We start from the raw sequence: 115343 nt of genomic DNA, 5'->3' as shown, positions 1-115343 counted from the left end.
GGGATTGCGCCCCACCCAAACCCTCCCCGAGAGGGAGGGCTTTAAAACTATTATTTCAAAAAGTCTCCCCTGCCGGGGGAGATTTAGAGGGGGCTACATGATATTACGAGCAGAGAATTTAATCAAGAAATATAAGCAACGTGCTGTTGTGAACGATGTGACTTTTAATGTTGCACAGGGCGAAATTGTGGGTTTGCTTGGGCCTAATGGCGCGGGTAAAACTACATCGTTTTACATGATAGTAGGTTTGATAAAACCTAACGAAGGCAAGATATTTTTGGATGACCAGGATATAACTACCGACCCTATGTACCGCCGCGCGCAAAAAGGAATTGGTTACCTGGCGCAGGAAGCATCGGTTTTTCGTAAGCTTTCTGTAGAAGATAATATCAAGGCGGTGTTGGAAATGGGTAAAATGCCCAAGGATCAGCAACAGGATAAATTGGAAAAGTTGATAGACGAGTTCAGCCTGCACAAAGTACGCCGTAACCGCGGCGATCTGCTATCTGGTGGTGAACGCCGACGTACTGAGATTGCCCGTGCCCTTGCTGCCGAACCGAACTTTATCCTGCTGGATGAACCTTTTGCCGGCGTTGACCCGATAGCGGTAGAAGAGATCCAGGCGATGGTTGCCAAATTGAGGCATCGCAACATCGGTATTTTGATCACCGACCACAACGTACAGGAAACGCTATCCATTACAGATCGCGCCTACCTGCTTTTTGAAGGCAAGATCCTGGAATCGGGCGTGCCCGAAGTATTGGCCGAAAACGAAATGGTACGTAAGGTTTATCTGGGTGCCAATTTTGTATTGAAAAGAAAAACATTCCCTCAATAAGAATCAAGAGTAAACACCCTTGGCTGATAAACCTTTTTAGGATTAACTTTATTTTTTTATATCTTGACTCTTGATTCTAACATCTTGACTCTCTACTATGACCATTTTTAACTCCGTATTTACCTGGTTCATGAAAAAGCGGATCCACCAGATAGAGCTTTTTATGAAATACCCCAACGAAGTACAGGAGGAATGGTTTGAGCAGCTTATTGCCGGTGCCGAAAACACCGAGTGGGGCAAGCAATACGGCTATAAAAGCATTGAAAACCTTGCCACGTTCAAAGAGCGCGTGCCCATCCAAAATTACGATACGCTAAAACCCTACATCGAGCGAATGCTAAAGGGCGAGCAAAATGTACTTTGGCCGTCAGAGATCCGCTGGTTCGCCAAATCATCGGGCACCACCAGCGATAGGAGTAAATTTATTCCGGTAAGTGAAGAGTCGTTAGAGGAGTGCCACTTTAAGGGCGGAAAGGATATGCTTACGCTCTACTTTAACAATCGCCCAAATGCCCGCATTTTTACCGGTAAAAGTTTAACACTTGGCGGCAGCCATCAAATAGGTCAGTTAAATTCAGACACTTTTTTTGGCGACCTATCTGCCGTGATCATGAAAAACCTGCCCCTTTGGGCCGAATTCTACCGTACGCCACATCTGGACATCGCCCTGCTGGATAATTTTGAAGAGAAGATTGAAAAGATGGCCTATGCTACCAAGGATGTAAATGTGACCAGCATCAGCGGTGTGCCTACGTGGAACATCCTGCTGTTTAAACGCATCCTGGAGATCACCGGCAAAAACAACTTGCTGGAAGTTTGGCCCAACCTCGAGCTTTATTTCCATGGCGCGGTAAACTTTACCCCTTACCGCGAGCAATTCAGGAAACTGATCCCGAATGATGACATGTATTACCTGGAAACCTACAATGCTTCAGAAGGTTTCTTTGGCATCCAGGACCTGGAAGAGCCCGGCGACTTGCTGCTGATGCTTGATTATGGTATATTCTACGAGTTTTTACCGCTTGAAAACCTGCATCAGGAAAACCCAAATACGCTGACGCTTGATGAGGTTGAACTGAATAAAAACTACGCGCTTATCATTACTACAAACGCCGGTTTATGGCGATATATGATAGGCGATACGGTGCGCTTTACTTCACTTGTGCCCTATCGCATCCAGATAACCGGCCGCACCAAACATTTTATAAATGCTTTTGGCGAGGAATTGATCATCGACAATGCTGAACGTGCACTTGCCGAAGCGTGCTCGCAAACCGGTGCCATCATCCGGGATTATACCGCCGCTCCTATCTACTTCAACGATAAAGAATGCGGCGCGCACGAGTGGCTGATAGAATTTGAAAAACGCCCCGCCGAATTTGAACGCTTTGTTGACCTGCTGGATGGAACCCTGCGCCGCGTAAACTCCGATTACGACGCAAAACGCTTTAAAGATATGGCCCTGCGCCGCCCACAGGTAAAGATCGTCGCTCAAAACACCTTTTTTAACTGGATGAAAGATCAAGGAAAAATCGGCGGTCAGCATAAAGTACCACGCCTCGCCAACAACCGCGATTATGTGGACGCTATTCTAAAAATGACAGAGCTTATTAAAAATTAGTGTATTGCGAATCCCCTTCTTGCAATTATTTAACACAAAGTTCACTATCATTTAATATTATACCTGTTTCATTGCAAAGGCTGTAGCCGTAAGGGTTATATAAACTAAACAAAATGAAAAAAGCTTTACTAGTGGTTGCGGTGATAGCCTGCCTGGCATCCTGCAAAAAAGATCACCCTGCTCTATCTCCGCTTAATGGAACATGGGAATTAAGGTCGGTATCCGGCGGCTTTGGCCCGGCTGTAGTAGTTGAGGCTGATAAAAGAGTAACCTATCAATTCACTATTAACAGCAAGTACCTTAAAACAGATGCTGCTAAAACTGAAACACGTGGCGAGTACAGACTAAACCTTACAGATGAATATAAGGGCTACAAAATAGGTTCAATTACATTTACAAATCCTGATTATACCGATGCTTTTGCCGTTAAAGCCGACACCATTAACATTGGAAGTTCAGCAGCTGACGGGCCAACCTATCAGTTCATCAGGATCAAGAAGTAATTGCCTGGTATAGTTTCACAGCTTCAACAGCTTCTTTAACATCATGCACCCGTAAAATACTCGCGCCATTCATTAGCGCAATGGTATTTAAAACGGTGGTGCCGTTAAGGGCTTGTTGGGCGTTGGTATCTAACAAGCCGTAGATCATTTTTTTGCGGGAGATGCCGGCGAGTATTGGCAGTTGCAAACTTTCAAATCCCTGCATCCGGTTCATCAGCTCATAGCTATGTTCGGCCTTCTTAGCAAAACCGAAACCGGGATCAAGGATGATATCGTGCACGCCTAACTGCTTTAACTGGTATATCTTCTGCACAAAGTAGTCGTACACCTCGGCAAAAACATCCTCATAATTGGCCAGTTGCTGCATGGTTTGCGGGTTGCCTTTCATGTGCATTAAAATGTACGGTACCTGCAGGCGGGCAACGGTGGCAAACATATCTTCGTCAAGGCTACCGCCGGATATATCATTGATGATATGCGCCCCTGCTTTTATGGCCGCTTCCGCAACGCTTGCGCGAAATGTATCTACTGAAATAATGGCTTCGGGATAATTAGCTGAGATAGCTTCAACAGCGGGCAGCAGGCGATCAGTTTCTTCCTGTACCGAAATATCTTCAGCACCGGGGCGCGACGAATAGGCACCAATATCCAGGAATGTAGCGCCCTCCAACAGCATTTTTTCGGCTTGTAAAAGCACATCTTCGGCAGTTATCTTCCGGCTTTCTGCAAAAAAAGAATCGGGCGTGATATTTATGATGCCCATCACTTTTGGAGTGGACAGGTCTATCAATTTACCGCCCGCATTTACGGTTACTTTTTTCTGAAAAAATGTATCTTTAGCCACTTTGTTTTGTTGAAACGTTGAATGGTTTGAAAGTTGTAAAGTTAAGTGAACTTTATTCAAATTTTCCTATCTCACAACGTCAACATTTCAACTTTGTAACATTAAAACATTACAACAAAAATTGAGCAACACAGCAGCAGAATACGAAGCGGTCATTAATATTTGCAGGGGGCTTTTTGTCAAAAAAACCCGCGATTACGGTACCGCGTGGCGCATCCTAAGACCAGAATCTATCACAGACCAAATCTTTATTAAAGCCCAGCGCATCCGTACGCTCGAAGAAAAAAAGGTTTCTAAAATTGACGAGGACATTACAGGCGAATACATTGGCATTGTAAATTATTGCGTTATTGCTATGATGCAACTGGATTGCGGCCCCGAGATACCCTATGAACTGGATGCTGCCGAGGTGGAAGTGATCTTCGACAACAAGGTGACAGAAACCAAAGAGCTTATGTTTGCAAAAAACCATGATTATGGCGAGGCATGGCGTGATATGCGCATCAGCTCCCTTACCGATCTGATTTTGATGAAAATACTCCGCGTAAAACAAATAGAAGATAACAAGGGCCAAACCCTTGCATCCGAAGGCGTAAAGGCCAACTACCAGGATATGCTGAATTACTCGGTGTTCGCGCTGATAAAACTGGGGGTGCAATGAGAAACAAACTGATCTGGTTTTGCCGTATAGCGGTTGGTTTGCTATTCATTTTTTCGGGGCTGATAAAAGCTAATGACCCGCTTGGCTTTTCTTATAAGCTGGAAGAATATTTCGAAGTATTCCACATGACGTGGCTTAACGGGTTTGCTTTAAGTTTATCCATATTGCTTTGCGCGCTGGAAATGATACTCGGTTTTGCCCTGCTTGTTGGTGCGCGCGCCATACAGGTTATTTGGGGGTTATTGTTGCTCATTATCTTCTTCGCGTTTTTAACCTTTTACTCGGCGTACTTTAAAGTGGTGCAAACCTGCGGGTGTTTTGGTGATGCTATACCGCTTACGCCTTGGCAATCGTTCACTAAAGATCTGATACTACTGCTATTAGTTCTCGTATTATTTGTAAACCGCAAAAGTGTAAAAGCTTTAACCAATACCAAAACCGGCGACAGGCTTTTAATTGGTGCTACCATTATTTCCATAAGCTTCGGGCTTTACACTTATAACTTTTTGCCAGTTTTAGATTTTTTACCCTACAAGCTTGGCGCTAATATTTTGCAGGAAATGAAAACCCCGCCGGGTGCCGCACCCGATGAATTTGAGGTTACTTATGTATTGAAAAACAAGAACACCCAGGATACCAAAACGATGTCAGACAAGGAATACCTTAAATCGGGCATTTGGAAGGATACCACCTGGAAAGTACAGGGTACCTCGGAAAGCAAACTGATCAAAAAAGGATTTGAACCTAAGATTCGCGACCTGAACATCCAGGATGCGCAGGGGAATAATTATAATGAAGAATTGCTGTCGAGCCCATTCTATAGTTTGTGGGTAGTAGCGTATAATCTGGATGAAACCAACCCCGAAGCAGTGAACCGCATTAACGCGTTGGCTGCCAATCTAACCCAGAATTACAATACCCGTACCATATTCCTTACCTCTAACGCGCCCGAGGGTGCACAAAAATTCGCCAAAGAACATAAATTGGTTAGCGAATTATTTTATGCTGATGGCGTTCCGCTGAAAAGTATGGTGCGATCTAATCCCGGTATTATGCTGATAAAAAATGGCGTGGTGGTAAATAAATGGCATTTTCATAACATGCCCAAGTACGACGATATTGTTAAAACCTACCTAAGCAAGTAATAATGGGACTGATATTTTTAGTGGGATTTATGGGCTGCGGCAAAACCTCCTGGGGCCGCAAACTGGCAGCGGGCTTAGGCTACGATTTTATTGATCTTGACCATGCGCTCGAAGCAAAAGTTGGCTCCACTGTAGCTGAGTATTTCGCATCGCATGGCGAGGATTCCTTCCGCAAACTGGAATGTGAGATCTTAAAAACAACTGACTATCCCCAGAATACCGTAATATCAACCGGCGGCGGCCTGCCCTGCTTCTTTGATAATATGGACTGGATGAACAGCCATGGGCAAACCCTTTATATCCAGCTTTCTCCCAAAGCGTTAGGCAACCGCTTGGAAAACGCTAAAACCCCACGCCCTGTTCTGCAAGGCAAAAAAGGCGACGAACTGGTAGAGTTTATTGAACACAAATTAGCCGAACGCGAAGATTTTTATTTGCAGGCTACCCACACGGTTAGCGGTATTGACATGAGTGTAGAAGGATTGATAGAAGTTTTGGGGTTAAAATAATTTAACCTTGTCGTTTGACAATTTACTTAATATGGCTTTTCTATCTCAGATAAACCGCATCTTCCTGTCCTTCCACGTCAATTACAACATCAACATGCTCCTTTATAACAGTGGAAAGTGCTATACCGGCATAATCAGTAGTTACCGGGAAATTCTTGTGGTTACGGTCTATCAATACCACTGTGCGTAATTTTTTAAGTGGCACATCCAAAAACACACCGAAGCCATAGGCAAGGGTTTTACCACTGTTAAGCACATCATCCACCAAAACAATTACTTTATCACTGCACTCCTGCACATAAAAATTAGTTTTAGCATGAAGCTGGCTGCTTTGTTTATCCAGCTCAATAGTTAATAAACGGCTTGTAAAAGGTGCAATTTTATCTAAAATGGTTTTTAATCGTTGTGCTATATGGTTGCCGCGAGGCAGAATGCCTGCGATCAGGATCTCGGTCTCATCAAAGTTATCTTCCAGTATCTGGTAAGCAATACGATCTATCTTTTGCTGTATTTGCTGCTGGTTTAATATCAGGATCTTTTTATCAGACATGGCATTTGTAATTGAAAACAAATATATATTAATAGTTTCTATGGTAGGAACTATTCTTGTTCAAGTTTAGGGTCAATTACCCAAGGTATATTTGTTTGAAAAGTTACTTCTATTAAACCTTCTTTATCTTCGAAAAATGCCATAAAATCGCCGGGGTCAAAACCAATCAGAAAATTATCCGTTATGGAAGTAAGCTCGACAGTATAACCACCTCCTAATAAAGGTGTATAGGCATTTTTTCCGCTTACAATACTACCTTTAAAATGAAACCAGCCAATTGTGTCATAAAAACCATTTGAAAATTTTTGATTTGTCATTATCTCAACCTCTTTGGTGTAATCTATTCCCAATTGTGTAAAAAGCACTTTTATTTTATCCGGAAATACACTTTCTCGAAATGCTAAATAATTTTTACAATTACCACAAGTACAAGAGTAGGCCCCGCCAAATTCAACATTAGCATACGTTTGCTGTGTTAATTCAACATCAACTTCAAATATCCAATCTCTAAACTTCACCGTTTTAATTGACATTGGCTTTTACCCTTTCACGTACGGATAATATACAAAATTTGCGCCCTCCGGAACTACCACAAACAGGCACATAAAGTCGTTTGGGTTTTTGTAGGTGGTTAGAAAACGTTCTTTTAATTCGGCTTTGATAATGCCGCGTTCTGTAAATTCTTCAATGGTTGATGCGTGGATGCTCCAGGCGGTGTTCAGTTCAATCCTGTCAAGGATCAATTCACCCAGTTTAATTTCATGCTGATGCGCGATGAATATTGGGTGTAGCGACAACCCTTCAACCCTAATTTCAACGGCTACCTCCCGAATAGATTCGTTAAAAAATTTGAGGTCGCGTTCTAAACTTACCAGCGGGCTATCCTTCTTCGGCTGTTTATCTTCTGCGCCCCTGTCTTTGTTAAAAAGTTCTTCAGCTTCCATATCAGTAGTATATCTTATTATTCTTGGGGTGGAGTTCGTGGTTTGGTTGTTTTGGCATTAAACCTTGGCTTAAAGGCAGGTTTGGTTGCAGCTGGTGCGTCTTCAACAACTGGTTTTTCTTCCTCAATAGGTATAGTTTCTTCGGCAAGCTCCTCTACTTTTGCCGCTTCGGCTTCGTCAGGTTTCGGTGCCAGGGCCTTCATATTAAACCGCGGCTTAAAAAAACCCGGTTTTGGTGTGGCTTCATTTACTTCGGGATTTGGCTTGATAGCTTCTTTAGCAGGTTCTGCTTCAGGTTTTACTTCCTCCGCGTCCGCAGATTTGGGCGCGGCCATCTGCATTTTAAAGCGTGGTTTAAATGCAGGCTTTGGCGTAGAAGGTTCAGATGACCCCTCCGGCTCGTTGGTACTCTTTTCCGGCTCAACTTCCTTATCAAAATCTTTAGTTTGCGGCCCATTTCCCTGGGTCATTTTTATGTTAAACCGTGGTTTAAACCCTGGTTTGGATGCAGGTGTTTCCGCCTTTACTTCTCCTGTATCAGTTGTTCGTGCTGTATTATCCGCCATATCTTGCATGGCAGCCTTTTCTTGTTGAAACGGAGGATCTTGGTCTTTCGTCTGGGCAGCCTCGTTAACTTCAGGCGTTGAAGTAGCGCTATCTGTAAAGGGCAGGTCTTTTACATCGCTGGTTTGCGCAGGCTTGTTTACCATTCCCGGTTTAAATCTTGGTTTAAAGCCCGTGGATGGCGCGGGGATGCTTTCTGTAAGCGTTTCCACAATGGTTTGCTCGGCCAATTGATTTTCAAGGTGTATCTTTTCCGGCTTTTGCTCGGGTGCCAGGTGATATTGCAGCCTCAACTTATTGAACCAGTATTTTTTGGTATGGTCGAAGCTTTTCTCGCCCATTTGGGTAAAGTGTTTTTCAAATTCGGCAAACAGGCCCGGCTCTGCTGTCTTTAAGGCAACAAGGTCTATCCGCTTCTTATTAAAAAACTCTTCAAAAGTCATTCTATATTAGATTTGAGATATGAGATTTTAGATGTTAGACAGAAGCCTTCTCGTATCAAATCTCATATCTAATGTCTCACATCTACAGCGCTACATCCACATCCAGCGTATTAAAATGGATGCCGGTTGCTGTTTGTTTCCAGTCCCCGCGTTCCTCGTCCGTAGCCTTCATCAGTTTTGGGAACCACTCCAGCGGGAAAGCTTGCTGCTTGCCATCGGCACGTTCCACAAAAAGCAAACCATTAGCAAAGGTTACCTTGACTTCTTTTTTTTGTTTGCTTGATGAAAATAGTGGCATGTTTTAAATTTGAAAATTTATTGATCTGAAAATTTGAAAATGAATAGGCAATTTTCAAATCACCTCATTTTCAAATCTTCAAATTTATTACTCCGCCATATTATGGTAAACCGCCTGCACGTCGTCATCTTCCTCTAAACGGTCAATGATCTTGAAAACATCAACAGACTGTTCTTCGGTTACCGATATATTTGATTGTGCAACACGCTCCAACTTAGCAGATCTGGTTTCGATGCCAATCTCTTCTAACGCTTTTTGCATCTTGCCAAAGTTTTCAAATGCGGTGTGTAATACGGCAATATCATTTCCTTCTTCGTCGGCCTCCACAAAAAGGTCTTCTAATCCGGCATCTATCAATTCAAATTCCAGTTCTTCCAGGTCGCGGTCGCCCGGGTCAAACGTAAATACAGATTTGCGGCTGAAGATAAAATCCAGCGAACCTGTTTTGCCCAGCGTACCGCCATATTTAGTAAAATAGCTACGTACGTTGGCTACGGTACGGTTAAGGTTATCAGTAGCGGTTTCTACCAAAATAGCCACACCATGCTGTGCATATCCTTCGTAAACAATTTCTTCGTAATCTTTTTCATCACGGCTTGTGGCACGTTTAATAGCGGCCTCCACCCTATCCTTAGGCATGTTAACTGCCTTTGAGTTTTGGATAGCCGTGCGCAACCGCGAGTTGGTATTAGGATCGCCACCGTTGGCTTTTACCGCCATTACTATCTCTTTCCCCAAACGGGTAAACTGCACGGCCATTTTGGCCCAACGCTTAAATTTTCTTTCTTTACGGAATTCGAATGCTCTTCCCATATTAGCCCCCCAGCCCCCTAAAGGGGGAGCCGGATATTTTTTTATTGTTATACCATAAGCCTACTTGTTCCCCCTTCAGGGGGTTAGGGGGCTCTAAATTACATTTTTTAAATTGGTTAGCATATCCTCCGTAATTTTAGGAAGGTCGTAATCTAACTGCCAGCCCCAATCCTGCTGTGCCTGCGTATCATCTATCGATTTTGGCCAGCTATCGGCAATGGCCTGGCGCGGGTCGTTATCGGCGTAGCTCATTTCAAAATCGGGGATATGCTTTCTAATTTCTTCGGCCAGTTGCTCTGGTGTAAAGCTGATTCCTGCCAGGTTATAGCTCGACCGGATGCTCAGGTTTTCGGCAGGTGCATCCATCAAATTAATAGTAGCGCGGATGGCATCGTCCATATACATCATTGGCAATGCCGTTTGTGCCGATAAAAAGCCCTGGTATTTTCCTTGCTTTAACGCTTCGTGGAAAATATGCACCGCGTAATCTGTAGTGCCGCCTCCCGGGTTTGCACGCCAGCCAATAAGGCCGGGGTAACGGATGCTGCGCACATCAACACCATATTTTGTAAAGTAATACTCGCACCAGCGTTCGCCGGCCAGTTTGCTAAAGCCATAAACCGTGTTAGGGTCCATAACGCAATACTGCGGCGTATTATATTGTGGCGAATGTGGCCCAAAAACAGCGATGGAACTTGGCCAGAATATTTTTGAAGTTTTAAACTCAACGGCAAAATCAAGTACGTAAAGCAAGCCGGTCATGTTAAGGTCCCAGGCCATTTTTGGCTTTTGTTCGCCTACGGCAGACAGTATGGCGGCCAGCAAATATACTTGCGTGGGGCGGTGCTTGTCAAATAAATGGTGCAAGTTATCCTTATCCAGCACGTTGGCAAACTCGAACGGGCCGGTATTGCGCAATGCATAGTTTGGGCTGTTTATATCTGACGCGATGACGTTTTCGGCACCATGTATATTCCTTAAAGCCGTTACCAGTTCGGTACCTATTTGGCCATTGGCGCCAATCACTAAAATCTTTTCGCTCATGCAGTCACAGGTTTGGGTACAAAGGTAAATTATTTTGTCTGAACCCGAATTTTGTCTGAACCCGAATTGATGAAATTTGAGGGACTTTATTGAATTATTGAAGTTAGAAATAGGCTGCGATCACTATTCATTTCAAAAATTCACTTAATTCTATAAATTCAGGTTCAGACATTTTGCATACCAATTTAGTAGACATTTCCGAAAAAAATCGCATATTTGGAGTTTAATCAACATACACACATAATTTAAAAACAGAAATGAAAGTCGCCGTAGTAGGTGCCACCGGGTTGGTAGGCACTAAAATGTTGCAGGTTCTTGCAGAACGCAACTTCCCCGTTACAGAATTAATTCCCGTAGCATCCGCAAAAAGTATTGGTAAAGAGATCACTTTTAAGGGTATGCAATTTAAGGTGGTTTCTGTTGAGGATGCGATAAAGCAAAAGCCGGACGTTGCACTTTTCAGTGCCGGTGGCAGCACATCTTTAGAGCAGGCCCCTTTATTTGCAGCGGCAGGCATTACTGTTATCGATAATTCATCGGCATGGCGTATGGACCCAACCAAGAAACTGGTTGTGCCCGAAGTTAACGCGGATGTACTTACCGCTGATGACAAGATCATCGCGAACCCAAATTGCTCTACCATACAAATGGTAGTGGCTTTAAAACCACTGCACGATACTTATAAAATTAAACGCGTTGTGGTATCAACTTACCAATCGGTAACCGGTACAGGCGTAAAAGCGGTTGAACAGCTTTTCAACGAGCGTAAGGGCATTGATGGGCCAAAGGTTTACCCTTACACTATCGATCTTAACGTGATCCCTCAGATTGATGTGTTTACCGAGAACGGTTATACCAAAGAGGAGATGAAAATGATATTGGAGACCAAAAAGATCATGGGCGACGATAGCATCAAAGTTACCGCAACCACTGTGCGCATCCCGGTTATGGGCGGCCACTCGGAGTCGGTTAACATCGAGTTTTTGCATGATTTTGACCTGAGCGAAGTACGCCAGCTTTTAGCGAACTCGCCGGGTATTGTTGTGGTTGACGATACCGCTAACCTGAAATACCCAATGCCGCTTGACGCGCACGATAAAGACGATGTATTTATAGGCCGCCTTCGACGCGACGAAAGCCAGGACAACACCCTTAACTGCTGGATAGTATCTGACAACCTGCGTAAGGGTGCCGCCACAAACGCGGTGCAAATTGCAGAGTATTTAGCTGAAAAGCATTTGATAGGACAGGCTGTAGAAGTGTAGAGCCTCACCCAACCTTCTCCAAAGGAAAGGGCTTAAGAAAATAAACAAATAGGGATAGTCGTTAGATTATCCCTATTTTTATTTTACGATGAAATTTCTAAAGCTGTGCCCACTCACTGTCATTTTATTTTTTGCCCGGGCAGCCTTTGCCCAAAACGCAAATACAGTTGAGAATGATCTATTAAAATCATTCAAAAAAATAAGTTATTGGGATGATGAACAACGCAAAGGCACTGCCGGAGCGGACGATTCGCTCATCAAGGCAAACAGCACTTTCGAAAAAAAGTTAAAAACATACACGCAACAATATCCCGCTACTATTAATGAGCCGTTTGCATCCTTAAAAAACGAGCGCCTGGACATATTCACTTCTGCAGACGGGCTTTTCAGGATCTACTCATGGGACACCTGGCTGGGCGGCACCATGCACGATTTTGCAAATATGCTGCAATATAAGATTGGGCAAAAAACACAATCCATATTATGGACCAGCACGGAAGGTAACTACATACCGCTCTTTAATAATCTGTACACATTTAAAAACGGTGGTAAAACATATTACCTGGGCATTTATGGCCGCATCTATTCCTCTAAAGACGCCGGAAGAGGCATCCAAATATTTGCAATAGAAAACGGGAAGTTGAATGAGGATGTTAAACTGATTAAAACGCAATCCGGCATGCGCAGTAAAATAAACTACACCTATGATTTCTTTTCGGTGGTGGATATTGCATTTGAAAAAAGGCCAACTATTACTTTTGATGCCGTTACAAAAACCATCAGCATCCCATTGGTTGCTTTAAACGGTAAAGTAACAAGCAAATTCATTACTTATAAATTCAACGGACAATATTTTGAAAAGGTAAAAAGTTAAATTCTATTCCCCCTTTAGGGGGTTAGGGGGTTTCCTTATCTTTACCCCATGCCTCAACAAAAAGCTGTAATTATTGGTGCCGGTATAGCTGGTATAGCAACAGCTATCCGTTTGGCGGCTAAGGGTTACGCGGTGGAGGTTTACGAGGCCAACAGTTACCCCGGTGGCAAGCTTTCCCAATTTGAGCAGAACGGCTACCGCTTTGATGCCGGGCCAAGCCTTTTTACTATGCCACAATACGTGGACGAACTTTTTCACCTCGCCGGTAAAAACCCGGCCGATTACTTTACCTACCAAAAGCTGGATGTAGTTTGCAAATATTTTTATGAGGATGGCACACGCTTAAGCGCCTACGCCGATACCCAACAATTTGCGCAAGAGATCCAGGATAAAACCGGCGAACCTGCTACTGCCGTTATTAAACACCTGGCAAACAGCAGCGATATTTACAGCATTACCAATCACGTTTTCTTAGAGCGGTCGCTGCATAAGTTAAAGACTTATTTGCGGTGGGATACAATAAAGTCTATAATCAGGTTTCCTAAGATAGACCCGTTCCGTACCATGCACAAGGCAAATGCTTCGGGGTTTAAGGATGCGCGGGTAGTGCAATTCTTTGACCGATACGCCACTTACAATGGTTCGGATCCGTACCAGGCGCCGGCCACGTTGAATGTTATCCCACATCTCGAGCATCATTTTGGCGCATACTTCCCCAACGGCGGTATGTACAGCGTTACCCAAAGTCTGGTGAAGCTTGCCGAAGAACTGGATGTAAAGTTTCATTACAATTATAAGGTGGATGAAATTGTTGTCATCAACAGCAATGCAAAAGGCATCCGCGCCAAAAGCGAAAATATTATAGCGGATATTGTGGTATCTAACATGGATGTTTGGTTTACCTATAAGCAATTGCTTGGCAAATACCCAAAGCTACATCCGCAGAAAATTTTAAACCAGGAGCGCAGCAGTTCGGCATTGATATTTTACTGGGGGATAAAAAAGCAATTCCCTGAACTGGACCTTCATAACATATTTTTTAGCGCGGACTACAAGGCGGAGTTCGACCACATCTGGAAACAGCAGGATATTTACCACGACCCTACCGTTTACCTCAACGTCAGCTCGAAATATAAAACAGACGATGCGCCCGCCGGGTGCGAAAATTGGTTTGTGATGATCAACGTCCCCGCTAATAACGGGCAGGATTGGGATAAGCTCATAGCGTATGCAAAAGCAAACATCCTTGAAAAGTTATCGCGGATTTTGGGGGAAGGAATTAGCGAATTAATAGTCAGCGAGAGCATCCTTGATCCGCGCAGCATCGAAAGCAAAACATCTTCTTATAAAGGGTCTATCTATGGCACAAGTTCCAACAATCAGTTCGCGGCATTTTTGAGGCATGCCAATCAATCGTCAAAAGTGGAGGGGTTATATTTTTGCGGAGGAAGTGTCCACCCGGGCGGCGGGATACCGCTTTGTTTATTATCAGCGAAGATCACTGCGGATATTATAAAATAACAATCTATTTCAACAACCCATTTTTGCGAGTTACGAAGCAATGACGCGAGGGGGAAAGGGCACTTGTTTTGATTCTTGGCTCTTGATTCTTATCTCTTGATTCTTATCTCTTGTTCTATTCTTCAACCATCCCCGCAAGCGCTTCAATCCATTTTGGGGAGTCGTTTAAGCTCTCTACCAATTGCACATGTTCGCCACCGAGCGCTTTAAATTCGTCGCCATATTCGCGGGTTACTTCAAAAACGGTTTCCAGGCAGTCGGCAACAAAGGCGGGGCAAAATACCAAAAGGCGCTTTTTACCTTCTTTAGCCAGATGGGCAATCACCTCGCTGGTGTAGGGCTGCACCCATGGGTCGCTGCCCAGGCGCGACTGAAAACAAACGGTGTACTTGTCTTTTGGCAAATTCATTTTGCCGGCAATCAGGCGGGCGGTATCGTGCGATTGCGCCGAGTAGCACAATTTATTGGTATCATTTAAAGTATTGCAGCAACCATCAACCTGCAGGCAGTAGCTGTGCGTATGGTCGCATTTTTTTAGCTGGCGCTGTGGCAAACCGTGAAAACTGAACAGGATATGGTCGTAAGTTTCGGGTTGATATTTCGCAGCATTATCAGCAAAGGTCTCTATCATCAGTTCGTTATCGTGGAACGAATTCAGAAATGATATTGTAGGGATGGTTTGCCATTCCTTAACCAGGTCCATCACTTTTTCTTGTACAGACCCTGTACTTGCTGATGCATATTGAGGGAAGAGCGGGATCACCTGAATGTCGCTAATCAAAGCATCTTTTAAACGCTGCAGGGCAGATTCTATAGAAGGGCTTTGGTAACGCATAGCCAGCTCAACCATGTAGCCATTGCCAAGGCGTTGCTGTAAAGCTGCCTGTTGTAATAAACTGTAGTGTAATAACGGCGAGCCGGTTTCTTTATCCCAGATAGCCTGGTAAAGTTTAGCCGATTTTGGCGCCCTAAACGGGACGATAATGCCTTTTACCAATACGGTGCGTAGCGCTGCATTAACGTCAATAACGCGCCCATCCATCAAAAATTCGTTCAAATACTTGCGTACATCCGCTGTCGACGGACTATCCGGCGTACCTAAGTTTACCAGTAAAACTCCCTTTTTTGCCATAATTTATACGGGTGCAAAAATAAAATAAGTATTTGTGATTGTAAGTGTTAAATATCAGGCTAATGTTAATTTAGAAAGATAACTAACAAACGTATTGGTTATTTTTTCACTTGCCACAACCTCCACCAGGGCATCCAGGGAGCATCATGATGTTCGTAATGGTAACCAAAAAAATAACAGCTAAAAAATGCCAGGAAATGGTTGCGCCGTAAACTGCGCGATTGGTGTTTATTATCGTGTTCGCCTTTGTGTGGCAGGTAGGTACCAAAGTAAAATAGCTGTAATGTGCTTAGTAATGATGGCGCCACCCAAAACAATAAAAGGTTAAGCTGCGGGATCCAAATCTTTAGCACATTAAATACAATCGCCATAATCACAATTTGCCAGATGGACAGATAGTTACGAATGAATTGTACATACCATCTCAAAAACGTCCCTTTATGGTAATCCGGGTCGGCATCCGTGTGTACATGGTTATGGTGCTGGTGGTGCTTAGTGTATAGTTTAGGGTACCAGAACGAGGCGTACATGAACGTGCAAATAAATCCGATACTATTATTTAAAACATTATTAGGTGCAATAGTACCGTGCATGGCATCGTGAGCGGTAATAAACAGGCCGGTGTAAAGGTGCATTTGCACCAGGATCATCAAATACAGCAGCGGATTTGTAAAATCAATCTGCCATTGCATCAGTAAAACAGTTGACGTAATCCAGCTACCGAGCACAAGCAGGGCAATAAATAAACCGGTATATGATGGGGATTTTTGAACCACAATTTTATAAAGCAATAAGCGTGCTGCTAATAGCTTTCCAGTTCGGCTTTTACTTGTTGCATCAACCACATAGGGGTTGATGTAGCGCCGGCAATGCCTATTTTATCGCCTTGGCTAAACATAGTTGGGTTCAACTCGCTAATAGATGATACAAAGTAAGTGTTCGGGTTATGCTTGCGGCATACCTCATAAAGCACTTTACCATTTGAGGATTTTTTGCCCGATACAAATACCACCTTATTAAACTTTACCGCAAAAGCGGGCAGGTCCTTATCACGGTTACTCACCTGGCGGCAAATAGTATCGTTGGCCTTAACCTCGTACCCGCGCGATAGCAATTGCTCTTTTACGTTGTAAAACTTCTCCATGCTTTTGGTAGTTTGGCTATAAAGCGTAAAGCTGGCGGGCAGTTCAGCATCGTCAAGCTCGGTAATATCCTGGAAAACCAAGGCATCGCCATTGGTTTGGCCTTGCAAACCTACCACTTCGGCATGGCCATGCTTCCCGAAGATCAGGATTTTCTCGTTATTATCGTATGATGTTTTGATGCGGTTCTGCAGTTTTAAAACTACCGGGCACGATGCATCAATAAGTGTAATATTATTCTCTAAAGCTATCCTGTAAGTTTCGGGTGCTTCGCCATGCGCGCGGATAAGTACTTTCTCGTTGCGCAGGTTAACCAGTTCTTCGTGCTCAATAATACGCAGGCCAAGAGCTTTCAGGCGCTCCACCTCTTCGTCGTTGTGCACAATATCGCCCAGGCAATACAGGTAACCATCTTCGGCCAATATCTCTTCGGCCATATCAATAGCGTAAACCACCCCGAAGCAAAAGCCCGAATCCTGGTCTATAGTAACTTGTAGCTGATAATCACCCATTGTAGTACAAAAATAACTATTTATAAAGTGAAAGGCGAAATGTTAACGGTAAAAGGTTGGTCATTGTTTTTAAACCGGAATTACGCCGATTTTCAGGATTGACGAGATTACTAAAGCACCAACAAATTTAACAGCCCAAAAAATACAAACTCCGTTACCAGCAAAGCAGGTGCGGCAACACTTTGCTTTTTAAACCGGAACAGTTCAAAAATATACAGCATTACTGCGCTTACTAAAAACCAGCACAGGTAATTTTTTAGCGGGATGCTTCCGTCAAGCCAATGCCAGTAATCAAACTTAATGGCGATGGGTTCTATCAACACGTCAAGTGTAGTTAGCAAACCGGCACCTGCTATCACTCTAAAAAAAATGCTTCTTAAACGGCTGCGTTGCAGCGTTACGCCGGTTACATAGATTAGTAAAAACCAGTTGACGCCTATCATCAGCGGGATGCCGAATAGTTTCATGCCGAGCGTACTATCATAGGTATAATTACCAAAAAGCCAGCCTTTGTGCACCCCTATCCACTCGGCTAAAAAGCCGAGCCAAAATATAAGTAAGATAAATATCCCGAAGCTACTGTTCAGTTTATGATGACTGAATACAATAACGCCAAGCATCAGCAATAAATGGAAAGGTACTATCTGTAAAAACAACGGCCTGCTTACCGGCAATGATAAGCCAACCAACCCAACTATGTGGAACAGGATGATGATACCGATGGCTATCCGTGGCGGGATGCTCATATGCGGCGGCCCTTCCATACTGTAGTTTTAGTGAGGTATTTCTGTATGGATGTTATGCCTATAAGCAATAAATTAAACATCTGTACCGGGTGTAAAAACAGGTTGAGCAAAGCATTTTGCCCGGCTGATAGCGAGATCATGATACGGGTTAACCCAATCAATCCAACCATCATCAATATAAAATTAAGGTTCATGGTCATGACCACAATGGCGGGCCCGCCAATAATCAACAGCAGGTAAATCAAAAAGCCAATGATATTGTAGTTGAAAGCGGCCAAAAAGTTTTTTCCAAACCCGTTTATCGCTTCATTATAGCCTTTATACATGCGGCAACTTATCATCCCGTTGGCAAGTAATGCTTCGCCGTTCAGCTTGGATGCCTTTACCAGTTTCATGATCTCTACATCTTCTACCACCTTATTTTTCACTTGTTGGTGCCATTGGTATTGTTTGTAATCGCCGGCGTTGAATAGCATAAACTGCCCGCTGGCTGCCGCTACAGCGGCACTTTTAACCAGGTAAACCAGCCTGAGCGGTAATAGGTTCAATAATATATAATGCATCAGGGGCACCACAATTATTTCGCCGGGGGTTATCATGGTTTGGTTTGTAAACAAACTCAGCAAACTTAACCCGCGCAAGTTAATACGGTGGACCGCACTATTTATTAAGCCATTGTAAACCTTTTCGTCGGCGTCTAAAAACAAGAAATAATCGCCGGTGGCGTGTTGGGCCAGTTGGTGGCAGGCATAATTTTTACCAAGCCATCCGGCAGGCAATACATCGCCTTTTATTACCTTAAAACGCTTATTTTTCGCCGCAAAATTGTCACAAAGCGTATAAGTATCATCCGTTGAGTTATCATCCAGGATAATTACCTCATAGCTGCTGTAATCCTGCTCAACAATGGATTGCAGTAAGGTGATAATGTCTTCCGCCTCATTGCGGGCCGGGATGAGGATGGAAACCTTATCCTCATAATGCTTGCCTATCCGCGGTAATTTTGGGTTCGAAATAAAATTGAACAGCGTAACCGTAAAGCGCAGTATCAGGAATATAAAGGTTACTAATAGGGCAATTATCACTATATTACTATTTTGGTTTGCTGCTGTTTGGCGTTGTCGTAATGTTGCTGATAGGCGGCTTGTACGTCTGACAGATCGCCCTCCACTTTTAAGTAAACGTTTGCCGTCGGCTTTCTATATTGCAGGTTCTCAATAAATGTCGCGGCCATTATGGTTAGAAATTTCCCGGCAGCCTGTTGCATTATTTTCGAGAGGCCTTTTTGAAAATCAACCTCATCAACAAAGTTGGAATATAGTTTACCTTGCGGGAATATCAGCACCAGGTTTTCAGGGTCGTTCAGTAACTGCGCGGCATAATCAAGCGAAGCCAGCATCTCGCGGGAGCTTTTACTTACCGAAAACGCCCCCATATATTTAAAAAAAGATACCTCTTTAACCGTTTCTTCGATCACCATCACATGGAAACGCTTCTTAAATACTTTATGGTTTATGTAGTACATTAAAAACCCATCCCACCAGCTAAAGTGGTTAGCTAATAGCAATACCGACTTACCCCTCTCTACCTCTACCGCATTAAACTTTACCGCGTGGAAATCCGCCTTTACGATCCGCAGGATGTAATTGTGAAAGAACCATGTGATTAATTTATTTTTCTGCGGATAGATCATGAAATTTCGGATTTATAGATTAATGCTCCACATCTATCTGAGCTTTCAGGGCTTGTTGATGACAGGTATTAATTTTTTCTACCAGCTCATCAAAGGGCACTTCGCCTGCTATGCCGCAATCAAACAGGTGGAAAAATACCGACGGTTTAAGGCTTTCAAAATAATCTATCAGCGCGCAGTTATACACGATCTGGCAGGGGCCTTTTATATTTTTAATGAGGCGTTCGATGCCTTTTTCTACCTTAATTTCGTTGGTATGGTTGGATATCAATTCGCCCTGCGGAAATACCACCACCAGGTTCTCGGGATTATTGAGCAAACCGGCAGCGTATTGCAAGGATTTAACCATTTCACGCGATGATCTGTTTATCGAAAATCCGCCGAACAGGTTCAGCAGCATACGCTTTTTCAGGTGGTCTTCCTGCATCATAACATACGATTTACGAAACAGGTGCCAATACGCCAGGTAGTTGGCCAAAAAACCATCCCACCAACCAAAATGGTTACATAGCAACAAGATAGAATGCCCTGGTTTTATAACAACTTTATTTGCAACCACCAGCCGGTTAAAAGCTTTGCGCATACGGTAACGCATATACATGGCAAACCAGTTGCTAAAAAGTTTTACGCGGCGGGCAGGTATCATTGCGGTAAATTTAATAAATACTCATCCAGTTGTTTGGTAACCAGCCAATGCCCCATATTTACCTCGTGCACTTCGGCATTTGGCAGCAGATCAATAAACGGCTTTGCGGCCTTCATCGGGAACAAATTATCATGCTTGCCAAATATCAGCCTGCATTTAATATTGTGCCGATTGATGAGCGCTGCTATTTTATGGGTATCGGGCTTTAACAAACGGATAAGGTTTAGGGTATAATAAACATCCTGCCGTTTTTGTTCGGTATCAATTTCATTGTAGGCAATGTGATACAGGCTCTCGTCAATAAACTTTACTTTTTTAAGATTTTTAAGCAGTGTTGGTGCAAGCCATTTGCTTTTGGTAACGCGCCTAAACAGGTACTTACCTATTGGCTTAAATGTTAAAAAATTGAAGCCTTTATATACCGATAAACCGTCGGGCGCCATCAGGATAATTTCATCAATCAGGTCGGCATATTCTTCAACCAATATCAGGGCTACATTGGCACCAATAGAATACCCCATTACTGAAAACCGCTGCTTACCGTACAGTTTAAACCACTCTTCCAAATAGGCCTTTACCATTGGCTTGGGCATACCGGCTACAATTTGCTGCTCGGTCCAGTCTCCCAGTTTGCTTTCGCCATGAAAAAAGTGGTCAAAACCGTAAACGTGGTAATCTTTAAGGATGGATTTTTCGAGCACATGGAACTGCCTGCCCGTCATCCCGTAACCGTGAAAGGCCAACAGGGGTTTGCTGCCGCTGCCGTATTCATGAAAGTGTGCCTTACCTAAGCCGGGGATGTCCAAAAAGCCCATAGCGGCAATATTAAGAATTACTCTCTTAATATGCGTGTCATTTTCTAACGATAGAGAAAATCTTATATAAGCGTTGAGCAGACTTGCATGGTAAAAGATTCTCCTCGTACCTCGTTGGAAATGACACTTCTTGTTTATACTCTTTTAGTGCCTCTCCTTTATATACGCCCTTATTGCTTCGGTTGCACCCACATTTTGCGCTACGTAATTTTTCGCGATTACAGCAGCAGCATAGCGGGCGGTTTCGTCGTTCATTAACAAACTTGTAATGGCGTTTAATTCGTCCGGACTATTAATAGCAAACCCTGCCTTAAGTTCCACAAGGTCACGGGCTTCTTTAAATTTATGATACTTAGGACCATAGATAACAGGCATCCCAAAGGCAGCGGCTTCTAATGTATTGTGGATACCCGCGCCAAAGCCCCCGCCTATGTAAGCAATATCTGCGTATTCATAAAGCGAGGAGAGCATGCCGATGTTATCGATGATGAGCGTAGTGTAAGGTGCGGATTGCGGCGGTAATTGTGAAAACCTTACGGTTGTTTCTTTCGGCAGCAAGCTCATCAATCCGGCTATCTTATCCTCGCCTATCTCGTGTGGGGCAATAATGAATTTCCAGTCGGGGTGTTGGGCGATAAGCTGTGGTAACAATTTTTCATCCTGCGGCCAGGTACTGCCCGCTATAAATAGCTTTTGTCCGTTTTTAAATTCGGCAATAAATTTTAATGATTTTGGTTGCCCTGCGTTTGCCCATACCCGGTCAAACCGGGTATCGCCGTTAATTGTTACGTTGGTGATGCCCGCATCGTGCAATAAATGTTTCGAGGGTATATCCTGTACAAAAAACCAGGTTACCATTTTTAGCATTTTGCGGTGCAGGCCGCCATACCATTTAAAGAACACCTGCCTGTGCCTAAAGATGCCCGATACCATGTATAAAGGCACATGCTGCTTATGCAATTCGTTAAAAAAGTGGTACCAATATTCGTACTTGGTAAATATGGCCATTACGGGCTTAATCGCATCCACAAACTGCTGGGCATTGCCCGCCGTATCAAGAGGCAAATAATACACAGCATCGGCCAGCGGGGTATTCTTACGTGCCTCGTATCCCGATGGCGAAAAAAAAGTTAGTACAATTTTGTACTGTGGGTGGTCGTTTTTAACAGCCTCTAAAACCGGCCTTCCCTGTTCAAATTCGCCTAACGACGCAAAATGGAACCAAATGCTGGATTCTAACTGTTGTACCTGCTGATCTTTGCGGCCGTTTATCCACAACCTGGCTTTATTTTTATAAAGTGAAACCATATACACAAGTGTGTAGTATAAGTTGATGCCGATGTTGTACAGTACAAGCATTTTTTAATTTGTATTCCTATCTTCGTTCGGCATAAAAGTAATAACATTAATAACAAAAAGTATTTATGAAAATAGCTGTTGTTGGAACAGGTTATGTGGGCCTGGTAACAGGCACATGTTTAGCAGAAACCGGTAATGAGGTAACCTGTGTTGATATTAACGAACAAAAGGTTAAAATGATGCAGGAAGGTCAGCTTCCAATATACGAGCCGGGCCTGGAGTTACTTTTTCACCGTAACATCAGCCAAAAAAGGTTATTATTCACCAATAACCTGGCCGAGGCAATTGCCGATGCGCAAATCATTTTCCTGGCGTTGCCAACCCCTCCGGGTGGCGACGGCTCTGCCGACCTTAGCTACGTTTTGGGCGCAGCTAAAGACATTGCAAAGTTAGTTACCGACTATAAAGTTATAGTAACAAAAAGCACCGTGCCGGTTGGTACTGCCGATAAAGTTACCGCGGTAATGAACGAAAACACCAGCGTAGAATTTGCGGTGGTATCAAACCCCGAGTTTTTAAGGGAAGGTGTAGCTGTAGAAGATTTTATGAAACCCGACCGTGTGGTTGTTGGTACTACCGACGAACGCGCACGCAAATTAATGGCGGAGCTTTACGCACCATACGTACGTCAGGGCAACCCGGTGATATTTATGGACGAGCGCTCGTCCGAATTAACAAAATATGCCGCCAACTCTTTCCTGGCTACCAAAATATCATTCATGAATGAGGTTGCCAACCTTTGCGAACTGGTTGGTGCCGATGTTGATATGGTGCGCCGTGGTATTGGTGCCGATAATCGTATTGGTAACCGCTTCCTGTTCTCGGGTATTGGCTATGGCGGCAGCTGTTTCCCTAAAGATGTACAGGCTTTGGCAAAATCGGCCGAAGAGAACAAGTACGACTTTAAGATCCTTAACTCGGTAATGGAAGTTAACGAGATCCAGAAAAAGGTACTTGTTCAAAAACTGAAAAAATATTACAACGGCGACCTTAAAGGCAAAAAATTTGCCATGTGGGGCCTTGCCTTTAAACCGGAAACGGATGATATCCGCGAAGCACCTGCATTATACATTATTGATGAGCTTTTGAAAGAAGGGGCAACCCTCAGCGTGTTCGACCCTGAAGGGATGAAAAATGTTAAAGCACTGGTGGGCGATAAGATCACCTACGGTACTGATGCCTACGAAATTTTAGATGATGCTGATGCCTTACTTATTGTTACCGAATGGTCGGCTTTCCGCAATCCTAATTTTGATCAAATAACTAATCGCTTAAAAAACAAGGTTATATTTGATGGGCGTAACCTATACGACCTGCAAAAAATGGTTGACCTTGGTTTTTATTACAACAGTATAGGCAGAAAAATAATTAGCTAATGGAAGAACGTAAAAGAATATTAATAACCGGCGCAGCCGGTTTTTTAGGCTCGCACCTGTGCGATAGGTTTATTAAGGAAGATTACCACGTTATTGGTATGGATAACCTGATAACCGGCGACCTGCGCAACATCGAACATTTGTTTAAACTGGAGAATTTTGAGTTTTACAACCACGATGTATCCACATTTGTACATGTATCCGGCGAGCTTAACTATATCCTGCATTTTGCTTCGCCGGCAAGCCCTATAGATTATTTGAAGATCCCAATCCAAACATTAAAGGTAGGGTCATTAGGTACACATAACCTGTTAGGTTTGGCACGCAGCAAAGGCGCAAGGATGCTTATTGCTTCAACATCTGAAGTGTACGGCGACCCTAACGTAAACCCGCAACCAGAAGAGTACTGGGGTAATGTAAACCCCGTAGGCCCACGCGGGGTTTATGATGAGGCTAAGCGTTTCCAGGAAGCTATTACCATGGCATACCACACTTTTCATGGTTTAGAAACCAGGATCATCCGCATCTTTAATACTTACGGCCCGCGTATGCGCCTTAACGACGGACGCGTTTTGCCTGCCTTTATTGGCCAGGCCCTGCGCGGCGAACCATTAACCATGTTTGGCGATGGCTCACAAACCCGTTCGTTTTGTTATGTTGATGACCTTGTGGAAGGTATATACCGCCTGCTGCACAGCGATTACGCACAACCGATGAACATTGGTAACCCCGATGAAATTACCATCCGCGAATTTGGAGAAGAGATCATTAAACTTACCGGTACTGATCAGCAAATGATAAGCCTGCCCCTACCTACCGATGACCCTAAACAGCGCCGCCCGGATATTACAAAGGCACGTGCAATTTTGGGATGGGAGCCGAAAGTATCGCGCAGCGAAGGTTTAAAAATAACTTACGAATACTTTAAATCGCTGCCTGAGAAAGAAATACTGCATAAAGATTTCAAGTACTTCAATAAACAATAGTATTTTCGGCATTTCATAGGGCGCGTACTGCAAAGTATGCGCCTATCCTTAAATCTATTAAAAATATCCCTATGAAAATTTTAGTAACGGGCGGCTTAGGTTTTATTGGCACCCACACCGTTGTTGAGTTAGTTAACGCAGGTTACGACCCGATCATCATCGACGACCTATCAAATTCCAATATAAAAATGCTTGACCAACTGGCCCGCATTATTGGATACAAACCCGCCTTTTACGAATTTAATTTGTGTGACGAAGCCGCTGTAAAAGATTTTGCAGCAAAACAACCCGATGTTGCAGGCATCATCCACTTTGCTGCTTCAAAAGCGGTTGGCGAATCGGTAGAAAACCCGTTGAAATATTATTACAATAATTTCTTTTCGCTTATAAACCTGCTTAAGGCATACGATGGTAAAACCTTAAATTTCGTATTCTCATCAAGCTGTACAGTTTATGGCCAGCCGGATGTTTTACCGGTAACCGAAGACGCGCCGGTTAAACCGGCCGAATCGCCTTACGGTAACACCAAGCAAATAGCCGAAGAGATCTTGAAAGATATGGTTGCTGCCGGCACTAACTATAAAGTAATAGCATTACGTTATTTTAACCCGGTTGGCGCGCATGATAGCGCTTTAATTGGCGAATTGCCAAACGGCGTGCCTCAAAACCTTGTTCCGTTCATCACCCAAACGGCCATTGGCAAACGCGAAAAAATTACCGTGTTTGGTGATAAATACGATACACCTGATGGTAGCTGCATCCGCGACTATATCCACGTGGTTGACCTGGCTAAGGCTCACGTTGCTGCATTAGGGTTAATGGAGAAAGCAACTTTTACCGGTTACGATGTATTTAACATTGGTACAGGGAATGGCTCAACGGTTTTAGAAGTGATACATGCTTTTGAAGGTGCTACCGGCGTTAAACTCAATTACCAGATAGGTGCCCCCCGTGGTGGTGATATAGAAAAAGTTTGGGGCAACGTAACTAAATCGACCGAGAAACTGAACTGGACGGCAGAACTTGACCTGAGCACCATGATGTCATCGGCATGGGCATGGGAAAAATACATTGCCGAGAATCCGTTATAATAACACAGCGTTATGAAAAAGATTATTATTACAGGTGGTGCCGGGTTTATTGGGTCGCACGTGGTACGCCGTTTTGTAACCAACTACCCCGACTATACCATTATCAACCTGGATAAGCTTACGTATGCAGGTAACCTGGCCAACCTAAAAGATATTGAGAACCAACCCAACTACAGCTTTGTAAAAGGCGATATTGTTGACCTTGAGTTTATAAACAACCTGTTTGAAGCCGAACAGCCGGACGCGGTGATCCATTTGGCGGCAGAGTCGCACGTGGACCGCTCCATCAGCAACCCGCTGGAGTTTGTGATGACCAATGTTGTGGGTACGGTGAATTTATTAAACGCTGCCAAAAACCTTTGGAAAGGCCAGTACGATAAAAAGCGTTTCTACCATGTATCAACCGATGAGGTTTACGGCACCCTGGGCGATACGGATATGTTTACTGAAAAAACCGCTTACGACCCGCATTCCCCATATTCGGCATCTAAAGCAAGTTCAGATCATTTTGTGCGTGCTTATTATGACACTTATGGTTTGGACACAGTAATATCAAATTGTTCAAACAACTACGGCTCGTACCACTTCCCCGAGAAGCTTATACCCCTTGCCATTAATAACATTAAGCAGAACAAAGCTGTGCCTGTTTACGGCAAGGGCGAAAACGTTCGCGACTGGCTTTGGGTGGAAGACCATGTAAGGGCAATTGATGTGATATTTCATAAAGCAGCTATAGGTACCACCTATAATATTGGCGGCCATAACGAGTGGACAAACATTGACCTTATTAAATTGTTGTGTGCTATACTGGATAAAAAACTGGGGCGTAACGAAGGTGACTCGGCAAAACTGATAACCTATGTAACAGACCGCGCCGGGCACGATCTAAGATACGCGATAGATGCCACCAAGCTTAAAAACGAATTGGGCTGGGAACCATCTATTACCTTTGAAGAAGGCCTGGAAAAAACGGTGGAATGGTACCTTGCAAACGAGCAATGGTTAAATGATGTTACCACTGGCCACTACCAGGATTATTATAACGGCCAGTACACTAATCGCTAAAAATGTTCGGATTATTCAAGAAGAAAGAAGTTGCAAGAACTGCAAATTTAGACTACAGCAGCATTATAACAGATATGCACTCGCACGTGCTACCCGGTATTGACGATGGGGCACAGAATGTGGAAGAATCTATCTTCCTGATAAAAAAAATGATGTCGCTGGGGATCAAAAAAATAATTGCCACCCCGCACGTTATGATAGATTACTATCGCAACGATGAAACCACTATTGGCAATGCGCTCGCTTTATTAAAGGCAGAGTTAACAGCACAAAATATCGACATTGATATAGCAGCAGCAGCCGAGCATTACTTTGATGAGACTTTCGAAAAACGTATTGATGATGGCAAAGTTTTCACCATGGGCGATAACTTTGTATTGTTTGAGCTTTCGTTCGTCAATCAACCGCCAAACGTCATATCAATTATTCAAAAAATGAAGGATAAGGGCTACAAGCCCATTCTTGCGCACCCCGAGAGGTACGGATACATGGATATTGAGCAAATGAAAACCATCCGTAGCTGGGGGTGCGATTTGCAACTAAACATCATATCATTGGCAGGTTATTATGGTAAGCATAGCAAGAAGATAGCCGAACAAATGATAGATAACGAAATGGTTGATTTTATCTCGAGTGATATGCACCACCCCCGCCATGCCACAGCTTTTGAGAATGTGCTGAGCCTGCCTTACCTCGAAAAAATACTTGTTGATTATCCGCTGAAAAATATAATGCTGTAGGGAAAAGACAGCACGAATCAAGAAACAGGATCGAACAATGGAAAATAAAAGGGCTTAGATAATTTATCTAAGCCCTTTTATTTTTTCTTGATTCCTGACGCTAAAATTCTTGCCTCTGTTACTACTCGTACCTCAACGCCTCTACCGGGTCAAGTTTGGATGCTTTTTTGGCGGGGTAAAAACCGGATGACAGGCCTATTAAAGTACACAATATAAGTGCCGAGAACAGCCAGAACCATGGCACTACAAAGGTGCCGCTAATTTGTACGGCTATAAGATTGCCTATAGCCATCCCTAATATAATGCCCATAACGCCGCCAATAAGGCAAATTACAATAGCCTCTATCAAAAACTGTTTGCGTATTACGGATGGTGTGGCACCAATGGCTTTACGTAAACCAATTTCGCGGGTACGTTCTGTTACCGATACCAGCATAATATTCATTAACCCTATGGCCGCGCCAATAAGGGTAATAGCACCAATGGCAAAACCTGCCACAGTTATACCCGCCAGCTGGCCTGATAATTCCTGCTGAATAGAATCGCTTCGTGATATTTCAAAATTTTCGGGCTGGCCTATGTGGATGCCGCGGATGTTGCGCATCAGTGATGTAGCCTCGCCAATGTTGGCGTCAAGCACATCGGGGCTGTTCACGTTTACCGTTACACCAAAAGATGGTTTTGAGGTAGCCGCAATTTGCCTGGCCTTTTGCACCGGGATGATACAAAATTTATCGCCTCCAAAACTGTTGCTACCTTTTGGCGCAACAACACCTATAACCCGGAATTTGCTGCTGCCTAATAATATCGATTTATTTATCGGGTCCTCGCTTTTAAAAAGTTTAAGCCTTAGCTCATCGCCAATAATAACTACGTTAGCCCCGTGTTCAAGTTCGGACGACGAGAAATTACGGCCAAGTGCCAGTTTGTGGCCCTTAATAGCCAGGTAATTATCATTACTACCGGTTACAGATATATTAGGATTGGTTTTTATGCTGTTGTATTTGGCGATGGCCGTGCCGGTAACGCTTATATCAATGCTGATACGGGCGGGTAGTTTATACAACTTGGCGAAACGCTCGGCTTGGTCATAGTTAATGGCAGGATATATTTTACGGTGACCACCGTTACCAAAATTGATACCGCTGCCCCGGTTTTGTATCGTGAATGAGTTGGCACCCAAGCCCGCAAAGGCATCATTAGTATATTGCTTTACCCCTTCGATAGCTGTTAAGATACCCACAAGGGCCATTATGCCGATAGCAATAATTAACGCGGTAAGCGATGTACGCAACCTGTTGCCACTAATGGATTGCAACGCAATGGCTATATTTTCTTTGTAGGTGGTTTTTACCGGCATGCCTTAAATATAAAAAAACTCGGCTGTATGACTATGAGATATGACGGTTTGTTACACGCAAATTGTTAATTTTATTTGCAGCATTTGCATCTTCAAAAAACAAAACTTAATTTCATAGAAACAATCTACCTATGCCACGTCTGCTAACAACAATGTTAATTTTATTTGCCTGCTTTGCGGCTAATGCCCAACAAAAGGCGCCGCATAACATCCTTACGGATGAAAACCTCCACCTAAAAGACTCTACCGGGCGCATGCTGGAGTATAAGGAGTGGAAGCCACTCATCCAATCCGGCGATTATTCCATCCACAGCAGATATACTGTTAAAGATACAACCCACATGCTGCACCGTTTAACAGCTGAAGAAAAACGGCATATTATAGAGAGAACGGGCGGCCAATTCGCACTCGGAACAGCCCCAGCATTAAGCCCGGCGCAACAATCATCGGTAAACTTAGGCCAGCAGCCCCGCGCGGCAGATGCATTCCCGATAGGTTATAAACTAAACATGCTTACCACTCGCGACATGGACGGCAAAAAAGTTGATAATAAAATGGCCGAAGGTAAAATTGTGGTGTTAAATTTCTGGTTTATTGGCTGCCCGCCCTGCAAGGCAGAGATCCCTGAGCTAAACAAATTAATGGCCGAAAACGCATCCGACCCGAACGTTATATTTATAGCGGTTGGCCTTGATGATGCCGGCGAGATCAAAGAATTTACAAAACAACACCCTTTTAATTACCGCCAGGTTGCCGATGCCCGCCGTTTTTGCGATGCGTATGGCATCACCCTGTATCCCACAAATGTGATCATCGATAAGAAAGGCGTTATTCAATACAGCGCGGTAGGTTTCGGCGGCAATTATATCGATTGGATGAGAAAGACCATCGAGGTTATTAAAAACGAAAAGTAAAGTCAAAAAAAAGGCCTCCGTTAAATAACGAAGGCCTTTCTTAATATTTAATAGCAGATGGTTATACCGAAAACGAAGTACCGCAACCACAGGTGCTTGCCGCATTAGGGTTATTAAAAGTAAAACCACGGGCATTTAATCCATCCTGAAAATCTATCATCATACCGGCAAGGTATAAACCGTGCGCTTTATGCATGTAAGTTTTAATACCATCAATCATAAACTCCTGATCGCCGTCTTTCTTTTGGTCGAAACCTAAAACGTAACTCATGCCGGAGCAGCCGCCGCCTTCAACGCCAATGCGCAGGCCAAAATCATCGTTTAGTTCTTGCTGGTCTCTTAATTTAAAAAGTTCTTTAACGGCACCTTCTGAGAAAGTTACCGGGGCAGTTAGGGTATCAACAATCGCGCTCATCTTATTTTTTATTAACTACACAAATATAATGTAAAATGCGGATTTTTGCACCGACCGATTTATTTATGACCTCCGCATAACATTATAAAAATGCAACTATACAGTTTACTATTAGATATCTTAAAATACACCATTGCCGGCATTGGTGTTGTATATATAGCCTTTTACCTGTTTAAACCCTACCTGGATAAAACATCAAACCTGCAGGTGCTGGAGTTTAAAAAAGCCATGACAACCCAAACCCTGCCCCTGCGTTTGCAAGCTTACGAGCGTTTGGTTTTATTTGCCGACAGGATAAACCCCTCGAACATGCTTATCCGCCTGAACGGGAACGGCTATAGCGCCGCCGAACTGCACAGTATTATATTAAACGAAGTACGTACCGAGTATCAGCATAACGTTACCCAGCAAATTTATGTGAGCCCGCAAGCCTGGGCAGTTATTCGCCGGGTAAAGGATGACACTTTAAACCTGGTTACCAACGCCGTTAAAGGCCTGCCCGAAAATGCAACCGGGTTAGACCTGGGCAAAGTTGTACTAACGCACCTGAGCAAACTGGAAGATAGCCCTTACGATATCGCGATAGATATGATCAGGAAAGACCTTGAACATTTATTTTAACTGCAAATGGCCGATAAAAAATTCACCACCATTTCAGGCATCGAGTTAAAAGAGGTTTACACAGAGCCATCGGGCATGACGGAGTTGCCGGGGCAATTCCCTTACACCCGGGGTATCCAGAAAGATATGTACCGCGGCAAACCGTGGACCATGCGCCAGTACGCAGGTTTTTCTACCGCCGAAGAAAGCAACAAGCGTTACCATTACTTATTAAGCCAGGGCACCATGGGCCTTTCGGTAGCGTTTGACCTGCCGACCCAGATAGGGTATGACAGCGACCACGACCTTGCCGATGGCGAAGTAGGCAAAGTGGGCGTAGCGATAGATTCCTTAAAGGATATCGAAATATTGTTCGATGGCATTCAATTAAAGGATATTACCACCAGCATGACCATCAATGCCACGGCGGGCATCCTGCTTGCCATGTACATCGCGTTAGCAAAAAAAAAAGGGGCCGATCTTAAGCAGATCTCGGGCACTATACAAAACGACATATTAAAGGAGTACGCGGCAAGGGGCACTTATATCTACCCGCCCACCCCATCCATGCGCCTGATCACCGATATTTTCGAATACTGCAGCAAGGAGGTGCCCAAGTGGAATACCATATCTATCTCGGGCTACCACATCCGCGAGGCAGGCTCAACCGCGGTGCAGGAACTGGCCTTTACTTTAGCCAATGGCAAAACCTATTTAAAGGCTGCTTTAGAAAAAGGGCTTGATATAAATGTATTTGCCAAGCGCCTTTCGTTCTTCTTTAACTGCCACAATAATTTTTTCGAAGAGATTGCAAAGTTCCGTGCGGCGCGCCGCATGTGGGCGCATATCACCAAAGAACTTGGCGCCACAGACCCGGGGGCGCAGAAACTTCGGTTCCATACCCAAACGGGTGGCTCTACGCTAACCGCACAGCAGCCTATGAACAACATAGTGCGCGTAAGCATGCAGGCACTGGCGGCGGTGCTGGGTGGCACTCAGTCGTTGCATACCAATGGATACGACGAGGCATTATCCTTACCAACCGAGGCTGCAGCTAAGATCGCATTGCGTACCCAACAGATCATTGCTTTTGAAAGCGGCGTTACCGATACCGTTGACCCGCTGGCAGGTTCGTACTTTATAGAAGCATTGACCGATGAACTGGAAGCCGCCGCGCAAGTATATATAGATAAGATAGACGCGATGGGCGGATCGGTAAAAGCCATTGAGCAGGATTACATTCAGCAAGAAATAGCCGCGGCAGCCTACCAGTACCAAAACGATATAGAAAGCGGCGACCAAACACTGGTTGGTGTAAACAAATTTACCCAAGCCGAGGAAGTAAACCCTCCGGTGTTTAGGGTTGACGATTCCATCCGCAGGCAACAAATGGATAAACTTATTCGTTTAAAAGAGCAGCGGAACAATGAAGAAGTTGAAAAAGCATTGCGGAATTTAGCAGTTGCAGCCCGCGGAACAGACAACCTGATGCCCTATATTTTAATCGCCGTTGAGTGCTATGCAACCCTCGGCGAGATAGCCGATACCCTGCGAGAAATATTTGGAGAATATTGATAATTTTTGTCATGCTAATTAAGAAATTCCTGAAACTATCTATCGGGTTTTAATCCACATTTTTAGCAGTAACGATGTTTAAACTTTTAAAACCTCATTTCTGCGAAACTGACGCATAAAACGGGTTTATGCATGCGAAATATAATGTTAATAACTTTAATATTTGCAACAAAAGGGCGTAATTTTTATAAATATATTTCTTAAAATTTATTTTTTTATCCGCTTTTTTTTAGAATATTCGATGTTCAGAAACGGCTGAAAATTTGGCTTGCTCGGGGACTGTAAATCAGGATATTACTTAATACTTATATGGAAAAAACTTGTACTAACGTTTGGAATAGCTGCCTTCAGATAATAAAAGACAACATACCGGCACAAAGCTTTAAAACTTGGTTCGAACCAATAAAAGCTTTGCGTATGGAGGGTAGCGTTTTGACGATACAGGTACCAAGTTTATTCTTTTATGAGTGGCTGGAAGAGCATTACGTAGGCTTGCTGCGCAAAACAATAAAGAAACAATTAGGCGACGAAGGCCGCTTAGAGTATAACATTGTTGTAGAGCAATCATCAAGCAAACCGTACACTACCAACATGCCCTCGAATGGAAATGGTGCTGAATCAAAAAATCAGTCTATGCCAATACCAATTTCGATTAATAAAGACATTAAGAACCCGTTTGTAATACCGGGCCTTAAAAAGCTGAATGTAGACCCGCAGCTAAACCGCAACTACACCTTCGAGAATTTTGTTGAGGGCGACTGCAACCGTTTAGCGCGTTCTGCAGGTTATGCTGTTGCTGCCAAACCTGGCGGCACATCATTTAACCCGTTGATGATATATGGTGGCGTTGGCCTTGGTAAAACCCACCTTGCCCAGGCCATTGGTAACGAAATTAAACGTACCCTGCCAGATAAGCTTGTACTTTACGTAAGCTGCGAGAAATTTACCCAGCAATTTGTTGATGCCTTAAAGCACAATAACATAAACGATTTTGTGAACTTTTACCAAGCCATTGATGTATTGATCATGGATGATGTGCACAACTTTGCAGGTAAAGAAAAAACACAGGATTTCTTCTTCCATATTTTTAACCACCTGCACCAAAGTGGCAAACAACTGATCATCACATCAGATAAAGCTCCGAAGGACCTTGCCGGTTTAGAAGAACGTTTGCTATCCCGTTTCAAATGGGGCCTTTCTGCAGATCTTCAGATACCTGATCTGGAAACCCGGATGGCTATCCTTAAAAACAAAACTTATCAGGATGGCATCGAGTTATCTAACGATGTGATTGAGTACGTTGCCCATAACATTGATAATAACGTACGTGAACTGGAAGGCGCCATGGTATCATTATTGGCCCAAAGCACTCTAAACCGTAAAGAGATAGACCTGAACCTGGCTAAGCAGATGCTTAAGAATTTTGTAAAAAATTCTGCCAAGGAAATTTCGATGGAATACATCCAGAGCCTGGTTTGCGAGTACTTTGAAGTACCTATCGAGATGGTTAAATCACAAACCCGCAAACGCGAGATTGTGCAGGCCCGCCAGATCTCTATGTATCTTGCAAAGGCACACACCAAAAGCTCATTAAAATCTATCGGCAGCTTTTTTGGCGGCCGCGACCACTCTACCGTTATCTACGCCTGCCAAACGGTTGAAGATTTGATAGATACCGATAAAAAATTCAAAGGCTACGTAGCCGATATTCAAAAGAAACTAAAAATGTCGTAATAGCGGCTTGTTAGATTTACGAAGGCCCTGCAGAGATGCGGGGCTTTTTGTTTTTTTAATCTATTTTATTCAACTATGCCATCGCGAGAAGCTTAGCAACGTGGCAATCTCAGCATATCCGATTTTCCACTTAGATTACCGCGCTATCGCTGCAAACGACATAATTTGTTTTATTGTTTCATACCCCTCTTTCTCCCCTCCCCATCTTTGTAACATTGTGGCTATTAATATTTAAGAGGGTTACTATTGTTTGATGATCGGTATAAATACTAAATCAACTAAATCAAACAATTATGAAAACTAAGATCTTTATCGCGATAATGGCTGTGGCCTTATTTGCAGCCTGTAAACAAAGTAACCCTACCTACGAGGACAAAAGAATGACCGACACAACAAGTATTGCTCCAGAAAGCAAAGCCAATAATGAAACGGCCAAACTTGTAAAAACGGCCGACATGAATTTTAAGGTAAAAAACGCCCAGCAAACCGGCGACTCAATTGCAGTTTTAACTAACAAATATGGTGGTTTAGTAATGCACCACCAAATGGGATCTGAGGTTGAAGACTCTGAAAATATACGGGTAAGTAACGACTCGATAAGGCGGGTTACCGTCTACAAAACCACTGCCGACATGACGGTAAAAGTCCCATCAGCAAAACTGGAAGATTTCATGAACCAGGTAGGCCGTATGGCACTACTTACCATTAGCCGAAAAATGGATATTGAAGACAAAACTTTCGACTATGCTTCCGCTCAATTAAAGGTTAAAAACCGTAAGGAATGGGTAGCGCAAACAAAAACGATGGATAAAGAATCGGCCAAAGACCCCGACGTGGTATTAGCACTAAAAGATAATATGGTTGATGACCAGGTAAACAATTTAAAAACGGATGCGGCAGTAAAAAACAGCACTATTATCCTGAGTTTTTATCAAGACAAAACTATCAGCAAGCAATTAGTTGCCAATGATGATCCGTCAGCTTATCATCCTCCCTTTTTTAGTCGCCTGTTAATGGCGCTGGCAAATGGTTGGTATGTATTTTCGGAGATTCTTTTAGGTTTAGCTAACGTGTGGATGTTCTTATTAACCGGTGCGGCGTTATGGATAGGTTATAAGCAGTACAAAAAGAAATATCCTGCGTTAAAGGTGTAAATAACGAAAGCCCGGCTGCTTACACAACCGGGCTTTCTTATCTCTTGATTCTAACTTCTTGGCTCTAACCTACACCGTCAGCTTTTTATATTTCAAACGTTTTGGGATTACATCGCCTACACGTTTTTTGTAGTTCTCTTCGTAATCGCTGTAGTTACCTTCAAAGAAGTACACTTGCGAATTACCTTCAAATGCCAGGATGTGGGTACAAACCCTATCAAGGAACCACCTGTCGTGACTGATGATAACGGCACAGCCCCCAAAATTTTCAAGTGCTTCTTCTAACGCACGTAAAGTATTTACGTCGATATCATTGGTCGGCTCATCCAGCAATAACACGTTCGACCCTTTTTTAAGCGTGATAGCCAGGTGGACACGGTTACGCTCACCACCGGATAGTACACCAACCTTCTTCTGCTGATCGGCACCGTTAAAGTTGAATTTGGATACGTAAGCACGCGAGTTAAGCGGGCGATTACCAACCATAATATTATCAAGGCCATCGGTAACGTTTTCCCAAACAGATTTATTAGGATCAAGGTCATCGTGCATCTGGTCGACATAACCCAGGGCAACCGTATCTCCTACACGGAAAGTACCTGCATCCGGCTGATCCTGCCCGGTTATTAAACGGAACAACGTGGTTTTACCCGCACCGTTGGGCCCAATGATGCCCACAATACCCGCAGGCGGTAACGAGAAGTTAAGGTTCTCGAACAATACTTTATCGCCATAAGCCTTAGTCACGCCATTTGCTTCGATAACGATGTTACCCAAACGCGGGCCCGGCGGGATAAACAGCTCCAGCTTTTCTTCCCTTTCTTTGGTTTCCTCGCTGGCCAGTTTCTCGTAGTTTGATAAACGTGCTTTACCTTTCGCTTGGCGGCCTTTAGCCCCCATACGCACCCATTCCAGTTCGCGCTCCAAAATTTTCTGGCGTTTGCTCTCTCCTTTTTCTTCTTGTGCTAAACGTTTCGATTTTTGATCCAGCCATGACGAGTAATTACCTTTCCATGGTAAACCTTCGCCGCGGTCAAGCTCCAGAATCCAGCCCGCAACGTTATCCAGGAAATACCTGTCGTGCGTTACGGCAATAACGGTTCCTTTATATTGTTTAAGGTGCTGCTCCAGCCAGTCGATAGATTCTGCATCCAAGTGGTTGGTAGGCTCATCCAGCAATAAAACATCCGGCTCCTGTAAAAGCAGGCGGCATAATGCTACGCGGCGGCGCTCACCACCCGATAGAACCGAAATTTTGGTATCCGGCTCAGGGCAGCGCAGGGCATCCATGGCGCGCTCCAGTTTGGTATCAAGCTCCCAGGCATTTTCAGCATCTATCTGATCCTGCAATTCGCCCTGGCGGGCCATTAACTTGTCCATTTTATCGGCATCGCCGTAATATTCTTCTAAGCCGAACTTTTCGTTGATATCTTCGTATTCTTTTAAAAGCGCAGTAGTGGCAGCAACGCCTTCCTCTACAATTTCCTTAACGGTTTTGTCGGGGTCAAGCTCGGGCTCCTGGCTCAGGTAGCCAACAGTATAGCCCGGCGAAAACACTACTTCGCCAATATTTGTCTTATCTATCCCTGCAATAATTTTCAACAACGATGATTTCCCCGATCCGTTTAATCCGATAACGCCGATTTTAGCGCCATAGAAAAACGATAGGTAGATATTTTTTAACACGGTTTTTTGCGGCGGGTAAACTTTGCTTACCCCTGCCATTGAAAATATGATCTTTTCGTCAGCCATTATTGGTTATAATTTTAGAGGAAGCAAATATCACCTAAAAACATAAATAATACTACGGGAAGTGATTTTTTTGCATTGCCAATATTCTTTTAATTAAAGAGTAGGTATAAAGTTCTATTTTGCGCTATGCAAAGGACAATACAGTTTGTATTAAACCATCCATTTACAAAGGGACACCGTATTACTGCACTGGCAAACTTTTTCAAATGGCAATTATTATCGCGTTTACGCAAACAACCTGTTGTTTATCAATTTACTAAAAACAGTAAGTTATGGGTTTGGAAAGGCCTAACCGGCGCAACAGGCAATATTTACTGTGGCCTGCACGAGTTTGAAGATATGGCCTTTTTGCTGCACCTGTTAAGGCCCGATGATTTGTTTATAGATATTGGCGCCAACATCGGCAGCTACACCATGCTGGCCTCTGCCGAAGCGGGGGCGAATACTATTGCTATAGAACCAATCCCGCAAACGTTTGGATATCTCACACAAAATATCGCGCTAAATAACATCGGCAACAAAGCAACGGCATTAAATATAGGCCTTGGTAAAGAGAAAGGCGTACTAAAATTCACCAAAACATACGATACCGCTAACCATGTAGCAACAGATGCCGATACCGATGTTGTTAAAGTAAATGTTGATACCCTCGATAACATCCTTAAAGGAAAAACACCTGTATTATTAAAAATTGATGTTGAAGGCTTTGAAAGCGAAGTTTTAAATGGTGCTGCAAATACCTTAAAATCAACTGGTTTAAAAGCGATTATTATTGAATTAAACGGCGCCGGTAGTAACTTTGGCTTTGATGAAGAAACGATACATGAGCTATTGCTTACACATGGCTTTAAAGTAGTTGCCTACCTCCCATTTAAAAGGGAGTTAGTTAATGCCAACCGTAAAACCGAGCACAACACCCTATACATACGGGACGGGGCTTTTATTAAAACACGATTAAAAACTGCCCGCAAAATTTATGTGCAAGGCAGGCCCTTATAATCAAAAGAGCGTTATTAACAGGCGGTACGTAATTTTCACCACAAATTCATCTTATAATTTGTATCTTTCAATGTAAATCGCTTGGTTTGTTAAAAGTGCATTTATACTGGCAACCCTTTCTACAGTGTATGCCGTATTGTCATAAACAATGACTAATTGCCCTGCTTTATCAGGGTAATTATATATAATTCGATTTGGGTTAAACTATTTGATGGCGGGCTTATCAAATAGTTGGGGTTTAACCGTTTAATGTTAGTAATCAGGCGTTTTGTGGGTTTTAAAGGCAAAATTGCAATTCTTTAAATTTTATTTGGCCAGGGGTTATATCATCAAACTGTCTGTTTACGATAAAGCAAAAAAGTTGGCAATATTGTTGATAAATGTTACAACAATCGTCTTGACAGATAAAAACAAATTTATAGATTAGGACGATCAATAATCAGAAAGGTATATATGGAAGCTAAATTTTCGCCACGGGTTAAGGATGTGATACAGTACAGCAGGGAAGAGGCGTTGCGCCTTGGGCATGATTATATTGGTACTGAGCACCTTTTGCTTGGCCTTATTCGCGATGGCGATGGGGTGGCAATAAAACTATTAAAGGGGCTAACCGTTGATACAGCTAAATTACGCCGCGCCGTTGAAGATGCTGTTAAAGGTACAATTGGCACTAATGTACATATTGGCAGTATCCCGTTAACCAAACAGGCCGAAAAGGTTTTGAAGATAACTTACCTCGAAGCTAAAATTTTTAAAAGTGATGTGATAGGCACCGAGCACTTGCTGCTGTCTATCCTGCGCGACGAGGATAACATAGCTTCGCAGATACTGATGCAGTTTAATGTAAACTACGAGGTATTTAAAAGCGAAGTAGAATCTAACAAAAATGATGTTACAGACGAAATGCCGGGTTCATCAACTGGCGGCGATGACGACTTTAAAGAAGATGACTCTTTCAGCCAGCCTAAAAAAGTATCTGACATTAAATCAAAAACACCGGTACTTGACAATTTTGGCCGCGATTTGACGAAGGCTGCCGAAGATGGCAAGCTTGACCCTATTGTTGGCCGCGAAAAAGAGATCGAGCGTGTATCGCAGATCTTATCGCGCCGGAAAAAGAACAACCCTATCTTGATAGGCGAACCGGGCGTTGGTAAAAGTGCCATTGCCGAAGGCCTTGCCTTGCGCATTGTACAGCGTAAGGTATCGCGTGTATTGTTTAACAAACGCGTGGTTACCTTAGACCTTGCCTCATTAGTGGCAGGTACAAAATACCGCGGCCAGTTTGAGGAGCGTATGAAAGCTGTGATGAATGAATTGGAAAAATCTCCGGACGTTATTTTGTTCATTGATGAGATCCATACCATTGTTGGCGCAGGTGGAGCATCGGGTTCGCTTGATGCATCAAATATGTTTAAGCCTGCCTTGGCTCGTGGCGAGATCCAGTGCATTGGCGCGACTACCCTTGATGAGTATCGACAATACATCGAAAAGGATGGCGCTTTAGACCGTCGTTTCCAAAAGGTAATGGTAGAACCTGCCACCCCTGCTGAAACTGTAGAGATACTGAACCGCATTAAAGAGAAATACGAAGAACACCACGGTGTAACTTATACAGACGAAGCTATAAACGCCTGTGTTTCTTTAACTACCCGTTACATTACCGACAGGTTTTTACCTGATAAGGCTATTGATGCCCTGGATGAATCTGGTTCTCGTGTGCACTTGACCAATATCCACGTTCCGCAGGAAATTTTGGATATTGAGCAAAAGATTGAGCAAATAAAACTGGAGAAAAACAAAGTTGTACGCAGCCAGAAATACGAGGAAGCAGCCAAACTGCGTGATACCGAGAAACATTTGCTTGAAGAGCTTGAACAGGCTAAAGCCGTTTGGGAAGCCGAAACAAAATCTAAACGTTACACTGTAACAGAAGATAACGTTGCCGAAGTTGTAAGCATGATGACCGGTATCCCGGTACAACGTGTTGGCCAGGCCGATAGCGCTAAGCTATTAGCCATGGGTGATACCATTGCAAGCAAAATTATTGGGCAGGATGAAGCTATTAAAAAGCTTACCCGTGCCATACAACGTACCCGTGCCGGGTTAAAAGACCCTAAAAAGCCTATCGGTTCGTTCATATTCCTGGGCCCTACGGGTGTGGGTAAAACCGAACTTGCCAAAGAGCTTGCACGCTTTATGTTTGATACCGAAGACGCGCTGATACAAATTGATATGAGCGAGTACATGGAGAAATTCGCGGTGTCACGTTTAGTGGGTGCGCCCCCGGGTTACGTAGGTTACGAAGAAGGCGGCCAGCTTACGGAAAAGGTACGCCGTAAACCATATGCTGTAGTATTGCTGGATGAAATTGAGAAAGCCCACCCTGATGTATTTAACATCTTACTACAGGTATTGGATGAAGGCCAACTGACTGATTCGTTAGGCCGCAAGGTTGATTTCAGGAACACTATCATCATCATGACATCTAACATTGGCGCTCGCCAGTTGAAAGATTTTGGACAAGGTGTTGGTTTCAGTACCGCCGCTAAAACAACCCAGGCAGATTCGCACTCTCGTGGTGTGATAGAGAACGCTTTGAAACGCGCCTTTGCTCCCGAGTTTTTGAACCGTATTGATGATGTTATCGTGTTTAACTCATTGGGTAAAGACGAGATCTTCAAAATTATCGATATCGAACTTGGTTTCTTATTTGGCCGTGTAAACAGCCTGGGTTACAAGATCGAACTTACTTTAGCTGCCAAGGAGTTTATTGCCGAGAAAGGTTACGATTCGCAGTTTGGTGCAAGGCCGCTTAAACGCGCCATACAGAAATACCTGGAAGACCCAATTGCCGAAGAGATCCTGAAAGGTGAAATGACCGAAGGTGATACCCTAATGGTGGACTACGACAAAGAAGCCGACCAGATCAAGGTGATTGACAAAAAGAACGAAGCCAAACCCGAAGAAGAAGAACAAAAATAATCTTCACCGGATAAGGGATAAATTACAGCCCCGCTTGCATTTGCAGGCGGGGCTTTTCGTTAAAATCTCAAAAGAATTTAATAATTCAGTTTTTTACCTTTAGGTTCCCTCGTTGGGGGCCAGTAATCTATCGGCAGTATTTCGGCTATGCGGTTAGTCCCCCATTTATACCTAAAAAACGCACCTGTAGGGTTTAGGATAGTTCCATTAATATCAAAAAATAAACTTTTATCGATAAAATCAATACTTCCTACCTGGCCACGGTTACCGTATTCGAAAATTAAATCACGGAAATGCTTATTACCCGGCGGGAAATAAAAAACATCAATATCGGAAGGATAGTTGATAGCGTATATCCCCCTTTTATCTGTTCGATGGACATAATTTGCACTTCTCAATGTATCATATCTCTCAATACGATATGGAATGATATTTTCATCAATATATTTAATACAAAAAGGCCGCACAACAAAATCAGAATCAACCGTGTTGGATAATACAGCACGCAAAAAATGTGTGGGAGAACCATAATACACGAGATGACGATTTTTCGTCCAACTTTCATTTTGAGCCGCAGAACCATCCATTTCTTCAAATAATGCAAAGCCCTCATATTTCATATTAAAGGCCTGTTTATCTAATACGAAAGTGTTGAGCAGGTATTTTAATTTATAACCCAATGCATCATTCTCTATTCCTAAAAAATCATCGGTAGTTGCAGTGAGCACCTGATCATGCTTACTAAAAGTCAGTTTCAAAATTTGAGGATTAAGTATTTTGCAATCACGCCAAAAAAGAGCCCTGCCCAAAAACTGTTCTTTAAACATTCGTAATTTTCGGTCACGTTTTGGGTCTTTGCCACCTATAATCACTTCGTTCAAAGTCGTGGTTTTTGGCCGCATCTTAATATCAGCCACTATCAGGTTGTTATTAATTATAATTTCCCGGCGTTGGGTTTCGTAACCAATTACACTGACGATCAATTCATATTGCCCGGGATTTAATCTATATAGCGTAAAAGCACCATCAGTATTTGCCTTTGTACCAATAGTAGAATTATTTAAAAATACGCTTGCGTCTGCTATGGGCTTGCCGTCAACTTCACTTACCACGCGCCCTTTTATTCTTAACTGGGCAAAACATGCAACAGGAAACAAAAACAGGAAAAGTAAAAAGTGTTTCATGATTTTATGTATCCCTAATATACAACTACTTTTCTTCGGGCGTATAATCAACCGGCAACATTTCTGCAAAGCGGCTTTTAGCCCAGTTGCATTCAAAATTTATGGCCGCGGGGTTTATGATGATGCCATTGCTGTCAAAAAGTGCGTAAGGCTCTGCAAAATAAATGATAGATGTTAAATAATTGGGCATTGATAACGATTGATAGGTGTTGCTACCTTGGTCGTTATCCCGCTTTTTGGTATTCATTACGTAAAGGCAATCGGTATATTTTAAAGCGTAAAGGCCTTTTTGATCGGTAAGGGAAGTAAAATCGGTTACGGCTTAGGGCACATTTACCAAAGTTTGAAGATACTTATCATTAAGCCCGTTATAAGCAGGGTTGGCTTTCCTGATCAGCCTTAATACTTTAAAGCCAAACCCATCTATATCGTTTGCCACCAATCCCCGTAAAAACTGCATGGATGAACCCTCATAAACAAGGCGCCTGTTCTTTATCCATCGTTTTTTATCCTTTGCCGAACCTTTCACCTCCTCAAACAAAGCCGACCCATCATAATAAACCATATTAATTTTAGAGTCTTTCAAAAATTTATTAAGTAAATATTTTACGCGGTAACCCAGCTCCTTGTTCTCCACCTCCAAAAAGTCGTATGTCGAGCCGGTAAGTTTACGCGTGGTTTTATCATACTCGAGGCTCAACACTTCCGGGTTAAGTATTTTGCACTTGGCAGCCATGGCCGATGAGCCTAAAAACTCGGTTTTAAAAATGGCATATTTGCGGTCCCAATCGGCATCGGGCCGTATATTAACTTCTTTTAAAACGGTTGTTTTGGGGACAAGCTTAATATCGGGCAGTTTAATGTTCTCGCCTGCGGCCAATACCGTTTGTCGATAAGTTTCAAATCCAATTACGGTTACCACCAACTCATACTGCCCGGGCTTTACGCCACGCAAAGCAAACAAGCCATCGGCTGCAGATTTATTGCCAACTGTTGCATTACTTAAAAACACACTGGCATCTACCACCGGGTTTTTATCAGCAGTGCTGATCAATTTACCGGTTATGCTTACTTGGCCTAAACAGCTAAACGGTAAAAGTAAAAATGCCAGTACAAAAATTTTCACAGATAAATATAAAACTAATTTATTAGTTGGTTAAACCTTTGGCTATATTTTTGTTCTGAGATATATAATCGTGTTGTAAAAGCGTTATGATAAAGTTCATAATTGATTTTATGATCAAAAAACAAAAATCTCATATGAAAAAATTATTATCTATCCTATGCGTGGCTGTTATTACACTTACGGCTGCATCATGTAAAAAAGAAACTGTTGTAGCGCCGGGTGCACAAACTGTTTTTACAAAAGCCAATAACTGGGTTACTACCGATGGTGGCAACAGCTATACTGCCGACGTTGCGATGCCCGAAATCGACAGCTACTTTGATGCTCATGGGGCCGTATTAGTTTATAACGACCTTGGCAATGGTGAATACGAATTGTTACCAAATGTTTTTGAAGGCATTACCTTTAGGCCTACTTACACAGGCGGCCACGTGTTCATCTACGCGCAAAGTAGCGACGGTACCGGTACTATTACAAAGCCGGGCACGCTTAACTTAAAAATTGTGTTGGTAGATTAAGTTACCCTCAAGAAACAAAAAATGGCCTTCGAATAATTCGAAGGCCATTTCTGTTTATAAAGCTATGTTAGTCTGATCCGCTCGAAGACCAGCATCAAAGTACTAAAATTATTTCTCCATTTGCTCTATCACAGCAGCAGTTACACCGGTGAAAGAGAAACCACCATCGTGGAACAGGTTCTGCATGGTAACCATTTTGGTTAGGTCGCTAAATAAGCTCACGCAGTAATCAGCACATTGGTTTGCATCGGCGTTACCAAGCGGGCTCATTTTTTCGGCATAATTTACAAAACCGTCAAAACCTTTTACACCGCTCCCTGCAGTAGTGCGGGTTGGCGATTGTGATACCGTGTTGATCCGCACGTGTTTTTTAACACCGTACTGGTAACCAAAGTTACGCGCTATGCTTTCCAGGTAAGCCTTGTTATCGGCCATGTCGTTGTAATCAGGGAATACGCGTTGTGCTGCTATGTAAGTAAGCGCCACAACAGAACCCCACTCGTTGATAGCATCAAGCTTCATGGCTGTTTGCAATACACGGTGAAAGCTTAGTGCAGATATATCTAACCCTTTGTGGGTAAAATCGTAGTTGTTTTCGGTATAGTGGATGTTCTTACGAACGTTAACGCTCATCCCAATCGAGTGCAGCACAAAATCTACACCGCCGCCAAAATGCTCCATGCTTTTGGTGATCAGGTTGGTAACATCCTCGTTACTGGTAACATCCGCCGGGATAACAGGGGCATTACACTCCTCTGCAAGTTTGTTCAACTCGCCCATGCGCAAGGCCAGCGGAGAGTTTGTTAAAACTATTTCGGCACCCTCTTCGTGGCAGCGTTGCGCCACTTTCCAGGCGATAGATTGCTCGTTAAGCGCACCAAAAATAATCCCTTTTTTACCTTTTAATAAATTGTAAGCCATTGTTTTTAGTTTTATGAGTGGGGCAAAGTTATAAAATTAGTTTGCAGTTTACAGTGGGCGGTTCGCAGTTAATATTTACCGGCATGCCAACTGCCACTAAAAACTGCCAACTCCTATCCTGCCAACAATTCCCTCGCGTTTTGCAACGCGCTTTCGCCGGGGTTATCGCCGCTTAGCATTTTGGCTATCTCTAAAACGCGTTCGGTATCGTTGAGTTTTTTGATGCGGGTTTTGGTTACAGATTCCGAATCGTCCTTGTAAACAAAGTAATGGCTTTTGCCCTTGCCGGCAATTTGCGGCAGGTGGGTTATGGTAATCACCTGCAAATTTTGCGACAGGCGTTCCATCACCTGGCCTACCTTGTTAGCAACCTCGCCGCTTACACCGGTATCTATCTCATCAAAAATAATGGTTGGCAATGCGGTGTACTCGGCAATGATGGATTTGATGCTCAGCATCAGCCTGCTCAACTCACCACCTGATGCCACCTTGCTCATATCGGCCAAAGCATGGCCTTTATTAGCTGAGAACATAAAGCGGATGGTATCGATGCCATTTTTGGTGAGGTGGTCCGCAAGTCCGTAAGTCCGTAAGTCCGCAGATGAAGCTATCTTTCCGACTTCCTGACTTTCTGCCTTACCGACAGTTTGCTCTATCTGTAACACCGAGTTCGGCATCCCCATTTCGGTTAGGTTAGCCAGTACCTTGTCCTGTATAACCGGGATAGCCTTTTTACGGTTGGCGGATAGCTCGGTAGCTATGCCCTTCAGTTCCAGTTTATCGGCAGCAATCTGTTTTTGCAGTTTCTCTATCGCTTCGTCGCCAAATACAGCCTGCTGGATCTTATCCGACAGGTCGTCCTGGATTGACAGTAGCTCGGCATTGGTGTTAACCCGATGCTTTTTTTGCAGGTTATACAACATGCTTAGTCGCGTGTTTACTTCCTCGGCGCGGGCCTCGTTGGTAAATGTGCGCTGTTCTATATTTTCAAGCTCGGCGGCAATATCCTTTAGTTCTATCAGGGAACTTTTCAAGCGTTCGTGCAGGTCTTCTACTTCCGGGTTATATTGTTCAATAGTACTTAGTTGCTGACCCGCCTCGCGCAGCTGTATAATGGCAGACGTTTCGCCCTCGTGCATCAGATGATGGGCACCCAGCAGGTTGCGTTTTATCTCTTCAGCATTGCTTAGGGTTGCCAGTTCTTTCTCCAGCCCTTCCTGCTCATCGGCGGCAATGGCGGCTTTGTCCAGTTCATCAAATTGAAACTGGTAGTAATCCAAGTCCGCCTTTGCTTTATCGTTTTGGGCTATCAGGTCATCCAATTGTTTCAGCGATTTTTTATACGCGCGATATTTGGTTTGATAGCCCGTAAGCAGCTCATCGTGGCGGCATACGCCATCAACCACCAGCAGCTGAAACTCGGGGTTATTTATTTCGTAAGTGGCGTGCTGCGAGTGGATATCTATCAGCCTTTCGCCAAGTTGTTTTAGGGTGGTAAGGTTAACCGGGGTATCGTTCACAAAAGCCCGCGATTTACCGTCTGCCGAGATCTCGCGGCGCAAAACGGTTTCGCCCTCGTAATCAAGGTCGTTATCTTCAAAAAATGTATTGAGGTGGAAGCCGGCAATTTTAAAAGCGCCTTCTATCACACATTTTTTTTGCTGATTAAAAAAGTAACGGCTCTCGGCACGTTGCCCCAATATCAGCGATAGCGCACCTAAAATTATCGATTTACCCGCGCCGGTTTCTCCTGTAAGGATGTTTAACCCCTCATCAAAATTGATCTCGAGGTTATCTATCAGTGCGTAATTTTGTATGGTTAGCCTTTGAAGCATAAAAAAAGTATCCCCTTTTTTGAGGATACTAAATTACTAATTTTAATAGGAATTGTGAGTGATTGATTGAGTTATCCCGATAGCTCGGGACACTATGCACTATAACTTAATTTTTTTCAGGTGTTTCCGGTTTTTCGGGGGCTTCAGGTTTCTCGGGCGCTTCGGGTTTTTCTACATCCTCGCTGTTGTTCCAGTTGTAAACATTCTCGGGGTGCGTTTTCCTGTACTCAGCTGCCTTCTTTTTGAACTCCGGCGATTGGGTATAAGCCCTTAATTTTTCTGATGCTTCGTGTAATAATTTTTTCTCTCGTTCAATATCGGGGCTGGCAGCAAAACGGCGCATTTGCTGGCCTACTTTACGCATCTCTTCTTGTTTAGCCTTAATATCGGGATTGTTGTAAGCTTTACGCATTTCATCACCAGCTGCACGCATCTCATCCTGCGATTTTTTAACATCGGGGTTGTTGGTGTACGTGCGCATTTGCTTGCCCAGTTCCTTCATTTTATCCTGCTGCTGCAATACATCCGCAGGGATATTCTTTTTTAACTCGGCCTGGTACTGGCGGTAATTTTCGTCATTTTTGCTATCATCCCGGCTAAAAACACCATCCATCGGCACGCCATATTTCTTCGCGATCTTAGCGTTCATATCCTTAAAATCTTTCGACTCGTAATACTTGCTCATCACATTGCCAGAAGCCTCCATTTGCTTACTTAACTCGTCTATCTTGCCGCTACGGCTGCCCCATTGCTTCTCAAACTCGGCGGCGGCCTTTCCTTGCGCGGCGGTAGCCTGTTTCACTTTAGCACTATTATAAAAAGCGTCAACATCCTTACCCAACCTATCCATTTGATCGCTTTGGGCTTTAAATGCCGGACTATCATAGTACTTGCCTATAGCGTCGCCATGTTTTGATACTTCTTTGCTCAGGCGGTCCAACTCGGGGTCTTTCATGCCGTTGTTGTAAATATGGCCAAAGTTAATCGTCACATTGTCTTCGGCTCTTACTTTGGCACTAAACCTGGCTTCGGCCTTTGCCTTATGGGTGGTGGCTTTAGCAGCCCTCGCCTGAAATCTAACCGCTTTTTTTGCAGGGATGGTATCTGCTATGATAGCTTTTATTGTTTCGGGAGTTATCTTTTTTACTGATATTTTACCTTGTGCAATTTCGGGGTTAAGCAGCGCTAAGCCGCAAACACTTAAGGTTAGTATAAGCATGGCCACTAATGTTGGCCTCACGCTTGGCATTTGTTTTTTTGTTTTCATGATTCTTTCGATTCGGTTTAATAAATGGTACTTTTTACCGGTTACAGCCAGCGCTAACTGTAACCCGTTTTGGCGGCTCTGCTCTAACTTGAACAAAGCTTTGGCATAAATAACAGGGTTTTGCGTAGCATCTACAACCACATCGTCGCAGCTGTTCTCGCGTTCTTCGCCTATTATTTTATTGATAAGTAACACGCACGGATTAAAGAATAACAACGTGGTTACAACTTGCTGCAGCAGGTTAATAAGGTAATCGTTACGTTTAATATGAGCCAGCTCGTGCATTAATATGGCTTCAATTTCTTCGGACCCAAGGTAGGTAGACAAGGTAAACGGCAGCAGGATAACCGGCTTGAAGTACCCTACTATACAAGGCACATCAACCATTTGGCTAAAGCCAACTTTTACCGTTTTGCTGATATCCAGTTTTTTAGCGAAGGCGCTAATTTGCTGCTGCAATTGCACGCCAAGGCTCATGGTACGTTTAATGGTTTGTATTTTACGATGCGCAAGCACTACCCTTGCCAGGTTCAATAACAGCCCTGATATATATACAGCGGTTACGTACGGCAGGTATTTTTCGATATTGTAATAGTAGCGCACGGTTTGGTTACCAAACTGCTGTATGTTTTGCGGAAAGCCTGCAAGCAGCGGCATATTTTTAAGATCGGTTGGTTTAGCCAGCCAGTCGTAAAGTTGTATCTCGGTGACAAGCGTATAGGCAAACCATCCGGTAATGGCCAACAGGCTACTAACCGCAAACAAATATTTTTTTGAGGATGAAAGCCCGGTAACTAACAGCAAAACCACCCTTAACAGGAAATAGATAAGCAGCCCCTGCCATAACGAATGGATGATAGTGATCCCCAAAACCTGGCTGATGTTGTACAGTATATTTTCCATTGTCTTAAATGATAAAAGCTAAATCCTAAACTCAAAACCTAAATTATCGAGCTATGTCAATCCTAATCTCTAATTTCTTCCCGATAGCTATCGGGCCACTAATCTCTCTTCTCAAACTGATCTAAAAAGTTCTTTATCGCATCTATCTCATCTTTTGAAGCGCGGTGCTGGCCCAGGGCCTGTATCACCAGATCCGATGTGGAACCTTTAAACACGGTGGACAATATTTTATCCAGCGCGCCTTGCTGTGCCTGTTCGCGGCTGATGAGGGCTTTATACAAATGCGTTTTTGCGGTTGTATCGCGCTCTACCAAACCTTTCTCGTGCATTATCTGCATTAGTTTAAGGGTTGTGGTGTAACCTGCATCTTTATTCTTGGCCAGTTCCTCGTGCACATCACGAACGCTGCATTGCCCCGTTTTCCAAATCACTTGTAATATTTCCAGCTCGCTTTCGGTCGGTTTCAGATCCATGTTATAAAGTTATACGAATTTCTTCGTACAAATATGTACGATAGTTTTCGTATATCAAAATTTTATTTAAATATTTTTTATTTTTTGTTTAATTAACAGACGTTGCGGGATTTAAAACGTTACAATTTAGTCACAAAAACGTACTTAAGCCGCCCATATTCGCCTGCTTAAATTCTGTAGTTTATATTTGCACAAACACATTCTATATGGAAATTTTTGCTTTGGGCGAGGGCTCGTATTCGGTTGATGCTACTAAGAAATTCATTCCTTTTAATCCTGAAACCGATAGCAAACGCGACCGTCCGGGTTCACTTTTTATTCACGTAAACCCTTTCCTGATCAAAACTGCCGACGATCTTATCTTGCTTGATGCCGGCCTTGGTTATAAAGATACCCGCGACGAACTACTGCTTCACCAACATATCCGCAACGCGGGGTTCGACCCGGAGGATGTTACGTTAGTATTGATGTCGCACCTGCATTATGACCATTCGGGTGGGTTGGTGGTAGAACGCAGCGGTAAGTTTGAACCAAGTTTCCCGCAGGCTACACACGTGATCCAAAAAGATGAGTTTGAATTCGGATTGACGGGGAAATCCAGCTCCTATCATGTAGAGATCTTCCAGGCTTTGCAAAATACTGTCAAAATAGATTTTGTAGAGGGCAATGGTGAATATAAGCCAGGCATTAAATATGAGCTATCCGGTGGGCACAGCAAGTTTCACCAGGTTTTTTGGATTGATATTGAAGGCCAGAAAGTATTTTTTGGTGGCGATGAGCTACCCGAGCCTGAGCAACTGATCAGAAAATTTGTAGCTAAGTATGACTACGATGGGCAACGCTCGGCAGAACTGAGAATAGCGTATGGCAAAAAAGCAGCGGCAGATGGCGATATATGCCTGTTTTACCATGCGCGCGCAACCGCCATCGGCAAGGTTGAATACGATGATGAAACTTTTGCGATTATTCCGGTTTAATTAGACGATACGCCGAAAAGTTCCTTTATTTTTTCCACGTTAAGCGGTTTAGAAATAAAATCTTTAACCAAAGGGTATGAGCGTGCTTTGTTAATATCGTTGCTAAATACCGAAGAAGAAATAATATAGATCTTGCTTTTACCCAATGGATCGAGGTTTAAGCGCTTGTACTCGTCCAAAAATTCCCAGCCGTTCATAATCGGCATATTAATATCCAGCAGGATATAATCCGGCAGTTTTGCAGGGTCTTTGTATTGAATGTCAGCCAGGGTATCGATCGCGAATTTACCGTTAAGGCAGGCCATAATATCCGTGTTGGTCAAAGCCTTCTTTATCAATTTTATAGAGATAAAGTTGTTTATTTCGTCGTCATCAACCAATAAAACACTTACTGTTTTGTCGTTATTAGGGCTCATATGTTCTCTTATACGAAAATGCAAATAAAAAGGTTATATTCCTTAAAGTTGTAACGCTATTTTTTCTGTAAAATTTTGGGGCACAACTGTTAAAAATACAATTATCGATTACCAGGCAACTTTATCTAACACCCAATAGTATCCAATAAATATAAAGTAGTTTACGAAAAACCGGCATCTGAGGTTACAGTTATTAAATATACGACAATGTCTTCTTAATAACAAAGCTACTAATTCTCTGTTGTTGACACCCTCACCCAACAACATCCAAAACGGGGACAAATACAAAGTAAATACTGCGGCTTGGAATGACAGTAATTACAGGAATGAAAACTAACTTTCGCCGTTGTTGGTGTTGTCACAACAACATTTAGGACTGCAAATTATCCATGCGTTAATGCACTGGCGGCTTGTTGGTGACAACACCAACAAGGGCAGAAAATACCACCGTATTTATTATGCCGGATTATCCAACCACCATTCTTCAGCTTCAGGCCATAGAGAAATGATCTCCTTTGCGCGCCTTTTGTAAATATTTATAAAAAATGATTCTTTACTAAAATCAAACCAATAGTCAGTTTTATTTTTAATACTGCCTATTCTCAAACGTCTACCTTCATAATGAACCCTACATTTTGAAGGCTCAATTTCTTTTCCCGTTACAATGGAGCCGGTAGTTGGGCAGTTCGCAATCTCCACTACAAATTTTGATGAATACGAACTGAATTGAAATGTAAGTAGATTAATGCGGTCATTTTTAATACGAGTAAAGTGAGGGTAAGAACCTTTAAAACCCACAGTTCGTAAAAAAGGAATAAAAAGACTTTTGATTGCTTCATCCATCAAAAGTCTTTTGTCTGTTCCGGTCATTGCTACTTTCATAAAAAAAGGCCCCTTTAATAAAGGAGCCTCAATTTAGTTATTTATCTGCACATCTGTACGTTCCCGCATCTGCACATCTATAATCACGTTCCGTATTCGGGCGTGGTTACTTCAGTTTCTTCAAACTCGTAATCGCTTAACGGCGGGCAAGAGCAGATCAATGTCCTGTCACCGTAAGTATCATTTACACGACCAACAGATGGCCAGAATTTGAACTGCGATACGTAAGGTAGTGGGTATGCTGCTTTTTGGCGGGTATAAGGGTGCTCCCACTCGTTGCCAGTAATTACAGCGGCGGTGTGTGGCGCGTTCTTCAAGGGGTTATCTAATTTATCAGATACACCTTTCTGTACATCCTCAATCTCACCACGAATAGAGATCATGGCATCGCAGAAACGGTCAAGCTCGTGTTTAGGTTCAGATTCTGTTGGCTCTATCATTACCGTACCCGCAACCGGGAACGATACTGTTGGCGCGTGGAAACCGTAATCCATTAAACGTTTCGCGATATCAACCACTTCTACGCCAAAAGTTTTAAACGAGCGGCAATCCAGGATCATCTCGTGCGCGCAACGGCCTTTTGTGCCGGTGTACAACACGCTGTAATGATCTTTTAAGCGCGTTTTAATATAGTTGGCATTGAGGATAGCGTAACGGGTAGCATTAGTTAAACCGTCGCTGCCCATCATGGCGATATATGCATGCGATATAATCAAGATAGATGCAGAACCCCAAGGCGCGGCAGATACCGCGTGGATGGCTTTGCCGTTATCGATATCAACAACCGCGTGGCCTGGCAAGTAAGGCACTAAATGCTTAGCTACACCAATTGGGCCCATGCCGGGGCCACCGCCACCGTGTGGGATGCAGAAAGTTTTATGCAAATTAAGGTGACAAACATCGGCACCAATATTAGCCGGGCTTGTTAAGCCTACCTGCGCGTTCATGTTTGCGCCATCCATATAAACCTGGCCGCCATTTTGGTGAATTATCTCGCAGATCTCGATGATGCTTTCCTCGAACACACCGTGAGTTGATGGGTATGTTACCATTAAGCAGGAAAGTTCATTCTTATATTGCTCGGCTTTGGCTTTCATATCGGCAACATCGATGTTACCGTTATCGTCACATTTCACCACAACAATTTTCATCCCGGCCATAGCGGCTGATGCAGGGTTGGTACCATGTGCCGATGATGGGATCAATGCGATGTTACGGTGGCTGTCGCCCCTATCGTTATGATAAGCGCGGATAACCATTAAGCCAGCATACTCGCCTTGCGCGCCTGCGTTTGGCTGTAAGCTCATGGCTGCAAAGCCTGTAATTTCGCTTAGCCATTTATTCAGTTCGTCAAATAATTGCATGTAGCCGCCAACCTGGTCGGTTGGTGCAAAGGGATGCATTTTACTGAACTCGGCCCAGGTAACGGGCACCATCTCGGTAGTAGCGTTCAGCTTCATGGTACATGAACCTAAGGCTATCATCGAGTGGCAAAGCGAAAGATCTTTCGCCTCCAGCGCTTTAATGTAACGCAGCATCTCATGCTCTGAGTGGTGCGAGTTAAACAAACCGTGGGTTAAATAAGCAGAAGTACGTTGCAATTCGGCAGGGATAACACCCTCAACGTTTTTCTTAAGTGTTTCGTAGTTTGAGTATGCAAAGTTTTTGCCTTTAACCTTAGCAAAGAAACGTACAATGGTTTTGATATCCTCCGGCGATGTAGTTTCATCGATAGAAATAGTAGCTACCGTACCTTTATAGTTAAGGTTAAGCTCATTGTTTAACGCCTCGGATTTAACCGGGCCGGCTAATGCGCCAAGCTCAACTTTAATAGTATCAAAATATGTATCGTTCAATTGCTCGTAACCAAGTTCGGTTAGCGAGTTAGCCAGCAACACCGCTAAGCCGTGGATGCGTTGGGCAATCAGTTTTAAGCCTTGCGGGCCATGGTACACGGCATACATACCGGCCATAATAGCCAGCAGCGCCTGCGCGGTACAAATATTTGAGGTTGCTTTATCCCTGCGGATGTGCTGCTCGCGGGTTTGCAAAGCCATACGCAAAGCGTAGTTACCCGCGCTATCAATAGTTACACCTATGATACGGCCCGGAATAGAGCGTTTATATTCTTCTTTAGTGGCGAAAAACGCGGCATGCGGGCCACCAAAACCCATTGGTACACCAAAGCGTTGCGTGCTGCCAACAACTATATCTGCACCCCACTCACCCGGAGGGGTAAGCAATACCAGGCTCATAATATCGGCAACAACCGTTAGTTTAATGTTTTTGGCGTGTAGCGCGTTAGCGAAATCAGTGTAGTTATACACCGCGCCGTTACCTGCAGGGTATTGTACCATAGCCCCAAACATATCGTCGGTTAGCTGAGTAGTGGCATGGTTGCCTATCTGCAGTTTTATGCCGTAAGGCTCGCTGCGGGTCTTTAAAATATCGATGGTTTGCGGGAATACTTCTTCGCTTACAAAGAAAACGTTTGCAGCGGTATTCTTACGCAAGCTGTATTGCATAAACATGGCCTCGGCAGCGGCGGTACCTTCATCTAATAACGATGCGTTCGCGATTTCCATCCCGGTAAGGTCAATAACCATGGTCTGGAAGTTTAACAAAGCCTGTAAACGGCCCTGCGCAATCTCCGCTTGGTACGGGGTATATTGGGTGTACCATCCCGGATTTTCCAAAATATTCCGCTGAATTACACCTGGTACGATCACATCATAGTAACCCTGACCGATGTACGATTTAAACACCTTGTTTTTTGAAGCTGTTTGCTTAAGCGTGTTCAGATAATCGAACTCGCTTTTGGCAGGCGGCAGGTTAAGCGGGGCTTTCAACCGGATCTTAGCCGGCACAGTTTCGTCTATCAGTTCGTCAAGCGTATTTACACCGATAGTTTTTAGCATTTTATCAGTATCGGCCTGGTTGGGCGCTATGTGCCTTTGCTGGAATTTTTCCTGGTAATCTATGTTCAGCTTCATTGAAATGGGTATCCCTTAAATTTACCGCAAAGGTACAAATTAGCGGTTGAATAACAATTGGGTAATACGATAGTGACACTGGTTTTACAAGCTACTATCCTATAGATCTTTGTACGTAAAACACCTCCTGTTAAACTAACTGGCGCAGGTACATTTGCACAGTATTTTCTAACCCATAGTATAAAGCGTCGCTTATCAAGGCGTGGCCTATACTTACTTCGTCAAGCGCAGGGATGTTTTGCGCAAAGTATTGCAGGTTTTGCAGATCAAGGTCGTGGCCGGCGTTTATGCCGAGGCCAAGTTTATGAGCGACTTCGGCAGCTTTTATATACGGCGCAACGGCTTCTTCTTTATTTACCGGGTATTGATGGGCGTAGGCTTCGGTGTAAAGTTCTATCCTGTCTGTACCCGTTGTGGCGGCAGCTTCTACCATTTCAGTAACCGGGTCTACAAATATGGATACGCGGATGCCGGCATTTTTAAACACCTTAATGATATCCTTTAGATAATCCTGATTTTTAATAGTATCCCAACCATGGTTAGATGTTATCTGCCCCAAAACATCGGGCACCAGGGTTACCTGCTCGGGCTTGGCGGCCAGTACCAGGTCAATAAATTTTTGCTCCTGGCAATTCCCTTCAATATTAAACTCGGTGGTCACTATTTTCTTCAGGTCGAACACATCCTGGTAGCGGATATGCCTTTCATCGGGCCTGGGGTGTACGGTGATGCCCTGCGCCCCAAAGCGTTCGCAATCTTTAGCAACCTGTACCAAATTCGGGTTATCGCCGCCGCGTGCGTTACGCAGCGTAGCAATTTTATTGATGTTGACAGATAAGCGGGCCATAGTATGCAGTGTTTGTGCAAATATCACTATTCCATAAGTAACAATAAAAACATATTTATGATTGGCCCATAAACAAGCAAGCCCCGGTTTGCACCGGGGCTTGCTAATATAATAAGTAATCCTATTTAAGCGGCGGGAATTTCGCACCGTCAAAGATACTTTTTTCGGCAGCCATTTTCTCCACTTCGTCCCATTTTCTTGGGGCATCTAATGACAATATGGTGCCTTTGTCCTTTCCAATAACTACATCATCCTCGATACGTACACCGATGTTCCACCATTTTTTATCGCACTTGCTGCCGGCAGGTATATAGATGCCGGGCTCAACGGTAATCACCATGTTTTCTACCAGGTTACCGTCATACGATCCTTTATCGTGTACATCGAGCCCCAAATGGTGAGATACACCATGCGGGTAATAGGTACGCAGTTCTTTGGCATCTTTTATGATACCCAGTTTGATAAGTCCGGCCGCTAATACCTCCCCTGTTTTGGCTTCAAGCGAAGAATATGGCACACCTGTTTTACACATTTTAAACACCTCTTCCTGCGCGTCGTAAACTATCTGATAAATGGCTTTTTGCTCCTCGCTGAATTTGCCGCTTGGCGGAATGGTACGGGTAACATCTGCCGAGTAGCCGTGGTATTCCGAACCTACATCAAGCAGTACCAACTGGTTGTTTAGCATTGTTTCGTTATTCTCTTCGTAATGCAAAATGCAGGCATTTGCGCCTACACCAACAATTGGCGGGTAACCTTCATCTTCGGCACCATATTTTTTGTGCACGTATAGCAAAATGCCTTCCAGTTCGCGCTCGCTCATGCTCGGTTTTACGGCACGCATCACTTCGGCATGTGCAATAGATGACAGCTGTACAGATTTGCTTAGCAGCGCTAATTCTTGGGGCTGTTTAACACCTCGTAAAGCAGTTGTGTATTCACCAAATAAGCCGGCATCACCATATGTCGCCGCTATTTTCGCCTTAACGCCGGCTAATGTCGCAGAGTCCGGCTTGGCTAACAACTCCTGGATGATGGCGCTATTCTTATGCGCTTCGTCATTAGCGCGTGGTTTTATGTAGGCCACTATTTGCGGCAGGTTTGCAGGGCGGGCATATTTGGTAATAATATCCAGATCGGCCTTTAAGCCTTTACCAACAGCAACTACACCCGCTTTGGTTTTGAAGGTGCTGATCAGTTCCTTAAGATCGCCGCCGGCATCTTCATTAAGGTCATCATAAATAACGGTTTTAAATTTTTTAAAGTCTATAGGGAATTTAGCGAACTCGCCGCTATTGTAAACGCATTTAAAGCCTAACTGGGTTTTACCACCCTCAACACCTAAACGGCGGCCTGTCCACTGCTCGCGTTGCGCATCGCGCTTGCGCACAAAAAGCACTTCGTTATAGCTGGTATCACCCGCGCCCTGCAGATCTTTAAAAACCAGTAACGCGGCATCCGGCTCTTTATAGCCCGAGAAATAATACATGTCGGGATTTTGATGAAAAACATAATTTACATCGTTAGAGAAAACCTGCTCGGGGTAGGAAAATATCACCGTTACCGAATTTGCGGGCATCATTTTGCGCAAAGCCTCGCGCCTGCCGGCATGGAACTCTTTGGTCAGGTAATCTTTAGGGATGTTTTGGCTTTCCTGCGAAAATGCCGTTACCGCGCCCAGGCACAATACTGCCGCTACGATAGTTTTTTTATTGATCAGTTTCATTGTAATAAGGTGTTAAAAACGGGATCAAGTTACAAATAAAATCAAACTATGCCGATAGCCTAATGATAATCTATAATAACGTAAAGCAAGCGGCGTTTAACTATTAATTAATCTCCCCAATGGATATTGGAAACTATTGATTCGATATATTCGTATACCTTAACAACAGCAGCAGCAACGTGAGCAACTCCCCTAAACCAGCCAACGAAATTGAACGCTTAAAGGCGCTGGACGACTATGATATATTAGACACGTTAAGCGAACACGAGTTTGACCGCCTTACCGAGCTGGCCTCTATAATTTGCGAGGTACCTATTTCGTTGGTTTCGTTATTGGACGAGCACCGCCAGTGGTTTAAATCGGCCGTGGGTTTGCCGGTAAAAGAAACCCCGCGCGATGTTTCCTTTTGCCGCTACACCATTACCGATGCCCAGTTTTTAGAAGTGAGCGATGCCACTCGCGATATCAGGTTTCAACACAACAGCCTGGTAACCGGCGGCCCCGAGATCCGCTTTTATGCGGGCTACCCGCTGATAGACCCCGACGGTTACGCCCTGGGCACGCTTTGCGTTATAGACCGTAAACCACGCACGCTAAACGAAAACCAAAAGCGCGCGCTGCAGCTATTATCTGAAGAGGTTATATCCCTGATAGTTGAGCGCCGTAAAAAGCAGGACCTGAAGAACTTTGAGAAGCTTTTTCAAAACTCAAACGACCTGATCTTTGTGGGTGGTATGGATGGCTTTTTTAAGCGCGTTAACCCGGCCTTTACCAAAATTTTGGGATGGAGCGAGCGGCATATGCTTACCACGTCTTCATTCGAGTTTATCCACCCAGATGACCTAACAAAAACCGAAGCTCAGCTTAAGGGCATGATGAGCGGGAAGGAAACCACCAACTTTTTGCAGCGCATGAAAACCATCGATGGCGATTATAAAACCATTGAATGGACATCTACCCCCGAAGCTTTAACGAGTCATATTTTTGGCATCGGGCGCGATGTAACTGCCATTGTACTAAAAGATAAGTTTCTTGCGGAAAGCGAAGAAAAACTACGTGTGTTTTTCGAAAATTCGCAAGGGCTAATGTGTACGCATGATGTGAACGGTAAATTCCTGTCGGTGAATGCAGCGGGCGCAGGTATATTGGGTTATATGGCAGATGAAATAGTTGAATTGAGCCTTTTTGATATTGTACCTAAAGACAGGCACGGATTTTTAAACGCTTATTTAAAAGAAATAACCACAACGGGCAAATCGTCGGGCCAGATGCTTACAAAGCACAAAGATGGCAGCCTGAAGGTTTGGTTATATAATAATACACTGCAAATATCCCCGCGCGAGGGAACCTATATTATTGGCAATGCCATTGATATTACCGAACGCTATCGCCTTGAAAAAGACCTTGAGCGTACCAAAGAAATGCTGGAGCAAACCAACCAGGTTGCCCGCGTAGGTGGCTGGGAGGTTGATATTTTACAGCAAAAGGTTTACTGGACATCTGTTACCAAAGAGATTCACGGCGTGTCTGCATACTATGAACCCCAATTAGAAACCGGCATTAACTTTTATAAGGAAGGCTACAGCCGCGACCGGATAACCGCCGCTTTAAATAAAACTATTGCCGATGGCACCTCATGGAACGAGGAACTGCAGATAATTAATACAGATGGCAAAGAAGTTTGGGTACGTGCCCTGGGCAACGCCGAATTTAAAAAGGGTGTTTGTGTTAGGCTATACGGTACTTTCCAGGATATAAATGATTATAAGAATGCCGAGCTTGCCCTCAAAAAATCGATAGAAACACAAGAGGCGCTTAACCTTGCACTGATAAAACAGATAGAACTTGTTCAGGAGCAGGATAAAACCATCGAAAAGATCCAGGAGTTTAAGTTCCTGGCGGATTCCATACCACAGATCATTTGGACATCGAGCCCTGATGGCACCATGGATTACTATAACAAGCATTGGTTTGATTATACCGGGCTTAGCCTGGAGGACACCTTGCTTTACGGTTGGGAGCCGGTGATACATCCTGATGATGCACCTAAAGATTATGCAGACTGGCATCATTCGTTAGCCACCGGCGAGCCTTATAAATCCGAAGTCCGTTTCCGCAGGGCGGAGGATGGCGTTTATAAATGGCATAAATCTATGGCGCAACCCATGCTTGCCGCGGATGGTACGATATTAAAATGGTTTGGGTCCTGCTATGATATTGACGAATACAAACGCGCGCTGGATCTCGAGAACCGCATTAGCCAATATGAAGATTTTAACCGGATTGTGGCGCATAACCTGCGCGGCCCGGCAGGTAGCATCCGCATGATATTAAACATGATTGGCGATAGTGCGGACGATGAGGAGAAGGATGAGTTTTTGCAGATGCTGAACCAAAGCAGCGAATCCTTGAATGAAACCCTGAATGAGTTGATGCGCGTATTAGAAGTGCGTAACAGCAAAAACATCGCTTACGATACCTGCGACCTAAACGAAATGGTAAAGGTTACCGATGCCATGCTTAAAGGCCAGATGATGGAGAAGAAAGCGCGAATCACTACAGATTTTGGGGTAACCAGCATGCAGTTCCCTAAAATGTACCTCGAGAGTATTTTTTACAATATGGTGAGCAACTCGCTTAAATACAGCAAGCCGGATGTGCCGCCTGTTATTAACATCACCTCGGCATTGGTAAACGGCCACGTTACCCTAACTTTTGAGGATAACGGCTTAGGGATAGATTTAATTAAGCACGGCAACGATATGTTTAAACTGAACAGCGTTTTCCACGCCGGGCACGATAGCAAGGGCATTGGCCTGTTCATGACCAAAACCCAGATAGAAACCTTCGGCGGGAAGATCAGCGTAGAGAGCGAGCCAAATATTGGCACGAAGTTTACCATAGTTTTTTAATGCCCTACACCTGCCCAAAATGCGACCGTGAATTAACCAGGGAAAGCCAGTGGCACCACTGCGCCCGCATAAATCTTGATGACCTTTTTAAAGGAAAATCTGACGAGCTTGTACTTACGTTTGATAAACTCCTTGCCGAGGTTGCCGACTGGCCCAACGTATTGGTAGGCGTTACCCCAAACTGCATTACCTTTGTACACAGGCAAACCTTCTTCGTGATCCGCCCCATGCAAAAGCAGCTGGAGTTGAAATTTTACTCGGCCACTAAAATAGACGAACCACCCATCATCAAAAGCATAGCAGCCACATCAAAGCGCTTCCAAAACCACATCCGCCTAAGCAATGTAAATGATTTGCGCCCGCAGTTATTTGCGTGGATAAGGGGATCGTATGAGATGTTGTAATCAAGTTTGTCATCCTGAGCGATAGCGAAGGATCTATCCTGGAACTTTGCATCTTTGAAATACATGTAGGCTATTAGATGCTCGCTATCGCTCCGCATGACAAAGAGGATATAACCAAAAAAGGGACATAGCCTTAGGCCATATCCCTTTTTTAATATGTATTGGTGGCGCTATTTTGTCAGTTCACGAAATTTTGAAACAACTGATTATAAGCTATTTGCAAAACTTAACCGGCGTTCACGGCCGTGAACGTGAACATTTAGCACCTATTTCTTCTTAATAACGGTAGTATTCCGGTTTAAACGGACCTTCAACAGTCACGCCGATGTACTCCGCCTGGTCCTGGTCTAAAACTTCCAATTCAACACCAATTTTTTCTAAGTGTAAACGGGCAACTTTTTCGTCAAGATATTTAGGCAGGGTGTAAACTTCGTTTTTGTAAGCCGCGCCGTTAGTCCAAAGTTCTATTTGGGCCAAAGTTTGGTTGGTGAAAGAGTTACTCATTACAAAGCTTGGGTGGCCTGTAGCACAACCTAAGTTTACCAAGCGGCCTTCTGCTAATACAATAACATCTTTACCGTCTATAGTATATTTATCAACCTGTGGTTTAATTTCGATTTTGCTGTTGCCATAAGCTCCGTTTAACCAAGCCATGTCAATCTCGTTATCAAAGTGACCGATGTTACAAACGATAGCTTTGTCTTTTAACGCGCGGAAATGCTCTTCGCGAACGATGTTTTTGTTACCTGTTGCAGTAACAACAATATCAGCTTCTTTAATAGCAGTGCCTAATTTTTTCACTTCGAAACCTTCCATAGCTGCCTGTAGAGCACAGATAGGATCTATTTCGGTAACGATTACACGTACGCCAGAGTTACGCAAGCTATCTGCAGAACCTTTACCAACATCACCATAACCACAAACAACAGCAACCTTACCGGCCATCATCACGTCAGTAGCACGGCGGATGGCATCTACCAATGATTCGCGGCAACCGTATTTGTTATCAAATTTTGATTTGGTAACAGAGTCGTTTACGTTGATGGCAGGCATTGGCAATGTACCGGCTTTCATACGCTCGTATAAGCGGTGTACACCTGTAGTAGTTTCTTCAGATAAACCTTTAATCTCGCCGATAAGCTCAGGGAAACGGTCTAAAACCATATTGGTTAAGTCGCCGCCATCATCCAATATCATGTTTAACGGTTTGCGGTCTTCACCAAAGAATAATGTTTGCTCTATACACCAGTCAAACTCATGCTCGTTCATACCTTTCCAGGCGTAAACAGAAGTACCAGCGGCAGCGATTGCAGCAGCGGCGTGGTCTTGTGTAGAAAATATATTACATGACGACCAGGTAACTTCGGCACCCAGTTCTATCAAAGTTTCAATTAAAACGGCAGTCTGGATGGTCATGTGTAAACAGCCTGCAATACGTGCGCCTTTTAATATTTTGGCCGGGCCGTACTCTTTACGTAAAGCCATTAAACCCGGCATTTCTGCCTCGGCCAATTCAATCTCCTTACGGCCCCACTCGGCCAGTGAAAAATCTTTCACTTTATACTTAACGTATGCAGTTTCTACTGTCGACATAATATTAGTTTTTATGAAATGCAAAAGTAGTGAATATAAATATCCAAAAGAAATTGGATACAATAACATTACAGGGCAATTGCACAACCTGTTGTGGTAGCAAATGAGCTTTTAATAAATGCAACAGGTATATGCTTAGCTGCTTACATTCTTTGTAGAGAATTGCTCGGTATAAAAAATCATGAACAGGAACATCACACTTGATGCCACAGCCCAAAAAATGTTAAACGCAAATAAAAACTGGTCGCTATTGCTGCGGGCCTCGCCATCTAAGAAAGGGTAAAGCATTACACAGGCAAAGGAGATACAATAAGCCACCGCTAAAACTATCAAATACCTTATTGGCGCCGATAGCTGCCGTTTGTACAGCAAAAATAAACAACCCGCAATGCCAAGGTATTGGCAAATGTCCTTTAGGTTACTCATTTGAATGTAGTATAACCCGCTGTGGCTACCTTGTATTAAAAAATAGTAACCAACACGGGTTAGTATTATCCAAAAACAAAGTACAGCTATCCTCATTATGCGCAGGGGGTAAAGTAACCGTCGTTGTCGCAGCTACCGCAACGGCCGGCGTGGTCTGCTTCGCAACGCTCCTTGGGGGTAAGATCGCCTTTGTTTTTAGCCAATAGTTCTGCAGATACTACGATTACCTTGCCTGTTTCTTTAGGCTTTTCTTGTTTTGAGTTGTCTTCCATTTTATGAGGGTATTAATTTACGCAGCTAATATAACTAATTACAGTATCCTCAATAGTGATAAAACAAAAAACCTATCTGCAATAATTACAGATAGGTTTTTTGTTTACATATTTAAGCTTAAATACTGTTTGGGGTTAACCGGGTGCCCATCCTTGCGGATCTCGTAATGCAGATGCGGCCCGGTTGAGCGGCCTGTGGAGCCTACCTTACCTATCAGGTCGCCTGCGGTTACCCGCTGGCCTTCTTTCACATTAATTTTTGACAGGTGGCCATACCATGTTTCGATATTATTAGCATGGCGTATTTTGATGCAGTTACCATAACCGCCCGCCTTGCCTGCAAATACTACCCTGCCGCTTGCGGTACATTTAACCGGGTCGCCGCGATGGCCGGCAAAATCTATCCCGGGGTGAAACTCGCGCCCGCCAAAATCAAAAGGGTTACCGCGCGCCCCAAAGAACGACGTAAACGAGCTTAGCCTTGGGTAGCCCATAGGCATATAAGCGATGTTGTTTACCAGCTTATCCAGGTAGTTGCTAAAATCCGAGTATAACTTAGTGTCGCTTTTTGGTTTCTCGGCAACGTTAAGGTTACGGAACGACAAACCACGCAAACCGCGTTTGCTCATGTAATTATTTATCGTTTTTAATTTGGATTGAATATCTTGAATATAAGATACAGCCTTGCTGCGGTTGCCTTCTTTTTCGGCGTTTACCAGCAATGCGTCTTCCGATTCTTTGTCGATCTGCCCTTGTAATGCAGCTACCTGCGATTGCAGCCTGCTGTTTTCCTGCCTTTGCTGTAACGATTGTGTGTTTAAGCGCGTGATTGCCGTCATTAGTACCATAACTACAATTAGTACGGCGGCTACAGTTACTTTTAACGAATTAAAGTGCTTGGCTTTTACTTGTACAATACGCGGTTGGGCGTCGTTTTTTTTCGTAATAAATCCCATACCTAAATCTTTAATTTTAAGTTCATTCTATAGTTTTAATTAGGGTTAAAACACTTAGTATGCAATATAGCGATCTCCGTCATAACATCCTGCTCGCCTACTCCCTCTTGCTATTATAACGGAAACGTCAATTATTACGGATTATTCTGAACAAGGGTTATTTTTATTTTGAAATTGGTACTTTTGTGCTGAAAATAAGCGAAGTAAATTATGTACCCAGAATATTTAGTTGCCCCAATGAGGGAAGAATTAACCAAAGTTGGTTTCGAAGAGTTAAAAGATGCTGATGCAGTTAATACAGCTATTAAAGGCGAAGGAACTGTATTTGTAATGGTAAATTCGGTTTGTGGTTGTGCTGCTGCTAACGCGCGCCCTGCTGCACGTGCCGCTGCTGCTAACCAAAAACACCCCGACCGCCTGGTTACTGTTTTTGCAGGTATGGAAACCGAAGCAGTTAATGCCGCCCGTAACTTGATGCTGCCTTACCCTCCGTCATCGCCGTCAATGGCTTTGTTTAAAGATGGTAAATTGGTTCACATTATAGAGCGCCACCAGATTGAAGGCCGCCCTGCACAAATGATTGCCGACAACCTTATTGGCGCGTTTGAGCAATACTGCTAATTAGATCAAGACTGTAAAAGTCAGGAAACAAGATAAAAAAGGAAGCCCGATGCGATTGCACCGGGCTTTTTATTTTTCAGTCCTGATTCTTGTCTCTTGGTTCTTACATTCTGCTTAGTTAGCGTCGGTTATTTTCAGGTTCTTCCAATCGCCGGGCGAGCCGTTGCCAACCCAATAGGCAATTTTAGTGCCGCCGGTGCTTACCAATGGCTCCACCTGTAGCATAGCTTTGGGGTTACCGTTAACATACACTTTCACATTTTTGGGGTCGATGGTGATCCGCACATTGAACCATCCGTTAGGATCGGGCGCCGGGGTAACCGCCTGTTCATATTTATTCGGGAATTTCTCCCTGAGTAGAGGCCAATCGTATTTTGGGGTGGCAATGTATTGCACGCCGTGGCTTCTTCTTACAGCATCGTCAGCCTTAAAATTAAACGGCCTAAAATAAATGCACTCGTACGTACTATCGTTTAAGCCGTGGTAAGCTATCCCTACAAAACTGCCCTGCAATTTATCGTTGCCTTTAACGTCAAACTCAATTGTGCCGCTTTTAAAATGCCTGTTATTGATCCACGCAAAACCGGCATTGTCTACCTCATTCAAGTGCAGGCTTCCATCGGCACCAAAACTTAATTGACGATTAACAACGGTTAGGTCGCCCACTTTTGGCAATGCTATTTGGGCAAAGCAATTGTTGGCACACAGTATAATTGCGGCAACCAGTAATGTTTTATATATTTTCATGATGGTAAGTTATTCGTTGTATTTATTCTATCCTTTTTGCATCGTTTACACCGCCTTGGTAAATTCGGCAGGTTACAACTGCACCCTTATCATTTTTAATAAATTCTATCTCAACCGGGACAGTTTTCAAAAAGAATTTATTTTGCGCTTCTGCAAAAATATCAAGTTTGCCCTGCCCTGTAGCCTGTGCATATAATTTATTGCCGTCTCGGGTTATAGAAAGGATCCGGCCCGGGTTCATTTCGTATTTCCCTACATATGTTTGCAAAATTGTGCTGTCTACCGCTACTTCTTTATAAACTTTAGAATGGTATAAACCTTTAAAGTTATAGACTTTGGCTACGCTGTTTATGATCTCGTTCATAATAGCGCCATCATCAGAGTTCACCATCACCACCACCCCGTTACCGCCCTCTAAACTACCGAAATACTGGCAACGGAAGCCCTCGTTCGCACCACCATGTTCAAAATACTTAGTTCCATCCATGTCATTTATAAAAACGCCCAAGGCTGCCGACTTATCCATGTAAGGTGTAAGCCGTAGTTTTGTGTTGGCCTGGTTAAGTACCTTGCTTGATTTGCCCTGCAAGGCCAATTGTGTTTCGATAATATATTTCGACAGATCGGCAGGGTTGGTCCATAAACCGGCGGCAGCCTGTTCCGGGTAAACATTGTATTTACTTTTCATTTCGCTGCCATCACCACGGTAACCTTTAGCCAGTAATTCGGGTTTGACATCAACAGGTGGTTGCGCGTAGGTACTGCTTACCATACCCAAGGGTTTTAGCACATTTTGATACATAAACTGATCATAGGGCTGGCGGCTTATATCCATCAGCATAAGTTGTGATACAGTGATGCCACCACCCGAGTATTCGGAGCGTAACCCTGGTGCAAACATGGAGCGGACGGGGTCTGAGTTTGCAGGTTTTTTACCATTTAAGATCTGTACAATAGTTGGCAAAGTATCTTTAGTGCTATAGCCTTCAAAGCCATGCACGGTTAACCCGGCGGTATGGCTCAGCAGATTTTTTGTGTTGATGATCTTGCCTTTAGCGACAGTATCATAAGGGAATTTCCAGGTGGTTAAATACTGATTTATATCTCTATCCGGATCCAGCTTACCATCCTGCACAAGCTTTAATATACCAACACCGTTTAACGATTTACTGATGGATGCCGCCTGAAAAAGGGTTTTATCGGTAACGGGTACCTTACGGGTAGCGTCGGCAAAGCCGTAGCCTTTAGTCCATTCCATTTTATAATTACGTATAACCGCGATGGAAATACCATTTACTTTATAATGAACCATTCGGTCCTGTATGGTCCATGGCCCGTCACCTTCGGTTTGGATCAAACCCACCAGGTTTTTCTCAACCAGATTTATATTTTTCTGAACCGAATCGTTAACTGCCGTTTGGCCATTTGCGGCAGATGCGACGGCCAACAGCAGCAGCAAGGCGTATCCTGTTTTTTTCATAATTATAATTTAAGGTTATGACTACTCTGCCCGCAGGCTATTAACAGGGTTTGATAAAGCTGCCTTTATAGCCCTGAAGCTTATGGTTACTAAAGCTATTAATAAAACGGCTAACATGGGCAATACAAAAAACCACAGGCTAAACTGAATCCTAAACTGGTAATTTTGCAGCCATTGGTAACTGCCCCAATATGCCAGCGGCAGGGCAATAAGGTTTGCTATAATTATCAGGCCAATAAAATCCTTTGTTATCAGCATTAAAATATTAGGTATCGATGCCCCCAGTATCTTACGGATCCCTATTTCTTTTATGCGTTGCGATAAGGTAATAAGCGTTAAACCAAACAACCCTAAACAGGCCACAAAAACCGCGAACCCCGAAAACAGGCTAAACACCTGCCCAAAACTTTGTTCGGTTTTATATTGCTGGTTAAAAAACTCATCCAGGAAAAAGTAATCGAAGGCGGCACCGGTAAAAACGCCTTTATAAGTTTTTTGTACCTGGCCAATAGTGCCGGCCATATCGGCGCTATTTACTTTCAACTCATAATGTGTAATGCTCGATGGGTCTATCTCTCGGAACACAATAGGCGTAAACGCATCTTTTAATGATGTTTGATGAAAGTTTTTGATAACGCCCACAACTTCATTTTCAAACACACGGCCCCTGCCATTTTTTGTTCGTACTATTTTACCAATGGCATCCTGCGGGCTCTTAAAGCCTAATGATAACAAGGCCGCCTCGTTAAGCATCATGGGCTGCCGGCGGGCCATAAAATCAAACTTAAAATTATCGCCGGCAATTAATTTCATTTTAAACTGGGAAATAAATTTTCCACCGATCTCAAATGTCGGCAACCTCACATTTTTTCCCTCCGCACCTATCTCCGGGCGGCTGTACGACATAACATAATCAATGTTTTGCCCCGGTATGCTTGATGATGAAGTGGCGCTTTGGATACGCGGGTTGCGCAAAAGTTCAGCTTGAAAAACACTGTCTTTAGCTGCGTAATTAGTGGCCGCGGCATCATCTGCCCTTACAATTTGCGGTGCCAGTACAATCAGGGTTTGTTTCATATCCATGCCCTGTTTGGCATTTTTCATGAAACTAACCTGCCGGTATACTACTAGCGTACCTATCATAAAAGTTATAGTGGCAGCAAACTGGAAAACAACTAATGATTTACGCAGGGTGATATTACCCCCCATATTCGGGAACTTGCCTTTTAAGATCTGTATGGGTTTGTAATTAGACAGCACCAGCGCCGGGTATAATGCCGATAGTATAATGCCGGTTATAATAATGCCGGTAAAACTTAAAACAAATACAGGCCCTTTCCAAAGGGTAAATTGCATGTGTACACCACACAAAGCACTAAACCATGGCATGGCTATAACCACTGCAATAACGGCTATTACAATACTAAATACATTGATAAGTGCCGACTCGAACAAAAACTGGATTACAAGTTGGATGCGCCGCGAACCCAGCACCTTACGGATGCCTACCTCTTTGGCCCTCTCGATTACCTTAGCGGTAGAAAGATTTATATAATTTATATAGGCGATAAGCAGGATAAGGGCCGCAATAATACCCAGGTACCACACCATTTTGCCGTTACCGCCTGCACTTATATCTTGCGAAAGATTGGAGTATAAGTGAATATCCTTTAGCGGCTGTAAAGAAAGGCGGATATTGCCAATATTGGTTTTACCTAAAGTAAAGCTAGCGCTTGGGTTGCCATCGCTAATGTGCTTGTGCATAAAAGCCGGCAACCTTGCCTCAAAAGCCTGCCGGGTTGTATTGGGCGAAAGCAAAACGTAGCTATAAAAGTCGGGATAGATCCAGTCGCCTGCTTTTAGGTCCTGAGATACCAGGAAATCAAACTGCAGGTGCGAGTTTGCAGGCACGTCGCGGCAGATGCCGGTAACCGATGCCGTAATATCTGTGCCCGAGATCTGTTGCTGTATTTTGACGGTTTTACCTATGGCATCCTGGTTACTAAAGTATTTTTTCGCCGCAGATTCCGTCAGCACAACCGAATTGGGGTTGTTAAGGGCGGCCAACGTCCCCTTAATCATAGGAAAGGTAAACACTTTTAGGAACGATGCATCTACCATGTAAAGGCGGCGTTCGTTAAAAGCCGTCACTTCGCCGTTAGGTTGTTGTGCACTTACCTGGCCTTCCAGCTTTGACACCCTTGCAACTTCCTGTACATCCGGGAAATCGGCCTTTAACGCCGGGCCAACCGCCGAATAGGTTTTGGCCAGGTTCTCGGTTAAATTACCATCGCTATAAGCCTCGTGTTTTACCCGGTAAATATTAGCCCCGTTTTTCTGAAAATTATCGTAGCTAAGCTCAAAGCTAATGTATTGCACAATTAGCAAACAGGCCATCAACCCGATAGCCAAACCTGCTATATTGATAAGCGAAAAAACTTTCTGATGCAACAAGATCCGCCAGGCTATTTTTAAATGATTTTTAATCATACTATTTAAAATTTTAGCTATTTATTTAAATCCGCTTACTCCGTTTTTAAACTTTTTACCGGGTTGGTAAGCGCTGCTTTTATACTTTGGTAGCTCACCGTTAAAATGGTGATACCGATTGCGCCTACCGCGGTAAGGGCGAAGATCCACCAGGAAAGTTCGGTTCGGTATTTATAATCCTGCAGCCAGCCATGCATAAAGTAATAAGCGGTTGGGATGGCTATCAGCAGGGCGATACTCACCAGGATAATAAAATCTGTAGACATTAAACGCCAAAGGTTAAACACCGATGCGCCCAATACTTTGCGCACCCCTATCTCTTTAACGCGCTGCTCGGCCATGAACGATGCCATGCCAAACAAGCCCATACAGCTGATAAAAATAGCAAGCAGGGTAAAAAAGCCAGCCAGTTTGCCCACACGCTCTTCGTTAGCGAATTTCTTATTATACTCGTCATCTACAAACTTATAGTCGAAGGGGCTGCCGGGGTCGTACTGTTTAAAAACGCTTTCTATTTTAGCCAGGGCATCGCGTGTGCTTACGTTTGGTTTGATGCGGATAAGTGCCATGCCCTCTAACCTGTTACTCAAGAAATAAATGCTGGGTTTAACGGGCTCATAAGGCGACGACATCACCATATCCTTTACTACACCAATTATCTTAAATTTTGTGTCCCACCCTACTATCTCGCCCACGGGGTGTTTAAAGTTCATGAACTTAGCCGCCGCTTCGTTAACGATCATGGCTGTGCTATCGCTTACGAAAGCGGTAGAAAAATCGCGGCCTTCCAATATTTTCCATTTAGCAACTTTCCCGTAACCGTGGGTTAAGCGAATGGTGGCAAAATCGTCCTGCAGGTCGGGGGCTTTGCCGCGCCAGTTTAAACCGCTGTTGTTTGAGTAAACATCGGTAAGCGGGCTGCCCGATTCTGCCATTTCTTCGATGGTGCCGCTTTGCAGCAGATCGTTACGTACAGCGGTAAAGTTTTGGTGGATATCGTCCGATTTCATGTTGATCTGCACAACACCTGAACGATCATACCCAACCGCCCGGTTCTTGGTGTGCTGCACTTGCAGGAAAACCACTATAGTACCAATGATCAGCGTAACCGAAACCGTGAATTGCAGCACTACTAATATCTTACGCGGCAGCGCGGCAAAACGGCCTGCTTTAAATGTGCCTTTCAAAACCTTAACCGGCTGAAACGACGAAAGATAAAATGCAGGGTAACTCCCTGCAATAATCCCGGTAAGCAAGCTAAAGCCTAAACCCAGTAGCCAGAACATAGGATTTGCCCAAAGCACACTCATTGTTTTATCTGCCACCTGGTTAAACCACGGGAGTATCAGTAGCACCAATACAATCGATAAGATGAACGCGAACGCCACCACCATCAACGACTCGCTGAAGAACTGGGCTATCAACTGGCTGCGTAACGAGCCTACCGTTTTACGGATGCCCACTTCCTTCGCCCGCTTCTCTGACCGGGCGGTACTAAGGTTCATAAAATTGATACAGGCCAGCAATAATACAAACGTGCCAATGATACCAAACATCCAAACAAACTGGATAGCGCCCCCTGTATTTAAACCATCTTTAAATTCGCTGTGCAGGTGCCATTTATCCATAGGGTGTAAAAACACAACCGGTTTAAATGAAGCACCAACCTTATCGCCGGCAAGGGCGATATTTTTCTCCTTAAGGCCTTTTATACGTGCGTTTACTTTCGCTATATCGGAATTATCATTTAACTGCGCGAAGATCTGGAATGAGTTGTTTCCCCAACGTGTTAACGCACGTTGCACCCAATCTTGAGACGAAATGTACAGGTCCCACGGCAGGATGATCGTCAGTTCGTTAAAGGAACTGTTATGCGGGATATTTTCGTACACACCCGTAACCTTAACCAGTTGCTTGTTATCAAGTTTTAAGGTTTTGTTCAACGGGTCGTCGTTCCCGAAAATGATCTTCGCAACTTTTTCTGACAGGAGAATAGATGATGGGTCTGATAAGCCTGCGCGCGTACCTTTCAGCATTTTTAGCGACAGCATGTCGGGCGCATCAGCCTGCATAAAACTGCCCTGCTGGGTTATCTTTTTATCGCCCAGGGCCAGTATATGTTCGTAATTCCAGCTGGACATTACGGTGTATTTAAAATCTTTATCTTTTCCTGTATAATCGCTTTTAAGCATCGTACCCAGCGGGATAGGCATAGCTATCTGGCTACCTACCTTACCGTTAAAGGTTTGATGCTGCCATACCTGCACAATTTTGCTATGGTTATCAAAGTTCTTGTCGTACTGCAACTCATCCCAGATCCAGAGGCCTATCAACATAGCAACCGCCATACCCACCGAGAGGCCGGTTACATTGATAAATGTGTGCGCCTTGTTTTTAGTAAGGTTGCGCCACGATATTTTCAGATAATTTTTGAACATGATAGTAATAGTTTAGTTGGCAAACCGTAGCAAGCAAGCTTGCTACGCAAGGTATATAATAACATACGTGCCAATTTAATAAACTATTGATAATCAATTAATTAATACTATTAAGAATTTAACAACCGTTCGTAAACGGACGGTGAACTGTGCGGTTATAAACGTAGTAATGAACAGGTTAACTGATGCCGGACAAATCGAAATAACAAACCCGGTTCGCTTTTCGCACCATTAGCTTGAAAGGTCCTCGACAAGCTCAGACTGACATTATTTCAACACTTTAATCTTTACATTCCTGTAGTTCACATCAAAGCCGTGGTCTTGTAGCAGGATGTGGCCCTCTTTTGCCTCGCCGAAATCTTTCCAGATCTTGTACTTGCTTAGTGCTACCAACTCGCGGTATTCTTTTGAGCCACGATCATACTCCAATACCTTAATTCCGTTGAGGTAATGGGTAACGTGGTTGTTGGGCGATACCACTACACGGCCAATATTCCATGCCCCTATCGGATGGACGAACCGCGGCTGTTTTTTTGCCGGAATAAGGTCATATAAAGATGCCAGGGTACGGTTGCCGTCCCTGCCCAGTTTGGCATCGGGGTGTACGGCATCATCCAAAACCTGATACTCCAACCCAATGGCCGAGCCTTGCGTTTTCTCGTCGAGTGTAACAAAATATTTAACCCCGCTGTTAGCCCCTTTGCTCATCCTAAACTCGAACGACATATCAAAAGCGCTGTACTGGCCATCACTGATTATATCGCCGCCGTTGGTAGCCTCGCCCCCATTAGCGCCGATAACTGAGAGCATACCATCCTCCACCTTCCATCCCTTAACCGGGAATGTAGCTGCCGAAGCGCTATGCCAGCCGGTATTGGTCTTACCATCGAACAGCAATTTCCAACCATCGTGTTTTTCGTAAGTAGAAAGTATGTTTTGCTGCAGATTAACCACATAAACATCTTTAGCAAATTGCTGCGGTTTAAGGTTGGTGGTTTTTATCCGGATGTTTTTGAAATAGATCTTTTTACCGGCTTGTTTCTCGTTATCAATAGCATGCACCTGTAACCCGATGAAGCCTTTGGTATCTACCGTGTCTATCACGCAAGCGGTGGCAACGCCATTTATCCAGGTTTTAGTGGTGTTGCCGATACATTCAATTTTTATATGATTGAACTGCCCGTTCTTCCAGGCAGATTGTGCTTTGGCGTTTAACTCCATTGGGTACAGCCAGTCGCGGCGACCTTCGTCGTAAATGCCACCTGTCCACTTGCGGTCGCTTGGGTCTATCTCGCATTGGCGGCCGTAGACCAGGCCTTTACCTTCGTGCCCGGCGGGGTTATAGTGGCTGCGCGTTTGTATGCCCGAGTTGGTGAGCGTGCTTTCTGTTTTGGCATCCAGCTCTAAAATAAAATCGCCGTACTGCTTTTCGGTAACTAAAAAAGTGTTGCCGCTATTCAGCACCGCCGTACCGGTAATGCCGCCATTCTCTACCTTGTATTCGGCTTTGCCGGCAAGTATTTTCCAGCCGTTAAGGTTTTTGCCGTTAAACAAATTGGTATAGCCGGCTTTAGTTTGTGCTGATGCATTTTGCATGCCGGCAGCAATTGCAATCGCCAGTAGGTAAGTTTTCAGGTTCTTCATAATATTTATATCAGGCTGATGTGTTAAACTTTTAAATTCCATCCCGGTTCGTACTCGCGGCCCCAAAGCTTGGTGGCATCGGCATCATGCAGGATGTGGCCGTTGGTTGGGTCGAGGTTTAGCACCCTGCCCACCCTTTGGGCAATATTACCCAACTGCGGTATCAGGGTAGATCGGTGCCCGTTGATGATGGTCTGGTTCAGTTTTTCATCCCCACGGATAGCATTCACAAAATTTTGGAGGTGCACACGGTCCAGCATTTCAGTAGGGCTTACCTTGTTTGTTGCATCCACCGGGGTTTCGTCCTTTATCTCTTTCACCAGTTTGTTATCATAATCAAACACCTGGTAGCCATTGCCGCCACCATAGTTGATGGTGCCGTGATCGCCATAAAAAACTACGCCGCGGCCCACCCCTTCAGAGTTAAAACCATTACAGCTGCGTCCTTCCCAGGATAGCGCGGTGTTATTAGGAAAGTTGGCCAATATCGTCTGCGTATCGGGGGTTTCCCAATCATCCTTAAAAGCAAAACGCCCGCCAGATGATGTTATTTTATCCGGGAAATCGACACCCAAGCCCCATCGCATCACGTCAATTTCGTGCGTGCCGTTATTGAGTGCTTCACCGGTTCCCCAGTTCCAGTGCCAGTGCCAGTTGTAATGGATCAGGTTATCTACATAAGGCCTGCGTGGGGCATAGCCTTGCCACAAATCGTAATTTAAATTTGCAGGCACAGGCACTTGTTTACCAATGCCAATGCTTTTGCGGTTGTTTACATACCAGCCACGTGCAAAATAAGCACGGCCAATAATACCGCTATGCAATTCGTTCACCATCTTTTGCACATTGTCAAATGAGCGGCGCTGACTGCCCATTTGTACCAGTCGGTTATATTTAGCGGCAGCCGCTATTGCCATCTCACCCTCGTGCGGGTTATGGCTGCAGGGTTTTTCTACATACACATGTTTACCCGCCTGGCAAGCCAGGATGGTTGCCGGGGCGTGCCAATGATCGGGGGCGGCAATTACCAGCGCGTCAAGGTCTTTTTTCTCTAAAAGCTTGCGCACATCGGTTATGCCTTGCGGTTTTTTGCCGGTTATCTTTTCAATATCAGCAATGCATTTGTTCATTGCATTGCTATCTACATCGCATATATAGCCTATTTCCACATCGGCTAAAGCGGCGAGTTTTGAGGCAAGAAAAGCACCACGGCTGTTAACGCCCATAACCCCTAACACTACTTTTTTAGCGGGCGATCCTTTATAAATGCCGGCCACAGCCAAGTTAGAGCCTATTAATAAACTGGTGCCTGTAACAGCCATGTTCTGAATAAATTTTCTGCGTTGCATAACAAATAGGTATTTGGTGATGTATTAGCGCAATAATTGGTAATGGCTAATTTAGGAGTTTAATATTAATCTCCCTGTAACATTAATATTATTTAGCAGTCTTAAATCAAATAAAAACTAATATTTTAGCTTTTATTATGCATGCATATCAATCAAACTAAAATATATGAAAACTCTTTACGCTGCCGTACTTATCGGTAGTATCAGCGCTTGTGCCCTAAGCACTGCCGTAGCGCAAACTGCGGCCCCGGCAGCAGACCCGGCCCTAAGTATCTACCGCGAAACCACGCCGAAATATAACGACCTGGTGCACACTAAACTTGATGTGCGTTTCGATTACAAAAAACGTTTTATGTATGGTAAAGAGTGGGCAACCTTAAAACCACACTTTTACCCAACCGACTCGCTTCGTTTAGATGCGCAGGGTATGGATATCAAAAACGTATCTATTGTTAACGCCGGCAAAAATACCCCGCTTAAATTTACTTACGATAGCCTTACCATCAACATCCAGTTAGACAGGGTTTACCGTAACAACGAAACTTATACCGTTTACATCGATTACACCTCAAAACCAAACCTGCTTAAAGCACAGGGTAGCGCGGCTATTACCGATGCCAAAGGTTTGTATTTTATTAACCCGGATGGTACCGAAAAAGATAAGCCAACCCAGATCTGGACGCAGGGCGAAACCCAAAGTTCATCTGCATGGTTCCCTACTATTGATAAGCCCAACCAAAAAACTACCGACGAGATAGTGATGACCGTTCCGGCTAAATACGTTACACTATCAAACGGCCGTTTAGCTTCGCAAAAAGTTAATGCCGATGGTACCCGTACCGATACCTGGAAACAGGAATTACCACACTCGCCATACTTGTTTATGATGGCTGTTGGCGATTTTAAAATTGTAAAAGATACCTGGAAAGGCAAAGAAGTTAGCTACTACCTGGAGCCTAAATACGCGCCTTACGCGAGGGACATTTTCGGTTTTACACCAGAGGTGATCGATTTTTATTCGAAAACTTTGGGTGTTGATTACCCGTGGAATAAGTACTCTCAAATTGTAGTCCGCGATTACGTAAGCGGCGCGATGGAAAACACCAGCGCTACCCTGCACGGCGAATATGTACAAGCTACCAAACGCGAGCTTATTGATGCTTACTACAGCCAGGGCCGCAGCACTATCGTGCACGAATTGTTCCACCAGTGGTTTGGTGATTATGTTACTGCCGAAAGCTGGAGCAACCTAACCGTTAACGAATCATTCGCTGATTTTAGCGAAACCCTTTGGGCCGAGCACAAATACGGTAAAGATGCAGGTGATGCGCACATTAACGATGACAGGCAAAACTATCTAAGCCAGCCAAACCTTAAAACTAAGGACCTGGTTCGTTTCCATTATAAAGATAAAGAGGAAGTATTTGATGCCGTTACTTATCAAAAAGGTGGAAGCATCCTTTACATGATGCGCAATTACCTTGGTAACGCAGCATTTTACAAAGGCTTAAACATCTATCTAAAAACAAACGCGTTTAAAAACGGTGAAGCCCACCAATTGCGTTTAGCGATGGAAGAAGCAAGCGGCCGCGATATGAACTGGTTTTTTAACCAATGGTACTTCGGCGCAGGGCACCCTATCTTGAACATCACCTACAAATGGGATGACGCTACCAAAACGCAAACGGTTTATATGAACCAAACGCAAGATGGTAACGCGTTTATTTTACCAATTGCTATTGATGTTTACGCAGGTGGTAAAATGGACCGCCGCAAATTCTGGATCCGTAGTAAAGCTGATAGTTTGGTGTTCCACTCGGCTACAAAACCAAGCCTGGTAAATGTAGACGGTGATAAAATGCTGTTGGTTAAAAAAACAGATAGCAAATCAATCGATGAGTTTACCTTCCAGTACTTTAACGCACCTTTATACTTAGACCGTTCTGAGGCGATTACTGCTGCTGTTAAACAACAGAGCAATGCCGGCGCACGTAAAGTGGTTATTGCTGCATTGAACGATAAATACTACGAGTTACAGATCAAAGCCATTCGCGGTGCGGATATGACCAATGATGATGTACGTAACTCCGCACAACCGGTATTGATCAAACTGGCACAAACAGATCCAAACACATTGGTTAGGGCTGCTGCAATTACGGTTTTAGGTAAGCTAAAAGCATCGGGCAATACAAACTTGTTTAAAGATGCATTGAAGAGCCAATCATACGCGGTACAAGGTTCGGCCTTAACTGCGCTTGGTTTGTTAAACCCTGCTGATGCTTTGATCCTGGCTAAAACCTACGAGAAAGACAGCGAAGGTGCATTAACCCAAGCTATTTTGAACGTGTATGCCACCAGCGGTACCGATGCCCAATACGATTACGTTTTTAAGGCCTTTACCGAAGGCCAGCCACAAACCCAGTTTAACATCATGAAAAAGTTTGCTGATTTTACCGGCCGTGTTAAAAGCAACGAACAAGCTTTAAAAGGTACAAACGCCATGATTGATTTTGGTGCAAAATATAAAAAATATGGTGTTGCCCCACAAGTGGTGGGCATATTAGCCGGCATAAAAGCCGACCGCGCCAAGCTAAACGATACAGTAACAGTTGCTGCTATTGATAAAGCCACTATCGAACTGAATAAACCCGAATAATTCAGGGTAAATATAATTGAAAAGCCGCCCCGTTTCGGGGCGGCTTTTTTTGTGCTTATGATCAAATGTTAAATAATATTATTTAACATTTGCCGGTTTTTATAATGGGCGTACAATTTGCTAACTTAGTGCTAACAAAAACTGTTATGAAAAAATCATTACTATTTATAGCCCTGTTTTTTTGCGTAGGCCGGCTAATTGCTCAAAAGGCAACAACGCCCGCGCCATTTGATACTACCTTTGGTGGTAAATTATTCCAGCCCTTTAAAACGGACAGCACATGGCGTACTAATCCTCCGGCGTTATCTAATGACAAGTTTTTCAATCAGGAAGATATTGATTTGAGCAAACTTAGGCTTGAAAACCTGAAGCCTTTTCTTATCGTTATTGAAGGATATAAGATGCCTATCCTCAACTTGAATAATACATCTAAAATGCCTGTTGTGGTTTTGGAGGGTTATTCCAATATGCCTGTGGCGGGTAAGGATATGACGAAAGCAAAAAGGGTTACTTTAGCTACGCCTGTCCCTAACTAAAAATCTTTATTAAGTAGTTTCTCCAGTTCGGCGAAGCTGATATCCATTTTTATACGGCCTTGTTTGGCGTACGAGATCTCGCCCGTTTCTTCGGATACAATAATAGCTGTGGCATCGTTAGCCTCGGTAACACCTATACCGGCACGGTGGCGCAAACCAAACTGGGCAGGCAGGTCAGATTTTTCGGTAACGGGCAAGATACAACTGGCCGATTTGATTTTGTTTTCTGATATCACCACTGCCCCGTCGTGCAGCGGACTGTTTTTTTGAAAGATACTTTCCAGCACCCGTTTAGAGATCCTGGCATCTAGCACTTCGCAGCTATTTTGGTAAAACTGCTCGTCGTAATATTTGGCGAAAACGATGAGTGCTCCCGTTCGGGTTTGCTTCATGCTTTTGCATGCATCTATGATGGGTTTGATACGGGCGTAGTTGTTCTTCTCGGTTTCTGCCTTGCCAAAGAAATAGCGCCACCAGGCCTTGTTCCGTTGCAAAGATGCGTTTTTCCCCATTAGCAATAAAAACCTGCGGATCTCCTGTTGAAATAGCACAATAACGGCTATAATACCTACATCGGCTACCTTTTTAAGGATGCCCGCCAGTAAGGGCATCCGGCTTTCGGGCACTATAAAGTACAGCGCGTATATGATGGCTAACCCAATAAAAATATTTGCCGCGATGGTACCCCGGATAAGATTATATAGCTGATAAATAATTATCGCTAACAGCAACACATCCAATATGGCAAACGGCGTTATTTTTAAGCTACTGAAATCAAACGAAGGCATGTTACGAAGTTAACAAGTTTTAGGAAAGATTCATTTGCCTCTCGTAAATCTCTCGAACGTACAGGACATTTACTTTTCACTGTTAGAAATGTAATTACTCCCTCGCCAGCGGAGAGGCTTTTTATTTACTGCGCTCGGTAGTAAAGCGTACCAATTGCTCAAGGCCGGTTTTTGCTTCGCCCTCGGGGAAGGTATTTAGGATAGCGAAGGCTTCGTCCTGGTATTTCTTCATCTGGGTCTCAGCATATTCCAGTCCGCCTTTTTGTTTAACAAAGTTGATTATCTCTGTTATCTTTTTAGGGTCGTCGTTATGGTTTTTCACCAGTTGGATCATGCGCTTTTTCTCGCTGCTATCACTATTATTAAGCGCGTATATCAGCGGGAGTGTAACTTTTTTCTCTTTAATATCGATGCCAAGCGGTTTACCTACATCATCGGTGCCAAAATCAAACATATCATCTTTGATCTGGAACGCGATGCCAATCTTTTCACCGAAAAGTCGCATTTTTTCGATGGTCTCCTCATCTGCATTTGCAGATGCCGCACCACAGGCACAGCAAGATGCGATAAGAGATGCCGTTTTCTGGCGGATAACCTCGTAGTAAACCGTTTCGCTGATGTCCATACGGCGCACTTTTTCTATCTGCAGCAATTCGCCCTCGCTCATTTGTTTAACCGCTTCAGATACTATTTTAAGCAATTTAAAGTCGCCGTTATCAATGGATAACAAAAGTCCTTTGCTTAGCAGGTAATCGCCTACCAAAACAGCTATCTTATTTTTCCATAATGCGTTGATAGAGAAAAAACCACGGCGCTGGTAAGAATTATCAACCACATCATCGTGCACCAGGGTGGCGGTATGCAGCAATTCAACAAGGGCTGCCCCGCGGTGGGTAGATTCGTTTATGCCTCCGCAAAGGGTTGCCGAGAAAAAAACGAACATGGGCCTGATCTGCTTGCCTTTACGCTTTACGATGTAGTGGGTAATACGATCAAGCAAAGGCACAGAGCTTTGCATAGAAGTTTTGAACTTCTCTTCAAAAACATCAATTTCCGCAGCAATAGGTTTTTTAATTTCGTTGATGTTCAGCATTGAAACAAAACACGCTTTTTATGCAATTACCTTACCTGGCAATCCGCAGCAAACATAAGCTTTAAAAGATATATATGCGTAAACCACAAATACTTTTACGCCCATTAAACCTTTACTCGGTTTTACGCTCTATTATAATAGTTAGTAATAACTGCATATAAGTTTAGTTTTTGTGAGTTAAAGTTTTCGTTTTAAAAAGCGGGACCCAAAAGGTTCCGCTTTTTTATTGGGGTTTATTTTTACATTTGCAATCCTTAAAAAAAAACAAAGAAGTGTCTTTTTCCAGAAGCACCAATTTTACTAAGGAATTTAATAGATACGGAGAAGTGTCTGAGTGGTCGAAAGAGCACGCCTGGAAAGTGTGTATACCTCAAAAGGGTATCGAGGGTTCGAATCCCTCCTTCTCCGCCTATAATATTCAAAAACGCCTTAAATGATGCATTTAAGGCGTTTTTGTTTTAAGACCTATCCGAAATATTCAATAAATCGCATTGTTCTGGTGACCTTTTGGTGACCTATTGCATGTAAAGACCGACAGGTCACCAGAAAGCTTATAAGTTGCTATATATCAACCTGTTAAATAGACGAACATCTTGATTTATAGCATAGGAAGTAACTAATTTTATCCACTTAAAGGTGACCTGTGATGAACAATCATTTTCTCTGCTTTTTTACGTAAAAAGCTCCAAGCTCAGTGCCGACGGCACAGCCCCTATTTATCTACGCATTACCATCGACGGTAAACGCATTGAGATCTCCTCTAAACGGCAGGTCATTCCATCCAAATGGAACACTGCCGCACAAAAGCTAGTTGGCACGGGCGACCAAATTCGTTCCTTTAACGATTACCTTAAAACGTTGGAGCGCCAGGTTTACGAAGTGCACCAGCTGATGCTCGAAAAGAAAATTCAATTGACTGCAGCCAACCTTAAAAGCATTTTGCTTGGCAAGGAAGAGGCCACACCGGACAAAATGCTCATACCAATTTTTGAAGAGCATAACAAACAAGTTAAAGCACTGATCGGAAAAGAATTCGCTAAAGGCACCTATGACCGTTATGAAACAAGCCTGAAGCACACTAAAGACTTCCTTTTATGGAAATACAAAGCTACTGACAACGCATTACCTCGGAAATTAAGAAAAACTTTGCATATTTGCTATCTCCGGAAAGCTGCTGAGTTTTCAACCAAAAGTTTGTTTTATTCTTCCATGTCATGTATGGTGGTTCTTAAAAGAAAATCAAATGTTTCGGCCATATGATATCATTTCATAATTTCAGGGATAGTACCAGCTTTTGAATAAGGTGTTAACAACATTTGGATGTAAATCTTTCCTGTTTACCTATGATTATTAAACAAAATCACACAGATAAACAAAATCGGCCGCCTCAACTTCAGTGTACGTTACTATCCAACCAAGCCTTGGCCCAATCAAACCATTGTATATCGCTTGTTGGATTATATAAGCCAAAGCCATGGCCGCCCTTAGGAAATAGGTGCAACTCTGCAGGTACATTATTTTGAAGAAGCGATTGGTACATCATCAGGCCATTTTCAACTGATACATTACCATCATCCTCGGCGAAAACGATGAACGTTGGGGGGGTAGTTGAAGTCACCTGTTTTTCATTTGAAAACAAGTCTATTTGTTCTTGGCTAGCGTTTTTTCCAATTAAATTTTCGCGCGAGTCTATGTGCGTTTTATCGCCAAATGTGATAACCGGATAGATGAGCATCATAAAATCCGGACGAACGCTGGTATTGTCTTTATTATCTATAAGTAACTTGTTAAAGTGAGTTCCTTCCGTGGAGGCCAGATGTCCGCCTGCTGAAAAACCCATAATGCCAATGCGATTACGATTGATGCCCCATATGGCAGCGTTTCGCCTTATCATTTGAATAGCGCGTTGGGCATCCTGCAATGGACCAATGCTCCTATCGATCATAATGATATCGCTTGGCAGGCGATATTTGAGTACAAATGCTGTCACGCCGATCTTGTTAAACTCCTGTGCAACATCCGAACCCTCCTGGACTGATGACAATCCCGCATAACCGCCACCCGGACAGATCACTACAGCAGTGCCATTCGCAGTTCCCTTTGCTGGTAAGTACGGAGTAAGTGTGGGCACGCTCACATTAGTAATGAAGAAATTCTGATCGATTGTCTCTTGGTATGTCGCCGGCGTGGGCTTTGAATTAGGAATGCCGTTCGGATAAAGATCGTTGGGCAGTGTAGCAGAAATATCATCGGGTAAGTTTGGCCCGGCAGCTACAGTCGTATCGGTCGGCTTAGTCTTAGACGGTAACTCCGTAAATTCGATCGTTTTTTTACAACTCGCAAACAACGAACAGAAAAAAACTCCAATGATAAGGCTATAAAGTAGGCGCATTAAGTGCAAAATTAACAATAAAATCTTATTTCGAACAATAAATTGTACTCTGATATTTACACCATAAGCATTAGCGATAATTGAACTATTTTTTAGGTGACCTATTCGGTGACCTGAGTGAAGTTCTGATATACAATACGCTGAGCGACAGAGCTAAGGTATCGGGAACTTGTTCCCTCCTTCTCCGCCGATCTTTAAATTAATTCCCTCAAAAGTCAATATGTCTGCCTGTATGGTTTTGCCTATAGCTTCCGAAAGCTGTTGCCGCATTTCATCCGTCACCCGTGAGAAACCCAACATTTTTGCAACCAGCGGAATCGCTTCCTGCTCGGTGATCGCAATGGCGCTGCCTACGACCTGACGTATCGCCTCGTAAATTTCTTCAGGTGCAATCAAGGCTAATTTCCGATACGCCGCTGGCAACTTACTCCTGTCTCGTACTGTAGTTACCTGCATTTCCGGTTGCCACAAAAACTCACCGCGGACAACCACTTTATTCTCATCTTTTGCCTGCTGCAATGCCTGAGTTAGCGTATAGCGGATCCGGGACCCTACTTTAGCAATTCCCGCGGCATCAGTAATCCGTTTGGCCATTTCGTCAAAATGTACCGGGCTTTCCACTTGTACAACTTCACTTATCCAGTCACCCAGCTCCGCAAAAGTATATAGTTGAAACTCTTCCCGAATGTGTTCGATATGGATATCTGCTAACCGATATTCATCTGTAGATATGTTGATATCTGCTACTGTTTCACGGCTTACCTCCTGCTGCCAGGCCTCATTTTCTTCATCAATGATCTCTGTAACTTGTTTCGCTTGCTCAACAGCAGCTAATAATCTGGTTAATTCACGGGAAGGGTTACGGTACCAGTCGGCACTCCATACCTGATATAGGTTCCAGCCAAAAAGTTCCAGCACCTGCGAACGCAGGCGATCACGGTCGGTAGCAGAAGCTGCACTATCATAGGCTTGCCCATCGCAGATAAGACCGATTAGATAACGACCCGGGTTTTCCGGATCGACAACGGCCAGATCTAAATAAAAACCAGGTGAACCAACCTTACTGCGAACAATGTGCCCTGCCTTAGTAAGCTGTGCTGCAACCTCTTCCTCGAACGGCCTGATCTCATAAGAAACAATGGTATCGGGCTTATCAAATTTGGCGTACTGCGCAAAATAAAGGAAGCTTTTTAGTGCCCGGATGCCAAAACGGGCCGATTCGCTTACTTTTATATCTTCCGAAGTGATATTGGTAAATACTTCGCAGCGCATTTTTGCACGGGTTATCAGTACATTCAGCCTGCGCTCGCCCCCTTCGTTATTCAGCGGGCCGAAATTCATCGGCACTTTACCTTCTTCTGTACGGCCGTAACCAATACTGATCATGATCACATCCCGCTCATCGCCTTGAACATTCTCCAAGTTCTTAATGAAAAATGGCTCTTCCGGCTTACCGTTAAAAAAGCTCTCGGTACCAGGGCTGGCCTTACGCTCAATTTCCAGTGCGGCTTGTATTGCCTGGGCTTGGGCCGTACTAAAAGCTACCACACCAAGGCTTTGCGCCGGATATTTGGCGGCATGTTCAATAACGGCCTTGGCTACAGTCTGCGCTTCCAGCGGGTTGGTCCTTGTTTTACCCCGGTCATAAACAGCATCCGGCAAATGGTGGAAGCGTAGACCTAAATTTTGCCTTGAACCCGGGCTGGGGAAGATCACCAGTTTATCTTCATAAAACTCATGATTAGATAGGGTAATAAGCGATTCATGCTGGCTCCGATAATGCCATTTCAGCATCCGTGTTGGGGCACCCTGTCCGTCGCACATCCCTAAGATGCTTTGCATATCTGCGGTTACATTTTCTTCTTCGTCAATATCTGTATTGAACTTGTCAAAAAAACTGGTTGGCGGTAATTGCCGGGTATCCCCAACGACTATAAGTTGCTTCCCACGCGCAATTGCACCTATAGCATCCACCGGCCTAACCTGGCTGGCCTCATCAAATATAACGAGGTCAAAATCAATTGCCCCAGGAGGCAAATAATTGGCTATAGACATGGGGCTCATCATCCATACAGGTTTAATAGCCTGCATGGCCTTGCCTGCCTCTTCTACCAGTTTACGAATAGGCATATGCCGGGCCTTTTTATTAAATTCTGTTTTAAGGATATTCACCTGCCCACCCGCATTGCCTTTGGGCAGTTCCTCCCAGTGTTTAAGGGCTACTCTTGCCCGGTTATAATACAGGTTTACCTGGTCCAGCTTTTTAAATTTGGCGATAACCTCTTCATGGCTTGCCCGCTCAAACCTGGATATTTCCGGACTTCTTTTAAAAGCCTCCCCAATCAAATACTCATACCACGTTTTTTGCAGGCTGATCTTGAGCAGATCGCCTGCTTCTTGCCAGGCAATAGCGGCCTGCGTCAGAAACCCAAATCCATCCTTGTCAGCCTGTGCGCACAACTGGTTCCAGTCTATCACCAATTGCAGTTCTGCAAAATGTTCAACCCGGTGTTTCCACGTTTCTTCCTGATCTTTATAAACCGCTGGTAACGTCTCGATATCTAAAGCGCCCGATGCTTGCGTATTCAGATCGTTTACCATCTTCATCATGTTCTGTACTGCCGAGAGGTAACCGGCAGCCGCAGATGGCTCTTCCTGTTTGCTTAAGTACCGCAACAGAACGGTGTCTTTAACGTCTGCAAGGTAAGTTGCTGCTGACTGTAACGAACGCCAGTCGGAACGTTGTTTTAACCATCTGTTTCCAAATAAACTACCTGCAAAAGCATCGAACTGCTGCAAGAAATTTTCCAGCCGCCTTGCCTCTGAAATTGCATCCACCAGCCTTAGTTTTTCGCCAGCTTCATCAGGCAAGGTTACCTTAAGTAATGCTGCTAATTGTTGCTTGCTTTTGCGGTAATTACCATTTAAGTTTCGGTACCATTTATCGCCGTAAGTAACAATGTTGCGCCGGATCTCCAGGATATCCTGCGACCACGCTTCGGCGACAAATGTTTCCTTATAATTGCGATACAAGCTTTCTAGTTCTTCTCCCGTAGCAATAAGTTCTTTAATATCTTCAGTTTTGGTTTGCCAGGCGGGATCCTCTATTTTTAACCCGCTCAAATCAGCTGATTCGGCAGCTTTTTTTAGCAAACTCTCCAGTGCGGGCAATTCAGCAGCGTCGGCAGGCAACGGAAACCCTGTTTTTTCTTGAATGCCTTTTAGTAGCAAGTGCAGTTCAGAAATTGAGCGAAGGGCAGCTTCCATCCGTTGTAAAATGGTGCCTTTGTCGTGCGGTAATACCAGCATCAGTTTACTACCGTAAAAAACCAGATCAGCCGGGGCACCGGTATCTTTTACCCTGGCCTGGACACGGTCAGCCCACTCTTCTGCCAGCCGTATCTTCTCTGCGTTCCAGTTCGTAATGTTGTCAATCGGGAGTTTAACCAGGTTGCGGTTTTTCGCCTTTTCGTCAATCTTTAACAAAAAACCGATCACCTGCTGTGCGCTTAATCCACTTCCGGCAAGTTGATGGTTTATTGCCCGGCAGTAGTCATTCAACTCAACGCGATAAATCTCCAGCATTTGGATCTCCAGTTCCAGTTTCGCTGTTTGAGGTTTACCCAGTTCCATTACCCGCCTTATGTCCTGTAATACATCTCGCTTGTTAGTTTTATGGCTATGCAATTCTAAACAGGCCATGCCCAGGTCAATATTATCCAACCGGCGTTTTACCACGTCAAGCGCTGCCATCTTCTCAGCGACAAACAAAACTTTTTTGCCATGCCCTACAGCGTTAGCTATTATATTGGTAATCGTTTGCGATTTACCCGTGCCGGGCGGGCCCTGGATAACCAAGTTACCACCATCCTGTACTGCAAGCATTGCCATCAGTTGTGAACTGTCGGCATCAACCACGCGGAACAGATCATTGGCTTTAGTATCCGCATCCAGGTCATGCTCATCCTCCAGTACATCTTCATGGAACCCTCTTTCAAGCAGCGCTGTTATGTTTGGATGATTTTCAGGTTTGGCCGTTGCAGGCCACTTGCCGGTATCCAGATCATTATAGATCAAAAACTTCCCAAAAGAGAAAAAGCCCAGTTCCACAGCATCCGCATCAATTGACCAATTAGTCTGTTTGGTTGTGTGCGACCGGATCTCGTTAATATAGTCGTTAAAAACAAACTCCTCCGTTTCCGGCATATCTGGAATGGTGAGGTTGAAGTCGCTTTTCATTTTGGCCTGCAAAGACAGGTTGGCACCGATCTCGCTACCAGTATATCTCAGGCGAAACCTTTCTTGCGCGCTTGACCGTTCCAAACTTACAGGCACCAGAACCAATGGCGCCGAACGCATTGTTTCGCTATCGCCCGCATCATACCAACGCAACATCCCCAGGGCAATATACAAAAGGTTAACACCCTGTTCCTCGATACTGGTACGGGCAAAATAATAAGTATTTAATAAACGGCTTTGCAGTTTTTGCTCATCCTCAGCGGTCTGCAATTTGGTGTCCTGGTATTTAGTTTCGCCTTCCGGGAAACTCTCACCCTCTTTTAGTGACAAGAAGGTCATCGACTTTTGCTGCCTTACCAGGATATCATAAATAAACTCCGCTTTTTCATCAACAATATGAACACCTTTACCTTTTGTTATCTTGAAGTTGAGTAAAGGGTTTCTAAGACCCAGGTCCAGCAATTCTTTTCTGGAAGATTCTAACCGGGACTGTATAGTTTCCTGCATAACCCAAAGCTAATAAAACCTTGTTGATTTTAGGAACCGGTACCATGTATAGAAATGGTTGTCAAAATTGGTCCAGTTTAGAGAAAACAGTTTATAATTCCCCTCAAGTGACCTATTAGAGACCTGTACGTAACGGTGAATTACAAAACCCTGTAATACAACAACTAGCGAAAACTGTTTAAATCCATCCCGCTCATGTTTAATTTAATATATTGATAGGATTATATTTAACTAAAATATAATCATACAGCAATTTAGTAGAAGGTGTCTTTTAATATTTTAAAGGGTTAAATATCGCCGTAAGTCCATCAACGGATTAAGTCGACTATTATTTGCCCTTAACGCATTTAATTTTGCCATCAATCCCGTTCTTACTTTTGTCATTACTTAATATCCGGCAGGTGGAACCTTAACTTGTTAAAAAAGACACGGATATATGGGCTTATAATATTTTAATAAGGTATTATCAAAAAAATCGTTGTTATTACATTTTGATCTGGGCTTTTGATAGTAATGGCTTGAACTTTTGCAACTAACTTGAGGTTGCCGAAAATGAAAAACAAAACCATCAAAAAACTCAATCTGAACAGTAATTTCATGATTTTTGAAAGATAATGAAGGTAACGATTATGCCTTACGCCATTGCAAATAATAAAAAAAAAAGAACCGCCGGCTCTCACAACCGACGGTTCACACTAATCAAATTATACAACCAATATTAATTTCGTTTGAGGATACATAAGCGGGCGTAAAGCTCCGCTATACAGGCTTCATCTAATAGCCACTTGGGTTTACTTAACTCATCCGGCTTGGGTAGCCAGCTATGGGTTGTTAAATTACTTCTATCGCGCGCGTTTTTCCAGGCATAGTTAACATCATGCTCAATTGCGGCTATGTATTTATAGCTGCCGTCAACTTTATACAATGCTTCGTACCCTCTAAAAAGCACGGTCACAAACCACGGCAAATCAATGTGCAAGGTTAAATTTTTATCATGTGGCACGGCGCGGTAATATTTATAACTATCGGCAGCTAGTTGCTGTGCCTGTTGCAGGTATTGTTTTTCGCCTGTAAATTGGTAAAGCATTACGGCAGCCTCTAATAACGACCCGGTGTTATATGTCCAAAACACCCGGTTTTGTTTGGAGTCTAATTTAATATCGTTCACAATAATGCCGGTAGTGCTATCGCGCAAAGTATTATACATCCAACTGTAAAACCGTTTTCCTTGCTCTAAATAGTATTTATCCTTGCTACCTTTATATATCTTTAGCGCGGTTAAAGTAGCCATACCATTTGTGCAGGCGGGTTTTTGGTCGTTATGCCCTTCTAACCAGGTCACGCCGCCGCCTGCATCATTGTTCCAACCGCTTAAAATAAACTTGAAAACATTTTTAGCACGTTGCAGGTAAACCGGGTTTTTAGTATTAAAGTACGATTCCATGTAATCGATACCCACCAGCCCGTTATCGTCATAATAGCGGTCGGCCTTTTCAAATTTAACCGGGTATGCCTGGTAGCCCGCCGGCTTACGCACCGTATCGCGGTACTGCTCAATCCCCATCACCAAACTATCCTGATAGATATTGTATTTGGCTTTTAGCCCCGGCACTTTCATCAGCACATTGGTAGCCGAGAAAACGCCCGAAAACGGCCATAAAAAGCTCACTTCCTTCTCTTTTACCCCACTCCCCTGGAAATAGTCGAGCGTAGCCTTTTTATTGGACGGATAGTTTTCGGTAAACAAGCCTTTTTGCCCTGGCACCCGATAATGCTTCCAGATATTGGCATACATTGCCTCGGCACGTTGTTTATACAGCACCGAATTGTTTTTTTGCTGCGCGATGGATGGTTGGAAAAACCCAACCATCCCTAATGCGCAAACTATCAAACGAAAATATTTCTTGTTGAAAATCATCAGTCTATTGTTATAACTTATCTATAATCAGACAGCATGGCTTGGGTGCGCTGCATCCAGGCCTGATCTACTCCCTCCTGCCTGGTCTCTACATTACTGCCATCAAAATTGCAGAAGTGGTAATAACCCAGGTTGGCAGTATTGCGCAACTTGCTGTTCATATAATTAATATTTTGCTGGGCGTAATCCAGCCAGGCGGTGTTGCCATCGCGCTGGTAGAGTTTTATCATCGCTTGCGACCCCCATACGCACCACGCCGGATTTATGCGGCCGTCGTTTGTGTTAAAGATGTAAACGTGGTAGGTGCTGTTCCAAAGCGTGGTATTCATGCTGCTGCCAAGGGTTTGCGCTTTGGTTATAAAAGTATTATCGGCCATAATTTGCCCGTACAGCAAAAAGGCCTCTATCATAATGGCGTTATCATAGGTAAATTTCTCGAAGTGCTTTGTGCCCGCGCCGGCGCCATCTATTTTCCAGATGTACAAGCCGGTGGAGGAGTCTAACATGTTGGCCAAAAGCCAGCTTTTTACCGATACCGCCCAATCGCGATAAAAAGTTTGCCCGGTGATCTGGTAAAGCCTTAGAAATAGCTGCAGGGCCAACCCGTTGGTTTGGGTAGGTTTACTTTCTTTAACGGTATTCCACCAAAAGCCGCCGCCGTAGGTATTATCCCACTGGCCGCTGTTCATAAGCCAGTTTGCACAAGCCTTTGCAGCGTTTAAGTAATTGGTTTGGGTAGTGCCCGTGGTAACCGCGTAGGCATCCAGGTAGGCCACACCCGAAAGAGCATTATCGTCTGTATATTTATCGCCTGAGGCACCTGCACCGCTAACATTTGCCGAGGCATAGTAGCCACCGTTGGGGTTTGCACCGTTCCACATGTTGTTCATCCACGTGAAGGTGTTATTCATGTACGGGGCATATGCCGTGGCACCCACCTTTACCATGGCAGCATCGGCATAGATCTGGCTGATGTTGTACCACTCGTAAGCGGTGTTGGTTTGGGTAGTAGTGTTAACCCGGTAACTGTTGTAACTGGTTAATAGGTTGCCGTAGATGAAATTGTGCGTTTCGTTCGCTTTAATGTAATAAGCAGATGATGTGCTTTGCACTTTTTGCTTTTTGCCTGTTACGTCCGTTGCTTCAACAATTGGTTTTGCGGTTGATGGCACCTGGTCTTTTTTACACGCAACAAGGCATACCCCCATCAGCAAACATGCCGCGAGCAGTTTTGAGTTTTGATTAGCTTTCATAAATAGATGTTTATATAGGTTAAATTGTTTCTACGTACAAGCCCTCTTCATCTTATTCCTGCCCATGTTAAAAAGCTGTTTTTATTGTGCCGATGGTGGCGGCGTTTTGGTGCCCCAGTTGGTATTTGGCTGGTTGCCCATCACAAAACTTAATTTACCGCCTTTCATTAATTCGTCGCGGTACAGCCAGCAATTGTTAAGTGGCGCGCCGTTAAACTTTGCCGACTGGATGTACACATTGTCTTTTGAATTATTTTTGGTTTCGATGGTTAGTGTTTTGCCATCGCCTAAGGTGATGGTAGCTTTATCAAACAACGGGCTACCCAATTCAATAATAGGGCGCAGATCTGTAAAGCCCTTCACGTCAAACAGGCCCAAAGCATTTATTACATACCACGATCCAAGTTGCCCCTGGTCTTCGTCCTGCCCGTATCCGTAACCATGGATGGGTTCGATTCCATAAAATTCCTGTCCTATCAACCTTGTCCATTTTTGGGTTAGCCATGGTTTGCCCGAGAAGTTGAACAACCAACTGATATGCAAATTGGGCTGGTTACCGTGGTTATAGATGGAGTTGATACCTGCAAATGCATCTATAGTTTTACCACCGCCAAAGCCCAATTTTTCTGACACGGTGAAGATGCTATCCAAACGTTTGTTGAAATTATCCTTACCTATGGCATCAATTAAACCTGCGGGGTTTTGAGGAACATAGAAAGTATATTGCACGGCATTGCCCTCCTGGAAACCTCTCCAGGGTTGGTAAGGGTCGAATTTTTCAATAAAGTTTCCGTTCGCCCTTTTTGGCTGCATTAATTTATTCTGCGGATTAAAGATCTGTCGCCAGCCATTTGATAGCTTTATAAGCTGGTTATAATCCTGCGTTTTGCCCATCGCCTTGGCCATCTGCGCCGCAGCAAACGCGCTGTAGCTGTACTCCAAAGTGTGCGAGCCTGCAAAATTCGATCCTGTAGAGTCTGTCACAAAATCCCGGCCTTTCTGGTCAAGGAACGGCACATAGCCGTGGTCTACAAATGCCTTGGTATCTAACTTACCCGAGCCTACGGGGCGGTTCTTGTAGTTTAATTCATTAGCTTTTACAGCATCGTAAGCCAAATTAACATCGTAATTGCGGATGCCTACATTATATGCTCCGGCCACGGCAAGCCCCACAAAGTTGGTACCTACGCCAGATACATACTCGCTATTGGCAACCCCATCGCTAAACCAGCCTTTATCTTTATAGATCTGTAACTGGGTGTTCACAAAGCTGCCATACCATTCCGGGTAAGAGAGCGACCATAACTGCGTGATGTTCCAAAATCCACCCCAGATGGCATCGGTGTTTATAAATTCTGCTTTAAGCTTTTTGTCCGTTTGCGTAGGTAAGCGGCCTGTTTGCCCGCCATGTTTCGGGTAATCGCCGTTAACATCACTGGCTATGCCCCTGCCTAATAACGAATGAAATAAGCCTGTATAAAACTTGGTCTTGTTTTGTACATCGGTACCCTCAACCGTAATTTTGCCTAATTGCTGCTCCCAGGTTTCCTGTGCTTTTATCTTGGCCTGGTCAAAGGACAGGCCATTAGCTTCGGCTACAAAATTAGCTTTGGCATTGGCATTTGAGGTATAGGATAAGCCTGTTTTAACCTCAATTACTTCATTATCATCTGTTTTATAATTGAGCACCAAACCGGCACCTTTACCTTTAGCAACGGCAGTGTTTTCTTTTACATCATCGCCCACAAAAGCATAAACAGTTGCGGGTTTCTTACTTACCTCGCCGTAAAAATACATGTTCACCGTGCCTTGAGGGTCGTAAATGTTTACATATTTGGGATAAGTGTTTACAAAACCTTCAAAGTGCGTATCATCTATCATTTTTATGGATGCATCGGTAGCATCGCTACTTTCGCCTTGTTTGTTTCCAATATCCAATATAATGTGCGACAACTCATTCTTAGGAAAAGTATAGCGTTGAAAGCCTACGCGTTTTGTCGCGGTAAGCTCGGCTGTTATCTTATAATCATCAAGCAGCACTTTATAGTATCCGGGTTCGGCAACCTGGTTCTTCCGGTCGAATTTTGAGCGGTAGCCGGTATTGGGGCCTTCCAACTCACCAGGTCGGACTTTTAATGTCCCCGTTGTTGGCATATAACTTACACCGCCAACCTGCCATTCATGAAAATGCACAAAGCCTTCTATCGAGTTTTGGCGGGTATCATACCCTACTGCTTCCCAGCCAGACGGGTTACCGTAATGCCCGTTGGTAGATGGCGCCAGTTTAGCCATACCATAAGGCACGGCTGCAGGCGTATAAAAAAACCAGCGGCTGTGTGCCGTACCAATATTAGGATCTACGTATCGTGAAACATTTTCACGCTTTACACTGCATGCAGACAACGCCAGCGCCATCAAAGCAACACCCGTACCGAACTTTATTTTCATTTGTAGTTATTTATAACAGCGGCCGCGGCCACCGGGTATTTACTTATCGTATTTTGCCATCATTGCCTGCACGCGCTGCATCCATGCCTGATCTACACCCTCAATTTCGGGCGAGCGGTTGCTACCGTTAAAGGCTGCAAAAAAGTAGTAGGCGTGCGAATCGGCATTGCGGGTCGCCTTGTTCAAAGCGTCAATATTATTACGGGCGAAGGTAAGCCACTTTTCATCTTTATCCTGCTCGTACAACCTTATCATCCCTTGCGATCCCCAACCACACCAGGCAGGATTAACACGGGTTTGGGTTGGGTCGGTATTAAAAATGTAGCCTTTGTATTGGGCGTTCCATAAAACAGTATTCATAGCATTGCCAATGGCTTGTGCCTTTGTTAGGTAGGATGCATCATTAACCGCCTTGCCATAAAGTATATCGGCCTCTAACATAACTGCATTATCATATGTAAATTTTTCGAAATACTTGGTACCTGCGCCACTGCCGTCTATCTTCCAGATGTACAAGCCGCTTGCCGAATCGTACATGGTATTGCGCAGCCAGTTATTTACCTGAGTTGCCCAGTCGCGGTAGGTGGTTTCGCCGGTAATGGTATATAGTTTGGCAAATAACTGCATGGCTACACCGTTTGATTGTGTTGGTTTATCCGGCTTGGCGGTGTTCCACCAAAATCCGCCACCATAGGTATTATCCCAAAGGCCGCTGTTGATAAGCCAATCGGCACATGCCTTTGCTTTGGCAAGGTACGCTGCTTTATCTGCCCCGGTAGTAATTTCATAAGCCTCCAGGTAAACCATACCCGTAAGGCCGTTATCATCAACATATTTATCGCCGGCGGCACCTGTACCGTTCAGGTTTACAGATGCAAAGTAACCGCCACGCAGATCGGCCTTATCCCAAAAGCCATCCATAAAAGCAAAGGTTTTGTTCATGTACGTTAATGCCGATGCATCGCCTGCCGCCACCAAAGCAGCATCGGCATATATCTGGCTTACGTTATACCACTCGTAACACGCGTTGGCACCCGTGGTGGTATTTGCCCTGTAGCTAAAGCTTGAGGTAAGCAGGTTATTGCTAATGAAACTGCGCGTTTGCTTAGCCAGGTCGAGGTATGAAGTGGTTGTAACCGGCGGCACAACAACGGGCGGCTTTGTACCACCACCGTTACCAGGTGTAACTTGTTTATCCTTACTGCACGATACCGCTAACAACGAAGCAACGGCTATCCACCCAAATAATATTTTTTTCATTGATGATAGAATTAGAAAGCACCCGCAGCTTTAGGCCGCAGGCGCTTTGGTTTGCAACGGTTTATATAACCGTTACTTTATGTGTATAAGCATCTGGGCCAAAGGTTACATCTACCTTAACGTTTTTCTTATCGGCAGATGGATCAAACTTGTAGGTGTTGTTCCACTGATCGTTGGTTACCGGTAATAAGTAAAAATAAGAAGCCGGTTTACCTGCCGGCGCATCGTTGTTTTGAGCGCTGCTGCCTACATACTCCAGACCGGCTGCAGTATGTATAATAAACTTATAACGTTCATCACGTCCCCACGAAAACTGGTAGAATTCTACAGCGGTTTTAGGCGTTTCGAATGTACCGTTACCAATGTAGTTTAATGTACCTATTTCGGTATTGTAGGCAGACATAAACAACCCGACAGACTGGATCTCGACAGATTTGGCAGTTGCCGATGTAAAATCAAAATTTAAGCGAAACGCTTTTTGCGCGCCTGTTACGGTAGTTGCAGTTGTACCCTCTTTGATCAGGCCGTTCTCGATATAATATTTTTTACCGCCGTCTGTGTTTTTATCCGTAAGGTAATAATCGCCTGTTTTTAAAGAGGTATAGGCTTCAAAAATGCCGTCTTCTATTTTTCTCAACTTTACAGCTTTAGAAATATCTGCCCCACCTTCGGTCGCCGAACCGGTTACATAAAGTTCCGCAGGGTTTTCTGCAAAACCTGCCGGGCGCTCTAATTGTAGTGTACGCGACGCCGATGATGGTTTCGCATTGGTACCTTTTGATGCGATAATCGTCCATTTTAACTTGCCAGTGCTTGACGAGGCAATGCCTGCCGAGTTAGCGATCTTATTAAGATCTTTATGGGTTAGCGTTATTTCCGTTTTTGCACCGCCACCGTCTGATACTACTTTGTAAACCGGTTTGCTAAAATCGCCGCTCTCTTTGTCAAACGCAATTTCATATAAGATCACCCCGCCATCATCTGTAGACGCGGCATCCTATTTGAACAGCACATTTGCCGCACTGGTAGGGTCGAGCTTTACATCGGCATTATCATTAGGCGTAGCCAGTGTACCAACCGGGGTAAGGCTAAGGTCAAGGGGCCGGTTCTCTTTTTTGCAGGAACTTACTGCAATTACGGCAAGCAGCATTACACCTGCCCTCATCAATTTTTTCATATCGTTGTAATTTTTTAATTGGTTTAGTTGGTATAATCCGGGTTTTGTTTCAGGTTTTTGTTCAGGTCGATATCATGCGCGGGTATAGCCCACAGGTAATCCCTACCCGGGTTAAACTTGCGTAACTGCGTACGGATGTACCCGTTATCGGTATTTTGATCTACCGAGAATTTGGCACCGTGCGCATAACCGTTCATAACAGTTTCGGCGGTTTTCCATCGCCTGATATCGTCAACACGCAAGCCTTCCATGGCGAGTTCCACCCTTCTTTCGCGGCGAATGATGTTGGTCATATCGGCAGCGCCGGGGTAGTTTAATGCACCGGCTTCGTTAAAGCCGGCCCTTGCACGTAAAGCGCCAATGGTTTTGTTCCAAACGGTTGCATCCATCTGGCCAAGGCTTTGTTTGGCTTCGGCGTAATCCAACAGGATCTCGGCATACCTTATCAGGTGCAGGTTGTTACCAGATACAAAGTTTGCCAGCGCGCTTGGGTCGAAATATTTGCGCCAGTAGTAAGCCGTAGCAGATGCCGCCTGCGAACCCGCGTTGTACTCATCCAGGCCGGGTTGTACAGGGTCTGTACCCGGTTTTATGTAAATGGTTTTTGTTGAGTTATTTGCATTTACCCAGGTATAACGGTCATACACAACGGTAGCGGTTAAGCGTGGGTCGCGATTTACATACGGGTTGCTTTCCACATAGCCCGAACCTGTTTCCTTGATGGCTTTACCGTTCAGCATAATGTAATCGTCAACAAGCTCTTGCGTTGGGGCCATATTGCTGACGCGGCCACCCACTGTGCGTGGCGCAAAATCCCAAAAGTTATTCCATGTACGAAGCGTAGGCACATATTGCAGCGACAGGATGCTCTCTTTAGTGTTTTTATTTACGTTAGGGTCACTGAATAACGCGCTGTAACTGGTTTCTAAAGCGTAGTTACCGTTGGTGCCCTGGTTGTTCATCAGTTTCTCGCACACGGTTACCACGTCGGCCATACGGTCGCCCTGGTAAAGCAACACCCTGGCCTCTAAAGCCAGTGCCGCGCCTTTAGTAATACGGCCATTTTCTGTAGCAGCGATAGCATCTTTTGACGGCAGATCGTTAGCTGCTGCTTCCAGTTCATCCATCACAAATTTTATAACTTCTGCCTTTGGTGAACGGGCAATGGTTTGCGCTTCTTCGGGTGTGGCATCATGGTCAACAATGGGTACATCGCCATACCATTTAGCGAGGTTAAAGTGCTCAAACGCGCGGATAAAACGAGTTTCGGCCTTTAGCCTTGTTTTAGTTGCCGCTGATATAATTGTGTTTTTATCCACGTTTGCCAGGAAAATATTACACGATTTTATGGCCGAGTAATAGTTGTTCCAATCGCCGGCAAACTTGCCTGTTTGCGATGTGGCATTACCGCTGGCAATAAGGTTAAGGTCGCCCGATGGCGAATAAGCGTTATCAGATATCGCCTCGGCATCAAAATATAAGCCGCTGTTATAAATAAGGCTGTAATTATTATACAGGGCGTTGTAAACGTTTGCTTCTACCTGCCAAAAGGTAAGGTCAGAGAAACGGTCTGTTGGCGCGATGTCGAGTTTTTTACAACCCGGTGCCGCAAAAACCGCAACAGATACGATCAAAAGCTTTTTTAAAAATTTCATATCTATATGTTTTAAATATTATCTGTTTAGAATGTTAAGTCGAGGCCTGCACCATAAAATACCGGCAGCGGGTATTGCCTTGCACTGTTAGATGACGAACCCGGGTTTAGGTTGTTGCCAAACTCTGAGGTTTCCGGATCAATGAATTTAAGCTTGCTTACCGTCGCCAGGTTTTGGCCTATAAGCGAGATCCTTAAGCGCTGGATGCCCAGTTTTTGGGTGACGCCTTTGCCAAAAGTATAGCCTATGTTCACGTTCTTTAATCTCGCGTAAGCTGCATTGTATTTATACAAGTCAGATCCTGTACGCCAGTTATTAGTGTTTGACGGCGACCCAATGTTAGCCAATATGGGGTACCGGGCATTGGGGTTAGTTGGCGACCATATATCTGTTTGGTGCTCGTAAACTGTTGCACCGTACCCGTAATGGAACGGCTCTATAAGTTCGCCGCGCAAAAACTCGTCGCGTTTGCCAACCCCCTGGATGAATATCGAAAGATCGAAACCTTTATAAGACGCGCGGTAGGTAAAACCAAACGTATAACGCGGGAACGGGTTACCCAAAACAGTTTTATCTTTCTCGTCGATGATGCCATCGCCATTGCGGTCTTTAAATTTCAAATCGCCGGGCTGTACGGAGTTACCTGCAATTTTCGGAGAGTTGTTTATATCATCCTGGTTTTGGAAAAAACCGTTTGTTTCGTAACCATAGTACTGTGTTACAGGCTCGCCTACCTTCCTGATCAGTTGAAACACATCTTGATTGTAGATGGTCTGGGTTGCATCGCCGGTTAGTTGCAGCAGTTTGTTCTGGTTATCGGCAATGTTAACGCTAAAGCTTTGGGTAAGATCTTTACTGCGTAAGTTATAGGTTAAAGATGCTTCCCAACCGGTATTGCGTACCTTGGCTACGTTATAGTCTGGAGAACCCGCGCCAAAAATGAACGGCACATCGGCCCTTGGTGCAAGGATGTTGCTGGTAGTAGCCCTAAAGTAATCGAAGGTAGCGGTTATCCTGTCGTCAAATAAGCCGGCATCAAAACCAATGTTCAGTTTAGCTGCTTTCTCCCAGGTGATATCGCGGTTAGCAATATTGGTACCTGCACCGCCTACTATATTATTACCAAAACCATATGCATTGGCGTAGTTAAAGTAGGTAGTTTGATATTGGTAGTTACCCACGTTTTGGTTACCTACAATACCATATGATGCCCTTATTTTAAAAGTACTCAATGTGTTTTTAACAGGCTCCATAAAACTTTCCTGGGTTACTATCCAGCCGGCACTTACCGACGGGAAGAAACTTGCCCTGTTTCCTGTAGCGAACTTTGACGAGGCATCCTCGCGGAACATCGCCTCTAACAGGTATTTGTCTTTGTACGAATAATTTACACGTCCAAATGCTGACAGCAAGCTGGTTGAGTTTACCGCGATACTGTTATTTGAGTTTTGCGTATCAACAATAGTACCCGTGGTAGGCGTGCCTAATAACGGGTCTGTTAGTGTTTTTTGCAATTGAAACCCCTTTTGGTTATACGTTTCGCTTGATACACCTGCAAGGATCTTAAACGTGTGGTCGCTTATTTTTTTGTTGTACTCTGCGTAAAGTTTTGTGTTGGTAAGTAATGATTTGCTGTTACCGTCTAACACGGTAAGGTCGTTACCGTATACACCGGCAGGCAGGTAATTAACCTGTGTACGGCGAAAGAAAGTGCCATTGTTTTGTATGGTTCCACCAAACTCACCAGTAAGTTTCAAATCTTTGGTGATACTTAACTGACCGTTGAACGCACCGAAGATCTCATCGTTATCAGCCTGGTTGTAACCGCCCTTTTCGAGCACGCCATACTCGTTGTATTGAGATGCAACGGGGTTAGTCAGATAGTTTCCATTCTCGTCTTTCCAACTATAATTATGAGGTACGCGGTTTGCATCGGCAAAAATATTGTTATCGCCAACGCTGTTGCTTTTGTTGCGCGTTTTGGTGTAGTTTAAGATAATGTTGGTCCTGAACTTGCCAATTATCGAAGTTTGGTTTAACCTCAGGTTGTACTTCTGGTAGCCAAAATCGGCACCTGTGCCGCCGTTACCTATCAGGTTGCTGCCCTGGTTTTGGTAACCTGCAGATATGTAGTACGAGTTGGTTTCGCCACCACCAGTAATGCTCACGTTGTGCGATTGCAACGGTGCTTTTTTCAACAAGTGTTCGATATCCCACGTACCGTTACCCGCAGTTTTTCGCAAGAGATGAAATTGCGAGGCATCACCATAAAAAACTTCGAACTACACGTTACCTGGGTTGATGCTGATGAAGCACTGGCTAATTTTTTTGAAATAAAAGCAGACCGTAAAGTACTTAAAATGGAACGTGTCCGCGGTAAACCCAATGAACCGTTCGTATATTTCGTTTCCTACTTCCACCCCCGTATTGGCCTAACCGGCGACGAGGATTTTAAACGACCGCTTTACGAACTGCTGGAGATGGAATATTCTACAGTAGCTACCTTATCAAAAGAAGAAATAAGCGCCCATGCCGCCGAACAAGATATTGCCGAAAAACTGCGCATAACAGAAGGCTGCCCCGTTTTATTACGTAAAAGGTTTGTATTTGACCAGGGCGAGCGCCCGCTTGAATATAACCTGGGTTATTACAAGGCAGATAGCTTTGTGTACACCGTAGAAAGCAGGCGTTGATAATATTAAGATTTAAGTAAGTTGGGGTTGATACTAAAGATACGGAGCAATACTTGATAGTCTTTAAATCTATAACGACATTTACTTTATAAGCGTTAGCGAATTTTTAATACTTTTTTCAGGTACCCAATTCGGTGACCCGACTAAGTTTAAGATGTATCTATGCCCTGCGCAGATTGATCAATAACACAAACTATTTAGTTGTAGCACCGTTTACATTAATGAGCATAAATAGCTACTGATGGGTAAAATATTTACAATAACAGCGGGCCTTGAAAATTTGGGTGCCCTGCGTACAGGCGGCCAAGGCTCTGTTTACAAAGGCCGCCGTATCGGAGAGATTTTTGTGGCAGTTAAGATTCTTCCTACCCCTATCCATGCCGAAAGCGAGGATGATAAGAATTTTAAAGACTTTATTAATGAGGTTGAAAAACTAAAAAAGGTTAACGAGAACCCTACCCCGCATGTGGTTAAAATATTAAATTCCGGCATAACCGAGAGCGGTTCACTGCCTTTTATTGAGATGGAATTTATTGAAGGGCCAGATCTGGGAGAATTATTAAAAAAGCCGCATGACCCAATTTTTACTGTTCCAGAAATTATAAAGGTGGCTAACCAGCTGGCCGGCGCCTTGGCACATTGCCATAAAGTATCGGTTAAACATGGCGATATTAAAAGCAATAATGTTAAATTTAATATACACACCGGAAACTATGTATTACTCGATTTTGGCCTGGCTATCATGTCTGATGAACAGCGGCGCGACAGCCTGAAAAATGCCGGCGCAGTTGAATTTATGGCCCCCGAACAGAATGAGGGAAATATGCTTCCCCAGTCGGACGTATACAGCTACGGAATCATCTTATACGAGTTAGTGGCCGGCGTTGTCCCCTTCCCTTTAACAGATAACGGTAATTCGGCACGCAACAATGTAATGATAGCGCATGTAGAAATGCCAGTTCCGGACCTCCTGGAAATACGCAGGCGAAACCTACCGCAAGAATGGCCCGAAGAAAAGCGAGAAAGGGAAATGCACTTACCTGAATGGTTATTGGAACTGATTAGAAAATGTCTGGAGAAAAAACCTCAGGACCGTTATGCTGACGGCATGGAACTACAACAGGCAATATTGTTGCAGAATAGCGCCCTTGCCATAAAAAACGACACAGAAAGGGCATTAGTACTGGAGAATGAGAACAAAAGCTTACTGACTACCCTTTATAAGGAACAAAATAAAGTAAAAATGCTGCATTTGGAGATAGTTAGACTGGAGACAACACTTGCTAGCACCGGAAATATAAAACCGCCAGTGGCGATGCCGAAAGCAGCAATGTTCGGTATAGGATTATTGCTATTAGGATGCGGCGCATTTGCGGGGCGGTTGCTTTTTTCTTCAAAACCGGCAACTACACCGATAGCTACTGTTAAAAGCGAAGGACCTGTTATAGCAACTGTTACAAAAAAACAAAGAGCGCCTTTGAAAAAAAGCAATCCTTTAAAAACAAAGCCTGTTGTTAAAAAAGTAGTTGAACCTAGCGCTACTGCTACTAACAGCAGCGACGTGGGTAAAAAGTTCACTCTGTTTTCGACATACGCTTATTTTCATGACCGCCCTGATGAAGCCAGTATCAGAAAGGCTAATATTAACCGCTGGAATAATGCCCGCCTAACGGCTATAGATGATCAAAACGGTTACATATACGTGATTTATAAAAACGAACAGGGGGAGGTAAGCAAAGGCTGGCTGAATAAAAAGAACCTGATCCAAATTGGTGAATAAACTAAATCTTTATCACCCAATGTAAGCGTTAACTTCTTAAAAGTAAAGGCTACAACAGCCATAGCACTAAGCGTCCCTCAAGTGAGGATATTTCTTGATTGATAGGTGCTTGATCTGATTTTCCAGCCCCTACGTAATCGCAAATAACGCAGGTATAATTGGTTTGAAATGCAGCGACGAGATGTCGCCATACGTTTTGGTCGCAACCGAAGCCATGTGCAAAATCAAGATTTGGTCGCCACTACCAATTAATTGTACGTTATTTCTTTTTACCGGCTCTGTTATCATAAAGAATCAATGAACTATTTAAAAATATATGTTTATGGTTCAATAGAGTGTTAATTCAGCTCATAATTAATTGTTTTTCGTAATAATTCACTAAAGGCAAAAACTACCTGCTAGAGTGAACATTCGAATTAACTACTGACCCAAGAAAGGCGCGAAATATCAATTATGATTCCGTTCCATAATGGAAATGCACTGATTTGCTGTCAATATTAATAATTAATTGCTTTGTAGCGATATTAAAAAGGCAGCCCTTCATGCGGCGATTCGCACTCACGGAACATGGTGTAGATTTAAGTTTGAAGCACGATACTAACCTCCACCAATCTTTACTTTTTTGTTTCTGGCCCGAAGCCTGGCCGCCAGTTTGTTTTGTTTCTTCTCTTCATCACCCAAAATAATGCCCCAGGGCTGAAGGCTTTCAACATGGTCAAAGATGATCTTTAAAACGGCGATCACGGGAATGGACAGAAACATGCCGGGTATGCCCCAGATCATTTCTCCGACAACGACGCCCAATACAGTGATAAGCGCATTAATGCGGACCTTGGACCCTACTACCAGGGGCAGCAGCACGTTGCTGTCGATCAAGTGCGTCAGTACCAGTGTTACAATAACCCAGATCGCTTTGGTACTATCGGGTGAAGTGCCCAGGGTAACCAGCACGCTAATGACCAGCGCGGTAAATATCCCGATATAGGGAATGATATTAAACAGGCCGGTGATTAGCCCCAGCAGGATAGCGTATTGAATACCCATCAATGAAAAGGCTGCACTAACTGCCGCTGCCACGATACCCATTTCAATGAGCAAACCGATGATGTATTTGCGAATGATGTACTGTACCTGCTCTATGACCTCATAAACCGTCGCTTTGTTTTCTTTTAAGAAAACTGATTCCAAAAATTTCAAGATCAGGCTACGATAAAGCAAAAAGAAAAATGAATAAATAAAAGTAAATATGAGGAACAAAAGGATTGATGATAAAGAGAGTATGGTAGCACCCACTGCCGCCGTGTCCGGCGAAAGGACTTTACTGGTCGCTGAATTAACGACCTTTAATTGTTTACCCCGGGTGATATGGAAATGATCCTGTACCCAGCCCCTTAATTCCCAAAGCGAACGGCTTATCTGCGCTTGGAATTCAGGCCAGTCTTTTACGAGGTCGGCTATCTGCGATCCGATAACATAGATCAAGGCTCCAATTAAGCTTAATAGGAGAAGCACGGAAATCATAGAAGCCGCGCTTCGGGGCAATCGGAGCTTGAACTCAAAAAATTGCGCAACAGGCAACAGGAGGATAGAAAATAAACAGGAAAAGATTAGCGGTGACAGGATATCCTTGGCCAGGATGACCAGGTAGCCAATGGCGAAGAGGCTGAACAGCACAGCTGCAAGTTTAATATAAAAAGGCAAGCCGGTAAAATTTTTAAGTTCCATCGTTTGGTGTATTATTTGGCAAAAGCCTTGGTTCTATTTTCTTCCATTTCTTCGAGTATTGAGATGATCTTGTCCAGTTTTTTGAGTTCGATGTTATCGAGCCGGGCCATGAGTTCCTCGATCTCCTCTTTCGCTGCGATATTTATCTTATAATCGCTTTTCGGCTTGTGCACGGTCGCGCTGGCTCTGGCGGTTTTGCGCCATCATAATGATCGGCGCCGCATAGGCTGCCTGTGTGGAAAATAATAGATTTAAGAGGATAAACGGGTACACGCCCCAATGATGCACAAAAGCGACCGCATTAAGTCCCATCCAAAGGACGATAATAATAGTTTGAATAATAATAAAGCGCCATGAGCCCATGCCGTTAGCCACCGAGTCAACCAGGCGTTGCCCGTATGTAGAAGCTTTATTGTGAGTGCCATGCCAGGTTTTACTTTGTTCCATTATGATAAGAGTGCGATTTTTCAAGAATAAGATATTAATTCCCGGTTAAAGTAAGCTTTATCCCGGAATTTTGCTACATTCAGGAAAGCGTCTATTCTTCAAGAAACTCTATTCTGACAACCTTTTTTGCGTATGCATATCAATTTTGTTCGCCCAGGTCACGGCTGTCGCTAAATTTTGGTCGAGGACAAAGCTAAAACCGTTGCTGGGGATACCACTATTGAACCGGATACAACCAAGGAAAATTAATCGCCGCACTATTTTTTTCGTTAACGGCAGGAATAATGTATTTGTCAATACAAAAGGCGGCTTCGCCAAACGAATCTGGCAAGGGGTAGAATTTAGATAAGGCACTTAAAGGCTAAATTTAAATGTGTGTTAATTAAAATTTTCTCGCCTTTAATGAGGTGAGTAACTTTAAGATAAATAAAGCATTGATTTATAGAGCGCAAGATAATCGTCTTTGCTCTCCCTCCTTCTTCGCCTATAATAATTCAAAAACGCCTTAAATGCATCATTTAAGGCGTTTTTGTTTCTAAACGAATCCGGATTGTTCAATAAAAAGTGATCAACTAACTATAAATTAACATTAATAACTTTTTATCAACATGTTAGTTACGTTAATTTGTAACTCAATTATGGGCCATAAAACATTCTTAACAGTATCCTCGGTAATTATTGCAGCAATATTATTAACAGCTTGCAAATCATCTGTAAATAATATCAACAGTATTAACAACGATGTACTGAACATGCATCACCCATATGACGATAGCACATTAACTAATAAACTTCTTCCTGTAATGATGCCTTATAACAGGTTAATAGATCCTGCGGGCAAAGTAGTACGCTTCGGCGACCCGAAAGAGGAAAATCACAGTTTAGACGTTAAATTGATAGAAGGCACAACATTTTTGGCTATAGAAGACAGGTATGGTATAGCCATAATAGACACTGTTACAAAAACACTTGCCAGCCGTTGGACCTACAATACTGACAGCAAATACCGCGGACTGATGAGCACCTACTCCGGTTTAAAGGTTGCCCAAATAAACGGGGAGACCAATATATTCTGGAGCGCCGCTTTGTCTGATGGCAAAAATTCGCGATCACTTGTTTTCCGGGCGGCATTAAAAGGCAAAAAGATAAGTATCATCAACAGCATTGTATTTATGCCTAAAAGCCCAGCACCGCTGGCACTGCCGAATGAAATAACCATTACCCAAGAAAATGGCAAAGATTATCTCTACGTGGTATTGAACGGCAATAATCAATTGGTAAAAACCGACTTAGCCACCAACGCAACAATTTACACGGCACCTACAGGTGTTGCTCCATATGGGCTGGTGATTGTAAAAGACAAAGCTTTTGTTACCAATTGGGCAGGCCCGGTGCCTACCGGCACAGATATAAAAGAAACCGCCGGTATACCTTATGGTAAAAGTTATATAGATCCAAAAACCGGGGCTACTTCAATGGGCACAGTATCTGTGATTAATTCATTAACAGGCGCCACTGTTAAGCATATAATTGTTGGCCTCCATCCCAATGCAATTATCGCGAGCAGCGATGGGCAGCATGTTTACGTAGCCAATGGTAATAGCGACGATGTGTCTGTTATATCAACCAACACACTTCAACCAACCGAATCGATACCTGTCAAACTAATGCCCGGCAAAAAAAGTTTTATTGGTGATACGCCAAACGCGCTGGCTATTAACGCCGCCGGCACTATATTGTATGTTGCCAATGGAATGGATAATGCCGTTGCTGTTGTAAAATTAGGCCGCAAGGCGGCAACAAAGGGCGCCGGCGCAAGCCGGGTTCAAGGTTTTATCCCAACTGAAGCCTATCCGGGCGGACTGGCGATAGGTGGCAACAACCTATTTGTTACCAACCTTGAAGGTGAAGGTGCACGCGTTAGCAGTAAAGAGCTAAGCGGAAGCGACCAATCGGGCGACAGTCCCGTAGCGTATTTCAACTCGCACCACCAACAAGCTACTGTATCAATCATCGGCATCCCTGATGGCAGTACTTTACAGGCCTATACAAAAAAGGTAAAGGAGCTTAATCTCTCCTTCAGGCAGGAAATAGCCAGATTGCTTCCCCGGAAAAACGTGGCACCCAAGCCTATGCCCGAGCGTATAGGCGAGCCATCGGTTTTTAACCATGTGCTTTACATCATCAAAGAAAACCGCACTTATGACCAGGTACTAGGCGATATGCCGGAGGGCAATGGCAACGCATCCTTATGTATCTATGGAGATAGTATCACACCAAACCAGCATAACCTGGCTCGCAAATACCTGCTATTAGATAATTATTATGCGTCCGGAAAATGTTCTGCAGAGGGGCACCAATGGACGGACGCAGGAATGGTGACCGATTACGTGGAGAAGAACGTAAGGGCTTGGTTTCGCAGCTATCCGCATGTACAGGAGGACGCGCTGGTATACGGCAGCAACGGCTTCATTTGGAATAACGCCGCTGACCATGGTAAAACCGTTCGCATTTATGGCGAAGCTTGCCAGCCCCACATGGATAACACCCAAACCTGGACCTCTATCTATAACGATTACAAAGCAGGCAAGCCACTTAAATTTATAAATACCAGTACCATATCTCGTGTTAGGCCCATGCTATCTCAAAATTTTCCCGGATCTGACGAACATCGTATCCCTGAACAAGTAAGGTCTTCTTCCTTTATTAAGGAGCTAAAGGATTACGAGAACCAGCCCGGCGATGCTTTGCCACAATTGATGGTAATGGCCTTGTCTGCAGACCATACCGCGGGTACCCGCCCCGGCCTGCCCACACCTAATGCAATGGTGGCTGATAATGATCTGGCCGTGGGCCGGATAGTAGAAGCGGTAACTAAAAGCCGCTTTTGGAAAAATACGGTGATCTTTATAACCGAAGATGATTCACAAGCAGGATGGGACCATGTATCCGCATACCGCACTACCGCGTTTGTTATTAGTCCGTACAGCGTTTTTCAACAAAAAGTAAGCACCAATTACAACCAGGTAAGCATGCTACGCTCTATTGAACAAATCCTTGGCATTCCCCCTATGAACATTATGGATGCAACCGCGCTCCCTATGTTTAACTGCTTTAACCAGCGGAAAATTACAACACCTTATAAAAGCGTGCCCAACAAAGTTGCCTTAGACCAGATCAATCCAAGTATAGTGAAATTAAAAGGGGCTGATCTGCATTATGCCAAACTATCCTTACGGCCGGAGTACGATCATATAGACGGCGGGAACGACGATATAATGAATCGAATACTGTGGTTTGCCGCAAAAGGGGAAAAAGCTTATCCGGCAAATTTAGCGGGCAAAGATACTGACGACTAAGCTAAGCAGCATCAGACGTTTCAACAGGCGGGCATGAGAATGGCCGCCTGTTTTGCTTTATGCCATCAGCTGTATACAATCTTAATTAGATATTAAAATAATGTTAACCCAGCAGGGTCACTTAAAAAAAAGCTGCTTCCTTCTTTGCAAATGTTATTAATAAGCTAACCACCAGTTGATAATTTGATAATAGCCTGGCAGTTACTTTACATTTAATTTAATCGAACACTCATCACCCCAAACCATTTAATTTATGAAACAAATCTACCAGCGCTTTATTAATGGTAAAAACTATCATTCAAGGCAATGGGTAATGTTGCTCTGCGCTATGTTCATTAGCGTATTGCCTGCATTTGCCCAAACCGGGCGTACCATAAGTGGTACCGTGACCGACGAAAGAAACCAGCCCCTTCCGGGTGTTTCTGTATTACTCACCGGCAGCACCACCGGGGTAATGACCGATGCAAGCGGTAAGTATGCCCTAAACGTATCTGGCAACATTGTTACCTTAAGGTTTAGCTTCATAGGTTATACTTCAAAGGATATAAAAGTTGGTGCCGATAACACTGTAAACATCAGTTTGCTGCCAGATGCAAGGCAACTTAAAGATGTTGTAGTGATAGGTTACGGTACATCCAGTAAAAGGGATGTTACGGGTGCTATTACTTCGATAAAGGCCGAAGAGTTTAACGCCGGTGTTTTGACTACCCCGGCCGAGCTTTTGCAGGGTAAAGTTGCCGGTTTAAATATCACTAAAAGCGGCGACCCAAACAAGCAGCCAACAACTATTCTGCGCGGCCCGTCCACGCTGCGCGAAGGTGCAGCACAGTCGCCGTTCTATGTAATTGATGGTGTGCCCGGTGCCTCTATCGATTTGCTTGCGCCTGCTGATATCGAAAGTATCGATGTATTGAAAGACGCATCTTCAACGGCTATTTACGGCTCGCGTGCTGCAAATGGCGTAATCATAGTTACAACGCGCAAAGCTCGCGCCGGCCAAACCAGGCTTACTTACAGTGCATATGGCGCGGTGGAGAAGATCTCAAAAAATATAGATGTTTTAACCGCCGACGAATTGCGCAAATACCTCTCAGACAATGGCGTGGCTCCCTTGGCAAAACCCCTGGATGATGATGGGTCTAACACCAACTGGCAAAAGCTGGCCGAGAAAACCAGCTATTCACAAAGCCATAACCTATCATACAGCGGCGCAGGCAACAATGCCGAATACGGGGCCAGTGTAAATTACTTTAAAAATGATGGTGTACTTAAAAACACCAGCCTGGAGCGTACCATTTTTAAAGGCTATATCAATCAACGTTTCTTTAACGATAGGTTGAAACTGGGCATCACCCTTACCAATAGCGGTACAAAAAGCGATGATATTATCCAAAGCCAGGTTTTATCGGGTATCTTATTTTATCTTCCAACTGTAAGCCCGTTTAACCCGGATGGCAGTTATAAAGAGAACTTCGCCCGTACAGGCAGCGGTACTTTAAACCCGTTGTCATTAATAGATAACAACTTTATTAAAACCGATAACAATAAAACCTTAATTAACGGCTTTGCCTCCGTTGATATATTAAAGGGCTTGAAATTTACGCTAAACGGGTCTACCCAAAAAGATCAGAATAATGTTAATACTTATTACAACAGCAAATCGGGCCTGGCTGTAAACTTAGGGGGTGTAGCTAACCGTACGGCCTACAAAAGCACCAGCGATGTGGTGGAGGCTTTCTTAAATTACGACCGTGAATTTGGCCTGCACGCTATTAAACTGTTAGGCGGTTATTCTTACCAGCAAGATCGTACTAACGATGGGTTTGGTGTACAAACTCAAAGTTTTTCAAATGATAATCTTACTTATAACAACCTGTACTTATCTAATCCAACCAATCTTTCTCAAATAGCATTTAATCAAAATTATATTTCTACTTTAAGATTAATATCCTACTATGGCCGCGCGCAATATCAGTATAATGATAAATACTTATTGCAAGCATCGCTAAGGGAAGATGGTTCATCGGCATTCGGTTTAAACCAACGCCATGGTTACTTCCCTGCCGTTTCGGCAGGCTGGAGGATCATCAGCGAAAAATTCATGGAAAAACTTCCTGTCATAAGCGATTTGAAATTGCGTGCAGGTTACGGTGTATCCGGCAACAGCCTTGGTTTTGATGCCTTTACCGCACAATTGATCTATGGGATTCCTCCCGGTGGTGGCAAATTTTTGAGCAATGGTGTTATTACCAACCCTATTGGCCCTGTGCGTAACGATAATCCCGACCTTAAATGGGAGAGCACAGCTACTACCAACATCGGCTTGGATTTTGGTTTATTCGGTAACCGTTTAACCGGTTCGGTAGATTATTACGTAAAGAAAACATCCGACCTGATCACCAATTACACGGTATCAACCACCCAATACTTTGTGCCTTTGTTAACTGCCAATGTGGGTAAAATAAAGAATAGCGGGATTGAGGTGGTATTAAGCGCAGTACCGGTAAAAACAAACAGCTTTACCTGGCGCACATCCATCAATGCATCACACAACAAAAACATTGTGGAAAGCTTGTCGAATTCGCAATTTACCATCAATAACATTCTTACCGCGCAACTTGGCGGTAAAGGCCAGTCGTTCCTTAGCAGCCAGGTTATTCAACCGGGGTACGCTATAGGCACTTATAATCTGTGGCACTATCTTGGCAAAGATGCAAATGGCGTAAGTACGTACCAAAAGGCCGATGGCACAACAACCTCCAGCCAGCCGTTAACTACAGATCAGCGAATCACCGGCAGCGCTCAGCCTAAATTAATATACGGCTGGAGCAACAGCTTCAACTACAAAAACTTTGATTTCAACTTCCTGATACGCGGTGTTTACGGAAACCAGATCCTGAATGCTACCCTTGCAGCACTAAATAACCCGGCCGATTCAAAATTCCAAAACATCCCAAGATTTACTTTAGGCGAATCGTTTAAGGATGTTAACGGCTACCTGGTATCGGACCGTTTTCTGGAAAGCGGCTCATACCTGCGTTTAGATAATGCCACTTTAGGCTACACCATTAGGCCAACATTTAAAGGTGTTAAAAGCATCCGTTTGTATCTTTCAGGCAACAACATCTTTATTATCACCAAATACCGCGGTGTAGATCCGGAGATCAACATCGGCGGTTTAACTCCGGGTATTGATAACCGCGACTTTTACCCTAAAACCCGCACGTTCAGCGCAGGTATAACCGCTACATTTTAATAACATCCAATAACTCTATACAGATGAAAAAGATATTCATATTATTTGCCACGGTAGCTATGCTGGTTAGCAGCTACTCGTGCACCAAATTAGATGTACCTGTAGAATCGCAGTACGTAAAATCAAACTTCCCGGTAACAGATGCAGATTATAACGCTTTGATAGGTACTATATATTCTAACCTATCTTCACAATTTGCCGTGCCTTACTGGCGCATGCAGGAGCTTTCTACAGACGAGGCTATCCTGCCGGCCCGTGACGGTAATTTTGACGATGGTGGCCAGTACCGCCAGTTACACTACCACAGTTGGACGTTTGATCATCCAAACGTTACCGCCATTTGGCAGTGGGGTTTTGGTGGTGTAAATACTTGTAACCGTATTATTAGTGTAATTAACGCCAGCCCGTCATCAGATGCAAAAAAAGCTGCCTCTGTTGCCGAGGTTAAAGCCATGCGTGCCTTATACATGTATTTTATGATGGACTTGTATGGTAACGTCCCCATCATTACCGAGTTCCCGGTAACCACCCAGCCGGCTACACAGCCACGGGCAAAAGTATTTGAATTTATAGAGACCGAATTGAAAGCTGTGCTGCCTTTGCTACCTGCAAAAACAAACGCAAACGCTACATTGTATTATGGCCGCCCAACCAAAGGGCTTGTATTTGCTTTGTTAGAAAAAATGTATTTGAACGCGCAGGTTTATACAGGTACTGCCAAATACACCGAGACCGTTGCCATGGCTGATAGTGTTTTAAAAAATAATAACTATAGCCTGGATACCAAATACCGCGACATATTTTTACCCAATAACGGTCCGCAGATCAATGAAACCATCTTCGCTATCCCTTACGATCAGCAAATTCCCGGTAACCAGTTCACCCGTTTTGGTTTCTTTTACTATTTGGTTAATGCTTACGGCTTTAATGTTGGTTTAAGTATTGCCATGAGCACTACGCCCGAGTTTTATGCACGGTTTAACCTGCCAAATGACGTTAGAAATAAGACATGGTTAGCAGGCCCCCAATTCTTTCCTGATGGCAACGGTGGCTTTACCAGTCAGCCGGTTTATTATCCAAGCACAACCACGCAGATTTTTATAGAGCCTAAGTTGACCCTGGTACCGGGCAAACCTATGGACCTGGGTAACACCATTGCCAGCCAGTCCGAAGGTGTACGCTCATTAAAATACTACCCAGACCCAACCATAATCCAGGCTACCCGTTTAAACGGTAACGATGTACCGGTTTTCCGTTTGGCTGATGTGATGATGATGAAAGCTGAAGCCATTTTGCGCGGTGCACCGGCAACAAATGTTAATGGCGAGTTACAAACTGCTGATGTGTTGATAAACAAGATCCGTGTACGTGCTGGTGCGCCGGGTGTTAACGGTATAGACTTGAACGGTTTATTAGATGAACGTGCCCGGGAGTTTTCATGGGAGGCGTGGCGCAGAAACGACCTGATACGTTTTGGCCAGTTCGAAAAAGAATATCCGCTGCCTAATGATGTATTAACCTTAAATAAAGATGTTAACCGCAGGCTTTACCCTATACCTGCACAAGAAATAAAACTAAACCCTAACCTGGTGCAAAACCCGGGTTATTAATTAAGTTGTACATAAAAACAGCCCCTCTTGATAATATTAGGGCTGTTTTAAATTTATAATTTTATGAAAATTACATTCAGTTTATTACTAATTGCAGCAAGCTCTTTCATCGGCACCAACGTACCGGGCGACGACACCCCAATTAACCATATACAGTTAATCGGCTCTCATAACAGCTACAAAAAGGCTATCGACCCAAGACTGTTTAAAATGTTGCAGAGCCGGGATTCTGTTGCGATGAGCAAGATCGATTACGAGCACAGCAGCCTTACAGACCAATTGGACCTGGGGCTGCTGGACCTTGAGATAGATGTTTATGCCGACACCATTGGCGGTAAATATGCACACCCCAAAGGATTGGACTGGGTGCCCGGCCAACCTGCTTTTGATACTGAAGGTGTTATGAAGCAACCAGGATTTAAAGTTTTTCATATCCAGGATATAGATTTCAGAAGCCAGTGTGCCACATTCAAACAATGCCTGCAACAACTCAAAAGGTGGTCGGACGCGCACCCGGAACATCCACCTATCTACATTACTATGAATGCCAAAGACGAGGCAATGAAAAAGCCGGGCTTTACCGTTCCTGATAAATTTGATTCGCGCATTTATGATAAGCTGGATAAAGAGATCGCTGATAATTTAGGAATAGATCATGTGCTAAGGCCAGACAATGTACGTGGTACCTACAAAACATTGGAGCAGGCAGTATTACACCAAAAGTGGCCAACCTTAAAACAAGCAAAAGGAAAATTCATTTTCCTGCTGGACGAGCCGCCTGTTAAAACAGCCATATATATTAGCGGCCATCCTTCACTTAAAGGAAGGGTTTTCTTTACCAATTCGGAGCCTGGTACACCGGAGGCCGCCATTTACGTAATGAATGACGCAAAAAAACAACTGGCTCAAATTAAGAACCTTGTGAAAAAAGGCTACATCATCCGTACCCGCGCCGATAGTGATACCCAGGAAGCAAGGGCTAATGATAAAAGCAGTTTTGAAGCAGCTCAGCAATCAGGCGCGCAGATCATCTCTACCGATTACTATAAAAAGAGCACACACTTTAAGTCTGATTACATCATCAGCTTTGCTGATGGAAGCTACTTTAGGAAGAACCCGTTGTTTGCCGGCAGTAAATAAATTAATAGTGGTCAATATCTACCCATAAATAGGGGGCAGGCATCGGTGCTGCCCCCTATTTATGTTTCCACGAATGAATAATGAAGGCTCGGCTCCAATTATCTGCACCAAATAATTAAAAAGGGGGGTAAAAAATTAATTTAACATTACCATTCAATGAATTTAAGAACTTGGTTAAACTTATCTGTCACACACCTGTTGCGTAAGTAAATACATAGCAAACGTTGAAGTTGAAACATATTCATTTTATCATTAATCCGGCAAGCGGTAAGGAAGAGCCCATTTTGTCATATATAAACAAAGCGATGGCTGGGGCTCAAGTCGACTGGGATATTTCGGTCACTAAAAAAAACCTTAATGCCGGTGAACTTGCCCGGAAGCTGATCGGTAAAACGGATCTCGTAGCGGTTTATGGCGGCGATGGCTGCGTAACATCCGTGGCATCGGCGTTGCTTGGAAGCAACTTGCCCATAGCTATTATACCCGGAGGGACCGCAAATGTAATGGCTAAAGAACTTGACATTCCCCTGGATACTGTTGAAGCATTAGCTTTGCTGGGTAAAGGAAAACATCGCATCATTGCAGTGGATATGGGACTGGTGAACGGAACGCCGTTCCTTCTTCGGATTAACATGGGAATTATGGCAGCCATGGTGACCAGCGCCGACCGAGACTTAAAGGATAGCATTGGTCAACTGGCTTACGGTGTAACGGCAGTAAAAACTTTGATCGAGGCGAAAAGCATTAACTATGAGCTCGATATCGACGGCGAAAAAATCTCAGCAACCGGCGTTTCTTTAACTGTAACCAATTCCGGAAATATAGGGATCGGTAATTTTGCATTACAGCCCGGGATTAGTATAACCGACGGATTTTTAGACGTAATTCTGATGAAAGAAAATAACTTTTCCTCCGTTTTAAAAATAGCTGGCAGTGCCCTAATGCAACAGGAAACCGATGCCATACAGCATTGGAAAGCCAAAAAAGTGGTGATCAAGATGCCTAAAGAACAATCCTATATTTGTGATGACACCGAAAAATTTGCGAAAACGCTTAAACTGGAGATTGCGCCAGGCTCAATCCGGATGCTGGTACCTGCCAAAACGAAATGAACCATGGTACTAACTAAAATCAAAAGCTTGTTGAAATTAAGCTCGCTTTTCCTACAGTATAGTTATGATAATACCTACCGGGTAATATTCGGGATGCCCCGACTGAAACGCTGCGAGATAACAGCTAATTTGTTTTTAGGTAGTCAATATAATCGAGTGGGTTTGCGAAAAATGAAAGCGCTGGGTATTACAGCCATTATCAATATGCGGATGCATTCAGTATATACCGAAGCCCAATATGAAGGTTTCCATTACCTGCACCTGCCTACACCAGACAACACCCCTCCGCCGCTAAATACATTAATCCGGGGTGCTGACTTTGCTGATACCGAAATTAAAAAAGGCGGCAAGGTTTATATCCACTGTCGCCAGGGACTGGGGCGCGGTCCAACCATGACGGTTGCTTATCTGTTAAAAAGCGGCCTGACTGTTGAAGATGCCTTGGTCTTAATCCGGAAAGCCCGTCCCTTCATTAATCCGAGACCGAGCCAGTTAAAGCGGCTAAAAGAGCTGGAAGCATATTACATTAAAGGAAATAAATAAATCAGAACGAGAGGTTACCATATTCGGGTGCAATTTCGCAAATAGTTGTTTCAATATACGATGAGACCTGCGCGTCCTGAAATAGAACTGCCGCTGTGTGATTATTTATTAAATTAACCAACAGTGCTTTTTAAAGTTCAGTTGGCCGGTACTGTCCAGTTTATGTGTTTAAGAAAGTTGGGCAGATAGTAGTTGACTAATATTATTCTCAAATATTAGTGCTATTGACCTTGGGAAAGTTGAGGTAGAAATGTTAATTAATCAACCTTGCATAGTTCCTGCTGTTTAACACCTTCTTATTACAAAGTTATTAGTTGTTATAAAGCAGGAAAGTCATCTTCAGAAAGTTTATTGGCTGAGGTTACAAGTTGGTAAGAATCCGCATTATTATACTGAAAAGAAAATAGCAAAACCCCTAATAAAAACCATGTGTAAAAAAAGTAAATAGAAACTCCTAATAATAGTGGGCCTACGAGCGCCAAAATCAGGTAATTTGGCTGTTGTAGGTTTTGCCTTATAAGCTTACTTATCCGAATATAAAGGATTATATAAATCAGAAAAAAGACCAGCCCGGCTTCAATTAACATGTCCGTAATTCCACCAAACCCGGTCGCGTCCCACATACTTACCGGAATTTCTGGCATAAAATCCCTATAAGCAGGGTTATTACGTGTCAAAGGATAATTCCCCCAACCTATTCCTTTCACAACGTTACTTTTAAGCATATTAGGCACAATAACCGTTGCTGATATCCTGCCCATCATAAAATTAGGGTCTATTTCCCCCGGACCGAAAAATGCAGCCCGCTGTTCTATTTCCGATAAACTGTTGATGTATATCTTGAATACAGAAATAGTACCAGCCGTTAATGCCGCAATAATAAGTATTGACAGCACGATTTTCGCGCCTAAGTTTTTGAAAAGTGCGTTGACTTTTGTTATTAAAAATACGCCAGCATTTAATAGCACCAGCATATATCCGGCTTTAGACTGCGCCAATATTATCAATAACAAACTGATTACCAAGTACCAAGGAGTTAAATTTAATTTTTTATAAAAAGCGATACAAATTGTAAACAGAAACGCATAGAAAAGCCCGAAAGGCCCCCCCTCTACAAAAAAGCCTTTT

The 115343-nt window shown here is 43.8% G+C and carries 95 protein-coding genes, 1 tRNA gene and 1 pseudogene (2 of these 97 only partly in view); 39 read left to right on the top strand and 58 right to left on the bottom strand.

Annotation, left to right across the window (positions count from 1 at the left end):
* The 4 genes from recJ to ABIB39_RS06355 form a co-directional block, all read left to right on the top strand.
* Positions 1-45, top strand: the end of a protein-coding gene (recJ, locus tag ABIB39_RS06370; RefSeq protein WP_354428307.1) for a single-stranded-DNA-specific exonuclease RecJ. It extends 1683 nt beyond the left edge of the window; the window shows 45 of its 1728 coding nt (coding positions 1684-1728); its start codon lies off the left edge, out of view; it ends in the stop codon at positions 43-45.
* Between the two features lie 52 nt (positions 46-97).
* Complete coding sequence (lptB, locus tag ABIB39_RS06365; RefSeq protein ID WP_354428305.1) at positions 98-838, top strand: LPS export ABC transporter ATP-binding protein; 741 nt, start codon at positions 98-100, stop codon at positions 836-838.
* A 97-nt stretch (positions 839-935) separates the two neighbouring features.
* A complete protein-coding gene (locus tag ABIB39_RS06360) occupies positions 936-2459 on the top strand; it encodes a GH3 auxin-responsive promoter family protein (RefSeq protein ID WP_354428303.1) in 1524 nt (507 codons plus the stop codon).
* 113 nt (positions 2460-2572) lie between these two features.
* Positions 2573-2962, top strand: a complete 390-nt coding sequence (locus tag ABIB39_RS06355; RefSeq protein WP_354428301.1) for a hypothetical protein — start codon at positions 2573-2575, stop codon at positions 2960-2962.
* Here ABIB39_RS06355 and folP read toward each other — a convergent pair.
* Positions 2952-3806 carry a dihydropteroate synthase gene (folP, locus tag ABIB39_RS06350; protein ID WP_354428300.1) on the bottom strand — a complete coding sequence of 285 codons (855 nt, stop codon included), beginning with the start codon at positions 3804-3806 and terminating at the stop codon, positions 2952-2954. The two genes, ABIB39_RS06355 and folP, sit on opposite strands and share 11 nt — an antisense overlap.
* A gap of 121 nt (positions 3807-3927) precedes the next feature.
* Here folP and ABIB39_RS06345 point away from each other — a divergent pair, with 121 nt between their 5' ends.
* The 3 genes from ABIB39_RS06345 to ABIB39_RS06335 are packed head-to-tail and all read left to right on the top strand — an operon-like array spanning position 3928 to position 6121.
* Positions 3928-4467, top strand: a complete 540-nt coding sequence (locus ABIB39_RS06345) for a DUF1599 domain-containing protein (protein WP_354428298.1) — start codon at positions 3928-3930, stop codon at positions 4465-4467.
* Complete coding sequence (locus tag ABIB39_RS06340) at positions 4464-5612, top strand: BT_3928 family protein (protein WP_354428296.1); 1149 nt, start codon at positions 4464-4466, stop codon at positions 5610-5612. Before ABIB39_RS06345 ends, ABIB39_RS06340 begins: the two co-directional genes overlap by 4 nt.
* Before the next feature lie 2 nt (positions 5613-5614).
* A complete protein-coding gene (locus tag ABIB39_RS06335; RefSeq protein WP_354428294.1) occupies positions 5615-6121 on the top strand; it encodes a shikimate kinase in 507 nt (168 codons plus the stop codon).
* A gap of 40 nt (positions 6122-6161) precedes the next feature.
* Here ABIB39_RS06335 and ABIB39_RS06330 read toward each other — a convergent pair whose 3' ends face one another.
* From ABIB39_RS06330 to ABIB39_RS06300, 7 genes are all read right to left on the bottom strand, one after another.
* On the bottom strand, positions 6162-6671 hold the full coding sequence (locus ABIB39_RS06330; protein ID WP_354428293.1) for a phosphoribosyltransferase family protein: 510 nt from the start codon (positions 6669-6671) through the stop codon (positions 6162-6164).
* Between the two features lie 50 nt (positions 6672-6721).
* Positions 6722-7204, bottom strand: coding sequence for a hypothetical protein (locus tag ABIB39_RS06325; protein WP_354428291.1), 483 nt, complete (start codon positions 7202-7204; stop codon positions 6722-6724).
* Positions 7205-7210: 6 nt separating this feature from the next.
* A complete protein-coding gene (locus tag ABIB39_RS06320; protein ID WP_354428290.1) occupies positions 7211-7615 on the bottom strand; it encodes a hypothetical protein in 405 nt (134 codons plus the stop codon).
* Between the two features lie 17 nt (positions 7616-7632).
* The gene (locus ABIB39_RS06315) at positions 7633-8622 is read right to left on the bottom strand and encodes a hypothetical protein (protein WP_354428289.1); all 990 of its coding nucleotides are present in this window, start codon (positions 8620-8622) and stop codon (positions 7633-7635) included.
* A gap of 82 nt (positions 8623-8704) precedes the next feature.
* Positions 8705-8920: a DUF2442 domain-containing protein gene (locus ABIB39_RS06310; protein WP_354428287.1), complete on the bottom strand. Its 216-nt coding sequence runs from the start codon at positions 8918-8920 to the stop codon at positions 8705-8707.
* Positions 8921-9007: 87 nt separating this feature from the next.
* Entirely contained in the window at positions 9008-9733 is a 726-nt protein-coding gene (locus ABIB39_RS06305) for a YebC/PmpR family DNA-binding transcriptional regulator (RefSeq protein ID WP_252759035.1), read from the bottom strand.
* 93 nt (positions 9734-9826) lie between these two features.
* On the bottom strand, positions 9827-10777 hold the full coding sequence (locus ABIB39_RS06300; protein WP_354428284.1) for an NAD-dependent epimerase/dehydratase family protein: 951 nt from the start codon (positions 10775-10777) through the stop codon (positions 9827-9829).
* 257 nt (positions 10778-11034) lie between these two features.
* Between ABIB39_RS06300 and ABIB39_RS06295 the strand changes: the two genes are divergently transcribed.
* The 3 genes from ABIB39_RS06295 to crtD all read left to right on the top strand — a co-directional run bounded on the left by ABIB39_RS06295 (position 11035) and on the right by crtD (position 14437).
* Positions 11035-12042: an aspartate-semialdehyde dehydrogenase gene (locus tag ABIB39_RS06295; RefSeq protein WP_354428282.1), complete on the top strand. Its 1008-nt coding sequence runs from the start codon at positions 11035-11037 to the stop codon at positions 12040-12042.
* Positions 12043-12130: 88 nt separating this feature from the next.
* Positions 12131-12916, top strand: coding sequence for a hypothetical protein (locus ABIB39_RS06290; RefSeq protein ID WP_354428280.1), 786 nt, complete (start codon positions 12131-12133; stop codon positions 12914-12916).
* A 48-nt stretch (positions 12917-12964) separates the two neighbouring features.
* Entirely contained in the window at positions 12965-14437 is a 1473-nt protein-coding gene (crtD, locus tag ABIB39_RS06285) for a 1-hydroxycarotenoid 3,4-desaturase CrtD (protein ID WP_354428278.1), read from the top strand.
* A 115-nt stretch (positions 14438-14552) separates the two neighbouring features.
* On the opposite strand, the gene hemH is transcribed toward crtD, so the two are convergent.
* The 9 genes from hemH to ABIB39_RS06240 form a co-directional block, all read right to left on the bottom strand.
* Complete coding sequence (hemH, locus tag ABIB39_RS06280; RefSeq protein ID WP_354428276.1) at positions 14553-15569, bottom strand: ferrochelatase; 1017 nt, start codon at positions 15567-15569, stop codon at positions 14553-14555.
* A 98-nt stretch (positions 15570-15667) separates the two neighbouring features.
* Positions 15668-16345, bottom strand: a complete 678-nt coding sequence (locus ABIB39_RS06275; protein WP_354428274.1) for a fatty acid desaturase — start codon at positions 16343-16345, stop codon at positions 15668-15670.
* Positions 16346-16371: 26 nt separating this feature from the next.
* Entirely contained in the window at positions 16372-17223 is an 852-nt protein-coding gene (locus tag ABIB39_RS06270) for a 4-hydroxy-3-methylbut-2-enyl diphosphate reductase (RefSeq protein WP_354428272.1), read from the bottom strand.
* Positions 17224-17333: 110 nt separating this feature from the next.
* Entirely contained in the window at positions 17334-17987 is a 654-nt protein-coding gene (locus tag ABIB39_RS06265; RefSeq protein ID WP_354428270.1) for a carotenoid biosynthesis protein, read from the bottom strand.
* Positions 17966-19054 (bottom strand): glycosyltransferase family 2 protein, encoded by a 1089-nt coding sequence (locus ABIB39_RS06260; RefSeq protein WP_354428268.1) that lies wholly within the window; start codon positions 19052-19054, stop codon positions 17966-17968. Before ABIB39_RS06260 ends, ABIB39_RS06265 begins: the two co-directional genes overlap by 22 nt.
* The gene (locus tag ABIB39_RS06255; protein ID WP_354428266.1) at positions 19054-19662 is read right to left on the bottom strand and encodes a lysophospholipid acyltransferase family protein; all 609 of its coding nucleotides are present in this window, start codon (positions 19660-19662) and stop codon (positions 19054-19056) included. The genes ABIB39_RS06260 and ABIB39_RS06255 overlap by 1 nt, the downstream gene beginning before the upstream one ends.
* A gap of 19 nt (positions 19663-19681) precedes the next feature.
* A complete protein-coding gene (locus ABIB39_RS06250) occupies positions 19682-20308 on the bottom strand; it encodes a 1-acyl-sn-glycerol-3-phosphate acyltransferase (RefSeq protein WP_354428264.1) in 627 nt (208 codons plus the stop codon).
* Positions 20305-21123 carry an alpha/beta fold hydrolase gene (locus tag ABIB39_RS06245; protein ID WP_354428262.1) on the bottom strand — a complete coding sequence of 273 codons (819 nt, stop codon included), beginning with the start codon at positions 21121-21123 and terminating at the stop codon, positions 20305-20307. Before ABIB39_RS06245 ends, ABIB39_RS06250 begins: the two co-directional genes overlap by 4 nt.
* 144 nt (positions 21124-21267) lie before the next feature.
* Positions 21268-22482, bottom strand: a complete 1215-nt coding sequence (locus tag ABIB39_RS06240) for a 3-deoxy-D-manno-octulosonic acid transferase (RefSeq protein ID WP_354428261.1) — start codon at positions 22480-22482, stop codon at positions 21268-21270.
* A 65-nt stretch (positions 22483-22547) separates the two neighbouring features.
* On the opposite strand from ABIB39_RS06240, the gene ABIB39_RS06235 reads away from it, so the two are divergent.
* The 5 genes from ABIB39_RS06235 (at position 22548) to ABIB39_RS06215 (ending at position 27740) form a co-directional block, all read left to right on the top strand.
* Entirely contained in the window at positions 22548-23858 is a 1311-nt protein-coding gene (locus ABIB39_RS06235; protein WP_354428259.1) for a UDP-glucose dehydrogenase family protein, read from the top strand.
* Positions 23858-24844: a UDP-glucuronic acid decarboxylase family protein gene (locus ABIB39_RS06230; protein WP_354428258.1), complete on the top strand. Its 987-nt coding sequence runs from the start codon at positions 23858-23860 to the stop codon at positions 24842-24844. The genes ABIB39_RS06235 and ABIB39_RS06230 overlap by 1 nt, the downstream gene beginning before the upstream one ends.
* A gap of 71 nt (positions 24845-24915) precedes the next feature.
* Entirely contained in the window at positions 24916-25935 is a 1020-nt protein-coding gene (gene galE, locus ABIB39_RS06225; RefSeq protein WP_354428256.1) for a UDP-glucose 4-epimerase GalE, read from the top strand.
* A 12-nt stretch (positions 25936-25947) separates the two neighbouring features.
* Positions 25948-27000, top strand: coding sequence for a dTDP-glucose 4,6-dehydratase (rfbB, locus tag ABIB39_RS06220; RefSeq protein ID WP_354428254.1), 1053 nt, complete (start codon positions 25948-25950; stop codon positions 26998-27000).
* A gap of 2 nt (positions 27001-27002) precedes the next feature.
* Positions 27003-27740 (top strand): tyrosine-protein phosphatase, encoded by a 738-nt coding sequence (locus tag ABIB39_RS06215; protein WP_354428252.1) that lies wholly within the window; start codon positions 27003-27005, stop codon positions 27738-27740.
* A 121-nt stretch (positions 27741-27861) separates the two neighbouring features.
* On the opposite strand, the gene ABIB39_RS06210 is transcribed toward ABIB39_RS06215, so the two are convergent.
* On the bottom strand, positions 27862-29100 hold the full coding sequence (locus ABIB39_RS06210; RefSeq protein WP_354428249.1) for an ABC transporter permease: 1239 nt from the start codon (positions 29098-29100) through the stop codon (positions 27862-27864).
* A 152-nt stretch (positions 29101-29252) separates the two neighbouring features.
* On the opposite strand from ABIB39_RS06210, the gene ABIB39_RS06205 reads away from it, so the two are divergent.
* Positions 29253-30014: a peroxiredoxin family protein gene (locus tag ABIB39_RS06205; RefSeq protein ID WP_354428247.1), complete on the top strand. Its 762-nt coding sequence runs from the start codon at positions 29253-29255 to the stop codon at positions 30012-30014.
* Between the two features lie 61 nt (positions 30015-30075).
* Here the strand turns inward: ABIB39_RS06205 and ABIB39_RS06200 are convergent, their stop codons facing one another.
* Positions 30076-30429 carry a HesB/IscA family protein gene (locus ABIB39_RS06200; protein WP_354428246.1) on the bottom strand — a complete coding sequence of 118 codons (354 nt, stop codon included), beginning with the start codon at positions 30427-30429 and terminating at the stop codon, positions 30076-30078.
* Between the two features lie 90 nt (positions 30430-30519).
* Here ABIB39_RS06200 and ABIB39_RS06195 point away from each other — a divergent pair, with 90 nt between their 5' ends.
* From ABIB39_RS06195 to ABIB39_RS06180, 4 genes are all read left to right on the top strand, one after another.
* Complete coding sequence (locus ABIB39_RS06195) at positions 30520-31050, top strand: DUF7935 family protein (RefSeq protein WP_354428244.1); 531 nt, start codon at positions 30520-30522, stop codon at positions 31048-31050.
* A 6-nt stretch (positions 31051-31056) separates the two neighbouring features.
* Complete coding sequence (locus ABIB39_RS06190) at positions 31057-32604, top strand: acyl-CoA mutase large subunit family protein (RefSeq protein WP_354428243.1); 1548 nt, start codon at positions 31057-31059, stop codon at positions 32602-32604.
* A 309-nt stretch (positions 32605-32913) separates the two neighbouring features.
* Positions 32914-34338 (top strand): chromosomal replication initiator protein DnaA, encoded by a 1425-nt coding sequence (gene dnaA, locus ABIB39_RS06185; RefSeq protein ID WP_354428241.1) that lies wholly within the window; start codon positions 32914-32916, stop codon positions 34336-34338.
* A 293-nt stretch (positions 34339-34631) separates the two neighbouring features.
* Complete coding sequence (locus ABIB39_RS06180; protein WP_354428240.1) at positions 34632-35492, top strand: DUF4349 domain-containing protein; 861 nt, start codon at positions 34632-34634, stop codon at positions 35490-35492.
* A 69-nt stretch (positions 35493-35561) separates the two neighbouring features.
* Here ABIB39_RS06180 and ettA read toward each other — a convergent pair whose 3' ends face one another.
* Positions 35562-37244: an energy-dependent translational throttle protein EttA gene (ettA, locus tag ABIB39_RS06175; RefSeq protein WP_354428238.1), complete on the bottom strand. Its 1683-nt coding sequence runs from the start codon at positions 37242-37244 to the stop codon at positions 35562-35564.
* A 126-nt stretch (positions 37245-37370) separates the two neighbouring features.
* Here ettA and ABIB39_RS06170 point away from each other — a divergent pair, with 126 nt between their 5' ends.
* Positions 37371-38243 carry an FkbM family methyltransferase gene (locus ABIB39_RS06170; RefSeq protein ID WP_354428236.1) on the top strand — a complete coding sequence of 291 codons (873 nt, stop codon included), beginning with the start codon at positions 37371-37373 and terminating at the stop codon, positions 38241-38243.
* A gap of 453 nt (positions 38244-38696) precedes the next feature.
* Positions 38697-41228, top strand: coding sequence for an ATP-dependent Clp protease ATP-binding subunit (locus ABIB39_RS06165; protein ID WP_354428235.1), 2532 nt, complete (start codon positions 38697-38699; stop codon positions 41226-41228).
* Positions 41229-41305: 77 nt separating this feature from the next.
* Here ABIB39_RS06165 and ABIB39_RS06160 read toward each other — a convergent pair whose 3' ends face one another.
* From ABIB39_RS06160 to ABIB39_RS06150, 3 genes are all read right to left on the bottom strand, one after another.
* Positions 41306-42412, bottom strand: a complete 1107-nt coding sequence (locus ABIB39_RS06160) for a carboxypeptidase-like regulatory domain-containing protein (RefSeq protein ID WP_354428233.1) — start codon at positions 42410-42412, stop codon at positions 41306-41308.
* A 25-nt stretch (positions 42413-42437) separates the two neighbouring features.
* Positions 42438-42659 carry a hypothetical protein gene (locus tag ABIB39_RS06155; protein WP_354428231.1) on the bottom strand — a complete coding sequence of 74 codons (222 nt, stop codon included), beginning with the start codon at positions 42657-42659 and terminating at the stop codon, positions 42438-42440.
* Between the two features lie 75 nt (positions 42660-42734).
* A complete protein-coding gene (locus ABIB39_RS06150) occupies positions 42735-43538 on the bottom strand; it encodes a carboxypeptidase-like regulatory domain-containing protein (protein WP_354428229.1) in 804 nt (267 codons plus the stop codon).
* 134 nt (positions 43539-43672) lie between these two features.
* Between ABIB39_RS06150 and ABIB39_RS06145 the strand changes: the two genes are divergently transcribed.
* The gene (locus tag ABIB39_RS06145) at positions 43673-44056 is read left to right on the top strand and encodes a hypothetical protein (protein WP_354428227.1); all 384 of its coding nucleotides are present in this window, start codon (positions 43673-43675) and stop codon (positions 44054-44056) included.
* 108 nt (positions 44057-44164) lie between these two features.
* Here ABIB39_RS06145 and ABIB39_RS06140 read toward each other — a convergent pair whose 3' ends face one another.
* From ABIB39_RS06140 to ABIB39_RS06125, 4 genes are all read right to left on the bottom strand, one after another.
* Positions 44165-44977, bottom strand: coding sequence for an enoyl-ACP reductase FabI (locus tag ABIB39_RS06140; protein ID WP_354428225.1), 813 nt, complete (start codon positions 44975-44977; stop codon positions 44165-44167).
* Positions 44978-45090: 113 nt separating this feature from the next.
* Positions 45091-46812, bottom strand: coding sequence for a DNA repair protein RecN (gene recN, locus ABIB39_RS06135; protein WP_354428224.1), 1722 nt, complete (start codon positions 46810-46812; stop codon positions 45091-45093).
* Positions 46813-46918: 106 nt separating this feature from the next.
* Positions 46919-48982: a M56 family metallopeptidase gene (locus ABIB39_RS06130; protein ID WP_354428222.1), complete on the bottom strand. Its 2064-nt coding sequence runs from the start codon at positions 48980-48982 to the stop codon at positions 46919-46921.
* A 98-nt stretch (positions 48983-49080) separates the two neighbouring features.
* Positions 49081-49455, bottom strand: a complete 375-nt coding sequence (locus ABIB39_RS06125) for a BlaI/MecI/CopY family transcriptional regulator (protein WP_354428221.1) — start codon at positions 49453-49455, stop codon at positions 49081-49083.
* Positions 49456-49661: 206 nt separating this feature from the next.
* On the opposite strand from ABIB39_RS06125, the gene ABIB39_RS06120 reads away from it, so the two are divergent.
* The gene (locus ABIB39_RS06120) at positions 49662-50432 is read left to right on the top strand and encodes an MBL fold metallo-hydrolase (protein WP_354428219.1); all 771 of its coding nucleotides are present in this window, start codon (positions 49662-49664) and stop codon (positions 50430-50432) included.
* On the opposite strand, the gene ABIB39_RS06115 is transcribed toward ABIB39_RS06120, so the two are convergent.
* The 5 genes from ABIB39_RS06115 to ABIB39_RS06095 form a co-directional block, all read right to left on the bottom strand.
* Positions 50429-50848: a response regulator gene (locus ABIB39_RS06115; protein ID WP_354428217.1), complete on the bottom strand. Its 420-nt coding sequence runs from the start codon at positions 50846-50848 to the stop codon at positions 50429-50431. The two genes, ABIB39_RS06120 and ABIB39_RS06115, sit on opposite strands and share 4 nt — an antisense overlap.
* Before the next feature lie 456 nt (positions 50849-51304).
* Positions 51305-51730: a DUF4304 domain-containing protein gene (locus ABIB39_RS06110; RefSeq protein ID WP_354428215.1), complete on the bottom strand. Its 426-nt coding sequence runs from the start codon at positions 51728-51730 to the stop codon at positions 51305-51307.
* A gap of 83 nt (positions 51731-51813) precedes the next feature.
* Positions 51814-54723: an aminomethyl-transferring glycine dehydrogenase gene (gcvP, locus tag ABIB39_RS06105; protein WP_354428213.1), complete on the bottom strand. Its 2910-nt coding sequence runs from the start codon at positions 54721-54723 to the stop codon at positions 51814-51816.
* A gap of 130 nt (positions 54724-54853) precedes the next feature.
* Positions 54854-55570, bottom strand: coding sequence for a pyridoxine 5'-phosphate synthase (locus ABIB39_RS06100; RefSeq protein WP_354428211.1), 717 nt, complete (start codon positions 55568-55570; stop codon positions 54854-54856).
* 121 nt (positions 55571-55691) lie between these two features.
* Positions 55692-57296 carry an aminopeptidase P family protein gene (locus ABIB39_RS06095; RefSeq protein ID WP_354428209.1) on the bottom strand — a complete coding sequence of 535 codons (1605 nt, stop codon included), beginning with the start codon at positions 57294-57296 and terminating at the stop codon, positions 55692-55694.
* Between the two features lie 179 nt (positions 57297-57475).
* On the opposite strand from ABIB39_RS06095, the gene ABIB39_RS06090 reads away from it, so the two are divergent.
* Both ABIB39_RS06090 and ABIB39_RS06085 read left to right on the top strand, forming a co-directional pair.
* A complete protein-coding gene (locus tag ABIB39_RS06090) occupies positions 57476-60208 on the top strand; it encodes a PAS domain S-box protein (RefSeq protein WP_354428207.1) in 2733 nt (910 codons plus the stop codon).
* Complete coding sequence (locus ABIB39_RS06085) at positions 60208-60612, top strand: DUF5655 domain-containing protein (RefSeq protein ID WP_354428205.1); 405 nt, start codon at positions 60208-60210, stop codon at positions 60610-60612. The genes ABIB39_RS06090 and ABIB39_RS06085 overlap by 1 nt, the downstream gene beginning before the upstream one ends.
* Positions 60613-60888: 276 nt before the next feature.
* Here the strand turns inward: ABIB39_RS06085 and ahcY are convergent, their stop codons facing one another.
* The 4 genes from ahcY to ABIB39_RS06065 form a co-directional block, all read right to left on the bottom strand.
* Positions 60889-62205 (bottom strand): adenosylhomocysteinase, encoded by a 1317-nt coding sequence (gene ahcY, locus ABIB39_RS06080; protein WP_354428203.1) that lies wholly within the window; start codon positions 62203-62205, stop codon positions 60889-60891.
* A 135-nt stretch (positions 62206-62340) separates the two neighbouring features.
* Positions 62341-62631, bottom strand: a complete 291-nt coding sequence (locus ABIB39_RS06075; protein ID WP_354428201.1) for a hypothetical protein — start codon at positions 62629-62631, stop codon at positions 62341-62343.
* A 95-nt stretch (positions 62632-62726) separates the two neighbouring features.
* Positions 62727-62903 (bottom strand): hypothetical protein, encoded by a 177-nt coding sequence (locus ABIB39_RS06070; protein WP_354428199.1) that lies wholly within the window; start codon positions 62901-62903, stop codon positions 62727-62729.
* Positions 62904-63007: 104 nt separating this feature from the next.
* The gene (locus tag ABIB39_RS06065) at positions 63008-63859 is read right to left on the bottom strand and encodes a peptidoglycan DD-metalloendopeptidase family protein (protein WP_354428198.1); all 852 of its coding nucleotides are present in this window, start codon (positions 63857-63859) and stop codon (positions 63008-63010) included.
* Positions 63860-64069: 210 nt separating this feature from the next.
* Between ABIB39_RS06065 and ABIB39_RS06060 the strand changes: the two genes are divergently transcribed.
* Positions 64070-64480 (top strand): BrxA/BrxB family bacilliredoxin, encoded by a 411-nt coding sequence (locus ABIB39_RS06060; RefSeq protein ID WP_354428196.1) that lies wholly within the window; start codon positions 64070-64072, stop codon positions 64478-64480.
* Positions 64481-64594: 114 nt separating this feature from the next.
* Here the strand turns inward: ABIB39_RS06060 and ABIB39_RS06055 are convergent, their stop codons facing one another.
* From ABIB39_RS06055 to ABIB39_RS06030, 6 genes are all read right to left on the bottom strand, one after another.
* A complete protein-coding gene (locus ABIB39_RS06055) occupies positions 64595-65227 on the bottom strand; it encodes a 3-keto-alpha-glucoside-1,2-lyase-like domain-containing protein (protein ID WP_354428194.1) in 633 nt (210 codons plus the stop codon).
* 22 nt (positions 65228-65249) lie between these two features.
* Positions 65250-66707, bottom strand: a complete 1458-nt coding sequence (locus tag ABIB39_RS06050) for a serine hydrolase (protein ID WP_354428192.1) — start codon at positions 66705-66707, stop codon at positions 65250-65252.
* Between the two features lie 21 nt (positions 66708-66728).
* Positions 66729-69197 (bottom strand): ABC transporter permease, encoded by a 2469-nt coding sequence (locus tag ABIB39_RS06045; RefSeq protein ID WP_354428190.1) that lies wholly within the window; start codon positions 69195-69197, stop codon positions 66729-66731.
* A 35-nt stretch (positions 69198-69232) separates the two neighbouring features.
* Complete coding sequence (locus tag ABIB39_RS06040; RefSeq protein ID WP_354428189.1) at positions 69233-71635, bottom strand: ABC transporter permease; 2403 nt, start codon at positions 71633-71635, stop codon at positions 69233-69235.
* 267 nt (positions 71636-71902) lie between these two features.
* Positions 71903-73279 (bottom strand): 3-keto-disaccharide hydrolase, encoded by a 1377-nt coding sequence (locus ABIB39_RS06035; RefSeq protein ID WP_354428187.1) that lies wholly within the window; start codon positions 73277-73279, stop codon positions 71903-71905.
* 23 nt (positions 73280-73302) lie between these two features.
* Entirely contained in the window at positions 73303-74628 is a 1326-nt protein-coding gene (locus tag ABIB39_RS06030) for a Gfo/Idh/MocA family protein (protein ID WP_354428185.1), read from the bottom strand.
* A 166-nt stretch (positions 74629-74794) separates the two neighbouring features.
* Here ABIB39_RS06030 and ABIB39_RS06025 point away from each other — a divergent pair, with 166 nt between their 5' ends.
* Together ABIB39_RS06025 and ABIB39_RS06020 are read left to right on the top strand one after the other, a co-directional pair.
* The gene (locus ABIB39_RS06025; RefSeq protein WP_354428184.1) at positions 74795-77284 is read left to right on the top strand and encodes a M1 family aminopeptidase; all 2490 of its coding nucleotides are present in this window, start codon (positions 74795-74797) and stop codon (positions 77282-77284) included.
* Positions 77285-77430: 146 nt separating this feature from the next.
* On the top strand, positions 77431-77820 hold the full coding sequence (locus tag ABIB39_RS06020; RefSeq protein ID WP_354428182.1) for a hypothetical protein: 390 nt from the start codon (positions 77431-77433) through the stop codon (positions 77818-77820).
* On the opposite strand, the gene cdaA is transcribed toward ABIB39_RS06020, so the two are convergent.
* Together cdaA and ABIB39_RS06010 are read right to left on the bottom strand one after the other, a co-directional pair.
* Positions 77817-78608, bottom strand: a complete 792-nt coding sequence (cdaA, locus tag ABIB39_RS06015) for a diadenylate cyclase CdaA (protein ID WP_354428181.1) — start codon at positions 78606-78608, stop codon at positions 77817-77819. The genes ABIB39_RS06020 and cdaA overlap by 4 nt on opposite strands.
* Before the next feature lie 121 nt (positions 78609-78729).
* Complete coding sequence (locus tag ABIB39_RS06010) at positions 78730-79701, bottom strand: polyprenyl synthetase family protein (protein ID WP_354428179.1); 972 nt, start codon at positions 79699-79701, stop codon at positions 78730-78732.
* Between the two features lie 320 nt (positions 79702-80021).
* Here ABIB39_RS06010 and ABIB39_RS06005 point away from each other — a divergent pair.
* Both ABIB39_RS06005 and ABIB39_RS06000 read left to right on the top strand, forming a co-directional pair.
* A tRNA-Ser gene (locus ABIB39_RS06005) sits at positions 80022-80109 on the top strand.
* Positions 80110-80337: 228 nt separating this feature from the next.
* Entirely contained in the window at positions 80338-80961 is a 624-nt protein-coding gene (locus ABIB39_RS06000) for an Arm DNA-binding domain-containing protein (RefSeq protein WP_354428178.1), read from the top strand.
* Positions 80962-81094: 133 nt separating this feature from the next.
* Here the strand turns inward: ABIB39_RS06000 and ABIB39_RS05995 are convergent, their stop codons facing one another.
* The 10 genes and pseudogenes from ABIB39_RS05995 to ABIB39_RS05950 all read right to left on the bottom strand — a co-directional run bounded on the left by ABIB39_RS05995 (position 81095) and on the right by ABIB39_RS05950 (position 98751).
* A complete protein-coding gene (locus tag ABIB39_RS05995; RefSeq protein ID WP_354428176.1) occupies positions 81095-82093 on the bottom strand; it encodes an alpha/beta hydrolase in 999 nt (332 codons plus the stop codon).
* A 153-nt stretch (positions 82094-82246) separates the two neighbouring features.
* On the bottom strand, positions 82247-86839 hold the full coding sequence (locus ABIB39_RS05990) for a DUF3320 domain-containing protein (RefSeq protein ID WP_354428174.1): 4593 nt from the start codon (positions 86837-86839) through the stop codon (positions 82247-82249).
* A gap of 718 nt (positions 86840-87557) precedes the next feature.
* Positions 87558-88757, bottom strand: coding sequence for a glycoside hydrolase family 76 protein (locus ABIB39_RS05985; protein ID WP_354428172.1), 1200 nt, complete (start codon positions 88755-88757; stop codon positions 87558-87560).
* A 17-nt stretch (positions 88758-88774) separates the two neighbouring features.
* On the bottom strand, positions 88775-90010 hold the full coding sequence (locus ABIB39_RS05980; RefSeq protein ID WP_354428170.1) for a glycoside hydrolase family 76 protein: 1236 nt from the start codon (positions 90008-90010) through the stop codon (positions 88775-88777).
* An 81-nt stretch (positions 90011-90091) separates the two neighbouring features.
* Positions 90092-92458, bottom strand: coding sequence for a GH92 family glycosyl hydrolase (locus ABIB39_RS05975; RefSeq protein ID WP_354428168.1), 2367 nt, complete (start codon positions 92456-92458; stop codon positions 90092-90094).
* Positions 92459-92497: 39 nt separating this feature from the next.
* On the bottom strand, positions 92498-93718 hold the full coding sequence (locus ABIB39_RS05970) for a glycoside hydrolase family 76 protein (protein WP_354428167.1): 1221 nt from the start codon (positions 93716-93718) through the stop codon (positions 92498-92500).
* A gap of 61 nt (positions 93719-93779) precedes the next feature.
* Positions 93780-94694: pseudogene (locus tag ABIB39_RS05965) on the bottom strand (SusE domain-containing protein); the annotation flags it as partial.
* Between the two features lie 21 nt (positions 94695-94715).
* Complete coding sequence (locus tag ABIB39_RS05960) at positions 94716-94895, bottom strand: hypothetical protein (RefSeq protein WP_354428166.1); 180 nt, start codon at positions 94893-94895, stop codon at positions 94716-94718.
* A 23-nt stretch (positions 94896-94918) separates the two neighbouring features.
* Complete coding sequence (locus ABIB39_RS05955) at positions 94919-96550, bottom strand: RagB/SusD family nutrient uptake outer membrane protein (RefSeq protein WP_354428165.1); 1632 nt, start codon at positions 96548-96550, stop codon at positions 94919-94921.
* Between the two features lie 26 nt (positions 96551-96576).
* Entirely contained in the window at positions 96577-98751 is a 2175-nt protein-coding gene (locus ABIB39_RS05950; protein ID WP_354428164.1) for a SusC/RagA family TonB-linked outer membrane protein, read from the bottom strand.
* Between ABIB39_RS05950 and ABIB39_RS05945 the strand changes: the two genes are divergently transcribed.
* Together ABIB39_RS05945 and ABIB39_RS05940 are read left to right on the top strand one after the other, a co-directional pair.
* Complete coding sequence (locus ABIB39_RS05945) at positions 98752-99243, top strand: GntR family transcriptional regulator (protein WP_354428162.1); 492 nt, start codon at positions 98752-98754, stop codon at positions 99241-99243.
* Positions 99244-99484: 241 nt separating this feature from the next.
* Positions 99485-101023 carry a serine/threonine-protein kinase gene (locus tag ABIB39_RS05940; RefSeq protein ID WP_354428160.1) on the top strand — a complete coding sequence of 513 codons (1539 nt, stop codon included), beginning with the start codon at positions 99485-99487 and terminating at the stop codon, positions 101021-101023.
* Between the two features lie 597 nt (positions 101024-101620).
* On the opposite strand, the gene ABIB39_RS05935 is transcribed toward ABIB39_RS05940, so the two are convergent.
* The 3 genes from ABIB39_RS05935 to ABIB39_RS05925 are packed head-to-tail and all read right to left on the bottom strand — an operon-like array spanning position 101621 to position 103195.
* The gene (locus ABIB39_RS05935; protein WP_354428158.1) at positions 101621-102748 is read right to left on the bottom strand and encodes an AI-2E family transporter; all 1128 of its coding nucleotides are present in this window, start codon (positions 102746-102748) and stop codon (positions 101621-101623) included.
* An 11-nt stretch (positions 102749-102759) separates the two neighbouring features.
* The gene (locus ABIB39_RS05930) at positions 102760-102921 is read right to left on the bottom strand and encodes a hypothetical protein (protein WP_354428156.1); all 162 of its coding nucleotides are present in this window, start codon (positions 102919-102921) and stop codon (positions 102760-102762) included.
* Entirely contained in the window at positions 102896-103195 is a 300-nt protein-coding gene (locus tag ABIB39_RS05925) for a DUF1003 domain-containing protein (RefSeq protein ID WP_354428154.1), read from the bottom strand. The genes ABIB39_RS05930 and ABIB39_RS05925 overlap by 26 nt, the downstream gene beginning before the upstream one ends.
* Positions 103196-103833: 638 nt before the next feature.
* Between ABIB39_RS05925 and ABIB39_RS05920 the strand changes: the two genes are divergently transcribed.
* The 6 genes from ABIB39_RS05920 (at position 103834) to ABIB39_RS05895 (ending at position 114215) form a co-directional block, all read left to right on the top strand.
* Positions 103834-106554 carry an alkaline phosphatase family protein gene (locus tag ABIB39_RS05920; RefSeq protein ID WP_354428153.1) on the top strand — a complete coding sequence of 907 codons (2721 nt, stop codon included), beginning with the start codon at positions 103834-103836 and terminating at the stop codon, positions 106552-106554.
* Between the two features lie 253 nt (positions 106555-106807).
* A complete protein-coding gene (locus ABIB39_RS05915; protein ID WP_354428151.1) occupies positions 106808-109810 on the top strand; it encodes a SusC/RagA family TonB-linked outer membrane protein in 3003 nt (1000 codons plus the stop codon).
* 23 nt (positions 109811-109833) lie between these two features.
* Positions 109834-111420: a RagB/SusD family nutrient uptake outer membrane protein gene (locus tag ABIB39_RS05910; protein WP_354428149.1), complete on the top strand. Its 1587-nt coding sequence runs from the start codon at positions 109834-109836 to the stop codon at positions 111418-111420.
* 63 nt (positions 111421-111483) lie between these two features.
* On the top strand, positions 111484-112560 hold the full coding sequence (locus ABIB39_RS05905) for a phosphatidylinositol-specific phospholipase C1-like protein (RefSeq protein WP_354428148.1): 1077 nt from the start codon (positions 111484-111486) through the stop codon (positions 112558-112560).
* A gap of 224 nt (positions 112561-112784) precedes the next feature.
* Positions 112785-113672, top strand: coding sequence for a diacylglycerol/lipid kinase family protein (locus ABIB39_RS05900; protein ID WP_354428146.1), 888 nt, complete (start codon positions 112785-112787; stop codon positions 113670-113672).
* A 3-nt stretch (positions 113673-113675) separates the two neighbouring features.
* Positions 113676-114215, top strand: coding sequence for a protein-tyrosine phosphatase family protein (locus tag ABIB39_RS05895; protein ID WP_354428144.1), 540 nt, complete (start codon positions 113676-113678; stop codon positions 114213-114215).
* A gap of 317 nt (positions 114216-114532) precedes the next feature.
* On the opposite strand, the gene ABIB39_RS05890 is transcribed toward ABIB39_RS05895, so the two are convergent.
* Positions 114533-115343: the 3' portion of a hypothetical protein gene (locus tag ABIB39_RS05890; protein WP_354428143.1), read on the bottom strand. Its footprint extends 533 nt past the window's final position; 811 of the gene's 1344 nt are visible here — the last part of the coding sequence; its start codon lies off the right edge, out of view; the stop codon is at positions 114533-114535.

The organism is Mucilaginibacter sp. UYP27 (assembly GCF_040547175.1).
Lineage (GTDB): Bacteria > Bacteroidota > Bacteroidia > Sphingobacteriales > Sphingobacteriaceae > Mucilaginibacter.
This window is presented reverse-complemented; position numbering and strand designations above follow the sequence as displayed.

Bases quoted from the DNA above. Each gene is read 5' to 3' on its own strand.
- lptB (WP_354428305.1), top strand. From the start codon at position 98: ATGATATTACGAGCAGAGAATTTAATCAAGAAATATAAGCAACGTGCT.
- ABIB39_RS06360 (WP_354428303.1), top strand. From the start codon at position 936: ATGACCATTTTTAACTCCGTATTTACCTGGTTCATGAAAAAGCGGATC.
- ABIB39_RS06355 (WP_354428301.1), top strand. From the start codon at position 2,573: ATGAAAAAAGCTTTACTAGTGGTTGCGGTGATAGCCTGCCTGGCATCC.
- ABIB39_RS06340 (WP_354428296.1), top strand. From the start codon at position 4,464: ATGAGAAACAAACTGATCTGGTTTTGCCGTATAGCGGTTGGTTTGCTA.
- ABIB39_RS06335 (WP_354428294.1), top strand. From the start codon at position 5,615: ATGGGACTGATATTTTTAGTGGGATTTATGGGCTGCGGCAAAACCTCC.
- ABIB39_RS06330 (WP_354428293.1), bottom strand. From the start codon at position 6,671: ATGTCTGATAAAAAGATCCTGATATTAAACCAGCAGCAAATACAGCAA.
- ABIB39_RS06325 (WP_354428291.1), bottom strand. From the start codon at position 7,204: ATGTCAATTAAAACGGTGAAGTTTAGAGATTGGATATTTGAAGTTGAT.
- ABIB39_RS06320 (WP_354428290.1), bottom strand. From the start codon at position 7,615: ATGGAAGCTGAAGAACTTTTTAACAAAGACAGGGGCGCAGAAGATAAA.
- ABIB39_RS06315 (WP_354428289.1), bottom strand. From the start codon at position 8,622: ATGACTTTTGAAGAGTTTTTTAATAAGAAGCGGATAGACCTTGTTGCC.
- ABIB39_RS06310 (WP_354428287.1), bottom strand. From the start codon at position 8,920: ATGCCACTATTTTCATCAAGCAAACAAAAAAAAGAAGTCAAGGTAACC.
- ABIB39_RS06305 (WP_252759035.1), bottom strand. From the start codon at position 9,733: ATGGGAAGAGCATTCGAATTCCGTAAAGAAAGAAAATTTAAGCGTTGG.
- ABIB39_RS06300 (WP_354428284.1), bottom strand. From the start codon at position 10,777: ATGAGCGAAAAGATTTTAGTGATTGGCGCCAATGGCCAAATAGGTACC.
- ABIB39_RS06295 (WP_354428282.1), top strand. From the start codon at position 11,035: ATGAAAGTCGCCGTAGTAGGTGCCACCGGGTTGGTAGGCACTAAAATG.
- ABIB39_RS06290 (WP_354428280.1), top strand. From the start codon at position 12,131: ATGAAATTTCTAAAGCTGTGCCCACTCACTGTCATTTTATTTTTTGCC.
- crtD (WP_354428278.1), top strand. From the start codon at position 12,965: ATGCCTCAACAAAAAGCTGTAATTATTGGTGCCGGTATAGCTGGTATA.
- hemH (WP_354428276.1), bottom strand. From the start codon at position 15,569: ATGGCAAAAAAGGGAGTTTTACTGGTAAACTTAGGTACGCCGGATAGT.
- ABIB39_RS06270 (WP_354428272.1), bottom strand. From the start codon at position 17,223: ATGGGTGATTATCAGCTACAAGTTACTATAGACCAGGATTCGGGCTTT.
- ABIB39_RS06265 (WP_354428270.1), bottom strand. From the start codon at position 17,987: ATGGAAGGGCCGCCGCATATGAGCATCCCGCCACGGATAGCCATCGGT.
- ABIB39_RS06255 (WP_354428266.1), bottom strand. From the start codon at position 19,662: ATGATCTATCCGCAGAAAAATAAATTAATCACATGGTTCTTTCACAAT.
- ABIB39_RS06250 (WP_354428264.1), bottom strand. From the start codon at position 20,308: ATGATACCTGCCCGCCGCGTAAAACTTTTTAGCAACTGGTTTGCCATG.
- ABIB39_RS06245 (WP_354428262.1), bottom strand. From the start codon at position 21,123: ATGGGCTTTTTGGACATCCCCGGCTTAGGTAAGGCACACTTTCATGAA.
- ABIB39_RS06240 (WP_354428261.1), bottom strand. From the start codon at position 22,482: ATGCTTGTACTGTACAACATCGGCATCAACTTATACTACACACTTGTG.
- ABIB39_RS06235 (WP_354428259.1), top strand. From the start codon at position 22,548: ATGAAAATAGCTGTTGTTGGAACAGGTTATGTGGGCCTGGTAACAGGC.
- ABIB39_RS06230 (WP_354428258.1), top strand. From the start codon at position 23,858: ATGGAAGAACGTAAAAGAATATTAATAACCGGCGCAGCCGGTTTTTTA.
- galE (WP_354428256.1), top strand. From the start codon at position 24,916: ATGAAAATTTTAGTAACGGGCGGCTTAGGTTTTATTGGCACCCACACC.
- rfbB (WP_354428254.1), top strand. From the start codon at position 25,948: ATGAAAAAGATTATTATTACAGGTGGTGCCGGGTTTATTGGGTCGCAC.
- ABIB39_RS06215 (WP_354428252.1), top strand. From the start codon at position 27,003: ATGTTCGGATTATTCAAGAAGAAAGAAGTTGCAAGAACTGCAAATTTA.
- ABIB39_RS06210 (WP_354428249.1), bottom strand. From the start codon at position 29,100: ATGCCGGTAAAAACCACCTACAAAGAAAATATAGCCATTGCGTTGCAA.
- ABIB39_RS06205 (WP_354428247.1), top strand. From the start codon at position 29,253: ATGTTAATTTTATTTGCCTGCTTTGCGGCTAATGCCCAACAAAAGGCG.
- ABIB39_RS06200 (WP_354428246.1), bottom strand. From the start codon at position 30,429: ATGAGCGCGATTGTTGATACCCTAACTGCCCCGGTAACTTTCTCAGAA.
- ABIB39_RS06195 (WP_354428244.1), top strand. From the start codon at position 30,520: ATGCAACTATACAGTTTACTATTAGATATCTTAAAATACACCATTGCC.
- ABIB39_RS06190 (WP_354428243.1), top strand. From the start codon at position 31,057: ATGGCCGATAAAAAATTCACCACCATTTCAGGCATCGAGTTAAAAGAG.
- dnaA (WP_354428241.1), top strand. From the start codon at position 32,914: ATGGAAAAAACTTGTACTAACGTTTGGAATAGCTGCCTTCAGATAATA.
- ABIB39_RS06180 (WP_354428240.1), top strand. From the start codon at position 34,632: ATGAAAACTAAGATCTTTATCGCGATAATGGCTGTGGCCTTATTTGCA.
- ettA (WP_354428238.1), bottom strand. From the start codon at position 37,244: ATGGCTGACGAAAAGATCATATTTTCAATGGCAGGGGTAAGCAAAGTT.
- ABIB39_RS06170 (WP_354428236.1), top strand. From the start codon at position 37,371: ATGCAAAGGACAATACAGTTTGTATTAAACCATCCATTTACAAAGGGA.
- ABIB39_RS06165 (WP_354428235.1), top strand. From the start codon at position 38,697: ATGGAAGCTAAATTTTCGCCACGGGTTAAGGATGTGATACAGTACAGC.
- ABIB39_RS06160 (WP_354428233.1), bottom strand. From the start codon at position 42,412: ATGAAACACTTTTTACTTTTCCTGTTTTTGTTTCCTGTTGCATGTTTT.
- ABIB39_RS06155 (WP_354428231.1), bottom strand. From the start codon at position 42,659: ATGAATACCAAAAAGCGGGATAACGACCAAGGTAGCAACACCTATCAA.
- ABIB39_RS06145 (WP_354428227.1), top strand. From the start codon at position 43,673: ATGAAAAAATTATTATCTATCCTATGCGTGGCTGTTATTACACTTACG.
- ABIB39_RS06140 (WP_354428225.1), bottom strand. From the start codon at position 44,977: ATGGCTTACAATTTATTAAAAGGTAAAAAAGGGATTATTTTTGGTGCG.
- recN (WP_354428224.1), bottom strand. From the start codon at position 46,812: ATGCTTCAAAGGCTAACCATACAAAATTACGCACTGATAGATAACCTC.
- ABIB39_RS06130 (WP_354428222.1), bottom strand. From the start codon at position 48,982: ATGGAAAATATACTGTACAACATCAGCCAGGTTTTGGGGATCACTATC.
- ABIB39_RS06125 (WP_354428221.1), bottom strand. From the start codon at position 49,455: ATGGATCTGAAACCGACCGAAAGCGAGCTGGAAATATTACAAGTGATT.
- ABIB39_RS06120 (WP_354428219.1), top strand. From the start codon at position 49,662: ATGGAAATTTTTGCTTTGGGCGAGGGCTCGTATTCGGTTGATGCTACT.
- ABIB39_RS06115 (WP_354428217.1), bottom strand. From the start codon at position 50,848: ATGAGCCCTAATAACGACAAAACAGTAAGTGTTTTATTGGTTGATGAC.
- ABIB39_RS06110 (WP_354428215.1), bottom strand. From the start codon at position 51,730: ATGAAAGTAGCAATGACCGGAACAGACAAAAGACTTTTGATGGATGAA.
- gcvP (WP_354428213.1), bottom strand. From the start codon at position 54,723: ATGAAGCTGAACATAGATTACCAGGAAAAATTCCAGCAAAGGCACATA.
- ABIB39_RS06100 (WP_354428211.1), bottom strand. From the start codon at position 55,570: ATGGCCCGCTTATCTGTCAACATCAATAAAATTGCTACGCTGCGTAAC.
- ABIB39_RS06095 (WP_354428209.1), bottom strand. From the start codon at position 57,296: ATGAAACTGATCAATAAAAAAACTATCGTAGCGGCAGTATTGTGCCTG.
- ABIB39_RS06085 (WP_354428205.1), top strand. From the start codon at position 60,208: ATGCCCTACACCTGCCCAAAATGCGACCGTGAATTAACCAGGGAAAGC.
- ahcY (WP_354428203.1), bottom strand. From the start codon at position 62,205: ATGTCGACAGTAGAAACTGCATACGTTAAGTATAAAGTGAAAGATTTT.
- ABIB39_RS06075 (WP_354428201.1), bottom strand. From the start codon at position 62,631: ATGAGTAACCTAAAGGACATTTGCCAATACCTTGGCATTGCGGGTTGT.
- ABIB39_RS06070 (WP_354428199.1), bottom strand. From the start codon at position 62,903: ATGGAAGACAACTCAAAACAAGAAAAGCCTAAAGAAACAGGCAAGGTA.
- ABIB39_RS06065 (WP_354428198.1), bottom strand. From the start codon at position 63,859: ATGGGATTTATTACGAAAAAAAACGACGCCCAACCGCGTATTGTACAA.
- ABIB39_RS06060 (WP_354428196.1), top strand. From the start codon at position 64,070: ATGTACCCAGAATATTTAGTTGCCCCAATGAGGGAAGAATTAACCAAA.
- ABIB39_RS06055 (WP_354428194.1), bottom strand. From the start codon at position 65,227: ATGAAAATATATAAAACATTACTGGTTGCCGCAATTATACTGTGTGCC.
- ABIB39_RS06050 (WP_354428192.1), bottom strand. From the start codon at position 66,707: ATGAAAAAAACAGGATACGCCTTGCTGCTGCTGTTGGCCGTCGCATCT.
- ABIB39_RS06045 (WP_354428190.1), bottom strand. From the start codon at position 69,197: ATGATTAAAAATCATTTAAAAATAGCCTGGCGGATCTTGTTGCATCAG.
- ABIB39_RS06040 (WP_354428189.1), bottom strand. From the start codon at position 71,635: ATGTTCAAAAATTATCTGAAAATATCGTGGCGCAACCTTACTAAAAAC.
- ABIB39_RS06035 (WP_354428187.1), bottom strand. From the start codon at position 73,279: ATGAAGAACCTGAAAACTTACCTACTGGCGATTGCAATTGCTGCCGGC.
- ABIB39_RS06030 (WP_354428185.1), bottom strand. From the start codon at position 74,628: ATGCAACGCAGAAAATTTATTCAGAACATGGCTGTTACAGGCACCAGT.
- ABIB39_RS06025 (WP_354428184.1), top strand. From the start codon at position 74,795: ATGAAAACTCTTTACGCTGCCGTACTTATCGGTAGTATCAGCGCTTGT.
- ABIB39_RS06020 (WP_354428182.1), top strand. From the start codon at position 77,431: ATGAAAAAATCATTACTATTTATAGCCCTGTTTTTTTGCGTAGGCCGG.
- cdaA (WP_354428181.1), bottom strand. From the start codon at position 78,608: ATGCCTTCGTTTGATTTCAGTAGCTTAAAAATAACGCCGTTTGCCATA.
- ABIB39_RS06010 (WP_354428179.1), bottom strand. From the start codon at position 79,701: ATGCTGAACATCAACGAAATTAAAAAACCTATTGCTGCGGAAATTGAT.
- ABIB39_RS05995 (WP_354428176.1), bottom strand. From the start codon at position 82,093: ATGCGCCTACTTTATAGCCTTATCATTGGAGTTTTTTTCTGTTCGTTG.
- ABIB39_RS05990 (WP_354428174.1), bottom strand. From the start codon at position 86,839: ATGCAGGAAACTATACAGTCCCGGTTAGAATCTTCCAGAAAAGAATTG.
- ABIB39_RS05985 (WP_354428172.1), bottom strand. From the start codon at position 88,757: ATGATTTTCAACAAGAAATATTTTCGTTTGATAGTTTGCGCATTAGGG.
- ABIB39_RS05980 (WP_354428170.1), bottom strand. From the start codon at position 90,010: ATGAAAGCTAATCAAAACTCAAAACTGCTCGCGGCATGTTTGCTGATG.
- ABIB39_RS05975 (WP_354428168.1), bottom strand. From the start codon at position 92,458: ATGAAAATAAAGTTCGGTACGGGTGTTGCTTTGATGGCGCTGGCGTTG.
- ABIB39_RS05970 (WP_354428167.1), bottom strand. From the start codon at position 93,718: ATGAAAAAAATATTATTTGGGTGGATAGCCGTTGCTTCGTTGTTAGCG.
- ABIB39_RS05960 (WP_354428166.1), bottom strand. From the start codon at position 94,895: ATGAAAAAATTGATGAGGGCAGGTGTAATGCTGCTTGCCGTAATTGCA.
- ABIB39_RS05955 (WP_354428165.1), bottom strand. From the start codon at position 96,550: ATGAAATTTTTAAAAAAGCTTTTGATCGTATCTGTTGCGGTTTTTGCG.
- ABIB39_RS05940 (WP_354428160.1), top strand. From the start codon at position 99,485: ATGGGTAAAATATTTACAATAACAGCGGGCCTTGAAAATTTGGGTGCC.
- ABIB39_RS05935 (WP_354428158.1), bottom strand. From the start codon at position 102,748: ATGGAACTTAAAAATTTTACCGGCTTGCCTTTTTATATTAAACTTGCA.
- ABIB39_RS05925 (WP_354428154.1), bottom strand. From the start codon at position 103,195: ATGGAACAAAGTAAAACCTGGCATGGCACTCACAATAAAGCTTCTACA.
- ABIB39_RS05920 (WP_354428153.1), top strand. From the start codon at position 103,834: ATGGGCCATAAAACATTCTTAACAGTATCCTCGGTAATTATTGCAGCA.
- ABIB39_RS05915 (WP_354428151.1), top strand. From the start codon at position 106,808: ATGAAACAAATCTACCAGCGCTTTATTAATGGTAAAAACTATCATTCA.
- ABIB39_RS05910 (WP_354428149.1), top strand. From the start codon at position 109,834: ATGAAAAAGATATTCATATTATTTGCCACGGTAGCTATGCTGGTTAGC.
- ABIB39_RS05905 (WP_354428148.1), top strand. From the start codon at position 111,484: ATGAAAATTACATTCAGTTTATTACTAATTGCAGCAAGCTCTTTCATC.
- ABIB39_RS05895 (WP_354428144.1), top strand. From the start codon at position 113,676: ATGGTACTAACTAAAATCAAAAGCTTGTTGAAATTAAGCTCGCTTTTC.